Origin of the sequence: Paenibacillus amylolyticus, from assembly GCF_001570725.1 — a bacterium.
GTDB lineage: Bacteria > Bacillota > Bacilli > Paenibacillales > Paenibacillaceae > Paenibacillus > Paenibacillus amylolyticus_A.
Genome location: NZ_BCNV01000001.1, coordinates 863,509 through 978,851, shown reverse-complemented (window position 1 = coordinate 978,851; position 115,343 = coordinate 863,509). Strand labels below are relative to the sequence as shown.

At 46.9% G+C, this 115,343-nt stretch carries 111 protein-coding genes, 2 tRNA genes, 1 other RNA gene, 1 pseudogene and 1 riboswitch (1 of these 116 running past the window's edge); of the genes and pseudogenes, 38 read left to right on the top strand and 77 right to left on the bottom strand.

Features of this window, described 5'->3' with window-relative positions; translation table 11 throughout:
- Positions 1-24 precede the first annotated feature (24 nt).
- Positions 25-109: transfer RNA gene (locus tag PAHA3_RS04635), tRNA-Leu, on the bottom strand.
- A 183-nt stretch (positions 110-292) separates the two neighbouring features.
- Complete coding sequence (pelA, locus tag PAHA3_RS04630; protein ID WP_062833671.1) at positions 293-1,255, bottom strand: pectate lyase; 963 nt, start codon at positions 1,253-1,255, stop codon at positions 293-295.
- Between the two features lie 419 nt (positions 1,256-1,674).
- Positions 1,675-1,806: riboswitch (cyclic di-AMP (ydaO/yuaA leader) on the top strand.
- 5 nt (positions 1,807-1,811) lie between these two features.
- Between pelA and PAHA3_RS04625 the strand changes: the two genes are divergently transcribed.
- Together PAHA3_RS04625 and PAHA3_RS04620 are read left to right on the top strand one after the other, a co-directional pair.
- A complete protein-coding gene (locus tag PAHA3_RS04625; protein WP_062833670.1) occupies positions 1,812-2,276 on the top strand; it encodes a C40 family peptidase in 465 nt (154 codons plus the stop codon).
- 122 nt (positions 2,277-2,398) lie between these two features.
- A complete protein-coding gene (locus PAHA3_RS04620; RefSeq protein WP_062833669.1) occupies positions 2,399-3,097 on the top strand; it encodes a hypothetical protein in 699 nt (232 codons plus the stop codon).
- 70 nt (positions 3,098-3,167) lie between these two features.
- Here the strand turns inward: PAHA3_RS04620 and PAHA3_RS04615 are convergent, their stop codons facing one another.
- The 4 genes from PAHA3_RS04615 to PAHA3_RS04600 form a co-directional block, all read right to left on the bottom strand.
- Positions 3,168-3,497 carry a carboxymuconolactone decarboxylase family protein gene (locus PAHA3_RS04615; RefSeq protein ID WP_017689352.1) on the bottom strand — a complete coding sequence of 110 codons (330 nt, stop codon included), beginning with the start codon at positions 3,495-3,497 and terminating at the stop codon, positions 3,168-3,170.
- 144 nt (positions 3,498-3,641) lie between these two features.
- Positions 3,642-3,860, bottom strand: coding sequence for a hypothetical protein (locus PAHA3_RS04610; protein ID WP_062833668.1), 219 nt, complete (start codon positions 3,858-3,860; stop codon positions 3,642-3,644).
- A 119-nt stretch (positions 3,861-3,979) separates the two neighbouring features.
- A complete protein-coding gene (locus PAHA3_RS04605) occupies positions 3,980-4,309 on the bottom strand; it encodes a hypothetical protein (protein WP_024629266.1) in 330 nt (109 codons plus the stop codon).
- Positions 4,310-4,406: 97 nt separating this feature from the next.
- Positions 4,407-4,988: a xanthine phosphoribosyltransferase gene (locus tag PAHA3_RS04600; RefSeq protein WP_062833667.1), complete on the bottom strand. Its 582-nt coding sequence runs from the start codon at positions 4,986-4,988 to the stop codon at positions 4,407-4,409.
- Between the two features lie 204 nt (positions 4,989-5,192).
- Between PAHA3_RS04600 and PAHA3_RS04595 the strand changes: the two genes are divergently transcribed.
- Positions 5,193-6,248 (top strand): YkvI family membrane protein, encoded by a 1,056-nt coding sequence (locus tag PAHA3_RS04595; protein WP_062833666.1) that lies wholly within the window; start codon positions 5,193-5,195, stop codon positions 6,246-6,248.
- A 133-nt stretch (positions 6,249-6,381) separates the two neighbouring features.
- Here the strand turns inward: PAHA3_RS04595 and PAHA3_RS04590 are convergent, their stop codons facing one another.
- The 6 genes from PAHA3_RS04590 to PAHA3_RS04565 all read right to left on the bottom strand — a co-directional run bounded on the left by PAHA3_RS04590 (position 6,382) and on the right by PAHA3_RS04565 (position 12,903).
- Complete coding sequence (locus tag PAHA3_RS04590; RefSeq protein WP_062833665.1) at positions 6,382-7,512, bottom strand: glycosyltransferase family 4 protein; 1,131 nt, start codon at positions 7,510-7,512, stop codon at positions 6,382-6,384.
- Positions 7,513-7,819: 307 nt separating this feature from the next.
- Positions 7,820-8,368, bottom strand: a complete 549-nt coding sequence (locus PAHA3_RS04585; protein ID WP_062833664.1) for a GNAT family N-acetyltransferase — start codon at positions 8,366-8,368, stop codon at positions 7,820-7,822.
- A gap of 106 nt (positions 8,369-8,474) precedes the next feature.
- The gene (locus PAHA3_RS04580; RefSeq protein WP_062833663.1) at positions 8,475-9,515 is read right to left on the bottom strand and encodes a hypothetical protein; all 1,041 of its coding nucleotides are present in this window, start codon (positions 9,513-9,515) and stop codon (positions 8,475-8,477) included.
- 97 nt (positions 9,516-9,612) lie between these two features.
- Positions 9,613-10,416, bottom strand: a complete 804-nt coding sequence (locus PAHA3_RS04575; protein WP_062833662.1) for a Cof-type HAD-IIB family hydrolase — start codon at positions 10,414-10,416, stop codon at positions 9,613-9,615.
- Positions 10,417-10,462: 46 nt separating this feature from the next.
- On the bottom strand, positions 10,463-11,209 hold the full coding sequence (locus PAHA3_RS04570; protein ID WP_062833661.1) for a pseudouridine synthase: 747 nt from the start codon (positions 11,207-11,209) through the stop codon (positions 10,463-10,465).
- Positions 11,206-12,903: an RsmB/NOP family class I SAM-dependent RNA methyltransferase gene (locus tag PAHA3_RS04565; protein ID WP_062833660.1), complete on the bottom strand. Its 1,698-nt coding sequence runs from the start codon at positions 12,901-12,903 to the stop codon at positions 11,206-11,208. Before PAHA3_RS04565 ends, PAHA3_RS04570 begins: the two co-directional genes overlap by 4 nt.
- A 221-nt stretch (positions 12,904-13,124) precedes the next feature.
- On the opposite strand from PAHA3_RS04565, the gene PAHA3_RS04560 reads away from it, so the two are divergent.
- On the top strand, positions 13,125-13,673 hold the full coding sequence (locus PAHA3_RS04560; protein ID WP_036670155.1) for a thioredoxin family protein: 549 nt from the start codon (positions 13,125-13,127) through the stop codon (positions 13,671-13,673).
- Positions 13,674-13,804: 131 nt separating this feature from the next.
- Here PAHA3_RS04560 and PAHA3_RS04555 read toward each other — a convergent pair whose 3' ends face one another.
- The 3 genes from PAHA3_RS04555 to PAHA3_RS04545 form a co-directional block, all read right to left on the bottom strand.
- Complete coding sequence (locus tag PAHA3_RS04555; RefSeq protein WP_062833659.1) at positions 13,805-14,287, bottom strand: DUF309 domain-containing protein; 483 nt, start codon at positions 14,285-14,287, stop codon at positions 13,805-13,807.
- Positions 14,274-15,089: a GTP pyrophosphokinase gene (locus PAHA3_RS04550; RefSeq protein WP_062833658.1), complete on the bottom strand. Its 816-nt coding sequence runs from the start codon at positions 15,087-15,089 to the stop codon at positions 14,274-14,276. Before PAHA3_RS04550 ends, PAHA3_RS04555 begins: the two co-directional genes overlap by 14 nt.
- Positions 15,090-15,223: 134 nt before the next feature.
- Positions 15,224-16,321 carry a quinone-dependent dihydroorotate dehydrogenase gene (locus PAHA3_RS04545; RefSeq protein ID WP_062833657.1) on the bottom strand — a complete coding sequence of 366 codons (1,098 nt, stop codon included), beginning with the start codon at positions 16,319-16,321 and terminating at the stop codon, positions 15,224-15,226.
- Positions 16,322-16,575: 254 nt separating this feature from the next.
- On the opposite strand from PAHA3_RS04545, the gene PAHA3_RS30345 reads away from it, so the two are divergent.
- Positions 16,576-16,713 (top strand): hypothetical protein, encoded by a 138-nt coding sequence (locus tag PAHA3_RS30345; RefSeq protein WP_017689367.1) that lies wholly within the window; start codon positions 16,576-16,578, stop codon positions 16,711-16,713.
- A 42-nt stretch (positions 16,714-16,755) separates the two neighbouring features.
- On the opposite strand, the gene PAHA3_RS04540 is transcribed toward PAHA3_RS30345, so the two are convergent.
- The 3 genes from PAHA3_RS04540 to PAHA3_RS04530 all read right to left on the bottom strand — a co-directional run bounded on the left by PAHA3_RS04540 (position 16,756) and on the right by PAHA3_RS04530 (position 20,079).
- Positions 16,756-18,198 carry a L,D-transpeptidase family protein gene (locus PAHA3_RS04540; RefSeq protein ID WP_062833656.1) on the bottom strand — a complete coding sequence of 481 codons (1,443 nt, stop codon included), beginning with the start codon at positions 18,196-18,198 and terminating at the stop codon, positions 16,756-16,758.
- A gap of 219 nt (positions 18,199-18,417) precedes the next feature.
- Positions 18,418-18,660 (bottom strand): ferredoxin, encoded by a 243-nt coding sequence (locus PAHA3_RS04535; RefSeq protein WP_017689369.1) that lies wholly within the window; start codon positions 18,658-18,660, stop codon positions 18,418-18,420.
- Positions 18,661-18,777: 117 nt separating this feature from the next.
- Positions 18,778-20,079, bottom strand: a complete 1,302-nt coding sequence (locus PAHA3_RS04530) for a DNA polymerase IV (protein ID WP_062833655.1) — start codon at positions 20,077-20,079, stop codon at positions 18,778-18,780.
- A gap of 533 nt (positions 20,080-20,612) precedes the next feature.
- Here PAHA3_RS04530 and cimA point away from each other — a divergent pair.
- Positions 20,613-22,232, top strand: coding sequence for a citramalate synthase (cimA, locus tag PAHA3_RS04525; RefSeq protein ID WP_062833654.1), 1,620 nt, complete (start codon positions 20,613-20,615; stop codon positions 22,230-22,232).
- Between the two features lie 80 nt (positions 22,233-22,312).
- Here the strand turns inward: cimA and PAHA3_RS04520 are convergent, their stop codons facing one another.
- Complete coding sequence (locus PAHA3_RS04520) at positions 22,313-22,864, bottom strand: TlpA family protein disulfide reductase (RefSeq protein WP_062833653.1); 552 nt, start codon at positions 22,862-22,864, stop codon at positions 22,313-22,315.
- A gap of 226 nt (positions 22,865-23,090) precedes the next feature.
- Here PAHA3_RS04520 and PAHA3_RS04515 point away from each other — a divergent pair, with 226 nt between their 5' ends.
- Complete coding sequence (locus PAHA3_RS04515) at positions 23,091-23,582, top strand: M67 family metallopeptidase (protein WP_062833652.1); 492 nt, start codon at positions 23,091-23,093, stop codon at positions 23,580-23,582.
- On the opposite strand, the gene PAHA3_RS04510 is transcribed toward PAHA3_RS04515, so the two are convergent.
- Genes PAHA3_RS04510 through PAHA3_RS04500 form a run of 3 tightly spaced genes read right to left on the bottom strand, consistent with a single transcriptional unit; the run spans position 23,568 to position 26,829 of the window.
- On the bottom strand, positions 23,568-24,305 hold the full coding sequence (locus PAHA3_RS04510; protein WP_062833651.1) for an exonuclease domain-containing protein: 738 nt from the start codon (positions 24,303-24,305) through the stop codon (positions 23,568-23,570). The genes PAHA3_RS04515 and PAHA3_RS04510 overlap by 15 nt on opposite strands.
- Positions 24,302-25,387 (bottom strand): DUF294 nucleotidyltransferase-like domain-containing protein, encoded by a 1,086-nt coding sequence (locus PAHA3_RS04505; RefSeq protein ID WP_062833650.1) that lies wholly within the window; start codon positions 25,385-25,387, stop codon positions 24,302-24,304. Before PAHA3_RS04505 ends, PAHA3_RS04510 begins: the two co-directional genes overlap by 4 nt.
- Before the next feature lie 41 nt (positions 25,388-25,428).
- Entirely contained in the window at positions 25,429-26,829 is a 1,401-nt protein-coding gene (locus PAHA3_RS04500) for an ammonium transporter (RefSeq protein ID WP_062833649.1), read from the bottom strand.
- A gap of 352 nt (positions 26,830-27,181) precedes the next feature.
- Here PAHA3_RS04500 and PAHA3_RS04495 point away from each other — a divergent pair, with 352 nt between their 5' ends.
- Together PAHA3_RS04495 and PAHA3_RS04490 are read left to right on the top strand one after the other, a co-directional pair.
- Positions 27,182-27,610, top strand: a complete 429-nt coding sequence (locus tag PAHA3_RS04495) for a MerR family transcriptional regulator (RefSeq protein ID WP_017689377.1) — start codon at positions 27,182-27,184, stop codon at positions 27,608-27,610.
- Positions 27,611-27,638: 28 nt separating this feature from the next.
- A complete protein-coding gene (locus PAHA3_RS04490) occupies positions 27,639-28,319 on the top strand; it encodes a zinc metallopeptidase (RefSeq protein ID WP_062833648.1) in 681 nt (226 codons plus the stop codon).
- 36 nt (positions 28,320-28,355) lie between these two features.
- Here the strand turns inward: PAHA3_RS04490 and PAHA3_RS04485 are convergent, their stop codons facing one another.
- Both PAHA3_RS04485 and PAHA3_RS04480 read right to left on the bottom strand, forming a co-directional pair.
- Positions 28,356-29,267: a LysR family transcriptional regulator gene (locus PAHA3_RS04485; RefSeq protein ID WP_062833647.1), complete on the bottom strand. Its 912-nt coding sequence runs from the start codon at positions 29,265-29,267 to the stop codon at positions 28,356-28,358.
- Between the two features lie 69 nt (positions 29,268-29,336).
- Positions 29,337-29,963: a rhomboid family intramembrane serine protease gene (locus tag PAHA3_RS04480; RefSeq protein WP_062833646.1), complete on the bottom strand. Its 627-nt coding sequence runs from the start codon at positions 29,961-29,963 to the stop codon at positions 29,337-29,339.
- A 148-nt stretch (positions 29,964-30,111) separates the two neighbouring features.
- On the opposite strand from PAHA3_RS04480, the gene tpx reads away from it, so the two are divergent.
- On the top strand, positions 30,112-30,630 hold the full coding sequence (gene tpx / locus PAHA3_RS04475; RefSeq protein WP_062833645.1) for a thiol peroxidase: 519 nt from the start codon (positions 30,112-30,114) through the stop codon (positions 30,628-30,630).
- Between the two features lie 72 nt (positions 30,631-30,702).
- On the opposite strand, the gene PAHA3_RS04470 is transcribed toward tpx, so the two are convergent.
- The 4 genes from PAHA3_RS04470 to PAHA3_RS04455 form a co-directional block, all read right to left on the bottom strand.
- Complete coding sequence (locus tag PAHA3_RS04470; RefSeq protein WP_017689382.1) at positions 30,703-31,095, bottom strand: DUF1499 domain-containing protein; 393 nt, start codon at positions 31,093-31,095, stop codon at positions 30,703-30,705.
- Between the two features lie 182 nt (positions 31,096-31,277).
- Positions 31,278-31,469, bottom strand: a non-coding RNA gene (gene ssrS / locus PAHA3_RS04465) — 6S RNA.
- Between the two features lie 51 nt (positions 31,470-31,520).
- The gene (locus PAHA3_RS04460; RefSeq protein ID WP_062833644.1) at positions 31,521-32,333 is read right to left on the bottom strand and encodes a YesL family protein; all 813 of its coding nucleotides are present in this window, start codon (positions 32,331-32,333) and stop codon (positions 31,521-31,523) included.
- A 208-nt stretch (positions 32,334-32,541) separates the two neighbouring features.
- Positions 32,542-34,134 (bottom strand): DEAD/DEAH box helicase, encoded by a 1,593-nt coding sequence (locus PAHA3_RS04455; protein ID WP_062833643.1) that lies wholly within the window; start codon positions 34,132-34,134, stop codon positions 32,542-32,544.
- A gap of 304 nt (positions 34,135-34,438) precedes the next feature.
- Here PAHA3_RS04455 and PAHA3_RS04450 point away from each other — a divergent pair, with 304 nt between their 5' ends.
- From PAHA3_RS04450 to PAHA3_RS04435, 4 genes are all read left to right on the top strand, one after another.
- Positions 34,439-35,260, top strand: coding sequence for a YitT family protein (locus PAHA3_RS04450; RefSeq protein ID WP_062833642.1), 822 nt, complete (start codon positions 34,439-34,441; stop codon positions 35,258-35,260).
- A gap of 175 nt (positions 35,261-35,435) precedes the next feature.
- Positions 35,436-35,624: a hypothetical protein gene (locus PAHA3_RS04445; protein ID WP_029880762.1), complete on the top strand. Its 189-nt coding sequence runs from the start codon at positions 35,436-35,438 to the stop codon at positions 35,622-35,624.
- A 159-nt stretch (positions 35,625-35,783) separates the two neighbouring features.
- Positions 35,784-36,965: a putative glycoside hydrolase gene (locus PAHA3_RS04440; protein WP_062833641.1), complete on the top strand. Its 1,182-nt coding sequence runs from the start codon at positions 35,784-35,786 to the stop codon at positions 36,963-36,965.
- Between the two features lie 205 nt (positions 36,966-37,170).
- Positions 37,171-38,523 carry an MATE family efflux transporter gene (locus PAHA3_RS04435; protein WP_062835972.1) on the top strand — a complete coding sequence of 451 codons (1,353 nt, stop codon included), beginning with the start codon at positions 37,171-37,173 and terminating at the stop codon, positions 38,521-38,523.
- Positions 38,524-38,606: 83 nt separating this feature from the next.
- Here the strand turns inward: PAHA3_RS04435 and pfkA are convergent, their stop codons facing one another.
- Positions 38,607-39,578 (bottom strand): 6-phosphofructokinase, encoded by a 972-nt coding sequence (gene pfkA / locus PAHA3_RS04430; protein WP_062833640.1) that lies wholly within the window; start codon positions 39,576-39,578, stop codon positions 38,607-38,609.
- 53 nt (positions 39,579-39,631) lie between these two features.
- Positions 39,632-40,711 carry a tetraprenyl-beta-curcumene synthase family protein gene (locus tag PAHA3_RS04425; RefSeq protein WP_201028068.1) on the bottom strand — a complete coding sequence of 360 codons (1,080 nt, stop codon included), beginning with the start codon at positions 40,709-40,711 and terminating at the stop codon, positions 39,632-39,634.
- Positions 40,712-40,890: 179 nt separating this feature from the next.
- Between PAHA3_RS04425 and PAHA3_RS04420 the strand changes: the two genes are divergently transcribed.
- Both PAHA3_RS04420 and PAHA3_RS04415 read left to right on the top strand, forming a co-directional pair.
- Positions 40,891-42,231 carry a hypothetical protein gene (locus PAHA3_RS04420; RefSeq protein WP_062833639.1) on the top strand — a complete coding sequence of 447 codons (1,341 nt, stop codon included), beginning with the start codon at positions 40,891-40,893 and terminating at the stop codon, positions 42,229-42,231.
- A 40-nt stretch (positions 42,232-42,271) separates the two neighbouring features.
- Complete coding sequence (locus tag PAHA3_RS04415; RefSeq protein WP_062833638.1) at positions 42,272-43,444, top strand: MFS transporter; 1,173 nt, start codon at positions 42,272-42,274, stop codon at positions 43,442-43,444.
- Positions 43,445-43,598: 154 nt separating this feature from the next.
- Here the strand turns inward: PAHA3_RS04415 and PAHA3_RS04410 are convergent, their stop codons facing one another.
- Positions 43,599-43,796, bottom strand: a complete 198-nt coding sequence (locus PAHA3_RS04410; RefSeq protein WP_017689394.1) for a cold shock domain-containing protein — start codon at positions 43,794-43,796, stop codon at positions 43,599-43,601.
- Positions 43,797-43,958: 162 nt separating this feature from the next.
- Between PAHA3_RS04410 and PAHA3_RS04405 the strand changes: the two genes are divergently transcribed.
- The 5 genes from PAHA3_RS04405 to PAHA3_RS04385 all read left to right on the top strand — a co-directional run bounded on the left by PAHA3_RS04405 (position 43,959) and on the right by PAHA3_RS04385 (position 48,050).
- The gene (locus PAHA3_RS04405; protein ID WP_017689395.1) at positions 43,959-44,192 is read left to right on the top strand and encodes a hypothetical protein; all 234 of its coding nucleotides are present in this window, start codon (positions 43,959-43,961) and stop codon (positions 44,190-44,192) included.
- A gap of 3 nt (positions 44,193-44,195) precedes the next feature.
- A complete protein-coding gene (locus tag PAHA3_RS04400; RefSeq protein ID WP_062833637.1) occupies positions 44,196-44,381 on the top strand; it encodes a hypothetical protein in 186 nt (61 codons plus the stop codon).
- 212 nt (positions 44,382-44,593) lie between these two features.
- Positions 44,594-46,384 carry an oligoendopeptidase F gene (pepF, locus tag PAHA3_RS04395; RefSeq protein WP_062833636.1) on the top strand — a complete coding sequence of 597 codons (1,791 nt, stop codon included), beginning with the start codon at positions 44,594-44,596 and terminating at the stop codon, positions 46,382-46,384.
- 132 nt (positions 46,385-46,516) lie between these two features.
- Complete coding sequence (locus tag PAHA3_RS04390) at positions 46,517-46,897, top strand: LapA family protein (RefSeq protein WP_062833635.1); 381 nt, start codon at positions 46,517-46,519, stop codon at positions 46,895-46,897.
- A 112-nt stretch (positions 46,898-47,009) separates the two neighbouring features.
- Positions 47,010-48,050 carry a M42 family metallopeptidase gene (locus PAHA3_RS04385; protein ID WP_062833634.1) on the top strand — a complete coding sequence of 347 codons (1,041 nt, stop codon included), beginning with the start codon at positions 47,010-47,012 and terminating at the stop codon, positions 48,048-48,050.
- A 124-nt stretch (positions 48,051-48,174) separates the two neighbouring features.
- Here PAHA3_RS04385 and PAHA3_RS04380 read toward each other — a convergent pair whose 3' ends face one another.
- The 9 genes from PAHA3_RS04380 to PAHA3_RS04340 all read right to left on the bottom strand — a co-directional run bounded on the left by PAHA3_RS04380 (position 48,175) and on the right by PAHA3_RS04340 (position 57,629).
- Positions 48,175-49,113 (bottom strand): hypothetical protein, encoded by a 939-nt coding sequence (locus PAHA3_RS04380; protein WP_062833633.1) that lies wholly within the window; start codon positions 49,111-49,113, stop codon positions 48,175-48,177.
- A gap of 162 nt (positions 49,114-49,275) precedes the next feature.
- Complete coding sequence (locus PAHA3_RS04375; protein WP_062833632.1) at positions 49,276-51,207, bottom strand: ABC-F family ATP-binding cassette domain-containing protein; 1,932 nt, start codon at positions 51,205-51,207, stop codon at positions 49,276-49,278.
- Positions 51,208-51,267: 60 nt separating this feature from the next.
- On the bottom strand, positions 51,268-51,846 hold the full coding sequence (locus tag PAHA3_RS04370; RefSeq protein WP_062833631.1) for a TetR/AcrR family transcriptional regulator: 579 nt from the start codon (positions 51,844-51,846) through the stop codon (positions 51,268-51,270).
- 12 nt (positions 51,847-51,858) lie between these two features.
- Entirely contained in the window at positions 51,859-52,668 is an 810-nt protein-coding gene (locus PAHA3_RS04365) for a DUF92 domain-containing protein (protein WP_062833630.1), read from the bottom strand.
- Between the two features lie 228 nt (positions 52,669-52,896).
- Complete coding sequence (locus PAHA3_RS04360; protein WP_062833629.1) at positions 52,897-53,670, bottom strand: ABC transporter permease; 774 nt, start codon at positions 53,668-53,670, stop codon at positions 52,897-52,899.
- Positions 53,671-53,687: 17 nt separating this feature from the next.
- The gene (locus PAHA3_RS04355; RefSeq protein WP_062833628.1) at positions 53,688-54,464 is read right to left on the bottom strand and encodes an ABC transporter ATP-binding protein; all 777 of its coding nucleotides are present in this window, start codon (positions 54,462-54,464) and stop codon (positions 53,688-53,690) included.
- 27 nt (positions 54,465-54,491) lie between these two features.
- The gene (locus tag PAHA3_RS04350) at positions 54,492-55,547 is read right to left on the bottom strand and encodes an ABC transporter substrate-binding protein (RefSeq protein ID WP_167350843.1); all 1,056 of its coding nucleotides are present in this window, start codon (positions 55,545-55,547) and stop codon (positions 54,492-54,494) included.
- 12 nt (positions 55,548-55,559) lie between these two features.
- Positions 55,560-57,008 (bottom strand): aryl-sulfate sulfotransferase, encoded by a 1,449-nt coding sequence (locus tag PAHA3_RS04345; protein ID WP_062833626.1) that lies wholly within the window; start codon positions 57,006-57,008, stop codon positions 55,560-55,562.
- Between the two features lie 63 nt (positions 57,009-57,071).
- A complete protein-coding gene (locus PAHA3_RS04340; RefSeq protein WP_062833625.1) occupies positions 57,072-57,629 on the bottom strand; it encodes a MarR family winged helix-turn-helix transcriptional regulator in 558 nt (185 codons plus the stop codon).
- A gap of 388 nt (positions 57,630-58,017) precedes the next feature.
- Here PAHA3_RS04340 and PAHA3_RS04335 point away from each other — a divergent pair, with 388 nt between their 5' ends.
- Positions 58,018-58,425, top strand: a complete 408-nt coding sequence (locus PAHA3_RS04335) for a hypothetical protein (protein ID WP_062833624.1) — start codon at positions 58,018-58,020, stop codon at positions 58,423-58,425.
- A 127-nt stretch (positions 58,426-58,552) separates the two neighbouring features.
- Here the strand turns inward: PAHA3_RS04335 and PAHA3_RS04330 are convergent, their stop codons facing one another.
- From PAHA3_RS04330 to hemE, 6 genes are all read right to left on the bottom strand, one after another.
- Positions 58,553-59,185, bottom strand: coding sequence for a fumarylacetoacetate hydrolase family protein (locus PAHA3_RS04330; protein ID WP_062833623.1), 633 nt, complete (start codon positions 59,183-59,185; stop codon positions 58,553-58,555).
- A 47-nt stretch (positions 59,186-59,232) separates the two neighbouring features.
- Complete coding sequence (locus PAHA3_RS04325; protein ID WP_062833622.1) at positions 59,233-59,985, bottom strand: glycerophosphodiester phosphodiesterase; 753 nt, start codon at positions 59,983-59,985, stop codon at positions 59,233-59,235.
- 24 nt (positions 59,986-60,009) lie between these two features.
- A complete protein-coding gene (locus PAHA3_RS04320) occupies positions 60,010-61,431 on the bottom strand; it encodes a CapA family protein (RefSeq protein ID WP_062833621.1) in 1,422 nt (473 codons plus the stop codon).
- A gap of 185 nt (positions 61,432-61,616) precedes the next feature.
- Positions 61,617-63,041: a protoporphyrinogen oxidase gene (gene hemY / locus PAHA3_RS04315; protein ID WP_062833620.1), complete on the bottom strand. Its 1,425-nt coding sequence runs from the start codon at positions 63,039-63,041 to the stop codon at positions 61,617-61,619.
- The gene (gene hemH, locus PAHA3_RS04310; RefSeq protein ID WP_062833619.1) at positions 63,041-63,991 is read right to left on the bottom strand and encodes a ferrochelatase; all 951 of its coding nucleotides are present in this window, start codon (positions 63,989-63,991) and stop codon (positions 63,041-63,043) included. Before hemH ends, hemY begins: the two co-directional genes overlap by 1 nt.
- A complete protein-coding gene (gene hemE / locus PAHA3_RS04305) occupies positions 63,984-65,048 on the bottom strand; it encodes a uroporphyrinogen decarboxylase (protein WP_062833618.1) in 1,065 nt (354 codons plus the stop codon). Before hemE ends, hemH begins: the two co-directional genes overlap by 8 nt.
- A gap of 204 nt (positions 65,049-65,252) precedes the next feature.
- Between hemE and PAHA3_RS04300 the strand changes: the two genes are divergently transcribed.
- Positions 65,253-66,464: an MFS transporter gene (locus PAHA3_RS04300; RefSeq protein WP_062833617.1), complete on the top strand. Its 1,212-nt coding sequence runs from the start codon at positions 65,253-65,255 to the stop codon at positions 66,462-66,464.
- A 106-nt stretch (positions 66,465-66,570) separates the two neighbouring features.
- Here PAHA3_RS04300 and PAHA3_RS04295 read toward each other — a convergent pair whose 3' ends face one another.
- On the bottom strand, positions 66,571-67,773 hold the full coding sequence (locus PAHA3_RS04295) for a cytochrome P450 (protein WP_062833616.1): 1,203 nt from the start codon (positions 67,771-67,773) through the stop codon (positions 66,571-66,573).
- 518 nt (positions 67,774-68,291) lie between these two features.
- Between PAHA3_RS04295 and PAHA3_RS04290 the strand changes: the two genes are divergently transcribed.
- Positions 68,292-69,500, top strand: a complete 1,209-nt coding sequence (locus PAHA3_RS04290; protein ID WP_062833615.1) for an asparaginase — start codon at positions 68,292-68,294, stop codon at positions 69,498-69,500.
- Between the two features lie 100 nt (positions 69,501-69,600).
- On the opposite strand, the gene PAHA3_RS04285 is transcribed toward PAHA3_RS04290, so the two are convergent.
- Positions 69,601-70,233, bottom strand: coding sequence for an O-methyltransferase (locus PAHA3_RS04285; RefSeq protein WP_062835970.1), 633 nt, complete (start codon positions 70,231-70,233; stop codon positions 69,601-69,603).
- A 239-nt stretch (positions 70,234-70,472) separates the two neighbouring features.
- On the opposite strand from PAHA3_RS04285, the gene PAHA3_RS04280 reads away from it, so the two are divergent.
- The 4 genes from PAHA3_RS04280 (at position 70,473) to PAHA3_RS04265 (ending at position 75,156) form a co-directional block, all read left to right on the top strand.
- Positions 70,473-71,627 (top strand): THUMP domain-containing class I SAM-dependent RNA methyltransferase, encoded by a 1,155-nt coding sequence (locus PAHA3_RS04280; protein ID WP_062833614.1) that lies wholly within the window; start codon positions 70,473-70,475, stop codon positions 71,625-71,627.
- Between the two features lie 213 nt (positions 71,628-71,840).
- Complete coding sequence (locus PAHA3_RS04275; protein ID WP_062833613.1) at positions 71,841-73,841, top strand: LTA synthase family protein; 2,001 nt, start codon at positions 71,841-71,843, stop codon at positions 73,839-73,841.
- A gap of 78 nt (positions 73,842-73,919) precedes the next feature.
- Positions 73,920-74,345, top strand: a complete 426-nt coding sequence (locus PAHA3_RS04270) for a cytidine deaminase (protein WP_062833612.1) — start codon at positions 73,920-73,922, stop codon at positions 74,343-74,345.
- 85 nt (positions 74,346-74,430) lie between these two features.
- On the top strand, positions 74,431-75,156 hold the full coding sequence (locus PAHA3_RS04265) for a DsbA family oxidoreductase (protein ID WP_062833611.1): 726 nt from the start codon (positions 74,431-74,433) through the stop codon (positions 75,154-75,156).
- A gap of 355 nt (positions 75,157-75,511) precedes the next feature.
- On the opposite strand, the gene PAHA3_RS04260 is transcribed toward PAHA3_RS04265, so the two are convergent.
- Complete coding sequence (locus tag PAHA3_RS04260; RefSeq protein WP_062833610.1) at positions 75,512-76,342, bottom strand: aldo/keto reductase; 831 nt, start codon at positions 76,340-76,342, stop codon at positions 75,512-75,514.
- A 175-nt stretch (positions 76,343-76,517) separates the two neighbouring features.
- Complete coding sequence (locus PAHA3_RS04255; RefSeq protein ID WP_062833609.1) at positions 76,518-76,799, bottom strand: hypothetical protein; 282 nt, start codon at positions 76,797-76,799, stop codon at positions 76,518-76,520.
- A 149-nt stretch (positions 76,800-76,948) separates the two neighbouring features.
- On the opposite strand from PAHA3_RS04255, the gene PAHA3_RS04250 reads away from it, so the two are divergent.
- Entirely contained in the window at positions 76,949-77,347 is a 399-nt protein-coding gene (locus tag PAHA3_RS04250) for a hypothetical protein (RefSeq protein ID WP_062833608.1), read from the top strand.
- A 102-nt stretch (positions 77,348-77,449) separates the two neighbouring features.
- On the opposite strand, the gene PAHA3_RS04245 is transcribed toward PAHA3_RS04250, so the two are convergent.
- The 10 genes and pseudogenes from PAHA3_RS04245 to PAHA3_RS04200 form a co-directional block, all read right to left on the bottom strand.
- Positions 77,450-77,671 carry a DUF1450 domain-containing protein gene (locus tag PAHA3_RS04245; RefSeq protein WP_017689421.1) on the bottom strand — a complete coding sequence of 74 codons (222 nt, stop codon included), beginning with the start codon at positions 77,669-77,671 and terminating at the stop codon, positions 77,450-77,452.
- Positions 77,672-77,692: 21 nt separating this feature from the next.
- On the bottom strand, positions 77,693-77,995 hold the full coding sequence (locus tag PAHA3_RS04240) for a heme biosynthesis protein HemY (protein WP_036609727.1): 303 nt from the start codon (positions 77,993-77,995) through the stop codon (positions 77,693-77,695).
- A 142-nt stretch (positions 77,996-78,137) separates the two neighbouring features.
- Positions 78,138-78,395: a hypothetical protein gene (locus PAHA3_RS04235; RefSeq protein WP_062833607.1), complete on the bottom strand. Its 258-nt coding sequence runs from the start codon at positions 78,393-78,395 to the stop codon at positions 78,138-78,140.
- Between the two features lie 207 nt (positions 78,396-78,602).
- Positions 78,603-79,811 (bottom strand): M14 family metallopeptidase, encoded by a 1,209-nt coding sequence (locus PAHA3_RS04230; protein WP_062833606.1) that lies wholly within the window; start codon positions 79,809-79,811, stop codon positions 78,603-78,605.
- A 229-nt stretch (positions 79,812-80,040) separates the two neighbouring features.
- Positions 80,041-80,850 (bottom strand): glutamate racemase, encoded by an 810-nt coding sequence (gene racE, locus PAHA3_RS04225; RefSeq protein ID WP_062835969.1) that lies wholly within the window; start codon positions 80,848-80,850, stop codon positions 80,041-80,043.
- A 220-nt stretch (positions 80,851-81,070) separates the two neighbouring features.
- Complete coding sequence (locus PAHA3_RS04220; protein WP_082762714.1) at positions 81,071-81,448, bottom strand: YtxH domain-containing protein; 378 nt, start codon at positions 81,446-81,448, stop codon at positions 81,071-81,073.
- A 188-nt stretch (positions 81,449-81,636) separates the two neighbouring features.
- Complete coding sequence (locus PAHA3_RS04215; protein ID WP_062833605.1) at positions 81,637-82,551, bottom strand: DUF4261 domain-containing protein; 915 nt, start codon at positions 82,549-82,551, stop codon at positions 81,637-81,639.
- Positions 82,552-82,561: 10 nt separating this feature from the next.
- On the bottom strand, positions 82,562-83,023 hold the full coding sequence (locus tag PAHA3_RS04210) for a DUF86 domain-containing protein (protein WP_062833604.1): 462 nt from the start codon (positions 83,021-83,023) through the stop codon (positions 82,562-82,564).
- A gap of 173 nt (positions 83,024-83,196) precedes the next feature.
- The gene (locus tag PAHA3_RS04205; protein ID WP_062833603.1) at positions 83,197-83,484 is read right to left on the bottom strand and encodes a Dabb family protein; all 288 of its coding nucleotides are present in this window, start codon (positions 83,482-83,484) and stop codon (positions 83,197-83,199) included.
- Positions 83,485-83,769: 285 nt separating this feature from the next.
- Positions 83,770-84,162 (bottom strand): annotated as a pseudogene (locus PAHA3_RS04200) (phage holin family protein); the annotation flags it as partial.
- A 440-nt stretch (positions 84,163-84,602) separates the two neighbouring features.
- On the opposite strand from PAHA3_RS04200, the gene PAHA3_RS04195 reads away from it, so the two are divergent.
- Complete coding sequence (locus PAHA3_RS04195; RefSeq protein WP_017689431.1) at positions 84,603-85,199, top strand: helix-turn-helix domain-containing protein; 597 nt, start codon at positions 84,603-84,605, stop codon at positions 85,197-85,199.
- Positions 85,200-85,425: 226 nt separating this feature from the next.
- Here the strand turns inward: PAHA3_RS04195 and PAHA3_RS04190 are convergent, their stop codons facing one another.
- The gene (locus PAHA3_RS04190; RefSeq protein ID WP_062833602.1) at positions 85,426-86,574 is read right to left on the bottom strand and encodes a sn-glycerol-1-phosphate dehydrogenase; all 1,149 of its coding nucleotides are present in this window, start codon (positions 86,572-86,574) and stop codon (positions 85,426-85,428) included.
- Positions 86,575-86,733: 159 nt separating this feature from the next.
- Here PAHA3_RS04190 and PAHA3_RS04185 point away from each other — a divergent pair, with 159 nt between their 5' ends.
- Complete coding sequence (locus PAHA3_RS04185; RefSeq protein ID WP_062833601.1) at positions 86,734-86,925, top strand: hypothetical protein; 192 nt, start codon at positions 86,734-86,736, stop codon at positions 86,923-86,925.
- Between the two features lie 105 nt (positions 86,926-87,030).
- Here the strand turns inward: PAHA3_RS04185 and PAHA3_RS04180 are convergent.
- A tRNA-Leu gene (locus PAHA3_RS04180) sits at positions 87,031-87,115 on the bottom strand.
- A 220-nt stretch (positions 87,116-87,335) separates the two neighbouring features.
- Between PAHA3_RS04180 and PAHA3_RS04175 the strand changes: the two genes are divergently transcribed.
- The 3 genes from PAHA3_RS04175 (at position 87,336) to PAHA3_RS04165 (ending at position 89,347) form a co-directional block, all read left to right on the top strand.
- The gene (locus PAHA3_RS04175; RefSeq protein ID WP_062833600.1) at positions 87,336-88,328 is read left to right on the top strand and encodes a Gfo/Idh/MocA family protein; all 993 of its coding nucleotides are present in this window, start codon (positions 87,336-87,338) and stop codon (positions 88,326-88,328) included.
- A gap of 49 nt (positions 88,329-88,377) precedes the next feature.
- A complete protein-coding gene (locus PAHA3_RS04170; RefSeq protein WP_062833599.1) occupies positions 88,378-88,773 on the top strand; it encodes a DoxX family protein in 396 nt (131 codons plus the stop codon).
- 211 nt (positions 88,774-88,984) lie between these two features.
- Positions 88,985-89,347, top strand: coding sequence for a winged helix-turn-helix transcriptional regulator (locus PAHA3_RS04165; RefSeq protein ID WP_062833598.1), 363 nt, complete (start codon positions 88,985-88,987; stop codon positions 89,345-89,347).
- 46 nt (positions 89,348-89,393) lie between these two features.
- On the opposite strand, the gene PAHA3_RS04160 is transcribed toward PAHA3_RS04165, so the two are convergent.
- The 4 genes from PAHA3_RS04160 to PAHA3_RS04145 form a co-directional block, all read right to left on the bottom strand.
- Complete coding sequence (locus PAHA3_RS04160) at positions 89,394-91,010, bottom strand: sensor domain-containing diguanylate cyclase (RefSeq protein WP_062833597.1); 1,617 nt, start codon at positions 91,008-91,010, stop codon at positions 89,394-89,396.
- Positions 91,011-91,175: 165 nt separating this feature from the next.
- On the bottom strand, positions 91,176-91,913 hold the full coding sequence (locus tag PAHA3_RS04155; protein WP_062833596.1) for a spermidine synthase: 738 nt from the start codon (positions 91,911-91,913) through the stop codon (positions 91,176-91,178).
- A gap of 163 nt (positions 91,914-92,076) precedes the next feature.
- Complete coding sequence (locus PAHA3_RS04150) at positions 92,077-92,979, bottom strand: LysR family transcriptional regulator (protein ID WP_062833595.1); 903 nt, start codon at positions 92,977-92,979, stop codon at positions 92,077-92,079.
- A gap of 33 nt (positions 92,980-93,012) precedes the next feature.
- Positions 93,013-93,447: a MerR family transcriptional regulator gene (locus PAHA3_RS04145; RefSeq protein ID WP_062833594.1), complete on the bottom strand. Its 435-nt coding sequence runs from the start codon at positions 93,445-93,447 to the stop codon at positions 93,013-93,015.
- A gap of 170 nt (positions 93,448-93,617) precedes the next feature.
- Between PAHA3_RS04145 and PAHA3_RS04140 the strand changes: the two genes are divergently transcribed.
- On the top strand, positions 93,618-94,496 hold the full coding sequence (locus PAHA3_RS04140; protein WP_062833593.1) for an SDR family NAD(P)-dependent oxidoreductase: 879 nt from the start codon (positions 93,618-93,620) through the stop codon (positions 94,494-94,496).
- A 126-nt stretch (positions 94,497-94,622) separates the two neighbouring features.
- On the opposite strand, the gene PAHA3_RS04135 is transcribed toward PAHA3_RS04140, so the two are convergent.
- The 3 genes from PAHA3_RS04135 to garR all read right to left on the bottom strand — a co-directional run bounded on the left by PAHA3_RS04135 (position 94,623) and on the right by garR (position 98,447).
- Complete coding sequence (locus tag PAHA3_RS04135) at positions 94,623-95,981, bottom strand: GntP family permease (protein ID WP_062833592.1); 1,359 nt, start codon at positions 95,979-95,981, stop codon at positions 94,623-94,625.
- A 92-nt stretch (positions 95,982-96,073) separates the two neighbouring features.
- Positions 96,074-97,498 (bottom strand): four-carbon acid sugar kinase family protein, encoded by a 1,425-nt coding sequence (locus PAHA3_RS04130; protein WP_062833591.1) that lies wholly within the window; start codon positions 97,496-97,498, stop codon positions 96,074-96,076.
- A 52-nt stretch (positions 97,499-97,550) separates the two neighbouring features.
- Positions 97,551-98,447 (bottom strand): 2-hydroxy-3-oxopropionate reductase, encoded by an 897-nt coding sequence (gene garR / locus PAHA3_RS04125; protein WP_062833590.1) that lies wholly within the window; start codon positions 98,445-98,447, stop codon positions 97,551-97,553.
- A gap of 200 nt (positions 98,448-98,647) precedes the next feature.
- On the opposite strand from garR, the gene PAHA3_RS04120 reads away from it, so the two are divergent.
- On the top strand, positions 98,648-99,268 hold the full coding sequence (locus tag PAHA3_RS04120; protein ID WP_062833589.1) for a GntR family transcriptional regulator: 621 nt from the start codon (positions 98,648-98,650) through the stop codon (positions 99,266-99,268).
- A gap of 172 nt (positions 99,269-99,440) precedes the next feature.
- Positions 99,441-100,604, top strand: coding sequence for an oxalate decarboxylase family bicupin (locus PAHA3_RS04115; RefSeq protein WP_062833588.1), 1,164 nt, complete (start codon positions 99,441-99,443; stop codon positions 100,602-100,604).
- Between the two features lie 125 nt (positions 100,605-100,729).
- On the opposite strand, the gene PAHA3_RS04110 is transcribed toward PAHA3_RS04115, so the two are convergent.
- The 4 genes from PAHA3_RS04110 to PAHA3_RS04095 all read right to left on the bottom strand — a co-directional run bounded on the left by PAHA3_RS04110 (position 100,730) and on the right by PAHA3_RS04095 (position 105,438).
- Entirely contained in the window at positions 100,730-101,518 is a 789-nt protein-coding gene (locus tag PAHA3_RS04110; RefSeq protein ID WP_062833587.1) for a class I SAM-dependent methyltransferase, read from the bottom strand.
- Between the two features lie 200 nt (positions 101,519-101,718).
- Entirely contained in the window at positions 101,719-103,686 is a 1,968-nt protein-coding gene (locus tag PAHA3_RS04105; RefSeq protein WP_062833586.1) for a PTS fructose transporter subunit IIABC, read from the bottom strand.
- A 91-nt stretch (positions 103,687-103,777) separates the two neighbouring features.
- Positions 103,778-104,689, bottom strand: coding sequence for a 1-phosphofructokinase (gene pfkB, locus PAHA3_RS04100; RefSeq protein ID WP_062833585.1), 912 nt, complete (start codon positions 104,687-104,689; stop codon positions 103,778-103,780).
- Between the two features lie 2 nt (positions 104,690-104,691).
- Positions 104,692-105,438: a DeoR/GlpR family DNA-binding transcription regulator gene (locus PAHA3_RS04095; protein WP_062833584.1), complete on the bottom strand. Its 747-nt coding sequence runs from the start codon at positions 105,436-105,438 to the stop codon at positions 104,692-104,694.
- Positions 105,439-105,627: 189 nt separating this feature from the next.
- Between PAHA3_RS04095 and PAHA3_RS04090 the strand changes: the two genes are divergently transcribed.
- A complete protein-coding gene (locus PAHA3_RS04090; protein ID WP_062833583.1) occupies positions 105,628-106,311 on the top strand; it encodes a G1 family glutamic endopeptidase in 684 nt (227 codons plus the stop codon).
- Between the two features lie 147 nt (positions 106,312-106,458).
- Here PAHA3_RS04090 and PAHA3_RS04085 read toward each other — a convergent pair whose 3' ends face one another.
- The 4 genes from PAHA3_RS04085 to PAHA3_RS04070 all read right to left on the bottom strand — a co-directional run.
- Positions 106,459-106,944, bottom strand: coding sequence for a hypothetical protein (locus PAHA3_RS04085; RefSeq protein WP_062833582.1), 486 nt, complete (start codon positions 106,942-106,944; stop codon positions 106,459-106,461).
- A gap of 138 nt (positions 106,945-107,082) precedes the next feature.
- Positions 107,083-108,510 carry an NAD(P)-binding domain-containing protein gene (locus PAHA3_RS04080; protein WP_062833581.1) on the bottom strand — a complete coding sequence of 476 codons (1,428 nt, stop codon included), beginning with the start codon at positions 108,508-108,510 and terminating at the stop codon, positions 107,083-107,085.
- 339 nt (positions 108,511-108,849) lie between these two features.
- Positions 108,850-109,089, bottom strand: a complete 240-nt coding sequence (locus PAHA3_RS04075) for a DUF896 domain-containing protein (RefSeq protein WP_047842338.1) — start codon at positions 109,087-109,089, stop codon at positions 108,850-108,852.
- Positions 109,090-109,202: 113 nt separating this feature from the next.
- A protein-coding gene (locus PAHA3_RS04070) for a beta strand repeat-containing protein (protein WP_062833580.1) crosses the window boundary here: on the bottom strand, positions 109,203-115,343 show its 3' portion. The gene runs 1,410 nt beyond the window's last position; only the last 6,141 of its 7,551 coding nucleotides appear in the window; its start codon lies off the right edge, out of view; the stop codon is at positions 109,203-109,205.

Here is a 115,343-nt window from a genome sequence, read left to right as displayed (position 1 = left end):
AGGAACCTTTTTTCATTCTTATGATGCGGTCGAGAGGACTCGAACCTCCACGGGGGGTTAGCCCACACGGACCTGAACCGTGCGCGTCTGCCAATTCCGCCACGACCGCATATTGTATATCTTCGTGATATATATCTTGGCGACAAGAAATAATATATCATGTACAATTTATCATGTCAACACTGAAAATAATAACAATAAAGCCCGAGCCAGACGTCCATGTCTGATTCGGGCTTTACTTATCGTTACTAGGGATTAACTCTACTCTATGAAACCTTAGGCATGTTACGAGTTACAGCTTGGAAGGCCAGTTGCCATACCATGCGTAACCGCCTCTTCTTTCTTTATCAATATCACTTAGTTTATATTTAACTACCCCGTCACGACCAATAAAGATCGGTTTATCTGTCCCCACTTCATAGAAGCGAGCCCAGATCGGTGCAGCTTTGGAATCAGCAATAATTTTGCTGTCTCCGTTCGCTCTTTCATACTTGTAGCCCGTAATTTTGACTTTGTTAAACCAAGCTTCAGCTCCTTTAATGGATGCTGTAATTTTAGCGTTAGCAGGTCTGGTTTTCAGGAATTTAACAATCGTTACACTCTCTCCAGCCGTCAGTGATGGTACTTCATAGATTCTTGCGCTTGCCGGTTTAAGGGAACTGGAATCATGTTGTTGTCCCCATGCTGTCAGCTTACCGCCTGAAACGACCTGTGTATTCAGAATCGCATCTACACCTTTGGCAACTGAATTTTTACTGCGGTTAGCAAGTGTGCTGTCGATAAACGAGAAGTCACCTTTGCGCGTTGCTACTTCATCCAGCATGATCATTACATTAATCATTGCATCATCATTGTAAGTGATGTGTTTGTGATATCCCGAGCTTTGATAGACTTGTGGCCATCCGCCGTTTGAATACTGCATGTTGATCAAAAAGTTAATTCCTTTGATTGCAGCTGTGGAGTATCGCGGATCATTGGTCTTTTTGAATTCCTTCGCCAATCTTCTAATTTCTGAGTATGTAGCCTTGTTGTCGATGGTGGACTTCGCCCATTCTCCACTTGTTTGTTTGTAGTCTTTTCTCCAACCTCCATCTGGCAGCTGGTTCTTCAGAATATCAGATATACTTGCTGTTGTGCCTGAAGCATCAGCAGCTGATACCGTTGTTACAGGAAGAACTGCCATTCCAACTGCTGAGAAGACCATCGTACATGCCAGAATAAAAGTAACTATTTTTTTTGCTTTCAAAGATAACACTCTCCTATGTTTGTTTTTATAAATCTCCCACTTCTACCTTACTTATAAAACTAGTCCCTTAACCTCCTTTATTTGAATTTATAACACAATAAAATCAATTTTCATCCAATATGTGGATTGGATAAGAAGATAATATGCAATAAATCGATTTTTGTCAATATATGCAACTTAATGAATATAATCTCTTTAATTGAACATTACGGAATAGTTCTTTTAACTCATGACAAACCTATTCATTTATCCAAAATCGTCTTAAGCGAATCAATAATGACGTTTTTGTCATGAATGATACCCAGACTTGATCCCTTCTTTCATATAAAAACCTTAATTCCGCTAACATTGAGGTATTACGAAGGGGTTTAAATGGGTTTGACAATTACGCATTTATGCAATATAGTTTCAAATAGTTACAAAAACTTAATTATTCATTGCCGAGTTTCAGATTTGAAAACGGGGGAACCATTTTGGGTGAATTATTCTTATACATAGGAAATATAGGGAACCTTCTACCGAACCCTTAGCTAACTCCGTAGGCATCGAAGGGAGAACATTGATTTTGAAAAAACTGATTATCTCCATTTTTGGAGCAGCTGTACTATTTACATCCGGGGCAACAAGCACAGAGGCAAGCAGTATCAACTCCGTAGTGAACAACATGACAGGTATACCTTACAAGTGGGGTGGCACGACTTTGGCCGGCTTCGACTGTTCCGGGTTTATGAGATATCTTTTCAACAAATACAGCATTGAATTGCCACGTACTTCGCAGCAGCAAGCCAAAGCAGGTACTCCGGTATCCAAAAGTAACATTCGCACAGGTGATCTGGTGTTCTTCAATACGATGGGCAAAGGCATTTCACATACAGGTGTATATATTGGCGGCGGACAATTTGCACATGCCTCCAGTAGTAAAGGTGTAAGTATTACGAAGTTATCGAATCCATACTTCAATGATCGTTATGTGACAGCACGTCGGGTAACTGGACAATTTATGTACGATAAAATGTTGGGCAAAATGTAATTCATACACAAAAAGGCATCGGTATATAACCTGATGCCTTTTTTGTAACCATTTTTTGTCTTCAACTGATTTCTTAAACATTGTAAAATGTTTTAGGAAATCAAAGGAGATGAGGAGAACAATTGAAAAAGTTATTGTTTGTTTTAAGTTTTGTTATTTTAGTAATAGGTAGTTTAGGATGCAGTAGTGAAACAGTTAAAGATTTCAGAGAAGTATCTTGGGGGAGTAAAATAAAAAAGGTCATTTCATCTGAAGAAAAAAACGAAAACACAAACTATGAAGAAAAAGTACATAATGATCATGAAAAAAGTATTAATTATTCCGATGTGGTGGTTCTGGGTAAGACTGCAGACGCAGAATACTCCTTTACTAATTTATTGGATAATGAAGGAATATTAGAAAAAATAGAAGATAACAACCAATTGCGTGAGGAACTTGATAACGAAAATACGACAGACGCAAGAAAAGACGAGATACGAAAGACATTGGATGAGCAATTAGAGGACATGATGAAGCAAGCATATGAATATCCTTTGGACGATTACTTACTGATTGAAGCAAGTTACGATTTTGGTACTCTAACTAATCCGGAATCTGATGAAATTTTGGAAGAGCTTACGAAGAAATATGGTAAACCAGAGCTCGAAAGCTATAATAACGCTTTTATTTATAAGTGGACCAGTGACCGATCCACCATTGAATATCGGACTAAATCGTCAGTAATAAATTATAAGGCACGCTATTCCGTAATGGAAAAATTTGCGGACGTGGACAAATACAATAAAACACTTAACAGTAAAACAAGTAAAGATGAACTTTAAATAAAACATGGTCATACTCCTGTGCTAACAGGGTATGACCATGTTTTATTTTTTCATATATTTCCTAAGTTTAATGCAACGCCTTCTGCACTCGCATCGCACCCTGAGACAGGGCATGTCCGCCTCCTACAGCTCCAGCAACGGCAACGGTCTCCATGATCTCCTGATCAGTTGCACCCTTGGCACGAGCTTCTTCTACATGGTAGAAGGTACATACCTCATTGTTGGCGAACAGTCCTATTCCGAGGGCAATTAGCTGTTTTGTCTTCGCATCAATCACGCCAGGCTGAAAGCATTCTCCGGTAAACTCATGATACGACTTCACCACTCCTGGCAGCACATCGCTTAATGCTCCAATCTGATCCTTGTAGGCATGAACTTTATCATTCATCAATGTCATGTCTTGTAGCACACCCTCTCAGCTATAGTTACAGATCGTTTCCACTGTACCTATTTTCTCTCCCGAGTGAGCCAATTATGCCAAGAAATCATGGTAATTCCAAACATATAAATGCTCATGGTTTGCCACAATCATAAGCGATTGCTACTCACCAAGTGGACTCTGGCGCGGTTCGCTGAACAGCTGATATCGGTAACTGCGATCCAGCTTGACGACACGTCTATTTTGCCGCCGGATAAGTACCTGCTCGCCATCCCAGGCAACGACAATCCCGGTTACATCGTTTGACTCCAGCTCGTCCCGTACTACTCTTACTTTCTCACCTGACAGACGCAGGGCGTCCAATTCTGTATCACTGATCATGTTCTTGGCTCCTATATTCCAAATTTATTTACAAAAAGAGACCTAAATGAAATGTCATTTAGGTCTCACGTGACTGTATTGGACTGTCATGTCATTCGAAATTATGTCCCGACTGAAAGTTACCGCTGCGCGTGCTCTTTGCTGTCGTTCTTCTCGAACCAAAAATCAAGCACTTTGGCGGACATCACACGTTCTTCAAGGTACTCCACTTGATGCGGTGTAAATTGTTCTTTCCAAGAGAAGGACAACTCTTCGCACAAGCCTACAATCGTCAGTAATTCTGACCAGGCAACATAGCGTTTGTACCAGAAAAATTGAGGATGTTCAATCATATAGGGATAAAGGTCATCGAATTCCGTATGTTTACAATCCAGGGCACGTTCAAAATGAACTTTCGATTCCGCCAGCTTATCAATAAAAAATTGTTCTGTTGCCGGTTGGTTCCCCATGGTGTTGCCTCCTCTCCCTAACATAACCCCATTATAAATGAAATCTGCGGTCATGCAAAGGCATAGTTCAAAAAATAGGCCCTATTCCTTTAAAATGTCACATTTCGTTATCGTCAAATTGTACCGTTCCATCGTTCAGAGAACGAATACGTACCAAGGCTTCCACCGGAATACCCTGTTCACGAATCGTGCGTGCCCCTGCCTGAAAACTTTTCTCGACCACAACGCCGAATCCGACGAGTTCCGCACCGGAACGCTCAATAATTTTGATGACTCCACGAGCAGCATCCCCATTGGCGATGATATCATCAATGAACAGAATACGGTCATTCTCATGAATGAACTCGCGGGATACCATAATGTCTGTTACAATTCCTTTGGTAAAGGACGGTACACGTTCACAGTAGGCATCAGGATCAGCCAGAAGCGTTTTTTTGCGACGGGCGAATACTAGCGGTACCCCAAGTTCATGAGCTGCGGCAAAAGCAACCGGAATGCCTGAGGATTCTACCGTAATGACCCGAGTTACTCCACTTTCACGAAACCGGGCAGCAAACTCCCGTCCCATCTCCATCGTTAATGCAGGATCAATTTGGTGGTTCAATAGACCATCCAGCTTCAATACCTGATCCGAGATGACAACACCTTCTTGTAAAATTCGTTGTTTCAATACTTCCATGATTTGACCTCCCAAGCCTATCCTATGAGGTAAAAGTATCATATATCTATCTATAAGTTCAAGCGAAATTGCCCGAGGGCTGTCCTTAAGCTGCATTTCAAGCCAGAGCTTGCTATCGATTGTCATGTCTTTCGTGGGTCAAGCATACCTTGTACCATGGTACCCGCATGTCCAAACTATACAGGGGCCTGAGAGGGGAAAGACATGAAACAGGCATTTCGGGTGCTGCAGATCGCATTTACATACATCGGAACGGTTGTCGGAGCCGGCTTCGCCACAGGGCAGGAAATCCTGCAGTTTTTTACCCAGTATGGCAAATGGGCCACCATCACCATAGGCTTATCCACCATGCTCTTTGTCTGGTTAGGTACCAAAATGATGCTCATTGCTCACGATACCGGATCTCGCTCTTATGAGGATCTGAACAAACATTTATTCGGCCACAAGGCAGGCAAATGGATTACCTGGGTGACCCTTCTCATTCTCATTGGCGTGAACAGTGTCATGCTTGCAGGAGCAGGTTCCGTTTTTGTCGAACATCTGGGTTTACATTATCAGACGGGTCTGATTGTCACACTTGTAGGGACTTATCTGCTTCTTGGTCGGGGCATTCAGGCCATCCTTCAAATGAATAGCATCGTCGTTCCCATGATGCTCCTGTTATCCCTGCTCATGATTACCAGCACCATTCATCATCCAGGTGCCTCCCGATTCATCACACTGACGACAGACTCAAACCCCATTCAGGTGTGGCTGTCTCCACTTCTGTACACTTCGTTCAATCTGGTGTTGGCTCAAGCCGTCCTTGTGCCTGTGGGTAACCAAATCCGCAGTCGGAGTGTATTGAAGTGGGGCGGCGTACTGGGAGGCATTGGCGTAGGCTTCATGCTGATGGCAGCTCACTTTGCCATGTCAGCACAGATGCCCGGCATCATCCAATTCGAGATCCCGATGGGTAGCATTGCTTTTCAACTTGGATGGGCAGTGCAATCCGTATATGTATCTCTTATTTTCATGGAAATATTCAGTACTTTTGTAGCTGATATCTACGGAATGACCTTGCAACTCAGACAACATATACGCGTGCATCCCCGTTTCATTACATTAACCATTATGCTGCTGTGTTACTCACTCAGCCAATTTGGATTCAGTTCTCTGCTATCCATCCTGTACCCCATCTTCGGAAGTATGGCACTAATCTGGGCTGCCAAATTGGTGCTGAACCGCTGGGGCACCTTTCGTGGACGCAACAATACATAACATTACGGTTATGTATTTCATGAATATGAGCATCATTTGGTTCATGACCACAAGTTATCGCGTGTAGTCTTTCCTGAGAAATGACAAAAAAGCCGCTGTATAGCACAGCGGCTTGCACTTGTTACTCTCCGTTTTAGGCTTGGCTAGGGAACTGGAGATACATCTTTTTCAGCTCATTCACCGATCTGCCAAGCGAGTAATGTGTTTTGGCTTTTTCACACGCCGAACGGGCAAGTTCATAACGGTAAGCCGGGTCCAACATCACCTTTTCAAGCGCTTCAGCCAGTGCAGAAGGATCTTCTGCCGGTACAAGCAACCCATTGCTACCGTTCTCGATCTGTTCCGGTATACCGCCTACATCCGTACCCACAAGGGCAAGACAACTCAGCGCCGCTTCAGCGAAGACGGAACCAAATGCTTCTGCCCGTGAAGGAAGTACAAAAATATCAAAGAATGGCATGAATTCCTCAGGATGCAGTGTATAACCATAGAAGATGGTTTCATTATAGATTCCTAACCGCTGCGCCAATTCTTCCAGATCAGGACGAATCGGTCCGTCTCCAATAATGTGTAACACATAATCATGACCTCGACCCTTCAGTTCCGCACAGGCTTTGAAAAGAATATCCAGTCCTTTCGCCGGAACAAGCCGACATACCGTCACTAGCTGTGGTATGGCATTATCATGGGGAATCGGCTTAAACCGCTTCTCATCGAATCCATTGGGGATCACACCGATGACATCCGGTTCCTTCACGTAGGGGGCCAAATAACGACGGAACGAATCCGACACCGTCAAGAGGCGCTCTGCCTGGTGCTCCAACTCCCCATATATCGCAAGCAGGAATCGATGCTCTGGTCCATCCGGTTCAATGCGTCCATTAAGAATTAATTCTCGTTCATAACTGGAGTGAATCGTCTGAATGAGGGGGGTATCCGGGAAAACCGTTTTCATCGCGAGTCCTGCAATTGGGTGGTGGGCATGGATCAGATCATAGGGCTTCTGAATGCGCAGTTTGGTCCACCATAGATAATCACGATAGGTTTGAATATATTTCTGGACAACAGGACTATCCTGATATTCGGTCCAATCAAACGTTTGGAATTGAACTTCCTCTCTGCCCTTGTTGCGAATTCGCTTCGGCAACGAGAACAGATCCATTTCCCACCTCGGGGTTGTAAACCTCTCCTGCATATACGGAATCATAGAGGATACACCTCCGGGCTGCTCCGGAGGAAAGAAAAGCGCCTGCAGCAATTTCACCGTTAGTTTCCCCCTTTCTTGCTTACGTTCTCTCAATGCATCTACATCCATGATATATCAGAACATATGTTCAGTAAAGATCTAAAATGAGAATCTCTCTCAATTAGCCTATCCTTTGTCCAATGTACATCCCTTTATTTTGTCTAAGAACTGCTCTATTGTCCATTATGACATAGGGAAGCCGGAACTTCCAAGTCGTATATACAACATATTCACGAACTGTGCCCCTCAGAAGCAAAAGCCGCAATCCCTCCGTCAATCTCAGGGTTGACTGCAACGTAATCATCGGATAGCCATAGCCAGCATTTTAGTTCAGCAACTCCACTGGCTTCTCATATGTGCTAAAACCATCGGTCTCCCCCAAAAAAGTATAACCGTTCCGCGCATAAAAGGCGTTCAACGTCGCGTTGCTCGCTCCGCAGTCCAAGCGGACCGTATGTTTACCTTCGAACTGTATGCCGCTACTAGACCATTGCAATATCGATCGTCCCAGACCGCCCTGAGCATATTTTCTTCGAATCGCCAGCCGATGCAGATAGATTGCGCCATCCTCAGCGTGAGCTTTTGAACCCCAGAGATGAACATCCCACGGGCTGGGCTGAACCATGAGAATGACCATGCCCGCTACGTCCGCACCTTTTTTGAAAACAAACACGTCCCCACGTCGAATTGCCCCTGCCGTATCATGTGAATCTTCTCCTTTAAGCAAGCCGTTCCACTGAGAAGAGCCTTGACTCTGTAGCCATTCGGCTGTCTCCACCAGCAGTGAGATCACATCCTCCGTATCCTCAGGCTTCGCCTGAACGGCTTGAAAACCATCGTTAATATATTCGCTACTAATCCTGAATGAGTGCATGATTGTCCTCCTCCACTTCCTGATCTCTATTAAACTAATGGTACTATACCGGGAAATGAATTTTTCGTCAAAATGAAAACAAAAAAAGGTAAAAGGCGACTGCCTTTTACCCATCTATTCTGGCTTCATCAATAATCTGATTTCGATATAACATCGTAAGGTGCAGCGTATCAAACTCCATTTCCTTGTCCAACTCCTGCATTAGCACTTCGACCAGGCTCTTTCGCTGTATGCTCGTTCCAGGAACCTCATAATCGATGTATCCCGTAAGATCGGATTGAGAAGTGTCTATGGTTGCTGTTCCCACAGGCAATCCACCACGCTCCTGAAGAAACAGCTCATATACACGGAACTCCCGATCCTTACGTTTCAGCATGACATAACTTGCTTCTTCGGCAGCCTCCAACTCATCCAGATCCGATTCATTCGTATCCTCAAACTCCTCGGAGAAATCGCGATGTATCCACTCTAACGCCTCGAGTTCGTTGCCCTGATGCCACATGCGGATCGTTATCGTATCAATGATATCCTCATCTAGCTCTCTGACCAGCAACTCTGCCGCGGCTTCCAATTGATTTTCTTCAGGCTCGTCATACCAGTGTATTTCACCTTGCGCATCGGCGCCATATTGTTTTAAGGAAGCTTCCGCAAGTTCCTGCCCATCGGCATCATTGAAAATATACGTTGATATGCTGCGTCCGGCACTTACCATTTCCATCTCCAGAACATGATCCCGATCTTCATATGTAAACGATTCGGCTTGTGAACCAGGGATTACCTTAACATCACTGCTGTCTATATCGTCATAACGTTCCTCGTCATGAACCATGTCTTCGGACGACCATGCGGTCTCTGACTCAGGCTTGTGCAGAACCGAATGTAGTGAGCCACAACTGACCAACACTTCATAATATGCAGCTTCCAACGCATCTGCAAGAGAACGGACATAGGCATGCACTTTCTCCACGATACGTTGTTCTGTATCATCTGGCAGAGACTCCTGCTCGATCTGTAGACTACCAGATAAGCGATCTCCTTCTCTATATACAAGGAACAGTGAGCCTGCATATTGACCATTGACCATCACATCTTGTACTTCTCCACCTGATGTACGCAGGTCAGTAACCAATTCCACATCATGTTTCATTACCTGTCCTCCTCCATTCCTAACGTTATTCTCTTAGGATGCCCCTGAGGACGGTAGATTATGAGGGAGGTATGCATTTCAAATTTAAGATGTAAAGTTAGACGGATAACACATATTTTTGGATCGCGTGTGCCACACCCTGCTCGTTATTGGAGAGTGTCACCTCATCGGCAGCAGCTTTCACCTCATCCGGTGAGTTATCCATGGCGATGCCTTTACCAGCAAAGGTCAACATCGTAATGTCATTGAAATAGTTGCCAATCGCCATGATCTCCGAAGGCAAGATTCCTTTGGATTCGGCAAGCCGTTTGAGGGCAGCGCCTTTGGACGCTTCGGGATGCATCAGATCAATAAAAAAGTCACCACTCCGTGTCATATAATAAGGCAGATTCCAGGTAGACCACTCCTGCAGTACTGCATCCATCTGTTCAATCGGACCAAATGCAGTGAATTTGGCCAGTGGTTCTGTCATGTCAACCCACTTGGGTAGCTTCAGTGGCTCCGCCAAAAAGTTGTAGTACATCTCACGCACCTGCAACCCCAAACCTTCCGGTTGATCCACATACAGACCAAAAGCCGTATTGATATCAAAATGCACGCCATTAGTCCGGCAGTAATCGATGATCGGTTCCAGTCCTTGTCCATCTAATGCAAAATGATGAACCACCTCTCGTGTATCCACCTGTGCGGTTACGGCACCATTATGTGTAATCACATATCCATCCAGTCCCATCTGCTCCATAAAAGGAATCGTGTTCGCAGGACCTCTGCCTGAACACAGAACGATCTCTGCTCCCTGACGGGAAGCACGGATCAAGGTCTCCTGAGTCCATTCAGTAAGTTCATGATGATCATTCAGCAGTGTTCCATCTACATCAAGCGCAATTAATTTATAGGTCATTTCAGCTTCATCCTCATCTCTGTAGTAATCGCACCCAACAAAACCCTTACTTCCGAAGAAGGCTCAACTCATCTACGGTTAGTTCACGATAACTTCCGATCGCAAGATCGGAAGCCAATTCAAGCTCACCCATGGCAACGCGTTTCAGATAGATCACTCGTTTGCCTACCGCCTGAAACATACGTTTTACCTGGTGAAACTTCCCTTCGTGAATAATGAGTGAGATCGACGAGATCGTGCCTTCTTCCGTTTCTTCCTGACCAAGTATAGTCAGTTCAGCAGGCAGCGTCTCATACCCATCATCCAGCTGTACACCATCTTTGAAACGTTGTACATCGTCTTCATCCACGTTTCCCAGAACACGAGCTTCATAGGTTTTGGGCACATGCTTGCGTGGAGATAACAGATCATGGGCAAGTGGACCATCATTCGTGAGAATGAGCAGTCCCTCTGTATCCTTATCCAGTCGTCCCACAGGAAACGGATTAAAGACCCGGTCTTCTTTCCGCAACAGATCCAGCACCGTCTTATCTCTGTTATCCTCGGTAGCAGACACGACACCTGGAGGTTTATGCAGCATCAGATAGATCATCTCCCGATACACAATCCGCTCTCCATCAGCCTCGATCACGTTGACCTCTGGATTCACCTGTACGCCGCTGTCTTTCACTGCTTTGCCGTCCACATGGATTCTGCCTTGCTTCACCATCTTTTTGAGTTCACTCCGTGTTCCCACACCCATATGACTTAATATTTTGTCCAGACGCAGCGTTTGTTTGCCTTTTCCACTCATACCGATGTCCACCTCCAGCCTGCCGGATATTCATTCTTCAGCACACCATCCAGCCATTTTCCCCAGCCAGCAGCATAACCATCTACACATACAAGAACGTACCCTTTGGCAACTGCGTCCGCCTTGAGCACCACTCGTTCTTCTTCAATATTCAACGTTTCACCCTTGAGGTACCTCACGGCTTCACCATCAGCGGATGACAGATTCACGCTTCGCCGCGCCTCAGATGCATCTAAAGCACACGCAAGCGGGTGGGACGGAACAAATCGGCCATTCTTTATCGTACCCACAAACCAGCCTGGACGAATGACTTTCAGTCCCTCCAACCGAGCTGCACCAACCGATGATTGATATACCCGGTCTCCGTAACATACCGTTTCTCCGTCTAATTCAACCTCCAGTTGTTCTTTCATAAACTGAGTGTAGATCGCAACCGGATCAATACTTGCCGCATCAACTCCGCGTCCCTGACCCCGTTCCGATTTACGTCCACCGTAATCTTTACCTTTTTTGCCCTGTCTACCCGAATTCTTGCCGCCACCAATCTGTCGGTCATGGGACTCTCTGGATTCGATTCGCAACAAACGTTCCTTTTTACGATCAGCCTTGGTCATAGCAATTGAAGAAGCAGCAATAGAGTGATCCTTGTTCCCCTCTACTTCAATCCTGGACACATCCACGACCTGTCCATACTCCATTGCTCCTTCTTTAACTACTCCAGATTGATCTGTTTCCAATCCTTGCCCTGCACGATGCTGTAATACAGCGACATAATGCCCTTCTCCTTCCAAAAGGTGAGGCCACAATCTTGCGGTGCCACGTGTTTGATCCAGTACAGCTTCCGTCTCTTCTGCCTTCTCTGGCATCATCTGACGTACCCATTCCGGACGTCCTGGAGCGAATCCGTTCTCTTCAGGAATGTCTTTGACAACGAAATCATGGTTTACATTCAAGAACTCCGCAATCATTGCTTCATTTTCCTCCGGCGCAAAGGTACATGTTGAGTACACGATTGTGCCTCCCGGAGCCAGCAATCGTGCCGCAATCTCCAAGATATCCCGCTGCATGAGCACACATTTTTCCACCGAATGATGCTCCCACGATTTCACCATGTCCTCATCTTTGCGGAACATGCCTTCACCTGAACAAGGCGCATCAATTAATACTTTGTCAAAATAATGAGGAAATGCATTTGCGATCCGCTCGGGCGACTCATTCAACACAACGGCGTTCCGCACCCCGTACAATTCCACATTCTTGGCCAGCGCTTTCGTGCGTTCGGCATGGATATCGTTCGTGACAAGCACGCCCTTGCCTTGCAGCTTTGCTGCAATCTGTGTCGTTTTCCCACCCGGAGCAGCGCAGAGATCAAGCACGCGATCCCCAGGTTCCACTTGCAATAATTCAACTGGAGCCATAGCACTTGGTTCCTGTATATAATAAAGGCCTGCATGATAATAAGGGTGTAAACCTGGTTTAACACCATGAGGTACATAGAACCCTGTCTCACACCACGGAATAGATCTTAGATCAAATGGAGCAATCTCATCGAATTGTTCCATCGATATCTTCAGCGTATTCACTCTCAGCCCCGCATGTGGAGACTGCTCATAAGATTTCATAAATTGTTCAAACTCATCGCCAAGCAAACTTTTCATTCGCTCGGCAAATATTGAAGGTAGCTTTACACCCATATTCCCACTCATCCTGTCTTGGTAAGATTGCATTATCGCTTTATTTTATCATATCCAAGCTTTGCTTTCCTATCATATCGTATCTATTCCACTACAGCGTGTAATGTAGTATAATGGCAAGTAGATTGATTCCTGAGCAAAAATTCGGGTGTTTATGCATATTATCCCAACCTCTATTTTTGCCAAAACTATATTTCGATATGATCGATGGGGGATGTCCAATGAAGTCCAAGAAGAAAAAGAAAAGTGCTGCGATCCTGATTTTCCTGGGTATTTTAATTATTATGATTGCAGCATTGGTTGTTGTAGACCAGCAATCCAAGAAACAGATGGATTCGGTGGAAAATGCTTATGGCATCGCTGCTTCCAAGCTCAATCCAGCTACTCGGGAGCTACTTAGTGATCCGAACTATCAACAAATTATTGTACCCACTGATCTCAAAGCCAAAATTGATAACAAAGATAGCTTCTTTGTGTATTTCTTCGCTTCCGACTGCTCACACTGCCGTGCCACAACACCTCAGTTGATGCCACTGGTTGACAGTGAAGGTATCGAACTTCCGCAGTTTAATCTGCGCGAATTCGAAGCGGGATGGACTGATTACAACATCGAATTCACGCCTACACTCGTGTATTACGAGGCTGGTGTCGAGAAGGATCGTATGGTTGGCGGACTGCAAGAGAATGGCAGTGACCAAGGCTATACGCTGGATGATTACAAACAATTCTTCCAAAAATATAAAGGCAGTGCCACTCCTTCCGCAAGCTAACGGATAGAAATATGACGCAACATTCAAAAACACCCCGACCTTTTCCTTTACAGGAATCGTCGGGGTGTTTCATATACATGGAATTTCACATCCATGGGATGCTCATTTGAATGTTAACGTTGGATTACAACTCAACTTTCACCCTGATTCATCGCCTTCATCTTTTCTTCGTATATTCGCCCTCTAGTAGGACTCCGGCGCTGAGGAATATTAGGCTTCAGCTCAAGCGATCTTGCATGTATCTCCTGTTCCAGTGCCTCATCAACAATACGTATGGACAAATCCCTATAAGTCACAGACTGAGCGTCGGGCTCAGACAGTTGCTTCACGATTCCCTTTACTTCCTGTACCACAACCCCAAGCTCAATGCCCAGAGTCGTATCAGGATAAGGTTCCAAAAGATCAACTGAACTCTGTAACATCATGATGCCTCCGCGGAGATTGCCATTCCTGAAATGGTACAGACCAACAGCAATTTGCAGCAATCCCTTATAGAGAGAATCCCGATTCCGCTCAAGCCACAATTCTTCCAGCACCTCATGGCACTCGAAATAATCCTGATCCCGATTGAAGTAGATTAAGTAGTCAATGTATAGTGGCTCATAGTTGCTCATCCGGATTTTCGCCCTTTCTGGCGTTGTTCAGAAGTTCTTTCACATCATCCAGCAAGTCTTTGAGCCCTTCCATGTCATGTCGTTCCCAGTAATCGTTAAAACGCTTCTGTGCCTCAATCGCTTCACTGACAAGGTGGTAGAAGTACAGTTGATGAATGATATTCAATGTTCTTGATACGATATTGGAATCATCCTCAAAGGCCTTCTGTGCCTCCAGAATCTGTAGACGAATCGCAGACATCTCATTATCCAGTACAAAAGCGGCCTCAGCCGTTTTTTTCAGCCTGGCACGCATGTCATCCGGCAAGCTTTCCCGAAACTTATAACTTAGAGAATGTTCAATGGTAGCCCAGAAGTTCATGGCAAGCGTCCGGATCTGAATCTCGGCCAATACGATCTTTTGTCCCAGAGCCGTCTGAACGGGATATTCAATAATCATATGGAAGCTGCGATAGCCGCTCTCTTTGAAATTCGTAATATAATCTTTCTCAATTAACACCGTGAGATCCTTACGGCCTCGAATATACTCGGCAACCCGACGGATATCATCTACGAACTGGCACATAATACGGATACCTGCAATATCCTCAATGCCTGTTTCCACGTCATCAAGCGACACATTCAGTCGTCTGGATTTCTCCAGAATACTGGATATTTTTTTGACACGACCGGTAACGAATTCAATCGGGGCATACTCTTCCCGTTTCTTCAGCTCCGCTCGCATTGTCTTAAACTTGACTTTCAATTCCTCTACCGCTTGTTCATAAGGAAGTAAAAATGTACCCCAGTCTCTACCGTCCATGCTTATGCCTCCTGTCTCTATAGCGTCCCCTGTTCTATTCCATTATACATGATGTTTGATGGGGGGAAGAGTCCCGAACCATTTTACGCTCTTCCATGCTTCTATATTTTCATTCCGGGGATTCACATTGCTTCTTAACGATGCTCCGCACCAACCGCTTCGGAGATATGACCATAACCGTCCTTGCGCAGCAACTCACGCAGTCCGGCATGAATGCGCCGATTCACCTCAGGCCCTTCATAGATCAATGCTGTGTATATTTCGACCAGGCTTGCTCCGGCTTTAATTTTCTCATATGCATCCTCACTTGTGAAAATGCCCCCTGAACCAATGATCGGAAGTTTTCCTTCGGTCTGGCGATAGATCTGGCGAATAATCTCCGTTGAACGGTCACGTAAAGGTTTACCGCTCAGACCACCCGTTTCCTTCGCATGTTGGTGGGAAAGTCCTGCACGACTGATGGTTGTGTTCGTTGCAATAATGCCTGCAACACCACTGTCTGCAATCGTGCGAACCATATATTCAAGTTCCTGATCATTCACATCTGGTGCGATTTTCACCAGCACGGATTTGATCGCTCCACCCGCTCGTGCATGCTGCACGTTCATCTCGTTCATGACCGCAGCGAGCAGTTCCTTCAATTCATTCCCATGTTGCAGATTACGCAAATCCGGTGTATTTGGTGAACTGATATTAACTACAAACAGGTCAGCATAATCGTATAGCGCCTGAATGCACTTCGAATAGTCCAGGTGAGCTTCTTCATTAGAAGTTGCCTTATTCTTGCCGATGTTAACAGCCACTGGAATGCGACGATCCTGAAGACGCGCCAACTCATCAGCCATGGCTTCCGCACCGAGATTGTTGAAGCCCATCCGGTTTACCAAAGCCTCATCTGGAGGTAAACGGAACAACCGTGGCTGATCGTTACCTGGTTGTGCAAGTGGCGTCACTGTTCCCACTTCCATGAATCCAAAACCAATGGAAGAAAAGCCCGTTACAGCCTGTCCGTTTTTGTCCAGACCCGCAGCCAGACCGACAGGTGTAGGGAAATGACACCCAAACATGTCAACAGCCAGATCAGACGTTTCACGAACGCCGTACATCACACGCAGCCCGGAAGGAACCGGACGGATACTGCCCACGCCACTAAGGCCGCCAATAATCAGATGATGGGCCTGTTCAGGGTCCATTTTGAACAACAAAGGTTTAGCAAGACTTCTGTATAACAAATCACTCACTCCGTTCTGGTCCGGTACGCCAAAAAGCCGTTTTCCGTCTTTTCATATGTAAAAAAACACTCTACACACAAGTCTATCTGTTTCTTATTAAAAAGGAAAGTAGTTTGCGCATAGACAGCACAAATCGAATGATGCAAAATGCTCACAAGAAATCCACCCGCCTACTGGAAATGACGAGTTGAATTCTTTACAATGAGAGCATGGTTACTCTATACCAGTTCTATTCCAATAAGGAGGAATAACTCATGGCTCCCAAACGTAAACCACCTGCATTACAGCAAAAGAAAGAAGAAGTGAATCGCAAAGCCATTGCATGGACAGCAGCCAGTGTAGGCGGCTTGATCATCATCATTGGTGCTCTTATCATTATTGCCAACATGTAGATGATTCAGGCTGATTCCATCTGATTCTACATATCCAGCAGATTAATTCAGCCAGTGATACGTTTTGTTCGGATTATTCTGCTTAGGAACAAGCGTATGCTGATAACGTTGCTTCGCTTCTGGAACAAGCGTTAGATCTGGCAGTACATCTTCTCCAATGCGTACCGGAGTGCCTTGCGGAGCGAGAGCGAATAACTCTTCTACATCTCCTGTACGCATTCTCACACATCCAAGGGACTCATCCAGTCCGATGCTGTCTGGCTCGTTGGTTCCATGGATGGCATAATTCGTATTCGAGAGTTGCATACCTCTGCTTCCGAACTCCCCGTTCGAGCGTCCATTCGGATTGACCACTTTATCTGTAATAACAAATGAACCCTCCGGTGTTCGATCACCGCCAAGTCCCACATCATACATACGAACAATGGTATCCCCACTGATTAATGCAAGTTTGTGTTTATCCTTATCAATGACAATCTCAAGTGGTTCCTGCAAAAAAGGCTGACCTCCCAGCGTATCTGCAAAAGCGGCATTGTTGCCTTGAGACGAATTCGAAGTCGTTGAACCATTCTCTTGACCACTCGAATCGCTTTTTCCTTCCTGTGCCTTTCCTTGATGCAAAGCTAATAGCTTCGGAAACATCTCGGTCATACCTGGCGCAGTTTCTCCCAGAATATTATTCGGAAATGGCTGGGCCATTTGCGTTACACTCTTGGGCCAAGCGTTATTTTTTTTGCGATAGGCAACGATCGCACTTGATAATGATGCAGCGGCTTCCTGCTTGGCGGTCCACGCCAAGGCCATCTTTTTGATTTTCGGCGTGACTTCAGGAGGTTCACAGTTACATTGCTTGGCATCATAACTCTGTGCTGTTAATTTCCCGCTTGTATTGGTTTGTACTATGTATTTCACAGGCATATTTCGCTTCCATAAAGACCAGTCATCCGAGGTTTGCATACCCAGTACAGCGGAAGTCTCTACTTTCGGACCTGATCCGGACCAGGCAGCTGCGAGCGCAGCCTCGCCATGGTTGCCTCCACCAAATGCCGCAGCGGTGAACACATTACTTGGCGCAATGGATGCAGTCCCAGTCTGTTTATCCGCCTCTACAGGCGCTGCGATGTCATCTGTGGATTCCAGTGCTGCTGACAGTGCGTCAGCTGCTTCACGACTGAAGCCCGGAGCGTCCGCAGGTGGCAGACCTGCCAGCACAAGCAGCATTAACAACGTAAGCCACATTTTGCGTCTACGTTGTTTTTTCTCCTTTTGCTCAGACATCTCCACCAGTTTCTCCTGATAGTCCACCCAGATGTCAGCTGGAGCTTTACTACGTTCAAATGCTTCGTAAACCTCGCCCGCTTGCTGGAAACAATAGTTGGCTTTCGCCTCCTGACCTTCGCCCAAGTACTCCTTTCCAAGCAAGTACCAAGCCATTTTGTTTTCGGGATGTTTCTTGACATATGTTCTTAGATGAGTATTTTGCATCCGATCCTCCACTATTTCGCCTTTTACGTATATCATTATATATCGGCATAATCAGGCGTTAAATCCATAGGACTTCAGTACCCGGTGAAAAAAATGAGTTTTCGACAATGTTCGTCCTTGATCATAGATCATATGTTTACAGTTTAATCGAGTCATAAAAAAAGCACCCTCCCTTGTCGTTAAGACAAAAGAAAGTGCTCTGTGTTCATAGGAGAATAATTAGCCTTCTTTATTGAAAGGCTCGTCCGCTACTTTGATGGAATCTGTAGGGCAGCCATCACATGCATCCTGCATATCGTCAAACAAATCGTCTGGAATAGCTTTGACACCATGGTTAGCATCTCCGTCAAAGATAACTTCTGCCAAACCTTCATCATCGTAGTCGTAGATGTCTGGAGCCGTTGCTCCACAAGCGCCACATGCGATGCATGTGTCTTTTTCAACCCAAGTATATTTACTCATTTACATTCTCTCCTCCTAAAATTCGAAACGTACAGTGTTTTTATCTAGAAACATATTAATACAAAGTAAGAATAATTACAAATCATTTTCCAACCACAAGTCTCTATTATCCCTTATTTAATCAAGACTTTGCAAGTTATCTTTTTGCAGGGAAGTGCCACGCACTTTATGATTGCGAAGCAGCACGGAAGGATCGTCCCCAAGCATGCCTGCGGTCACAACAGCATTCTCACCAAATTTATCACGTAACTGATCCATAATGCGAATCAGATTGTCCTTCTTGGGCTTCTGCTCATATTCGAACAAGTCCATCTGCACAGCGGATTCTTCTCTTGGAATCAGGTTTTGGAGTGTCACACCAAGCATACGTACAGGCTTGCCACTGCCCCAATGCTTCGCAAATAATTGACAGGCTTCACGATAGATGACCGATGCATCCTCCGTTGGTACTTCCATCAAACGTGATCGGGTGATCGTCTTCATATCCGGTGTCCGAATCGTAATCTGAATACCCTGGCTAAACATTTCGTGCTTGCGCAATCTTCTGGCTACCTGGTCACTTATATTAAGGAAAACCCGATGAATATCATTCACATCTGATACATCCGCCGGTAAAGTAGTCGTATGCCCAATGGATTTATTGGCTTCCCGTTCAGCGTGAACCGCGGAATGGTTAATGCCATTCGCAGAATTTTTGAGCCACGCTCCATTGACTCCGAATAGTTCGGTCAACATGTTTTCATCCGATTTGGCCAGTTGACCAATCGTTTCAATGCCCAATTTTTTCAGCTTTTCAGCCGTCTTTTTACCAATGCCAAACATTTCGTTACATGGCCTGTGCCAAAGAATCCGAGGTACATCCCTCATCCGTAAAATGGAGATACCGTTCGGTTTTTTCAGATCTGAAGCCATTTTCGCCAATAACTTGTTGGGTGCAATGCCAATGGAACAAGGAAGCCCCAACTCATCCTTAATTCTACGCTGAATGCTCTCCGCAATCTCCATTGGATTTCCGAATTGCCTCGAACCTGTAATATCAAGATAACACTCATCAATGGACGTCGCCTCAAGTAGAGGGGTATAACTATACGCAATTTGCATGAAGTTTCTTGAATATTTGCGATATAAATGAAAATCAGGACGAATCACAATGAGATCAGGGCACTTCTTCATGGCTTGGTTTACAACCATACCTGTTGAGATCCCTCGGTTACGGGCGGTATATGAGCAGGTGACAATTACACCCTTGCGCAGTTCACTGCTGCCCGCAACGGCTGTTGCTTTTCCTTTATATAGATCCGGTTCCTCCGCTTCATGTACAGAGCAGTAGAAAGCATTCATATCCACATGCAGAATCACCCGTCCGGCAGTAGGGTAATATTGATTCACATTCGCTGGAGGATTGCCCTCTGAAGACATCATGAACCCCCGCCCTTTCATGCACACTAATTAATGAAACGTAATTCGCTTTCTTCTATAGTATATCAAACCCGTTATGTAAATTCAGTCACGGGCTTTTATTTTCTGCGAGAATTGATTAAAGATCGAATAATCAGCCAACCAACACTCACAAAAAGAACCAGAGTGATCAGGGCAATAATTGTATTTTCCCATAAAAAAGTCAAAATCAACCCTCCTTTTCTTCCATATATTCCAATTAAAACTCAATAATAGATTATAACATACATCCGGATTATGATTAACATCCTTCTTTTTTCTCTAAAATCCGTTAATTGTTACATGATACTGCGAATTCTATGTAGCATTTGGCTATAATGGTGCTATAATAATTAATTATACAAATTGACGACTTTAGGACAAATCAGCGCATTGAGTTTAACACAGTGTAGCGTTGCCGAATCGAAGGATTCGTCCACTAACGTACTTAACAGCTTTTCCCAACTTACAATCCAAACTTTTAAAAAAGCGCTTTATCTCAAAGGAGGATCTTCATGTCAAAGGCCATTTCCATCTTCGATACGACTTTACGTGACGGCACACAAGGGGAGGGTGTCAGCTTATCGGCAGACGACAAACTCAAAATTGCCAAAAAGCTTGATGACCTGGGTGTCCATTATATTGAAGGCGGAATTCCAGGCAGCAATACCAAGGACATTGAGTTTTTCAAAAGAGTCAAGGAATTGAACCTGAACGCAAAGGTCGTTGCTTTTGGCAGTACACGCCGTAAAGGCAGCATCGCTAGTGAAGATGCCAACCTGAAGCGCATGATCGAATCGGGCGCGCAGGCTGCCACCCTCGTCGGTAAGTCATGGGACTTCCATGTGCATACGGCTTTGCAGACCACACTCGAAGAAAACTTATCCATGATCTATGATTCCATTGCCTATCTGAAACAGAATGGTATGGAAGTGATCTTCGATGCTGAACACTTCTTTGACGGATTCAAACATAATCCCGAGTATGCTCAAGCTGTCTTGACCAAGGCTCATGAGGCTGGAGCGGACTGGCTAGTCATGTGTGATACCAATGGCGGAACGATGCCGAACGAGGTGCACGAGATCGTATCTACACTGCACAGAAGCCTTCCTCATGCACAGCTCGGCATTCATACACACAATGATTGTGAACTGGCTGTAGCTAATACACTCAGCGCTGTACAAGCCGGAGCTCGTCAGGTTCAAGGAACGATGAACGGGTATGGAGAGCGTTGCGGCAATGCCAATCTTGCTTCCATTATTCCGAACCTGCAACTGAAGCTTGGCTATGAATGTGTTACGGAAGATTCAATGAGACAACTTACGAATGTGGCCCGTTATGTCAGCGAGATTGCCAACGTAAATATGCCGATTAATCAGCCTTATGTCGGTAATGCTGCTTTTGCTCACAAAGGTGGTATTCACGTCTCTGCTATCTTGCGGGATTCACGTACCTACGAACATATTGTGCCTGAACTGGTCGGTAACAAACAGCGTGTGCTGGTTTCGGAACTTGCTGGACAAAGTAACATCGTGTCCAAAGCACAGGAATTGGGTCTTGAGTTTGATCCAAGCAGTGCCAATTCACGTCAGATTATTGAGAAAATCAAAGATCTGGAGCATCAGGGTTACCAGTTCGAAGGTGCAGATGCTTCGCTTGAATTGTTAATTCGTGAAGCGAACGGTGACATGAAAGAATTGTTCACTTTCGAATCATTCAAAATGCTTGTGGAGAAAACGGCAGGCAAATCCGTTGTTTCTGAAGCTTTTGTCAAACTTAATGTCGCTGGAACAAGTGTCTATACCGCTGCTGAAGGAAACGGTCCGGTGAATGCACTCGATAACGCGCTTCGGAAAGCGCTGGTGCAATACTTCCCTTCACTCGCCAACATGCATCTGTCTGACTATAAAGTGCGTGTACTGGATGAGAAGGATGCCACAGCTGCCAAAGTTCGTGTATTGATCGAATCCAAAAATACAGAGAACACATGGAATACTGTTGGTGTATCCGAGAACGTGATTGAAGCAAGTTGGGAAGCTCTTGTGCACAGTTTCCGCTATGCGTTACTTCAAGAAAAATTGCAGGATGAGCCGGGTACACTCCCTGTTCCTGCTCACGGGTTAAGCAACCACTAAAGCTTATTTCCCGGAAAATAAAAGGAAGCCTCTGTATCCATGAATCATGGGTAACAGAGGCTCTTTATTTTAAGTGAAAACTAGTTTGCGACAAGCTCTTTAATTTTGCGTTCCAACTCTTTTTCAGGCAAAATACCCAAGATTATCTCCTGTATAACCCCTCTGGAGTCAATTAGAACATTCGTCGGAAAAGCCACTCCGTTATATTGAGCATACACAGTCCCCTTCTCATCCAAGGGAATAGGGAACTTCAGTTGGTACTCATCCACAAAAGCTTTGGCATCCTTCAGTTTATCGTAAGATGTTACGTTAACGCCATACAGATCAAGCTTATCCTTGTATTTCGCAGCCATTCTATTCAGTTCCGGAGCTTCCTGCTTACATGGCTCACACCAGGATGCCCAGAAGCTGACGAACGTGGCCTTATCTTTGGCGCCACCTACACTGTACGTTTTCCCATCCATTGCTGTCAGAGAAAAAGCAGGTGCCAGAAGACCCGCACGTGGTCCCGTCTCTGTAGGTACAGGTTCATCCTGCTTAAATACAGTGGAAATTCCAACCTCTGTATTCCGTGCCATGGTAATGCTAACAAGCAATATAACACCGAGGAGTATGTATTTGTTTCGTTTCATAACCCGCCACCCTTTTATATAATTAGCCTATTGAAACTGAAACCATAATTTCTGTGCATGCTAAATGTTGATCACGCTCTATGACAGTTCATTAAAACATGATTCCCAAATGTTCTCTTTAATATTGTACCCTTTTCCTTTAAAATTTTACAATCCGAAGCACACAAAATAAAATGAAAAAGGACTCCTGCCTAAGCAGGAGCCAAAGAGAGAGGGGTGAATACAAATGGCAGCACTTCACGGGCAGCAAAACGTCTTCTACATCCCTTCTTCCGTAGAAAAAGAGATGTCAAAGCACATGTTCCTTTCACTGCCGCAAGAAGCCTGCGGGGTTTTGCTGGGTGAAACCGCAGCGGGCGGCATACGAATCAGTCGGTTTCAGCCCATTCGTAACGTAGCACCTGACCCGCTGCACCATTTTGCACTGGACGATGCCGAATGGATTCGGTGCGTATTCTCCGAACCTAAGCTCATTGGCATCTTCCATTCTCATCCGCATACAAGGCCCGTTCCATCCGTAGAGGACATCCAAGCGCTTCCGGTCTTTGCCGGTTTACTCCAGATGTACCTCATCGGCTCACCTGACCTTACGATCGGATTACGATCTCACATGCATCTGAACGGTTATCAGATTGAATCCTCGAAGGTACAACAAGATCAGTCACACCATATTGTCCCTTCGTACAATCTGCTTCCCATTCCATTATGCGTGACTTAACTGGGTATACAGATCCCCCAAGGTCTCCACATTTTTACGAGTCATGTCCTCCAGGTAGCAGGACCATAACTGTGCAGTCATTTTCGAATCTTCCAGCGCATGGTGACGTCCATAGATTGGAATACCTCTGGATTCCAGCAATTCATCCAGACCGTACCCTGGCCTGCTTGGTTCAAGCCAGCGGGCCAACATCATCGTATCGATTAAACGATGCGTCAACCTTACCTTGGAAGTCCGCCACAGAGCTGCATTCAGAAAGGCTCGGTCATGCGCACTTGCGTGTGCAATCAGAACATTTCCGCCTACAAAAGACATGAAATCATGCAGCCCCTCCAGCAAAGTTGGTGCGTCCAGCGTCATCTGTTGTGTAATGCCCGTCAGTTCAGTAATATGTTCCGGTACCGCAGTCTTGGACTGTACCACCGTATAGAACTGTTCTCCTTCCAGCACTACACCACCATGTATACGGACTGCACCAAATGAGATAATCTCATCCCCATGCTGGGGAGAGAAACCCGTCGTTTCCAGATCAAATACAACCGCGTCCAACTCATTTAGAGGTGTATGCAGCACTTCAGGTCGGCGCTGTTCTCTCATCATTGAGCGGATAAACGCCATGTGTTGCGCCGTAGGGGCTCCCATAATGGAAGCGATGGCGGAAGGAACCCCTCCCTGACGCAGCGAATTCCAGAATCCTGTATTGCCCCTTACCGGCTCTCTCATGGACGTCTCCTTTCTGCAAAACGCAACTGTCTTTGCAAAGCTCGATGCACTCTTCGTACCAAGCCGAGCGTATCCCTGAGCTCATAATGAATCTGTTTTTGTTTCATCTGCTTCTCATCCAGGAACCCACTGCTATGCTGCAAGTCACGTTGGATGATAACTGGTGTACTTCTACGAAATTTCAGAGCAGCAATGAAGGCCCGCTGGCATGCATCCAGTAATGTAAACGGAACAGCCTCAAGGGATGTCAGTCTCTCCATTCTTTTTAACGTAGACGACTCCTTGATCCCATGTTGCAGAGCCAAATAACGGGCACTGTTCACCAGCGGAATATACAAGCCATACTTAACATCAAATCCGCCTGCATGTTCACCGAATCGCTCTGTGACCACACGACCAAGTACATTTAATGTCGCTTTGTGTTTAACCGTATTGCGAAGAACTGCATCCGAAAGTTCAGGAACCAGTCTAAACTGTTCATAAAAACTCGTGATCCATTCCTCTGCCAAGCTTTGCTCCCCTGCAACAAAACGCATGTCTGAAGCAATGATCAGATTACGAACGGGCTCCCAATTCAGATCCGAGCTCCAATCTGCTAATTGTTGCTCCCATGACGCCAGCGTTTTTCTCCAGAGCGGCTCTGAGCACATGACTTTGCCTTCGCACTTGGCGTAACCAAGTTCTTCCAACATATCCGTCATTCGCTGTCCGAGCTGCGCAAAATACTTCTCTTTATCTTCATGCGGAGTATCGCTAATGATCATGCCATTATCCTGATCACTCCATAATGTTGCTTCTTCCCTGCCCGAACTGCCAAATACGATAAAGGCATAGGGGACGGGAGGTTGGCCGAAGCCTTCCTCAACCATCCCCTGAATGCATAACTCTACTGCTTTCCGTGCAATCCGGTCATGCAGTTCATTTACCGTTTGGTACCACTCGATCGGCGACAAGGAAGCGGACAACAATTCCTGGAGCTCGTTCTGTAATATCACACGTGCCTGGCGCAGTTCTTGAGAAGACACCGCACCATCGATTCCCTGATAAGACCAGGAATAGTTTGTATACGAGATAGGTTCCATCATGTCCAGCCTCCTTGAAGCATGTATCAGCATTAATCACCTCAGGAGCTGAACGTACCACCATTGGATTTAGAATCTACATTTTTCATTTGTTCAGGGTATCCGTAAGTACCGTGCTCACTGATATCCAGACCCATTGTTTCTTCTTCTTCAGTAACACGGATGCCCATGATCGCTTTCATTCCGCCCAGGATAATGAAGGACATTACCAGTACGAAGGCAAAAGCACCTGCCAGACCAAGAAGCTGTACGCCCAATTGGTGGAATCCACCGCCATAGAACAGACCCGCTTGACCTACACCCGCATGCTCAGCAAGTTCTGGTGTAGCGAACAAACCTGTGGAGATTGCTCCCCACATACCAGCAACACCGTGTACGGAGAAAGCGTAGATTGGATCGTCGATTCCTTTACGATCGAAGTACTGTGCTGTGAAGAATGTGATAACACCAGCCAAAGCACCGATAACCAGAGCTGCCCAAGGTTCAACGAAGGCACAAGCACCTGTAATTGCAACGAGTGCCGCAAGCACACCGTTCAACATGCTAGGAATATCGGACTTGCCAAGAACTGCCCATGAAATCAACAGTGCAGCAACACCACCTGCTGCAGCAGCTACGTTAGTAGTCAATGCAACATAACCAAAGAATCCATCGTCCAAGGCAGTTAACGTACTACCTGGGTTAAATCCGAACCAACCGATCCAGAGGATAATTACCCCGAGTACGGAATACACTTGGTTGTGACCTGGAATGATGTTAGGTTTGCCGTCTTTGTTGTACTTACCAATACGTGGTTTCAACAAGATGGTCGCTACCAAAGCTGCAGTCGCACCAGTCAAGTGAACAACCGTCGATCCTGCAAAGTCTTGCATACCCAGCTCAGCCAACCAGCCGCCGCCCCATACCCAGTGAGCAACAACCGGATACATGATAATGGTATAAAGTGTACCGAAAACAATATATACGCTCATCTTTGCACGTTCAGCCATACCACCGCAGGCAATGGCCAGAGATACCGCCGCAAAAGCGAGGTGGAATACGAATTTAACAGTCAGTGGAACATCGGAGAAAGCCAGTGATTCGAAGGAAGCAGCCATCTTGTCACCGCTCAGGAAGAATCCTGTTGTTCCAAAGAAGCTGTTACCATTACCGAAACCAAGACCGAAGCCCAAAGCCCAGAAGGCAATAACTGAAATTCCCAATGTCAGGATGGTCTTACCCGCAATGTGTCCTGCATTCTTCATTCGTGTTGAACCCGCTTCAAGTAAAGCAAATCCCCCTTGCATCAAGAACACTAGTACAACAGCCAGAAACGTAAAGGCTGAGTTCAAACCACTTTGAAGTTCAATGTTAGTCGGCCCCTCCGCAGCTGCGAATGCACTGACCGGAAAAGCGAATAAAGTAAGCATTACTAACACGGAAACCAACCATTTCTTTCTCATATACCCCACTCCCTCTTATGTTAAGTTTCTTCACATATCGTGAAACTCTTAATGTCATTATAAGCAGAAGAGAGGAAAGTTGACAAGAGTATTTTCATCAAATCTGAAAATTATTTCTGGGAATAAAGTCATGCGTCTTTTTCTTGCACTTAAGTACATAATCACATTCTATGAGCACATAGATATAGAAATGAAGTATGCTGATTACCAAAGCATAACGTTTGACTGTACGGTTAAAGATCATGTATCATACTTATTAGTAAGAAAAATTGGGCGTAGTATATAAATTCGCAAGCGGAAACTACAATTCCCTACATTTGAACTTGCAAGCGAGGTGAATATCATTGGGGATATGAAACTTTTTCGGATTGGCGAACTTGCCAAGACCGCTGGTGTTAGTGAACGGACGATTGATTATTACACGAAGCTTGGACTGATCGCTCCCGAAGAACGTACACAAAAAAATTATCGTCTCTATAGTAATGAAACTTTAACCAGGCTTGAACGTATTGTACAGATGAAACAAGAGAAGTATAGTCTCGACGAGATTAAGCAATCTCTTGAGAAGTGGCGTCTGGTTAGTACGGAAGAACAAGTTGCCAGCAAATTGACAACATTGGAGCTTCATGTGCAACAACTTGAGCGAGAGGTTAACGAACTCAAACCGCTACTCGGGGAGATGAAACCTGTACAAGCACGCAAGATGATGGCAGGACTACTTACCAAAAGTGCCGGTACAATGGAGGCACTGAAAATCTTGCTTGAGAACACCATGATGTAGCTTATTATTAGAAAGCGGAGGAATGAATATGAGTTTTAATAACGGTATGTTCGTATTGATCATTATCGCCTTTTTGCTCTCTTTATGGGCGCAATTTCGCGTTAAAGGTACTTTCAGACGTTGGTCAGAGGTACCGAACCAGAATGGAATCACCGGCTACGATGCAGCTCGCCAGATGCTTGACGCTAACGGCCTGCATGATGTTCCAATTGAGCCAGTACGTGGCACACTGTCTGATCACTACGATCCGATCAATCGGGTTGTACGCTTATCGGAACCAGTATATTATGAAAACTCAATCTCAGCTGTTTCGGTAGCGTGTCATGAAGTTGGTCACGCCATTCAGCATAAAGAAAGTTATCCCATGCTGGCACTGCGTCACCGGATCTTCCCAATTGTGAACTTTGCATCCGGATTAGCTCCGTTCTTGCTGATTGCAGGATTCCTCTTCAATGCCATGAACCTTGTAGGTATCGGTATCATCTTCTTCTCCGTAACTGTCGCGTTCCAACTTATCACATTGCCGGTTGAGTTTAACGCCAGCAATCGCGCAAGAGAAATTATGGTATCTGAAGGTTATATCCGCAATGAAGAAGAAAAAGGTGTTGCTAAAGTCCTGAATGCCGCAGCTTTGACTTATGTCGCTGCAGCCTTGATCTCACTGCTTGAATTGATCCGTTACATCGGAATCTTCAACAATCGCGATTAATTTCAATCTCCATAACACAAAAACAATACCCCACCGTTAATCGGATGGGGTATTGTTTTGTTGTAAACCGAAATAATGAAGCAAGAATGAACGAAAGGACTGGGCAACTAGCGGCAGTTTGTCATCTGCACGGTGAATTAACCCGATGGTGCGTGTTACTTTGGGATGAGAGATGGCCACATGTGCCGGCTGCAAGGGGTTCGTCTGGAATAACGCCATCTCAGGCAACAGACTGACCCCCATGCCCGCAGCGACCAATCCACGGATCGTGTCGGTCTCTTCACCTTCAAAAGCGATCTTGGGTGTAAAACCGGCTTCCAGACATGCATGCCACACAATAGGACGAAGAGAATAACCTTTGCTGAATAATACGAACTTATCATCCTTGAGCTGTTCGAGCGCAATCGTCTCCTCACCAGCTAACGGATGATTCGGAGGAAGAATGGCATGTAACTCTTCCGTGAGTACAATATCCCCATCCACTTGATCATGCTTCTCCGGAAAAGGAGATATGAATGCCAAGTCTACCTCTCCTGATAACACATCACGAATGAGTGTAGGAAACATCCCTTGCTTGAATCTGAACTTTACGTTAGGATAACGCTGACGGAAAGCAGCCACAACGGAAGGAATGAGATGAATCCCCAGGCTATGCGGAAATCCAATTCGAATCTCCCCATGCTCAGGGTCCAGAAACTCATGAACTTCCCCGACCGCCTTATCCAGATCTTTCAATATGCCTTCAATCCGTTTGCAAAAAAGCTGTCCCACTGCAGTCAACTGCAAGTTTCGCCCCTTTTGCATAAAAAGATCCACGCCCAGCTCTTCTTCCAGCTGATGAATCTGACGACTCACCGCCGACTGTGCCACATGCAACTCTTCAGCAGCCTGTGTTACATGTTCCTTCTGTGCCACTTTCAAAAAGTAATGCAACTGTCTTAATTCCACTCGCCTGATCGCTCCAATCTGTTATACCCTACTTATCCTTGATTGCATTCCATCTTGAGAACGTTCTGACTACCGCTTTAAACTGCGGGGTTTCCACAATCTGATCAACAGTCCATAAATAAAGAATCCACCCAGCAATCCGCCTAAATGAGCCATCCAGTTGATGCCTGACATGGCGAAGGAGAATATAATCCCGAACACAAGCAGAGTGTACATCGTTTTGCGCGAAGCCTCATCCATCATGGTGCGCTGGAACAGCGCGACATACAGGAATGCACCATAGACGGCATAGATCGCTCCTGAAGCACCTACCGAGATGGTGATGCTCCCAATCGAGTTGTACCAAGCAACAGCAAGAATATTACCCAATATGCCGCCACCCAGATACAAGACACCATACCTTACCGACCCTAGCAGTCGCTCCATTGGTGGTGCAAACACAATTAAGGCAAAACTGTTAAACAATAAATGACTGAAGCCCGCATGCAGAAAGATGGATGTAATGTAACGCCACCACTCATCTGCGAACAGTTCATAATTCGTGAGTGCCCCAAATTTCAGCAGCACCATATTGTTCGTTGATCCACCGTTCACCGTTAACACAATGAACATGACTACATTGGCAATTAAAAAAAGCGACGTCAAAGGGAAATACTTCAGATAACCTTTCCAGTTCTCATAGCGAATAAATATCATAAATTTCTTCTTTCACTCCACCCTGTTCAGATCGGACTTACATCTCTGATCCATCGTAATGGTACATGCCCGAATTGGACAATGCCTTTCATAAAAGATTATAATGGATTTTGGCACGGATCACCAATTTATAAGGAGGAACATTATTATGACACAAGAACGTACTGGCGCAGCCACATTTAAGGGCAACCCTATTACATTGATCGGACCCGAATTGAAAGTGGGCGATCAAGCACCCGATTTCACACTGAGCAAGAACCTGGTTGAAGATGCATCCCTGAAAGACTTCGCAGGCAAAATCAAATTAATCAGCGTTGTTCCTTCCCTGGATACTGGCGTATGCGATGCGCAAACTCGTCGTTTCAATGTTGAAGCTGGAGAACTCGGAGACAATGTTGTTGTCTTGACAGTAAGTGTTGACCTTCCGTTCGCTCAAGCCCGTTGGTGCGGAGCAGCTGGCGTTGACCACGTAGTAACATTGTCAGACTACAAAACACGTTCTTTCGGTGAAGACTATGGCGTTCTGATCAAAGAATTCCAGTTGGACATGCGATCCATTTTTGTGGTGGATGCTGAAGACCGGATTACATATGTGGAGTATCTGCCTGAAATGACAGACTCCCCTAACTTCGAGCAAGCGATTGCTGCTGTAAAAGCTTTGCTGTAGAAGTTATCATACGTTCAGAACAAAAGCGAGGAAGGTTAACCTTCTCTCGCTTTTTGTTATTCATCATCTATTTCAATCATTTGCTTTATACTTGCTCAGCTTTTTATCCAGTACAGAGAATAAGTTCATAATCGTCCGATAGTTAGAGCCCAAGTCTCCAAGTGAACCACGGGAAGCAGAATACATATCCACCGCACTGCGAACAGGACTTACCGAGATAATGGAAACTGTAATGTCCATCGTCCGTCCAAAGGTAGTCCGCTTCTCCAGTATAACTTCTCCAACAGAAGGCACTTCGTGCAGCACTTTATACCCTGGAATCTTTTTGAGTGTCGAAGAAACCTCTTCCCAGGCTCTGTCTTTGGATAAGTTATAGTACCGTGTTTTTAATTTGGGATCCTTGGCTCGATCGCTGGTTCCCTCCATGCTGCGGATGATACCGACGAGCGTTCTCTTTAAGGTCAAGACCCTTCCTCCTTTGAATGTAACCGTTCCATTTATGTATCTTAGTGTAACATTGTTCAAGTAGTAACAAAAGGGTAAGCATCATATTTATCACAAAACCAATCAAAACCATTCATCACAACATAAAAACACCCTGAAATTCCTTCAAAAGAGGAAAAGTCAGGGTGCTGTACATGAAAATTTAGGAACCCGCCTATGCCGTCCGGCTACATTGTCTTATGAACCTGCTTGGCAGGTGGGTGACCGCAAAAATGCTTTTTGAAGTCCCCATGTCGTATAGACAGGGCTTTTCAGTAACATTCTGTGTTGATCTCCCGAAGACATCATCATTGGTTCAAAACAACGAATAACCGAAACGTACATCGCAGGATGTACAATTATTATATCCCTAACTGTGTAAAAAGTAAATGGCGATCCATCATGTTTTATTTTTGCAGTGTAATGTTTTTGTCGTCTGATGACTCAGATGCTTCACCGTTCTCTGCTGATTTCTCAGCCAGCGCAGCGGCTTCCTCTTCTTCTTTCTTCAACTGCATCTTCTCCATCTGCTCCTGCATTTTGTTGAAAGTTGCGTAGAAGTTAAAGAAAGCAAACCAGGCGATGATACTAATAATGAAGAAGATGAACAAGACCGGATAACGGAAACCGATGTAGAACAACAATCCGCTTCCCAGCAATGTGGAGAATACACGGAAAGGTCTGATCAGCGTTAGCAATACCGCATTTTTGATAATGAGCCCGATGGACATATGGTAGTGTACAACCATCGAGAAAAAGTTAAAGAGTGATACAAATAACAAGAGAAGCAGCACAAGCATAATGATTCCCACGAGCTGCATGTTGCGGAACTGCGTCATGTACACCGTATAATCCAGATACATAATCGCGAACAGCAGCGTGTAAAAAATGCCTCCAATCAAACTTTGCTTGTAGTTTTCCTTGTAACCTACAAAGAAAGTACGGAAGATCGGCACATCCGTGTCGCCCATATTCCATTTACGAACAACCGTAAACAGCGCCGAAGTCGCCGGGAACAGTGTAAGCGGTGCCACAATGGCTATAGCCCAGTTCATTTGCAATGATTCGTTGGCGAGGTTCTGCTGCATCACGAGCAGTTTCATAATCAAGAAAAACAAGAACGGAGACGAACAAATAGCCCACAACAGATTGGTTGCGGCCAGTCTCGTAATCCACTCTGTAAGCCGGTAGATCCCACCCATAGCTCCTTTAAATTCCAAACATTTCTCCTCCTCCGCAGCCTTGCGTATTACCTGAAGTCTAATATTAATATACCTTATTATAGATAGGAAAAGCCAGTACTTCCCGAAAAGAGATCAGCTATGCCCTTGACCAGCGCTTTTGATAGTGAGCAAAAGACAGAACAACCTTTTGAAAATAAAAAAATGGAGCAGTTGCCTGCTCCATTTTCCAGTTCATACGTTTATATTACTCGAAAGAAGAATCTTTCGCTGGACGACGTCCTTCGTTGTTGCTTGGACGCGGTTTGCGGTCACGGTTGTAACCACCTTCTCTGCTTCCACCGCCAGTGCTGCTGCCGCTGTTACGATCACGGTTGTAGCCACCACGTCCGCCGCCACTGCTGTTGCGATCACGGTTGTAGCCACCACCACTGCCGCTACCACTGCTGCGGTTACCGCTGTAGCCAGATGGTTTACGTCCGCCTGAGCGAACATCCGGTTTACGACGCTTAGCACGGATCGGATCTTCAGGAGTAAGGTCAACTTGAGCGTCTTTTTTGTCACCTGTCAGGAGCTTCAGAGCAGCCGACAACAGTTGAACAGAATCATATTGCTCAAGCATTTGAATCGCGATACCTTTGTATTCGTTCAGTTCGCCAGATTGTACGATTTCCAGCAAGCGCTCTGCCGTCAAACGTTGTTTGCCTTCAACCGCTTCTGCCATTGTTGGCAGTGGTTTACGTGGAATACGGTGACGTGTTACACGCTCGATGAAGTGCAAGTGATCAATCTCACGCGGTGTAACGAAGGACCATGCAGCACCCTCTTTACCTGCACGACCTGTACGACCGATACGGTGAACATAGCTCTCCGGATCTTGCGGAAGGTCAAAGTTTACAACGTGAGTTACGCCGGATACATCGAGACCACGTGCAGCTACGTCTGTTGCAACGAGTACATCAATGCTACCGTCACGGAACTTACGCATTACTGTATCACGTTGGTTCTGGGAAAGGTCACCATGGAGACCATCAGCAGAATATCCACGTTTTTGCAAAGCTTCAGCCAATTCATCAACACGACGTTTAGTACGTCCGAATACGATCGCCAGTTCAGGAGATTCCATATCCAGCAAACGGCTAAGTGCTTCGAATTTTTGACGCTCAGGTACTTCAATGTAAGCTTGGTCGATCAATGGCGCACTAACTTGTTTAGGAATTACAGATACGTGCTCAGGATTGTTCAAGAATTGTTGAGCCAATTTTTGAATGTTAGGAGGCATTGTTGCTGAGAACAGCATCGTTTGACGCTCGTCTGGTACTTGTTTCAGGATAGATTGAATATCCTCCATGAAACCCATGTCGAGCATTTCATCTGCTTCATCCAATACAACAGTTTGTACATCATCAAGTTTGATTGTTTTGCGGTTGATGTGGTCAAGGAGACGTCCAGGTGTACCAATGATAATCTGTGGTTTTCTTTTCAGTGCACGAATCTGACGAACGATATCTTGTCCGCCGTAGATTGGCAGGGAGCGCAGACCTTTGAAGCGAGTAAGTTTTTCGATCTCTTCAGCAACTTGGATTGCAAGTTCACGTGTAGGTGCCATAATGAGGGCGCGGATTTTTTCGTCACTTTTCGTGATTTTGCTGATCAACGGAATACCGAATGCAGCTGTTTTACCCGTACCCGTTTGTGCTTGACCAATCAAGTCTCTGCCTTCGAGTGCCAAAGGAATCGCTTTGGATTGGATCGGTGTTGCTTCTTCAAACCCGAGCTCAGTGATGGCTTGCAGCACCAGTGGTTCAAGATTGAAATCTGTGAAGTTTAAATTTGTCAAAATTATTCATGCTCCTTTTATATGGTGGACATGGTGGACAATCCACTTTGTTGTCTGTATTCTTAAGTAGCGTTAATATTTATAGGGTATCCCAACTGGGCGAATTATTTTCACGAACGATTATAATTCCATGAATGGGTCCCCAATATAAGACTAAAACTACATACATGTGTTTGAAACATTTCAAATTAAATCGTTCCATTTGGGAAAAGTTTCCTACTCAAGAATATCCACAAATCATTATATCACAAAACAATTCAAGATTACCAGCAATCTGGTTTTAAATATAAATGAGGTGATTAAATTGCCCAAAATAATTTGGCACTCTTTAGTGATCATTTTGGGTGCTGCAGCTATTGCCTGCGGCTTTAACTGGTTTTTGGTCCCCCATCAGCTTTTAAGCGGCGGGGTGTCCGGTATTTCAATGCTTCTGGGTTATTTTACAACGTTGAATCTTAGTATAATGTATTTTGTTCTTAACATTCCCCTGCTCATTGCAGGTTGGTTTATTCTTGGACGTCGTTTCATTACATTAAGTATTCTCTCGGTAGCAGCCACTTCTTGGTTCATCGCGCTTCTGCCTGTTTTTGCTGTGGCTACAGACCCTTTGTTAAGCTCTGTATTTGGTGGTGTGCTTATTGGACTGGGCACTGGCGTTTCCTTCAGAGTCGGCGGCTCCACAGGCGGTCTGGACATTGTCGGTTCCATTTTCACACGTAATCGAGACTTTCCGATTGGTACAGTAATGGCCGGCATGAACGGTGCAATCATTTTGCTTGCAGGATATCTGAGTGATAACTGGAATATAGCTCTGGCCTCCATGGTATCCATCTATATTACAGGCAAGGTGCTGGATCTGATCCACATCAGTCACGTCAAAGTAACACTGTACATTATTACCAACGAAACCGAAGCCATGTTGGGAAAATTACTGGTTCGGCCTCGCGGAGTTACCAAAATCAAGACTCAAGGGGCATACACGGATATTGAAAAGGACATGCTCATGACCGTTACAACCCGTTACGAATTGGTTGAAATCAAACGTATTATCAAGGAAACAGATCCAAAAGCCTTTGTTAACATTGTGGAAACGGTTGGTGTTATGGGTTCATTCCGCAGAAGTTGAGACACATGTACGGTTAACAATTCACAACATTGTGGTATAATAACGGTGTACGGCTCCTAAATATGTTGTATAGCAGGTTCAACCCTTCAATTTTCACAGGCCATATGCTTTCCCGAATCGCGCCGAATGACTTACCATTTTGGAATTCGAGTAGGAAAGGGTGATTAATGTGGATATGGAAACGGTAAAACTGTTTGAGATTGTCAACAGATGGTGCCCGGAAATGCTCCCTTTCTTGAAACCGAATGAACTCGACTCACTGATTGTCCTCCGGGATGGGCTGGGCATCCTGGAACAGGGAGACGCAATGGAAATCATTCAGTACAGTATTTGTGAGCATCAAAATGAGATTTACATTCAATAATTTTTTAGATTGATCGCGCCGCTTCTTGCTGGGGATTTCCTCAGCAGGAAGCGGTTTTCATTTTTTCCATGTGTTTCATTACTTGATTAATATGGTTAAAAGCCCAGAGGCTTTAATGTATAATTCATACATGGAATGCACATAAGGGAGTGGAAATGAATGAACATGTTTTGGGCTTTACTGGCTATGGCCTTTGGAAGCTTTGGTGGTGCCCCCGCAGTGGCGGACCAGGGAAATCCCCAGTTCCAATCGTTAACCAACAGTTTCAACACCGCAATTATCCAATCTCAAAAAGATCAGGTCGTTATTGATGCCGATAATCCACCTGCCAAAATCGATCCACAACCTGACGCACCCGTGGTCAAAGGTATTTATGTAACGGCCTACAGCGCCGGCGGCGCACGTATGAATGAATTGCTGGATCTGACAGACAGTACAGAACTGAATGCCATGGTCATCGATATCAAAGACGATCTCGGATACATAACTTATCCCACAGAAAACAAAGCGCTACAGAAAATGGGCAAATCGCAACCCTTTATTCGCGATATCGATGCCTTGATGAAACGATTACAAAAACACGAGGTCTACCCCATTGCACGTGTCGTTGTATTCAAAGACACCATTCTTGCCAAGAAGAATCCAGAGCTTTCCTTCCGAAACAAGGATGGATCCGTTTGGGCGAATGGCAAGGGCGATAGCTTCGTGAATCCGTACAGCAAGGAAGTATGGGACTACAATATTGAGATTGCCAAGGAAGCGGCCAAACTTGGTTTCAAAGAGATACAGTTTGACTATGTTCGTTTCCCGGAAGGGTTCGAAACTCGTGCCGATGTACTGAAATATACCAAATCCGACAAGTCACGCGTCGATGTTGTGGCTGAATTCGTGCAATATGCACGTAAGGAACTGGCACCGCTAGGTGTTCGTGTCTCGGTTGATATTTTTGGTTATGCAGCTTCTGTACCTGCGGCTGAAGGTATTGGACAGGACTTTGTTAAAATATCGGAAAATGTGGATGTCATCTCACCCATGGTATACCCGAGTCACTATTCAACTGGCTGGTATGGGGTAAAGGACCCTGACAAAGATCCTTACACGACCATCAAGGGCTCGATGCAAGACACACACAAGAAACTGGACCCTACGAAGGATCTCAAACCCGTCATTCGTCCGTGGATCCAGGACTTCACAGCAAGCTGGCTGGGCAGTGGACATTATATCAAGTATGGCAAGAAACAAGTGGAGGACCAGATTAGAGCAATGAAAGACATGGATGTGCATGAATATCTGCTCTGGAATGCCTCCAACCGATACACGTCAGGTGTACAATATAAGTAATCCGCACTCTTTCATATTTCTGTATTCATCCAACCTTGTTCCGCTTGAAGCGGAGCGAGGTTTTTTTGGTGCTGATTTTTTTCTGTACACCCCTACTCTGCTTCTGTCCCTATTCAAACTCAACAAAATCCACTACAATAAATAGCTGTCCATATATGACACTTGGATGACATCTCTTTAGAATAGCGAGGCACTGCCAGTGAACATGAACACAACAAGCTTTTCACAAAAAGTGAAGCAATTCCTGATTATATTTTTGCCCATCTTCACCACTCAAATCGCCCTCTCGGCCATGTCGTTCTTCGACACGAATATGTCAGGCAAGTTTTCCCCGGCCGACCTTGCAGGCGTTGCAATCGGTACAAGTCTGTGGATGCCGGTTCAAACTGGACTAAGTGGGATTTTAATCGGTATAACACCTGTCGTTTCACATCTGTTAGGTTCCAAACGTAATGATCAGATCGGGTATAACGTCATACAGGCGTTGTATCTCGGAATTGCGGTCAGTCTCGTCGTTATCGGAGCTGGGGCGTTGTTACTTGGTCCTATACTAAACGGAATGCCTCTGGAACCCCGAGTTGCCCAAGTCGCCTTCTATTTTCTGTGTGCACTCGCTTTTGGCATTATCCCACTCTTCGGATATACGGTGCTGCGCAGCTTCATGGATGCACTCGGCCAGACGCGGACTACGATGTTCATTACGTTAGTCTCTCTCCCCGTTAACATCTTTTTGAATTATTTGCTGATATTCGGCCGTTGGGGTTTCCCTCAATTGGGCGGTGTTGGTGCTGGAGTCGCTACAGCTTGTACGTACTGGCTCATTTTTCTCATTAGTCTCTTTTTTGTGCATCGGGTCGAACCTTTCGCCAAATACGGTATTTTCCGTCAATGGACCCGTGTATCCTTGGCGAAGTGGAAAGAGTTACTCAAGATTGGTGTGCCGATTGGATTCGCGACTTTTTTTGAAACGTCCATCTTCGCTGCTGTAACTTTAATGATGAGCCGTTTTGACACCACAACGATCGCTGCCCATCAGGCGGCACTGAACTTCGCTTCTACGCTCTACATGTTGCCTGTGAGCATATGTATGGCTCTTACGATCCTTGTGGGCTTTGAAGCAGGTGCAGGACGTCTGAGAGACGCCAAACAATACAGCCTGCTTGGAATTGGTGGAGCCATCGGGCTTTCACTACTGACAGCTATTGTGTTGATTGTGTTTGGCGAACAGATTGCAGGCGTATATTCAAACGATCGAGAGGTCATTGCACTTACGCAACATTTCCTCATCTACGCGATCTTCTTTCAGATCTCGGATGCAATTGCCACACCGACCCAAGGAGCATTGCGTGGCTACAAAGATGTTAATCCCGCACTGATTATTACGTTCGTTGCGTATTGGATCATTGGTCTGCCTGTAGGTTATTTTACAGCTACGTATACTTCACTTGGCGCCTTTGGATATTGGATCGGACTCATTGCCGGGCTCGCTGTAGGAGCAACAGCGCTTCTCTGGAGACTCTTCCTGGTACAAAAACAAGCCGCACTCCGCAAGGCGTAGCATCGTTGTACTAAATCCTGAAAACAACAAAAAGAGCACAATCCTCGTCCATAGGGGATTGTGCTCTTTGCTTATGAATCGAATTATTGGGACAAACGTTGTGCAAGCTCGTAAGTCTCCATATCGAAATCTTTTTTCGTGTTAACCACTTTATCGATATCCGTCAGGGTAAGCTCACCCTTGATAATGCCACAACCTTTGTCAGTCTCGCCTGCAATCAGACTGCGAACAGCGAAGTCGCCCAGACGGCTTGCCAGGTTACGGTCGAAAGGTGTTGGCGTACCGCCACGCTGAATGTGACCCAGAACGGTTACACGCGGCTCATACGTCGGGCAACGTTCCATCAATTCTTTCGCTACATCCTCACCCTTGCCCACGCCTTCAGCAACGATGATAATACTGTGACGTTTACCGTGTGCAAAGTTGGCTTTCATGCGATCTGCCACTTCGTCCATGTCAAACGGGACTTCTGGAACAAGAATCGTTTCAGCGCCCGAAGCAAGTCCGGCATGCAGAGCGATATCACCACAGTGACGACCCATAACTTCAACGATGGAAGAACGTTCGTGTGAAGACATTGTGTCACGCAATTTGTTCACCGCATCAACCACTACGCTTACAGCTGTATCGAATCCGATCGTATAGTCAGTGAATGAAATGTCGTTATCAATGGTTCCTGGCAGACCCATGGTGTTAATACCCAGCTTGCTCAGTTTGTTCGCTCCGTTGTAGGAACCATCTCCACCGATAACAACCAGACCGTCAATGCCACGCGCACGCAGAATGTCCGCCCCTTTTTGCTGACCTTCAGCGGTGTAGAACTCTTTGCAACGTGCCGATTGAAGAACCGTTCCCCCACGTTGAATGATATCCCCTACACTACGCAAATCCATTGGGAAAATGTCATTATTCAAAAGACCCTGGTATCCACGTTGGACTCCGTACACTTCGAGACCGTGAAACAGTCCGCTGCGAACAACCGCACGAACAGCTGCGTTCATCCCCTGTGAATCACCACCGCTCGTTAATACTGCGATTTTCTTTACTGCTGTCATGATGTTTCTTCCTCCTCTAGTTTCACTTCAGGCTCCGCAACAACACACCTGACTTACATATTTTTCCGTATCCAGCGACTGAAAATGAAGAAAAATATTCTTGTCATTGGACTATTCTTCATCAGACGTTTGGACACGACGCGAACTTCCTGCTGTTCGCTGACTTTGGGATCAGACAGGTAAATGGCAATTAGTCCTTCGATGATCATCCGGTGAAAGGAGCTTCCCGGAATCTTCTGCACATCGCTGCGTGCCATCTCCACAATAAAAGCAATTCGGTCCAGCATTGTCTCAACATTCTCATAATAGTTGCAGAAGTTGAGATCTCCCCCGATGCGGTCCTCATCCTGATCAATTAAGTAATCGAGCATAATGTGCAATGCGCATACATGTGGGAAGTAGGCCGTGTGGATCGAGGCCGCTTGCTCTTCGGTCAACTGATCGTCACTCGCAGCCAAAAACAGCATGAATACGCCCAGTGTAGAGCCAGTTGCAGCAGCAAATTCGTTCCAACGAAACTGAGGTGTGCGATGACGGTGCTCCGACCACCATTCGAGCAGTGCCGTTTCTCTCAGTTCCGGCTTGATATGCTTATATACCTGCAGGTCCGTGTATAGGCCTGCCAGATCCTGAATTTGGGGCTTGGCGGACGCATAGCCTGGTAACTGACGGGTCAGTTCCTGACATGTGGTCACCAGATTCCGCAGATATCCACCGTCATCCTGCTCCTCACGGAGGGCATAATAATTGACGGGAATTGCTTCGGGATCTACCGCATCAAGCATGGATTGATGGAGAAGACGAAAGTCATCCGGGTCCATCGAGGTGCTGCGGTCGCACAGATTGTCCAAATAATCACTAATAGTTTGATATGAAACGATCAGCGGAATCAGAATGTGTCTGTTGGGCAAATCAGCTAAAGCGTAGACGGTTCCGCCTTCACAGTGAAACTGCTTATCCTTCAGACTGGCAAGTGCCTGTGTACGCAATTCCTCATTCGGAATCGTCTCAGCTTGGGCACGCCATCCATTCAATGCCTTCCGTGTTTCCGGAATGGTGTATTTGTACACCCCTCTCATCAATGCCAGCGGTCCACGCGGATATTGATGACGTTTTCGATTTGATTGGCTCAAAATAAATGTGCCTCCACTTGGTTGAATACGTATTAGAGCGATTTTTAACCATTCCTATTATAATATGATCCCCTTAATTGTACAAATGATCTGCCGCATATTCCGCACAAAAAATCGCATCGGCGTTCAAAGCTTTGTGATATACTAGGCATATTTCATCCATCAAAGGAGTCGTTGACATGTCGTCAAGTGAATCACTTTCGTGGAGACGGTTATTTTCTTTTTTTGTGCCACTTGGCATTTCCGCCTCTCTCGTCACCATTTCTCACGTCATTATAAACAGCACATTAGCACGTTCCGCTCATCCCGAGACGGTTATTGCCAGCTATGCTATCGCCGGTAGCTTGTTAACCCTCACCGAACGCCCCTCCACCCTGCTGCGGCAAACCTGTTCCGCACTGGTTCGCGATCGCCTTTCCTTTCAGGCCCTCACGTTTGTGACCAAAATATTTCTTGCCTGTGTACTTCTCATCGGTTTTCTCATCGTTTACTCTCCTGTAGGTACTGGGGTATTCAAATACCTGTTTGGTGTTAGTCCGGATCTGCTGAACAAAGTCATCGATGTATATGAAATCCTCATGTATGTGAGTATCTTTTCGGTGATCCGCAACATTTATCAAGGGATCATCATTACGAATAACCGAACCAAGTGGTTAACAATTGGCATGGTATTCCGTTTAGCCGGCATGTATGGACTATCCCTGTATTTCATATATACAGACAGCATTGACAGCGGACGTGTAGGCGCTATCATTTTTGCTGCTGGCATGATGATTGAAGCGCTGGTCAGCTTTTTGGAGGGAAACAGCATCAAGCGCAAGATGCCCGCCAAGCTAGAGGATCATCCCGTCGAGAGCAAGGGAGACGTATTTCGCTTTTATAAGCCGCTGTTGTTATCCAGCTTTGTCGCGCTGTTTATAGGACCGGTCATTAACATCGTACTTGGCAAAACGACCGGGATTGCACTAGCCATTTCTTCCTTTGCCATAGCAAGCAGTCTGATGCAGTTAATGCTAAGCTTTTTTACATACATCCATCAGATCGTGCTTAATTTCTACCTTGTAGACGCCAAACTGGTACGGAAATTCGCGCTTGTCACCGGATTTATCCCGTTTGCAATGACGGTGTCGATTGCCTATACCCCCCTGGGACCATGGGTATTCGAAAATGTCATGAGCGTGCAGGGTGAATTGTTGGAACAAAGTCTCTGGACACTGCGTGCGTTCGTCTTATTTCCGCTGATCTTCCCTTTTCTGGATTTCAGCAATGGCATCATTCTTCTCCGCGGTCAGACGAAAACGATGTTTCGTTCACAAACGGCGAATGCCATCTGCACGGTAATTGTGCTGCTTATTCTTGTTAGTATTTTTCCTGCCTGGAACGGCATGATTGGTGCTGTTGCCCAATCCCTTGGCCTGCTCGCCGAACTTATCATTGTCTGGCTTGTTATCCGGCGTACGCAGCAAGAACCTACAATGTCCGTGCCGTCTACCAGTAAATCATCATCCCTGAAAGGGTAATAAAATCATTGAACTGTTATCAGGATTGGAGTCTCTCATCATGAAATTAAGTCACAACGCCCGCCCGGATCAGAACTGGCTGCGGGCTCTCATGTTCACCATCTTCGGTTCCACCGTTCTGGTGGTATCCTATTTCCAGCTTTACTTTAGTCATCTGGGCTTTAGCCGGGCGGAGATCGGTTACCTTTACGGAATCGGGCCCCTCATCTCTGTGTTTTCCAATATGTTTTGGAGCATGGCCAGCGACCGCTACCAAACGGTGCGCAAAGTGATGATCATTCTGCTTGGTGGTCAATTGATTACAGGTATCATGCTCGCCAATGCAACGACTTTCGGTCAGGTATTTGTACTCGTGACCCTGTTTTACTTTTTCTATTATCCGGTCTATCCACTCTCCGATACGATGGCTATCACAACAGCCAGCAAGTATGGTCGAAATTTCACTTCCATTCGAGTCTTCGGATCGATCGGGTATGCCTTCTTCGCATTAAGTATCGGGTACTTCCTTGGATCTTTTGGTCCAGGATGGACGATCTGGGTTTGTGTCGGTCTCGCTGCGACAACATTACTTATCAGTTTTCAATTGAAGGATCAACCTTCGGGAAGTAGTAGTAAAATGGATCTTTCGGGGCTATGGGCTATTTTGAAACGCAGAGATGTGCTCACCTTTTTTGGCTGTGTATTTTTGCTAGCCATGGGACATCGGATGAACGAAGCTTTTCTTACCATCACGCTAAAAGAGCTGGGTGCCAGCGAGGGGCTGATCGGTTGGTCTTTGCTGATCTCTTCCGTAAGTGAGATCCCCATATTCCTGCTGCTTAGCAAGTATGGAAACCGGTATAAAGAACTGCCGCTTATTGCTTTTGCTGCACTGATGTATACGGTTCGTTTGCTTCTCATGTCCATATCCGATACACCTGCAGCTGTCGTTGCCATTCAGACGATGCACAGCGTTACCTTCGGTATTTTCTACGTTACCGCTGTCCGCTACATCATTCGCCTTGTTCCCGACAGCTACAGAGCTACAGGTATGGCTTTGTTCACTATCGTGTGGTCCAGTGCCTCGGGATTGCTAAGTGGCACGTTGGGCGGACTGATACTGGAACATGCAGGCAGACAAACCTTCTATCTCACCGCCATGGCTTTCTCCCTGGTTGCCCTGATCGGTTTCGGATTAAAGTTATGGTCCAGCATGACTCATCGTGCGTCTTGAAAACACAGGGAACCCACACCGTATGCAACGGATATTCGCACCCAAAATGTAGAATCAAAAAAAGCACAGCCTCCCTTGAGGGGACTGTGCTTGGGTTCTTAATATTCAGCTATTAATTTATCATGTATAAGAAGTCCGTTAGCCGGATAAATTCTTACAGTTTGTTTACGTTAGCTGCTTGAGGACCACGGTTTCCATCAGTGATTTCGAATTCTACCGCTTGACCTTCTTCCAATGTTTTGAAGCCGTCTCCTTGGATTGCGGAGAAATGTACGAATACGTCCTCGCCGCCTTCAACTGAAATAAAGCCATAGCCTTTTTCTGCGTTAAACCATTTAACTGTACCTTTCAAATGAAAAACCTCCTAAAAATATCGCCATCTATGGCGAATACCCTTATTATACTGTATGGGCTTCCAATTTGCAATTTATCTTTCCATAAATGTCGAAAAAATTTGCTTTGAATCGTAGGGTACGGTATCATTTTACCAAAACCGTTAGTTTGGAGACTACCTATGATAAAAAAACATGAAATATACAAAACAGACAAGTGGAATATGATGACTGTAGAAGTTCAGGGCAAATATCTCGTACTGCGAGAAATTTCGGAAGAGTGGGGCGAAGAATGCCATACTTTCCTTAGCCGTCCTGCGTTAATGCACTGGGCTGAACGCCGTTTCCCAAAAGCAGATTTTGAGAACCGTGAGGATGAATGGCGTCAATTGATGGCTGCCTTCAAAGGGGTCTAACCCATGCCGCTTGACTCAAGCAATGTCGTCATCTTTATTATCCTTGCCTTTTCCCTTGGTATTGTGCTTATTCTGGGACGCAATTCCATCCCGGATCGACTAAGACGGGGAATGGCGCTTATTGCTACCCTGCTCATTTGTTTCGCCTTTTTCCTGATCGTTTATTTCTTGTATAACATGGGAACCTAATCACGGGACCCTGATGCTCAAATATTTCAACGTGTCTAAGGTCATACTATACGAGATTATTCGTATCGTAAGGAGGAAGGCCGTTGAAATACCAAAAATCGCTATCTGTTATACTGGTACTTAGTCTGATTCCTTCGTCTCTCTCCGCACAAGCGAGCGCGACGAAGGCAGCTTCGTCCAACCATTCATCAGATCATCAAAGGAGGATTTCCATGAGTCAATTATTGAAACGTTCCGAGGTGCCAGCCGAGCATAGCTGGAAACTGGAAGATTTATTTGCCGATCAGAATGCCTGGGATCAGGAATATGAAGAAGTATCGTCTTTGACCAAGAAGGCCTCCGAATTTCAAGGCAAACTGAATCAACCTGACGTACTCAAATCTTGCTTCGAGTTCGAAGATGAGATCAGCCTCAAAATAGAACGCCTCTTTGTGTATGCACGTATGCATCAAGATGAAGACACAGCGAATCCTACATATCAAAACCTGTCCCAAAAAGCCCAGAAATTAGGCGTACGGGTTGGTGAAGCACTTTCTTTTGTCACACCGGAGATTCTCTCCCTTCCTGACGATGAGTTGGACGCGTTCATTGCGAACGAAAAACTCTCAGCATATACATTTACGTTGGAAGAGATGAAACGGGAAAAAGCCCACGTTCTTAGCCAAACCGAGGAGGCTTTGCTTGCTCAGGTAGGCAACCTTTCACAAGCACCACAGACGATCTTTAGCATGTTGAATAACGCCGATCTCAAGTTTCCGAGAATCAAGGATGAACATGGTAATGAAGTTGAGCTGACACACGGCAGCTACATTCAATTCCTTGAGAATCCGAATCGTGAAGTTCGCGAACGTGCCTTCAAAGCGGTATACGAAACCTATGCCAAACAGAAGAATACAATTGCGGCTGCCCTAAATGCGAATGTAACCAAAAATATGTTCTATGCCAATGTACGGAAGTACCCTTCCGTAATGGAAATGTCCCTCTATGGAGATAACATTCCAACGGATGTGTATACCAATCTGGTAGACACCATTCACGAGAGCCTTCCGTTATTACATCGTTATATGGACCTGCGCAAAAAGTTGCTTGGTGTGGATCAATTGCACATGTATGACCTGTTCGCTCCGCTCGTAGATGAGTACAAAATGGATATTACGTATGAGGAAGCGAAACAAACTGTCAAAGATGGCCTGACACCACTCGGTAAGGACTATGCAGACGCATTGCAGACTGGATATGATAACCGCTGGATCGATATATATGAGAATGAAAATAAACGTTCAGGTGCTTATGCCTGGGGCGCTTACGGCACTCACCCATATGTCTTGTTGAATCACAAAGATAACCTGAACAGCATGTTCACATTGGCACATGAAATGGGTCACGCTCTGCATTCACATTACTCGGATACAACACTTCCGTATCGCGATGCGCAGTATACCATTTTCCTTGCTGAAGTTGCATCTACAACCAACGAAGCGTTGCTCATGGATTATCTGCTTAACAAATCAACAGATCCGAAGGAAAAATTGTATCTGTTGACCTATTATGCCGATCAATTCCGTACAACGGTATTCCGTCAGACCATGTTTGCTGAATTCGAGAAAATCATTCATGAGCGTGCCGAACAAGGTGACGCATTAACACCACAATTGTTATCCGAGATCTATTATGATCTGAACGTTAAATATCACGGTAAAGACATGGTTGTCGACAAAGATATTGAAATGGAATGGGCTCGTATTCCCCACTTCTATAACAGCTTCTACGTTTACAAATATGCTACAGGCTTCTCCGCAGCGACAAGCTTCTCCAAGCAAATCCTGGAAGAGGGCCAACCGGCTGTTGACCGTTATCTTGGCTTCCTGAAGAGCGGTGGCAGTGATTACTCCATCAACATTCTGAAAAAAGCCGGTGTGGATATGTCTACACCACAGCCGATTCGTGAAGCTATGAGTGTCTTCAAGGAATTGATTCAACAGATGGAGCAGCTAACCAAATAAGGTTGTCTTTCCATGTGACCTGTATCCCTTGCCCGTTTGGGCAGGGGATTTTATCATCAATACAAGATGCAACATACCCGAATATGGGTAATGCATATCTAGTTCTCAATTGTTCAACAAGGAGGCAACACCATGAAAATGCAATGGGCACTCATAGCAGGTCTCGTTTTTGCACTGCTCACGGGGATCTTTGCGGTCATTAATGTGGATTCCGTACAAGTGAACCTGTTATTTAACACGGTACAGATTCCGCTGATCTTGCTCATTCTCGGTTGTACCCTGATCGGTGGAATTATTGTAGGGTCATATGGCATCTATCGCCAATACCGATTGCAACGTGAGAACAAGCAATTGAAATTGCGTGTATCTGAATTGGAAAATTCGACGGCAAGCAAATCTTCGCTCGATTCTTTCAAAACGATGGATTCTCTGGACTCAAAAGAACCGGACAGCTTATTGGAAAATGATTCGATTCAGAGTCAGCGCAAAGGAAACCCTACGGGGACATTGTAACCAACAGAGTCAGCCTGCTGGCGAGTCAGGAATGGTCGTATCACATTCGCTCCCCCAGACAGGCTGTATTTTGTTTCACACCATACCCACGTTCCAAGGAGGAAATTAAACAATGAGTTTTACGATTGATGAATCTTACGTACTGTCTTTTCTGAAAAAATTGCTGGACACACCAAGTCCAAGTGGGTACACCCATCATATTATTGAGATGATCCGCGAGGAAGCAGAATCACTGGGCATCGCCTGTGAGCTGAATAACAAGGGCGGTGCAGTACTTACATTGCCTGGGCAGGATTCGTCCAAGACGATTGCTTTGAGCGCCCACGTGGATACGCTAGGGGCCATGGTGCGCTCCATTACATCTTATGGCACATTAAAACTGACCTCTGTTGGTGGATTTTCCATGCAAAGTATCGAAAACGAGTACTGCAGCATCCATACTCGGGATGGAAAAACATATACAGGTACCATTCTCTCCCTTCACCCTTCTGTACACGTCTATCCAGATGCACGAACCTTTGAACGGACCGAGAGCCATATGGAAGTTCGCATCGATGAAGTCGTCTCCTCTAAGGAAGATGTGTTGAAACTCGGGATCGCTGTCGGTGACTTTATCTCCTTCGATGCTCGTGCAGTCATCACGCCGAGTGGTTATATCAAATCACGTCACCTGGATGACAAAGCCAGTGTAGCTGCGCTGTTCGGCATCCTTGAGTCTGCACATCGTGAGGGCTGGAAACCATTACATAACGTCTCTCTGCTCATCTCGAACTATGAAGAAGTCGGACATGGCGCATCATATATCCCTGCGGAAATCAGTGAAATGATCGCTGTAGACATGGGTGCGATGGGTGATGACCTCAGTTGTAAAGAAACCGACGTTTCCATATGTGCCAAGGACTCTTCTGGCCCGTATGACTATGATATGACCAGCCGTCTCATTGAACTGGCCAAACAAGATGGCATGGATTACGTCGTGGACATTTATCCCCAGTATGGCTCCGATGGCAGTGCAGCATTACGCGGTGGAAACAATATCCGAGCCGCACTGATCGGTCCAGGGGTCCACGCATCTCATTCCATGGAGCGTACACATAAGGATGCTGTCCTGAATACGGCGCGTTTGCTCGCTTCCTACATTACAACCAAGTAAAACAGAATCCATTACCTACGAAATCATGATGGATGACATCTATATGTCTTGTCTAACCAAAAAGGACACTTCCAAGCACAGTAAATCGGTGCACAATCGGAAGTGTCCTTTTTTGTCATGTCTCTTAATCTGCCTGTTCCACATATGCATGATATTTATGATCCAATATCTCTAACTCTGCCTTATGGTCACGCATTTCATCTCTCAACACATGCATGGTTTTCCGAACCGCGCTCAGTCCATCCTTCACCTGACGTTCGGCTTTGCGAATCTTGTCCTGAACCATCCAGTCCACGAAGAGGTTATCGAAGAAATAGTCTGCGAATGAAAGCAGGCCTCCCAGATGCAGATCCGCGTGTACTGCCATCTCGACATCCTCCAGTTCCTTCTGAAAACGTCGCAGACGCTTACCTGCATCCATGATCGCGACCTGCGCATCATCCATTCGTCCTCGCTTGATATGTGTGGAGATCACCCCACCACCCATCATGTCATATACGCCCCAATTGCCTGCCGAAGCCAATGCCTTCTCTGCACGCTCAAGGGCATAGAGCAGGTATTCTCCCTCCCGGAAAGCTTCATCCAGTTCCTGTAGCTCGCTCGCCAGATGCTCCCTATTCTCAGCCATCTGTTGCAATTCCTCATCCCGGTCCAGCAGACGCCCTTCCTTCTTCCCCCACAGAGCGTTGTAGTCACTCTGCCAGTACTGATACTGCCGCCCGCCCTCCAACTCCTGCTCCACATGAATGCGTTGCTCCTGTACGTCTTGTAACATGCGACAAGCAGTGTCGTATGCAGCCTTGCTCTCCATGAGTTCCAGCTCTTCCTTCTCCAGCTGCTCTGTCTTCTTGCCAATCAGTTGATAGAAAAATGCTGACAATGTCATACTGTTCAGTCGATCAACGTCCTTCTGCTCCTTCTGGAGATGCTCCAGCCGACGCTTTACCTTTGCTTCCCATTCGCTTTCCTCCGTTTGAAGCTTCTCCAGACGCTTGGTCCATTTCTCGTAAATTCTCCCCTTTTCCTTGAGCACTGCCAACTGTTCATTAATTTCCTTATACATAAGTGTGGTGTTCTCTCCCTTCTATGGAATTCTTTACTTATACAACGTAATGAATATACTAAACGTTTCACATTAAATCGCAAATTCGCAGACAAAAAAACACCCTCTCCTCCTATGCGACATAACGTCACTAAGGAAGAAAGGGCGATGATTACTCATAAATCAAGACTTGCTCTGTTCAATCTGCTCTGCAAGTTCATTCAGAACGGTCCAGCGTTCCATCAATTCGTCCAGATGACGCTCCGCCTCAACCTGCTCAGCCATCAACTCCTGAAGACGGGCAGAATCACTAAATGACTCTTCCATCTCTTTATTAATCCGGACAAGATTGGCTTCAGCCTTTTCAATATTTTCATCAATCTGGTCGTATTCACGTTGCTCCTTGAAGCTGAATTTCAACTTCGGTTTAGCCGCTGACACAGCGGGAGCCGTTTTCTCCGATGACTGCTTCACCTTCGCTGCTCCTGTGTCACTCTCTTGAGCAGCTCCAGGCGCATTTTTTAGCATCCATTCCGCATATTCACTGTAGTCGCCGACGTGTACACGTACAGCACCGTTGCCCTCAAAAGACAACACTTTATCCACAGTACGATCAAGGAAATAGCGATCATGGGATACCACAAAGACAACACCAGGGAAATCATCCAGATAGTCTTCAAGTACAGCGAGTGTCTGGATGTCCAGATCATTCGTCGGCTCATCCAGCAGCAATACATTCGGCGCAGCCATCAGCACACGCAGCAGATATAGACGACGCTTCTCTCCACCTGAGAGACGGGAGATTGGCGTCCACTGGGAGGCTGGGGTAAACAGGAACCGCTCCAGCATCTGGGATGCTGTAATCAGAGAGCCATCGGCTGTTTTCACATTCTCGGCAACTTCCTTGATGTACTCAATCACACGAAGAGTTTCATCCATCTCCTGATGCTCCTGTGTGAAGTAGCCCAGATTGACCGTAGGACCGACGTCAACCACGCCTGCATCGGGTTCCAACTTGCCAGATATCATCTGTAACAACGTGGACTTACCACTACCATTCGGTCCGACAATCCCTACCCGATCTCCAGGTACGGCAATATAACTCAGATCTTCGATCAGCTTGCGGCCACCCACGGATTTGGAAAGATGTTCGATCTCCAGAATCTTTTTACCCAAACGAGTGGAGCCAACCGATACTTCCAATGAACCTGAGCGCTGGATTCCTTGTTGATCTTTAAGTTGCTCGAAGCGATCAATTCTCGCTTTTTGTTTCGTTGTCCGTGCCTTGGCACCACGACGAATCCACGCAAGCTCTGTCCGAAGCAGGTTCTTACGCTTCTGTTCGGAAGAGGCTTCCCGTTCTTCCCGCTCCGCTTTCAATTCCAGGAAACGTGTATAGTTGGCTTCGTATCGGAACAAACGTCCATGATCCAATTCCAGCATGACATTCGCCACACGATCCAGGAAATACCGATCATGCGTAATCATAAGCAGTGCGCCGCGGCGCTTCTGCAAGTACTGCTCCAACCAAACGACCGAATCGTTATCAATATGGTTCGTCGGCTCATCCAGAATGAGCAGTTCGCAAGGATGAATCAGCGCAGCAGCGAGTGCTACCCTTTTGCGTTGTCCACCAGACAATGTGCCCATCAGTGCATCGAATTGACGAATACCCAGTTTGGACAAAATGCTCTTCGCTTCGCTCTCCATCTGCCAGAGCTGAAGCTGCTCCATTTGCTGATTTAAGCGTAATAACCGCTCTTGCAAGGCTTGATCGGACGAATTCAGTTCCATTAATTCCATCGTTTCCGTATATTCACGCACGGTTTTCATTTCCATGCTGTCACCTTCGAATACTTGTTGCAGTACCGTATTATCCGGATTGAAATCCGGATTCTGTGCCAGGAACTGAATACGTACGTCATTACCGATCGAGATCTGTCCCGCATCTGCAGGTTCCATACCAGAAATCACACGCAAGAACGTAGATTTACCGGTCCCATTTACCCCAACGACACCAATCTTGTCCTGATCAGCCATGCCAAATGAAGCATCCTTGAACAATATTTTTTCGCCATAACTTTTTGCAATTTGCTCTACCGTCATTATGTTCATTGCTCGTACCCACTTCTCTGTAAATTAAAATTCAATATCATGTACATCTGTGCAATCACTTTACACTTGTAAAAAAGAACGGCATCCGTCCAGAAACAATGCTGCTGCAAAAGCAATTCGTTTGTTCAGATGTTCTTCATTGAACTCCGGATTCAACATAATATCCATCTTCAGCCGGTCCAGAATTCCAATGTAGGCTTCAGCGAGTAATACAGGCTCAGGTACATTTGCACTTTCCAGTACTTCACACACCATGCTCATGTATTGATTCATAAATGCCTTCATGAATTTCATCAGATCCGGATCATTATTGGGTGCCATAAAAAAGAGCTTGGTATGATTGCGGCGCTCATAATAATACGTAAGATGTGTCTTGGCTATTGCTCCAAGTTTATCACCTGTGTTCTCATGCGAGTTCAAAGCATATTCAAGGCGGCTGATAAAGCTGTTACAGTCGCGCTTGGATACTGCGATAAATAATTGTTCCTTGCTTTTGAAATATAAGTAAATGGTGCCTTTTGCGATGCCCGCTTCGTCTGCAATATCAGACATTTTCGTCTCATAAAAACCTTTCGAGCCAAAAATTCCATAGGCCGCATCCAAAATAGCCTCCGATTTGTCTCCCTGTACCGTGCTCAAATGTACTCCCCCTTACAACGCCAAAATGTTACCTAAACCAATCGCCACACATCCACCGATCACCGAGCTAAGCACGTTCACCAGGTCGTTACTCATCCATGCCCAGCCACGAGCCCGAACCGTCGGATGCCCGCAATGTTCATGTACCTCAACTTCACGGCCACACACGGTACAACGATACATCATCTGCACCGTTGCGCCCAGATAGGAATCGGCAAAAGCACCTGCCAACCCACCTACAAGGCCGACAAAAGTCCAACTAAACAGACCAAGCCCTTCTATCCCGGCGATCCAGGAAAACAAGAATGCTCCCGCACCAATCAGTGCCCCGCCTACGGCTGCAGCCACGGTGCCGAGAAGTGAGACACCTCCTGAAGCACCTGGCGTAAGTACCTTCCATGTGAGAACAGAGCGCGGCGGCTTGCGACTGAGACTCCCAAGTTCGGTTGCCCATGTATCTGATGTAACGGTAGCCATTACTCCAATGAAAGCATATACCCATGCCGGATGTGGAAAGATCCAGTATCCCAGACATAGGAACATGCCCATCCCACCATTAGCCATCACTTGTCCGGCATCCCGATTTCCTGACTTGGCATAGGATTTCTCCAGCTCCTGCTTCCGATCTTTACGAAATCTGGAGAGCAACGTTGAAGTAATGAAAAACAACAATAACGTGCCAAACCAGAACAGGTTACCCGCTCCGTAATATATCGTTCCCATCATGATGGCTGCCAGGCAGCCAGACAGGGTTAGCGACTTTTTTGCATAGGCAGCACCTGCCACCATAGAAGCGCATACGGCGCCAATAATCCAATCCATAATGTCTCCTGCATGCAGCGTATGTACAGCCCGCATGACGTTTATTGTATTTTTGAAATTCAATTATACCACGGTTTGATGCCAATGCCGAAACTCCTTACGCCAGCACACAAAAAACCTGTTTTGGCCTCGTGTAGAAGTACCAAAACAGGTTATTGATTAAACGTTAAAACAAGATATCTTCCCTTTTCAAGTAACGTCTGTAATTCGGTGTTCCTAGGTTCTAATTCAGACCCGCTTTGCTCCTCCAATGACTCCATATCGGTAGAGTACTCTGCGACCAAACCAGTTGAACAATCGATCCGTCAGGAATCCCATAAAGCCCAGGGAAATCAGCCCGACAAAGATCCAATCCGTCCGGAAAAAGAGTCTTGAATTCCAGATCAAGTAACCGACTCCCTCATTCGAGGCAATCATCTCAGCACCGATTATGGCCATATAAGAAGTTCCCATCGCCAGTCTCACACCCGTGAAGATATACGGGGTTGTTGCCGGAACAATCACATGCAGCAGAATCTGCCGTTCATTAGCTCCCATACTGCGGGCCGACCGGATTTTATCTTCTTCAACGGAGAGTACACCTGTCAGTGTATTCAGCACAACAATGAAGAAGGTTGCGTACATAATAAGCGCGATCTTAGATTGTTCTCCAATACCGAACCACACCAGAAATAAGGTAATAAAGGCGATCGGCGGGATAAAACGTATAAAGTTAAGGAACGGTTCCGCGAACAGCCGGATGAGATGAACTTTGCCAATAATCAGCCCTACCGGGATAGCAATGATGCTTCCGAGTACCCAGCCCGCCAATACACGAGTGAAGCTGATTCCGATATACTGCATCAGGGTACCATCAGCAATCAGTTCACGTGCTCCCAGAATCGTGTGCCACGGACCAGGGATTACGTCAGGCCCATAGATGAGGGCACCGAGCTGCCAGATTAAGATGACCGTTACCCATAGAAGCGGGATTGACACCCATTTTTTCTCCAACCATTTCATCTCACATATCACCTCAGTTATTCTTCAAAGTGGCCTTGAATTCGGTCATACAAAGTGTTGAACTCAGACGAGGCGATGTTCCTCGGGTAAGGTAAGTTGTTGTGGTAAATATCCGTTATATTCGAAGATGGACCTACGGACATAATGCCTATGCGCTCACCAAGCAACAGTGCTTCCTGAATATCGTGGGTGACAAAAATAACGGTCTTATGAGTTTCTTTCCAGATATTCACCAGTTCCTTCTGCATGGTCCGCCGCGTCATCGCGTCCAGTGCACCGAATGGCTCATCCATCAGCAAGATCGCCGAGTCATTCGCAAGTACCCGGGCCAATTGAACCCGCTGCTTCATACCACCTGATAGCTCTTTTGGAAATTTGCCCTCATGAGCACTCAGTCCAACAAGCTGAATGTAACGATCAGAGATCTCACGTCGTTGTGTCTTAGGCACCTTGGACATTCGAAGCCCGAATTCAACATTCTCCCTCACAGTTAACCATGGAAAGAGAGACGAATCCGCCTGCTGGAATACCATCGCCCGATCCCTACCCGGTCTGTCAATCTCCTTGTTGTCCACCTTGAGCTGTCCACCCGACTTGGAGATAAAACCCGCGATCATGTTCAGCAGCGTTGACTTCCCGCACCCGCTGGGACCAAGCAGGACAAAGAATTCTCCTCCCTTGATGACCAGATCGACATCCTTAATGATATAATGCACATCCCCATTGCTCGGGGCATGATACGTTTTCCGCAGCTGTTCAATATGAATGGTATGCTGAGTTGCAGGTAAAGACATAACGGACACCTCCCATTCGAATATAAATTATTTACTATAAGTCACTTTATCCGGTAGCGCCTGTTGGAGAGAAGTCAGATTCAGTTTGGTATCGAGATCAAAATCCTGCTCAATGATTCCGGTATCCACCATATATTGCTTCTGACCTGCCAAACTATCATAAGAGGCCTGCGTAAATCCAACTTCCCATGGATTGATTGGAAGGTCTTTCAACGTGGCATCTTTAGGCTGTTTGGTCTCTTTATACATCAGATCTGCAACCTCTTCAGGATGCGCTTGTGCATACGTGGATGCCTCATCAAGCGCCGCAAGAAAATCACTTACTGTTTCGGGATTCGCCTGAATGAATTCATTACTCGATATCAGTCCCATACCAAGGCGTATAGGCGTTTCGGACATATCCGTCAGCTGATGCACTCCTTCGAGTGCATCGAATTTATCAGTTAACGCGGAACCGATTACCCAAGTGGCATCAAGGTCTCCCTGTTTCAGTGCGATGTAGGACTCATCAAAAGCCCCCTGACCAATTTGCGTCACATCACTGAGCGCTAATCCCTGATCTTTCAAATATTCATCCCATAGATACGGAATAAATGTACCTCGAATGAAACTCACTTTCTTGCCTTTCAAATCCGCTCCGCTCTGAATTCCTTCCCTTGCATATAGCTTCCAGGCGGCTGCCGCTTCATCAGTAGCCTGACCTGCAGAAGCGATCACTGAATATTCTCCTTTAGCCAGAGCATTCAAAACGGGGAAATCGGCCCCATACGCAATATCTACCTGTTTGATAAATAGTGCATTTACACCTTCAGCCGGCGAACCAAACGTAATACTTTCTGCATCAATGCCCCTTTTTTCAAAGAAACCTTTGGCAATGGCTACCCTGAACGTGGGATTGGTACTCGTATCTGCGATTCGAATTTTTACATTATCGGCATTTTTGCCGGTAGCGGCTTGGGTTCCCGAACCTGCTGCGTTTGAACTGCATCCAGATAATAGGAGTGCCGTAGCCAGGAATAATATCAATATGCCATTTACTATGGATGGTTTTCTCACAATATACACCCCATTCGATCTAGTCATGATTCTTGACGCCTAACCGCCTGACTTGCCTTCATCCGACGTTGCCACACAGGCTGCACCCTCCACAAATGGAAGAGTTGTCTCTACGCTCACGATGGATGCAGAACCTTTGGGTGCTGCTCCCGGCACCCTGTAGGTGGAGACATCAATAGCTTCGATGGCAACTTCCTCCGGTTTTTCCAACTGCGGAACCCACTGATAAGGAACTCGATATGAGCGATAGACCATATTGGTATTCCGCCCATCCGTGTATGGGGAGACATACTCCCAGACCAGCTCATGCTCCGCTGTCACTTCGAACAATCTGCCATTGGAACCTTCGGTTATTAGGGTGTTGCCGTTAGGTAAACGCTGGGCGGAACTGATGTATGGGCTATAAAATTTATAGGAATCCGTCGGAACCGAGAAACCTGCTTCTGCCGAGGTATATTGCCAGACAATCTCCAGGGTGACTGGGTTAATTTCCAGCACACGCGAGTGATCCCGAATCGCATGTTTCAATCCAAATGGGGAAGCCGGATTTGGAAGGCCGTAACCTGCCCAGCCGCCGTTGTCGAATACGAGCAAGTTCCCTTCTCCCGGCAGACCCTGAGGAATAATATGTGCATGATGCTGCCCGATGATCGTGCCGATATGCTTCGCCTCAGGTGAAGTATAGTCTGGCCCTAATCTCCACACGATCTTTCCACTCTGTCTGTCTGTAATGGCGATTATGTTGGCCTCTCTGGCATCCCAGATAATATTGTCGGGGTGGAACCGTTCGTCTCCTTCTTCATAGAAACGGTTGGGTCCGACATAAGAAGCAGAATTAATATGTAACCAGTCACCAACGCCACCACCCAGATGACCGAAAGAACGTGTATTCGGATCACGGAACAGAACATTTCGAGCAGCTTCATCAAAACCTAATTCTTCAAAGTGTTCGTTAGGCAGCCACTCCCAGAGTACCTTCCCCTCCCAATCCACTTCGATAATGGCATCATCAAGCAATGGCTTATCTGAAATTTGCGGGTTACTCACATTTTTGTGAGCGAGGATGAGCGTTTTACCACTCTTCGTCTTCGGCGCAAGCCCAGGTGCATAGTAACCTACCGGGTTACCCTCACGCTGGTAATCATGATGCTGGCGCGCATACCACAGTGGCTCATACCCCGGATCTTCGATGTGTTCGTAGCTATTGTATTTCCATACGATGTTGCCGTCCCAGTCCACTTGGACCAGATCAACATTGTCCTGAATACCGAACTTCGGATCTCTCCGACCCGTGCTGCCCAGCACGTAGCCGCCAGGTAATATTTTGGCCGGAAACCCTAACAATCCTTTCCACAGGTGAACTTCCTTACCATTCATGTCGATCAACACTACGCCTTCCTCACCTGCCTGATAGACGGTATAACCGCCCCAAGCCTTATCCGGATTGTATAGCGTTGCTCCAGTTGGATATATTGTTGAGTGTCCCATTGATCATCTCTCCCCTAGAATGTTTGTAGAATGGAATGTCGAATATCACTACTTGATTCAACTTCAATAACTGAGATAGTTACTCTTCCCGGTATTGTCCCGCTGCTTCTGCTCAAGGTCACGTGTGGAAGACTGCTCGTGTTCTTGTATCCCATTGTTCTCCGCCAATTCCAGCACCGTGTCCGAGAACCCCTCCAGATTCGCTACCACCCGCTCATAGAATTGACTTTGCTGCTCCAGCTCCTCCGTTGTAAAACCCTCAAACAGAAGCGTGATACATCGAGCACCGATGTTACTGTTTCTCGCATACATCTCCCGTCCGCTGGATGTAATGTCCAGTAAAACCGTCCGGCGATCGTCTTCCTTTCGTCTGCGGATGGTGAGTCCTTTTTTTTCCAACTTATCGGTTAGAGCAGTAATGGCACCGGATGTAAAATCCAACTGTTCTGCCAAATCCCCAAGCCGCTGTTCTCCCTCACGAATGATTTTGTGCAGGATAAGCATGCCCGGCAGGCTGATGCCCTCTACAGAGATGCGATCCCGCTCTTTGACGAATCGTCTGACCATTTTGCGGAATAACCAGTCCGTCCGCTCCAATGCTTCCCAATCTCTATCGCTCATTCCATATCCTCCTTATTCACCTCAAGCTTCAACAGCGTACAAAAAAAGGCCCCCGAGGACATTCCATAGTGGAGTAGTCCCGGGAGCCTTTGGTGGTCCAATCAGCTCGCTTCTGTTTTCAGTTCAAATTAGTTCACTGTTCATTTAATGAGTATTAAAATAATTGAGATCATCATATAACCAACTAACCCAACCTGTCAAGTGTGAATTATATTAGTCATTTTTTTCTTTTACGGTGATTCCCCTCCGGTTTGAAATTACTTATCCTGTTTTAAGTTTCACTTCAGGTTTCCCGTTTACACTATTCTCAGATCGATACATCAACAAATACATCTACGACAAGCTACGATTCAGTTCGTACTCAACTACAGAAATGAGGATTATCCATATGAACATGAAAAGAGTCATTATTATAGGCACGATGATTGTCACTATGTCCTTCGCCGGAACAGCCTGGGGCCAATCGGCCATCTCTCCCATACCTACTGCTAAATGGTCCATCGTTGATTTGGATACTCGTGAGGGAAGCAGTGACGAGCTGCTCAGCGCTCTGAATCAGCCTTCAGAAGCGGATCTGTATCAGGAACTGTACAGCGGCAAATCGCTGAGGACGATTGCGGAAGAAAACAACGGTAACTTGAATGAGGTCATAGCTATACAAGTAAGGCAGCTCAGGGAGCAGTTGGATGAGCGACTCGCAAGTGGAAGTATCAGCTCGGAGCAACATGCTGCACAACAAGCTGAATTGGAAGAGTTGGTCACACAGAGCGCAAATACAGCATACAGCTTGGCGTAAATTAGTAGCATATCCTTTCGATAGAGATTTGAAGACAACCATGATATGATAGCACAGCAAAAAGGAGCGTATGCACGCCCCTTTCTTGTACCCTCTTCACCTCAAGCAGGTATGATGTGTAATCCTCTTATTGGGCTCCCCCAATCGTGCAGGCACCCAAGGATTCGCCGTCCCATGCCAGTTCAAGCACATCTCCTGCTTGTGTTGGTCCAACACCTTCGGGTGTTCCTGTAAAAATGACATCGCCCGGCCCCAGGCCGTAATGGTGACCTACATAATCTACAATATCCTGTAAACTGAAGATCATGTTACGAATATTACCACGCTGAACTTCCTCACCATTTTTGGTCAATGTAAAGTCTTTCTCCAGCAACGCTGCTGCACCTGGAAATGCCTGAAATGCAGTAACCGGCGCAGAATTTTTGAACCCTTTGGCCGCTGTCCAAGGGTGACCCTTTTTCTTAATCACAGTCTGTACATCACGTAACGTAAAATCAATACCAAATGCATACGTATCCACCAGCTCATCTACCGCCACACCTGGCTCATAACTACGGCCAATTTGCACGACCAGTTCAGCTTCATAGTGAACCTCACCTTGGGTAGCAGGCAATTCAAGAGTTTCACCATTCAGGGATACAACTGCGTGAGAAGGTTTCATAAAGATCATCGGCTCATCCGGAACTGCGTTGCCCAATTCTTCCGCGTGAAGTTTATAATTGCGTCCTACACAGTATACATTGCGAATGTTAGTCAACATGGGTATATAACCACCTTTATCGGATTCATTAGTGTATATGGAGTAAATTACGGTCTGAAGAATCGGCTGCTCGTCTCCTGAAATGCATGTTCCCATACGTCAGGTCGGTTTGTACACAACATAAGCTCCGGATCTACTGCCGCCAGTCTCTTCATAATCGTCTTGTCATCCACCGTCCAAGCCATCACACGAATGCCTGCACTCCGCATCTCGTTCATTAAGGATTTATCTACATTGGTATATCCAATCGAGAGGAATGTGCAATTCATTTGCCGCAGTGCGGTTAACAGATCACCTGGTCGTGCGTCGATAATAAGCCCCGTCTGGATCTCCGGTGCAAGTTTTTTCACTTCAATCAGAGCAGCAGGTTCAAATGAAGTGATCACCACATCATTCTGCATATGTCTTTTTCTCACTTCATATATAACTGCGGCAGGCAGGCCAGGGTACATATCCCCCTGCGTTTTCAGTTCGATGTTCAAACGCACTCTGCCGCACGAACGATCAAGCAGTTCACTTAGAGCCGGAATCCGTTCTCCTTTGTAGGTCTTGCTTTTCCATGCTCCGGCATCCAGCCGTTGCAGATCAGCCCAATTGGTTTCCCGAACCAAACCATTGCCATTCGTCGTACGATCCACTGTAAAATCATGAATGATCACGGGCACACCATCACGTGACAACTGCACATCCAGCTCCATCCACTGAACTTCTGGCCGTTCCATAGCCATAAGGAATGCAGCCATCGTATTCTCTGGTGCAATGGAAGAAAATCCACGGTGCGCTACACAAAGGTTGTTCATTCGATTCCCTCCTCAAAAAGGTTCTCAATTTGGCGAAGCGACTCCACTTGCATCATATCGAATGCCTGGAGAAAGCTTTGCCATCTGCTCCAGCAGCAGTCTATTCGCCTCATCGATCATCGGAATGGCCTGACCAAGCCCTGCTTCATAAGGGATGACTTTCATACTGCAATTCGCGTCGCTACTACAGCGCGCCTGAAACACAGCCGTTTTCCACGTTTCTTCGGTTGTTGATCTGGAGAAAATAAAATTCCCCGTACTATATGCAATCCACTTCCCTTTATAGTACTCCAACCCTTGCAACACATGAGGATGACCACCTATGACCAGATCCGCACCTGCATCTACAAACTCATGAGCCAATCGGGTCTGGTCACTATTCGGAGTACTTACCCGTTCCTCTCCCCAGTGTGCAACCACAATGACCAGATCTGCCTTCTGACGGGCCTCCTGGATCGCTTTGACTGCTCCTGTGGAATCATAGGCTTCAGCCACACCAGCCCGATTGCCTTCCGCCTTCCAACTCGTTTCCGGTACCACTCGGGAGAAGCCCAGCAGTGCGATCTTCATGCCTTTACGTTCCAGGTAAGCTGGTGCATAAGCCTCATCTCTATTCATCCCTGCTCCAGTGTGAGCTATGCCATACTCCTTGAGATAGGTTAACGTATCCACCAAGCCTTCTACGCCTTGATCCAGAATATGATTATTAGCCAAATTCACAGCATCAAAACCTGCAGAGGCCATTGCCGCCAATGCTTTGGGCGATGATTTGTAGACATACGTTTTGTCCGCTGCACTGGTACCACCCAGGGTTATGGGTGTCTCCAGGTTACCGATGGTAAGATCATCATCCTTGAATAATCTGCCGAGTTTGGCAAAGGGATAGTCATAACCGTTCTTATCCAGCAGTTCAGCAACTTTACCTGAGAACTGGATATCGCCAACAAAGTTAATCGTGATATCCTTCGCTGAATTGGAAGGTTTCGACGTCCCTGATTCGGTATCCGCACCTGCATTTCCCTTGGTGCTGGATGGTGTCGACGTTACCGCAGGTTTTTTCGTTCCGGAATCCGTCTTCCCCCCACTGGAGTTGCCTGAAGAGTCAGATGTCGCTGCGCCCGTTGTCTTTTCTGCATCCTCTGTTGTCTCTTCATCCGTAGCTTTGGGACCTTCATCGGAAGTCTCATCAGATTCCGTGTCTGGAGAACTTACTTGATCGCCGCCTTTGGCATCGTCTCCAATGGAAGGCTGATCCTGATCGACTATTTCTTGCTTCACCGGCTGGTCTGCCTGTTGCTGACGTGTATTCATGACATAAAAAATGCCCACCAGACCAATTGCAATGATCAATACAATATTAACTGTCCAGATGATCGTGATTGTATTGCGGGTGCGTTTACTAGCCTTTTTCTTCTTTACACTTCGCTCTGATCTTGGGGGATACATAAGCAACTCCTCTTCTTCTTCACAGCCATACATACCATTATATCAGGCATATTCTGGATTTCCATCATTCCTTGGAACTGTATCGATTGGAAGGGTACTGACTTGATTAACTTCCAGATATTCATGTAAAAAAAGCCGTCTCTTCTGTAGATAAATCTACGTTCGAGACAGCTCTCTTGCTGTACTTAATCTGTCGCTAGCTCTTGTGTAGCCTGGACAGACATTTCCTTCGCTTGTCTGATGCAATCAGGCAAACCTACACCCTCATAACCGGCACCCGCAATATACACGCCCGGTAATTTGCTGCCAAGCTCCTCACGAAGAGCGGCAATATGTTGGAGGTGTCCTACCGGATACTGTGGCATCGATTTGCGAAGCCGTGTAATCTCGGAGAAGATCGGTACCGCTTCGATGCCCATGGTCTCTCTCAGATCTTTGAGAACCAGATCCGTGAGCGCTTCATCCGGAAGCTCTACGTTCTGTTCGTCACCGGAGCGACCAACATAACAGCGAAGCAGTACTTTATCATCGGGACTGGTATGCAGCCATTTCGTCGATGTCCACGTGCAAGCCGTAATATTACGCCCCTCTTTCCGCGGAACAAGGAAACCCGATCCATCGAATACATGCTCGACCTCTTTTTTCTCAAAAGCAAGCACCACATTGGCTACAGACACATAGTTAATCGCATCCAGTGCCGCTGTGTCCACGTGAGGCTTCAGCAGCTCCGACGCGACATACGTCGGCACAGTAACCACTACATCATCCGCCTCAAGTTGTTCACCATTCTCCAGCTCAACATGGTATCTGGTCTCGGCTCCATCAAGCCGTTGCAGTGACTTGACCGCGGTGTTCAGACGTTGATCCACATCCTGCAGTTCATGTACGAGGGCGTGAACAAGGCTCTGCAGTCCCTGACGAAAGTTCAGAAATGCGCTTCGTTTCGTTCCGGTATGCGTCTCAGCCGGTTTGCGGCCAGTCATCATGCCCCGAATCAAGCTGCCGTAATCGCGCTCAACTTCTCCGAACTGCGGGAAAGTAGCCTGGAGGCTCAATCGCCGCATGTCACCCGCATAGATTCCCGCGAGCAACGGTTCCGTCAGGTTCTCCAGCACTTCTGCTCCAAGACGACGCTCAATCATATAACCGAGCGATTCATCCTCTGTTGTACGACGCGGCGGGATGACAAAATCCATCAACGCCCGCAGTTTTCCTGCCGGAGAAACCAGACCACTTCTCAGGAATGGTCTTAGTTCTGTCGGAATACCCAGAACGAGTCCTGCTGGCATAGGATGAAGCTTGCCACGCTGCATGATATACGTTTTCTTCGACTCCGGATTCTGACTGACCAGCTCATGATCAATCTCCAATTCTTTGGCCAGATCAATCATTGCTGTTTTGCGAGCCAGGAAAGAATCCGGTCCTTTTTCAATCACAAATCCATCCCGGTGCAGTGTCTCGATCATGCCTCCCATGGACGAGCTTTTCTCGACCAAAGTGATCACAGGTTCAACGCCCGCTTCCCGGTAATGCTTACGGATATAAAATGCCGCGCTGAGGCCGGTAAGGCCACCGCCGACGACAACAACACGGCGTTTCTTGTCACCCATTACTCATCCGACCCTTGCTGCCATTGGCTTATAATAACGTCGCTTAATGTCTCCATGTATAAAGGATCACTATTGAGAGAATCAATACGCATCAGGCGCATGTCGATCTCTTTGGCAATCGCTTTGGCCTCAATATCGAGATCATAGAGGACCTCCAGATGATCGGAGACGAACCCGATTGGGGCCACAAGTACATCCTCTACCTGTTCACGAGAAAGTTCCTGTAACGTATCCAGAATATCCGGTCCAAGCCATGGCTCAGCTGTTCGTCCAGCACTTTGCCAAGTAAATTGCCAATTGGTAATGCCTACACGTGAGGCAATCACTTCCGAAGTCTCCAGCAATTGTTGCGGGTATGGATCACCCATCTCCACAATGCGTGCTGGCAAACTGTGGGCACTGAACAACACCTTCACATCTCCGCGTTTTGCTCCTGCTTCCTCGAACGCATCCAACTTGGCACTGACACGCGTAGACAAAGCCTGAATTAACTTCGGATGCAGATGATAGCTTTCAATAAAGGACATATGAACGCCCAGCTCTTCTGCTTTTTCACGCGCACGTTTAATATAACTACCTACACTCATCGTTGAGAAATGAGGCGCAAGTACAATACCAATGGCTGTCTGAATTCCATCCTTCGCCATCTGTTCCACGCCATCCTCAATAAACGGATAGGCATGCTTCAGTCCTTGATAACAACGGAATTCCACATCAGTGCCACGCTCATCGCGGTTTAACGTCTCCTGCAGAGCCTTGACCTGATTGTCCGTGTTCTCCCGAAGCGGGAATACACCACCAACAATGGCTTCATAACGATCCGTCAGTTCCTTTAATTGCTCAGGTTCAGGCGGCCGTCCTCTGCGGATATGTGTGTAATACGCTTCAACACTCTCCATATTTTCTGGTGTGCCATATGACATCACCAGTACACCTATCGTATTAGTCATTCGTTACCGTCACCCCAGTCTTCAATGCTTCGGCAGAATATTCATGAATATAAGCCGTTAGTTCTCTAAGCTTATCAAGAGATGCTTCAGGAAAGAGTCCGTGACCCAGGTTGAAAATATACCCCGGCTCCTTAATTCCTTCATCAATAATCACTTTAGCTTGCTCCTTGATCAATTCCATCGGTGCAGTCAACACATAAGGGTCCAGGTTACCCTGCACGGCAAATTTGCCGCCAAGTCGCTCACGACCTTCCGAAATCGATACTCTCCAGTCCAATCCAATCACATCGGCTTGCAGATTATGCAACGCTGGCAACAATTCGCCAGATGCGACACCAGGGAAATAGATCTTCGGTACATTCAAATCCGATAATTCGGTAAAGATACGAGTAATCGTAGGCAACACATATGTTCTGAAGTCTTTCGGAGAAAGTGCTCCAACCCAGCTGTCAAACAACTGGAATGCCTTACCGCCATTCGCAATATGCGCACGGACATATGTAATAACCATATCACCAAGCTTCTGCATCAGCTTATGCCACACCTCAGGCTCGCTGTACATCATCGTTTTGGTGCGGATATACCCTTTCGAAGGTCGGCCTTCGATCAGATAGCTCGCAATGGTGAAAGGTGCGCCCGCAAACGTAATAAGTGGCACGTCAAGCTCCTTATCCAGAATTCGAATGGTCTCGAGAATATGTGACAGATCTCCTTCCACGTCAATGGGACGCAAACGATCCACATCTGCAGCAGATCGAATCGGATTATCGATGACCGGTCCAATATTTTTTACAATGTCAAAATCAATGCCCAGTGAGGCAACCGGATTCATAATATCGGAATACAAAATAGCCGCATCTACACCAAGTTTACGTACCGGCATAAGTGTAACTTCAGCCGCCAGCTCGGGTTGTCGGCAAATCTCTAGTAAGGAGTACTTTTCTTTAATTTTGCGATATTCAGGATCGTAACGTCCAGCCTGACGCATGTACCATACCGGAACACGGTCTACCTGTTGTTTGAAACTTGCCCGAATCAGTCGATCATTATAGCTCATATAAGAAGCCTCCAATAGTTTTTGGACTCATAACTACCATTATGCCCTTTTTAAACTGCCGTAACAACCACATGCAGATGCGTTCTACGTGACAATACTATGACATTCCTTACACCCATCCCCCATATGCCAATTATGTTATAATGAAAGAATGGTGTTTTTTTGAGAATTACAGAAATATCTTTGAAAGGAAGTGAAAGCACTTTGAAAACGTGGAAAGTAAACCTCATTGTGCTTTGGTTCGGACAATTTTTGGTCAATTCGGGCATGACCATGATTACCCCATTTTTGTCCCTTTATCTCGCAAGAGATCTGGGCGTTGTTGGGGAACATGAAATTGGCATCTGGGCCGGATTTATATTTGCAGCCAATTTCCTCACCTCATTTCTATTCCAACCGCTCTGGGGCAAGTTATCGGACAAGTATGGTCGAAAGGTTATGCTGCTGCGTTCAGGATTCGGGATGGCCATCGTCATTGCCCTTATGGGTCTGGCACAGAACCCTTGGCAGCTTCTCTTATTGCGTCTGCTTAACGGTACCATCTCCGGTTTCAACCCTGCAGCTGTTGCGCTGATATCAGGTACCACTCCGAAAGACCGCATGGGTTTTGCCATGGGAATCAGTCAGTCCGGGCAGGTAGCCGGCACAATCCTGGGTCCGCTCATTGGTGGCTTGCTAGCTGATGCGGTAGGCTTCCGCCCCATTTTCTACATTACAGGTGGACTGATCTTCGTTGCTTCCATGCTCACCATGTTCCTGGTGAGAGAGAAATTCGACCGTCAAGAAGCAGCTAAACTGCCGGCACAATCCGTATTGTCCGGTCTGAAGGAGCTGAACAAGTCACCTCAACTGCCCGCACTGTTTGCTGTGACGTTTCTGTTGCAGTTTGCGATGATTAGCCCCATGTCACTCTTGCCGCTGTATGTGCAGAAATTGCATGCATCGGATGTAAATGTGGCCTTCTGGGCAGGACTTGTCGGTGCAGTTACGGGACTATCCAATATGGCCATGTCTCCGATTCTTGGGAAGCTGAGTGACCGGATCGGCCCTCACAAGGTGCTTACGTTCTCACTCATAGGAACAGGACTCATGCTTATCCCGCAGGCATTTGTTCAGACCGTGTGGCAACTCATTCTTGTTCGTTTCATGATGGGTGTGTTCATGGGTGGCCTGCTTCCAAGCGTCAATGCCCTGATCCGTTCCTATACAGCAGATAGCATGATTAGCCGTGCATTCAGTTTTAATACGAGTACTCTGGCGCTGGGCAACATGCTTGGAGCGATCATTGGAGGTTTTATGGCAGGATTCATCGGGATTGAAGGTCTGTTTATCGTCTCTGGTGGACTGCTGCTGCTCAATATGGTTTGGGTCAGATTCAAATTGTACAACAAACCTGCTTCGATCCGGGAATCCTGATTCCTTATCCATTATTTAACTAATGCATATCACCGTTCCATCTGAAAAAGCCGCTTCCAGCGCCTAATTGGCCTGAGAGCGGCTTTTGTCATTCATGTTCAATTCATTATTTATTTATTTGATTGAATTGTATCGGATAATGTTTCACCCCAAACACAAAGGCACTTTGTATCGGCTGCAGATCCGTTCCCGGCACAAGCTGAATGCGCTCCATGTGCTGAAGCAACGTATGCAGAACGACCCTTGCCTCCAAACGAGCGAGCGGCGCACCCAGACAAAAATGAATGCCAAATCCAAATCCCATATGCCTGTTCGGCTTGCGATCAGAGATGAAATCTTCCGGGTGTTCGAATTGAGCACCATCCCGATTGGCTGATCCAACCCAGGAAATCACCTGTTCTCCAGCCTGTATCGTCTGTCCATTCAGCTCTACAGTTTCCTTGGCTACCCGCCCAATGGCAACAATTGGCGGATAATATCGCAACGTCTCTTCAATCGCAGTAGTAATCCGTTCAGGATGTTCGCGCAACTCCTGCTGTAGATCGGGTTGTTCAGACAATATACGAACCGCATTGGTAATCAGGTTTGTTGTTGTTTCATTACCAGCAGCAAGCAAGAGAATACAGAAACCGACCACTTCCTCGGCGGTTAACTGCTGACCATCAATCTCCGCAGCAAGCAGTAACGAGATCAGATCATCCTGCGGCTGCAACCGACGTTCTTCCATAATGCCAGTGAAATAGGTATGCAGTTCCTGTGTATTTCTTTTTTTCTCCTCCAACAGCTCCTGAAAAGCCTCTTCACTGTCATTACGCGCACCTTTCACCAACACATCAGACCAGTCCTTGAACTTTTGACGATCCGTTGCAGGGACTCCGATCAATTCAGCAATCACAATGACGGGCAATGGCATCGCAAGGTCATCAATAAGTTCCATATGTCCTTCTGACAGGTGTGGAGCAATTAACTCATCTGTAATTTCCTGAATACGCGGAGCCAACGCTTCAATGGCCTTGGGTGTAAACGCCTGATTCACCAGATCACGCAGCTGTTTGTGCTTGGGAGGGTCTGTTGTCAGCATGCTCGTATTGGCACGGTCACGTGCAGAAGAGAACAGTTTCGGGTTTTTCAACACATACTTCACATCTTCATAACCGAAAACATCCCAACATTCTCGATGCTCATCATATCGGACTGGAGTGTTATCACGAAGCTCTGCGTACACCTGGAAGGGAGATAGCCGCTCTTCCAAACTCTCTAATTCACGAATCGGAATGTAATTTGCATACTTTCTGGGCGCCTGTTTCATCGTTTCTCCTCCAATCAATATTATATATTTATTTACATATGTTAATCACCCCTATTATAAACAAAACTCCATAACGAAACCAATCTTTGGAACGTAATTGAGACCCATTACCTACTACACGTTACTAATTACCTCTCGTTGTGCTAGCCTGTGTGATAAATATTAATTGTAGAAAGGTCCACTTCTGCTATAAACCCGCATCCAACATTCCCTCTCTTGAAATGCTTCATTTTATCAGGACAAAAGCCTTATTATGTAATATTAACTAACACAAAAATATCTGATCATTCTTCAAAACTACTAATTCAATCCCTATTCTAGCTTTGCCAGAGTGAATTTTCTTTCATTTTACCTTATAAATAATCAGTATACTCCTCATATCTATGAATGTAACCGATTACTCTATCCATATCTACAATTGTCATATTACTTAACATGAAATACAATCAATTTGAAATGGTATACATATTCTTCTTAACAAACTTAACATCACACTTACTTGAAGGAGAGTGCTATTCATGAGAAAAACATCCAATCTTCGTCCCTGGGCCGTATGGAGTACCGCAGCTTTAACAGCGTTAACGATCTCGTTGTCCCCGATCGGAACCTACGCTGCGCACGCAGCCACGGAGGTAAAAGGTACAACAGGCGCTGTTCAGACAGCATCTACTACTCCAGCTCGCAATACCTCCATCCCTGCTGTACCAGACTCCTCCAAGCAATCTGCGCTCCCTAATGTATTGGTGATCGGAACTGGCGGAACGATTGCCGGTCAATCCGAGGATGCAACCAGCTTCCAGAACTATAAGGCAGGTACGCTTCCCATTGGAGAGATGGTAGACGCCTTACCGGATAAGCAGAAGATTGCTGATGTTAGCACGCTCCAATTCGGAAATTCAGGTTCAGGCTCCTATAGCATGGCTGATCTCTATGACTTGTCGCAGACGGTAGATAAAGCTCTTGCCCTGTATGACAGCGTTGTGGTCACCACGGGTACAGATACAATGGAGGAAATCGCCTATTTCCTCGATATGACGGTTCAGAGTGACAAACCGGTCGTGATCACAGGCTCCATGCGTCCATGGACTGTCATCGGCTCTGACGCTCAAGCCAATCTGTACAACGCCATTAAACTTGCAGGCAGTGGTCGTACCACTTCATTCGGAACAGTACTGATGTTGAATGACACCATCCAACTCGCACGCGGTGTAAGCAAAACGAATGATTATCGGACAGATACGTTTGAAACACCGATGCTCGGTGCCGTAGGATATATTGATGAAGAAAACATTCGAATCTACCGTGCTCCTGCACGCGCCTTGAAACCTGAAGGCACTGCGAAGCCCGTATTCGATCTGAGTAAAATCACAAAAGCTGATCTGGCCAAAGTAGAAATTGCGATCTCGTATCAAGAAGCTGGAGGCGGAGCCATCGAAGGGTTCGTGAGCAACGGCGCACAAGGCATCGTAACCTCCGGTACAGGAGCTGGCGGTATCTCCAGAGCTATGGGACAAGCTCGTACCAAAGCCATTGAGGAAGGTGTAATCTTCGTGACCACCACTCGGACGGGTTCAGGAAGTGTATACGGGGGTGGAAAAGGTATCATTGCCGGCGACAACCTGAGTCCACAACAAGCTCGTGTGGTATTGATGCTTGGACTATCCTTCAGTGATGATTTTGACACCATCAAAAAATGGTTCGAAACGTACGGAACACCGGAAGTATAAGAAAGTACTCATCTTTTATAAATCTGGACAAAAAGAAGAGACGACACGCCCCTGATATTCAAGGTGTGTCGTCTCTTCTTTTTGTTACCTCAACCTCTTCTCACTTCACCCAAGCAAGCACGAGCCCATCGTAATCCGGTAACATGGTCGTTACCAGACGGGGATCACTTGCCATCTGTTCATTGAAGCGACGAACCGCAAGCACGGCCGGACCCTGCTTGTCCGGATTCAGCGTACGACCACGCAGGAAACAGTTATCACCCACAATGACAGCACCTGGCCGAGCCAGCTTGATGGCATAGTCGAGATATACCGGATAATTTTCCTTATCGGCGTCAATAAAGAAGAAATCGAATGTGCGACCTTCCTGTTGCAATTGCTCCAGGCTATCTGCCGCCGGGCCAATCCGGTACTCTACCTTTTCGCCAAAACCGCCTTCTTCCAGATGTCCACGCGCCATTGACGCATATTCCTCTTTCAGTTCCAGAGACGTCAGGGTCCCATTTTCACGCAATCCGCGTGCAATGCAGATCCCGCTGTAACCGCCCAGCACGCCGATTTCGAGCGCAGCTTCTGCTTTGGATGTCTTGGCTAGAAACGTGAGCAAACGTCCATACGCCGCAGCAACCGAAACTTCCGGCATACCGTTCGAACGGATGGCCTCTTTCACTTTCAGCAAAAGGTCATCCTCTTGAAATAATTGATTCACATATTCATCAGGGGTCAGATTCACCACTAAAATCCTCCTTGGACACTTGGACTGCTTTCCATATGGATGCCAATGTTCTATAATAAATGTTTGTTATCAACACAGGCGGTTGACTGGTGCATCATCTCGAGAGAGGAGTGCATACGTTCACCGCATTTCTCATTGTAAGTTTTTTCACGGAAAGCGGCAAGGCCGCACCGTTACTATACAGCAGAGAGAAGGATATTCCTTCTCCAGCTTGAAATGGAGTTGAAATGAATCACATGGCTCAATTGCAATTGATTGCGACCTCGGCGATGGGACTCGAGGCTGTTGTTGCCCGGGAACTGAAGCAACTGGGGTATGAGGATGTTACGATCGACAATGGACGGGTTTTCTTTACCGGGGATTATATTGATATTTGCCGGTGTAATCTGTGGCTGAGAAGTTCGGATCGGGTATTGGTCAAAATGGGTGAATTCCCTGCTACAACATTCGACGAATTGTTTGAAGGCACCAAAGCACTCCCATGGGAAGAGTGGATTCCTGCTGACGGCGAATTTCCTGTAGAGGGTCGCTCCCAAAAATCTCAGTTGAGCAGCGTACCTGCATCACAAGGGATCGTGAAGAAAGCAATCGTAGAGAAACTGAAACTGACTTATGACACGGAGTGGTTTCCAGAGGATGGGTCTCGTTATGTGATTGAGGTCATTCTGCTGAACGATCGCGCCCTGCTTACTTTGGATACGACGGGACCAGGTCTGCACAAACGGGGTTATCGTAAACTCGTCACCGAAGCACCACTCAAAGAAACACTTGCTGCCGCTCTTATTCAGCTCAGTCGCTGGAATGTATCCCGTCCATTCTATGACCCATGCTGTGGATCAGGCACAATGCTAATTGAAGCCGCTATGATCGGCTGGAACATTGCACCAGGACTTCGTCGTACCTTCAACTCCGAGGACTGGGCTGTCATTCCTGAAGAATTGTGGGAACAGGCGCGCGAAGAAGCATTCGATGCTGTACGTGACGATATCCCGTTACAGATTTCAGGTAGCGATATTGATCCCGAAGCGATTGAAGTTGCTATGGCAGCAATCAAGAGTGCCGGCTTCGCCAAAGATATTGAAGTCAGCGTCCTTCCCGCTCATCGCGCTAGACCACAGGGTGATTACGGTGTCATCATTACCAACCCTCCATATGGTGAACGTTTGAGTGAAGAGAAAGAAGTTCAGAAGTTGCTCCGCTCATTAGGGCGCAGTTATCTCGACATGCCAACATGGTCCTTTTTCGCAATCACATCGACCAAAGCTTTCGAGGAGTATTTCGGTCATAAGGCAGACAAGCGTCGCAAATTGTTCAACGGACGAATTGAAACCCAGTACTATCAGTATTTGGGCCCACTGCCCCCACGGAATAAAGCACCACAATCTTCATAACTGTTTCGAATATAAAGTGCTCCTGCCATCTATGGCTGGAGTGCTTTTTTGTGCGCTATTCTGATCATATGAATTCGCCGTCATCGGCCTTCGTTTGGATAGAAATCAATTCATCCTTAGGCATAGTTGAAAACCCATGGGGCCACGCTATAATGGATGGAGCCCTATTTTACATTCCGATTACAAAACAACGAAAGCAAGGGGGACATACATATGGTTGTCACTCGCCCTACGCGCAGCTCCATGCCACGCGGGCTTCTGAATCATCCACTAACGTTATATCTTATTTTTCTTGTGCTCATGCTGCTCAAACTCATGTGGCTCCATCACAATCTGCACGCCTATAACATTACGATGGGACTGCTGGATAAAGTCATTGCTATTGGATCACTTCTTCTCCTGTCCTTCTGGACCTGGTGGCTGCCACGTAGAGGCATGATCGTGTCTCTCGCGGTGCTTAACCTGCTGCTTACCGCACTAATCTATGCCGATATGGTGTATTATCGCTATTTCCAGGATTTCTTGACCATCCCGGTATTGTTGCAGGCCAGACAAGTTGACGCATTGGGTGACAGTATTGCTACATTGATCTACACAAGCGATCTTTGGTTCTTTGCCGATTGGCTTGTCGTCATTCCATTCGCAGCTATCGTACTGTTCAGCAGACGTTACCGTTCGAAGCACGCCAGTGCGTCTGTTCAAGGTTATGGAAGTTATACGTATAATGATCGCAAGGCGGGGATGCGCCGCCGTCTCACTGCCGGCAGCATTGCCCTTGTGCTGGGACTGGGTCTCGCCGTCGGCCCGATTTATTTTTACAGCAAAACATGGGCCAAGGGCCTGTTCGATAACAACTGGTGGAATGTATCCATGTACAATGTGACTGGACTTCTCGCTTTTCATGGTTATGATCTGTACAACTATGCCAAAGATCACATTGGCTCCGGGCCGCAGGCTGAACCCGCAGATGTTGAACAGGCAAAGGCATTCTTCGCTGAAAGGCAAGGAGCTGAACCGCAGAACGATGCCTTGTTCGGCAAATATAAGGACAGCAATGTCATCATTGTCCAGGGTGAGGCTTTTATGAACTTCATGATTGGCCAGAGTATTGGCGGTCAGGAGATTACACCGCATTTTAATGAACTGATGAAAGAAAGTCAGTATTATAGTCACTTTTACCACCAGACAGGTCAGGGCAGAACGTCAGATGCCGATTTTGGAGCAAACATCTCACTTCATCCGCTTCCGGTTGGATCTGCATTTGTACGCTATGCAGACCATACGTATGATTCCCTCCCTTCCATTCTGAAGGATAACGGGTATAGCACCAACGTATTTCATGCTTATGAGAGTGGCTTCTGGAATCGGTATACGATGTATCAGAACATGAAGTACGACAAGTTTTATAGTAAAAATGATTTTGTACAGGATGACCCGCTTGGCTGGTCCCTGTCTGACGAATCCTTTTTCCGCCAATCCGTTGAGAAAATGAGCAGTGAGGTGACCGAACCGTTCTATTCGTTCCTCATTACACTCAGCAGTCACCACCCATATGCCCTGCCTAAAGAGAAACAGCAGCTGGATGTAGGTGAGTTCCAGGGAACAATGTTCGGTGATTATCTGCAATCGGTTCATTACGTAGATTCGGCGCTCGGCAAGATGGTGGAGGATCTGAAAAATCGGGGATTATGGGAAAATACCATCTTTATGTTCTACGGAGACCACGACAACTCGATTAAGGAACAAGCCCAATACGAACAGTTCCTTGGACGTTCCCTGAGCGAACTGGATATGGCTCAGATCATGAACGAGGTGCCTCTGCTCGTGCATTTACCAGATGGAGCTGCTGCTGGAACCATCGACGAACCTTCGGGACAACTGGACATCACACCATCCGTGCTGCATTTGCTCGGTGTATCCGACCAGTCCTATTATCATATGGGTAACGACGTTTATGACGGGTCTTCCCGTACGGTTGTGCTGCGTAATGGCGCATTCTCGGATGGTTCTGTATTCTATATTCCATCGGATGATTATATTTATGAGAGCGGCGCTTGTTATGACCTGTCCACACGTGACAAAACAGATATCAATGCATGCCGGCCCGCTCATGATGAGGCAACCAAGCGATTGCACGTCTCGGACACCGTAATTACCTATGATTTGATTCAGCGCTTTCGAGAGGAAGACAGTTCAGGAGCAACATCACAATGAGTAAAATCATAATGACAAGCTAAACAAATACGCGAAATATTGAATTGAATTGGATTTAAAAAGGGGCACTCTCATTACATGACATCACACACAGGATCATTTAATATTGAACAACAATTGTTCAATGCAGCCGCAAACTTTGTGCAGCAACGTTATCCTCAGGGATGGGGCGGTGCGGGTGCCGTCTATACCGAAGCTGGTTCCCTGCTGATTAGCGTAGCTCCAGAGGTCATCAACGATGCCACGCATCTGTGTATGGAAACAGGGGCTTATCTGGAAGCTCACAAATTGAATGAACGCGTTACCCACTCCCTCTGTATCGCTCGTGATGACGAGCATTCGGAATTCAAGGTCCTTACACCCTGCGGCTTATGCCAGGAACGATTGTTTTATTGGGGTGAAGAAGTGAAGGCTGCCGTATACGACCCTGCTGGTCAGTTGGTTTTCAAAAGACTGGATGAGATCCAACCTCACCATTGGTCCAAGGCATACCGGGATAAATAGCAAAATCCTTGCGAATTATAGAAAGTGGCTTTATAATTGTAACCATATTAGTTTCAACTAAAAGGATGATGGAGGTTTTAATAAAATGAACATTGAGATATGGTCTGATTTTCTATGCCCTTTCTGTTATATCGGCAAACGCCGCCTAGAGAATGTGCTGCAACAGTTTCCACACCGTGATGAAGTGAAGCTGCAATTCAAAAGCTTCGAGCTTGATCCAAATGCTGCATTGAACCCAGGCAAAACCAATACGGAATACCTGGCTTCCAAATATAATATTAGCGTGGAGCAGGCCCAAGGCATGAATGCCCAAATGAATGCCAATGCTCGCACGGCAGGACTGGAATACAATATCGATGCCATGATTCCTACCAATTCCTTCTCAGCTCACCGCTTGACACACTGGGCGGATACACAAGGCAAAGCGCTTGAACTGAGTGAACGGATATTCCAAGCTGTGTTCATTGAAGGTAAACACTCCGGCGACCCTGAAGTGTTGGCTCAGTTAGCAGAAGAAGTCGGCTTGGATCGAAATGCAGCTACGGCAGTGCTGTCCAGTGATCAATTCACCGACAATGTCCGCGCTGACCAAGCAGAAGGCGAGCAACTCGGTATCCGTGGTGTACCTTTTTTCGTATTCGACCGCAAGTTCGCTGTATCGGGCGCTCAGCCTGACGAGGTGTTCCTGAATGCCATTCAAAAAGCATGGGACGACCGTTCCCCATTCACCATGGTTGAATCCAACACAACAGAAACAGACGGCAGCGGAGTCTGCACAGATGACGGTTGCGAAGTCCCGAAAAAAAATTAAGCTAAGTCACACACACAAAGCAGCAGGATCAGGGGATATTTCCCGATCCTGCTGCTTTTTTTATATGCTTCTTAATTACCCACCAAATCTAAAGATGGATTTATAATTTTCACGATAACGGAGTGGGCAGAAAAAAGCTGGAGAAGCGGAGTGCTCGCATTTATCACCGGATTTTCCCCTTGATACAGGGAATTTCAAAAAAAATCGGGGATAACGGCGATCGAAAGATTGTTCTGCACAAGTAGTGTCTTAGCGTGACCGATTATGCTTACATCTTAAACCACAAAGAACGATCCGTAACCGGAACCTCCACTAACTTATCATCAAACACTTATATTCAATTAGCGCCACCCACTCAATCCCAGAATAGCTGATCCGGATGTGGTCCAGTCCGCTTATCCGAATCCAGTGCATCAATCAGCTTCAACTCATCCGGTGACAATTCAAAGTCAAAGATGTCCGCATTCTCACGAATCCGCTCCGGCGTAACCGACTTCGGAATCGTCACAATCTGATTTTGAATGTCCCAACGCAGAATAATCTGCGCCGGTGTTTTCCCATATTTCTGGGCTAGTGCTTTGAGTGTCGACTCTTGGTTCAGCTTGCCCTTCATAATAGGACTCCATGCCTCCAGCTGAATTCCCTGCGCTCCGCAGAAATCCTGAAGTTCCTGCTGGATCAGACCCGGATGCAGCTCTACCTGATTCACCGCAGGCACCGTTCCACCTTCATCTATGATATCTTGCAAATGGTGTACTTGAAAGTTACTCACACCAATCGCACGAATGCTTCCTTCGCTATATAGACGTTCGAATGCTCTCCACGTCTCCTTATACTGGTCTCTGCCAGGCCAGTGAATTAAGTAAAGATCAATTACATTCAATCCAAGCGCCTTCTGACTCGCTTCAAATGCTCTCAACGTTGAATCAAATCCCTGATCCTCGTTCCAAAGCTTGGTCGTCACAAACAGTTCGTTACGGGCAACACCACTGCTTGCAATAGCTTGTCCTACTTCTTCCTCATTGCCATAGATGGACGCGGTATCAATACTGCGATATCCAACCTCCAAAGCGGTCTCAACCGCCTGTTGCACTTCCTTACCTTTTGCTTTATATGTTCCAAATCCTAGCCATGGCATCGTTACTCCGTTGTTCAGAATCGTACAATCTGTAATATGTTTTGTCATTCTGTACCTCCCGTATGGAATTTTGCCTGCTCTTGTTCTATTAACCTTCTCACAGAATTTTAAGCGACCATTCGACATACTATCGGAGTAAACCCATGGATCGGGAGTCTTTGCAAAAGATATGAAAAACCCGCAAAGCATTGCTGCCCTGCGGGTTCTGGTGTGAACAGGAACGTTATTGATTCCCTTGACCGTGCTGACTCTGGATGGAATTCAATCGTCTCTTCTCCTCGATGAACATCTCTTCTGCCAGCTCAACACCTTGTCCTCCGAGCGAAAGCTCTGCTTGACGCATCGCCTGCTCCGTATGTGCGAGACGACGTTCCGCCTGTACAATGGTCTGTGCCGTCAGATGAGACATGGCCTGAGATACAGCATAATGAAGCTTGTTCACCGCATTTTGCGCCTGAGATACAGTAGTATCAGCCTGCAAACTGGAATCATAACGCTTCGGCATGAGTATTCCTCCTTGGGATGATCATGTTCCTGTTACCCCTTTAGGATGGATAGCACAAGCCTTCCTTATTCCTCTTTTGTGTTTTTGTCGTAACCTTAACCTGTCTTGCTGCGTTTATTAAGTACTCATCAAGTTTAGGAGGAAATCATTTGAAGAAAATAATATTGACACTCTGCATGTTGCCCTTGCTCATTTGGGTACAAGGCTGCGCTCCAGCTACATACGAGATAGAAGGATATACAGCGTCATCCATAAACCCAGACATCCCAGTCCCAAGCAATGCAAAGCTCATTAAAGTCATAACTGATTCAGGCAATAGAAACATTAAAGAAGGCGTGATGTATGAATTGAAACATATTGGGGGTGAGCAAGGACTATACCCGCCAATGGATTATTTTCAGAAGCTAGCGGATACAGGTTGGGTCGAATTGGAGGAAGAACGAATGGGTCATATACATTTTCTGAAAAAGGATACCACGGTCATTGCCATTGAAATTAGAGAAGATACCTTCGAAATTTATGAAATGATTAAGGGCACTGTATTCTAACGCAGCTTTTGTTCACTATTACTCAAGCGCAAAAAAGGAGAGGCACATCGCCCCTCCTTGCGGATGTTTGAACTCTTCGTTCAATTACCTTATTATATCCTGTTACTTAACGAACTTTGCGACTTTGGCGAGCACTTCTTCTTCTGTCGGAGCACTAATGTACCGACCGTTGATAAAGACAAACGCACGTTTCGCGCAAGGACCGCAATAGGATTTGCACCCAATTTTGATCTCCGTGTCTGGAGCCATTTTCTGCAACTTGGGCACAATCGATTTCAGTCGGACATGATTACATTTTTCGCATACGCGGATATCGTTAGCCATGAGTTCCCCTTCTTCGCGCCCTTAGTGGTCGCCGTGATTACCTTGGGACGGATTCGTAATAACGAAGCCCTCTTCCGGGAAGTAGAGGTAGTCAATTTTAACACCATTCAACAAAGGCTGATCATTCGCGAGAATGACATCAATCTCTTTATCGGTAGATACAACCGTATCATTTTCTTTTGGTGTGTCGATATCCAGGCCATAGTGAGCATGGTCACCATGTGCATGGGTAATGACAACGCGCAGTTTTTTTCCTTCGTTCTCCGGCTTGTCCAATTCAAGCTTCAATACTTTAGCAGCATTACGCGTAATTTTGCAGTTCATTCTCTTCATCTCCTATATTGTAATTGCTGGTTTCAACAATTTCAGCATTCTTAAACTACAGCATCTATTGTAAAGAAAGTTACCGCTCTTCGCAATAACATTGATGCGAAATCAATGTTAAACCTATCCATTTCCCCACAAATTAAGAAGGCATCCCTTCCTGAAGCACAGGATATTTGCGTTCCGCACGGCTTACAAACCAGTTCATCAGAATCAACGTCACCCCGATATCATCGATGGGCATAAATGGCATGACGTCAGGAAGTACCCAGTATAACAGCGCCGGAATAATAAACAACAGCTTTTCTCCCAAAGGAATCTGCGGAGCCCGGAGCAACCGGGGGAGCCTTTTGAAAACTTGTGTCCATCGTTTGAACGACAGCAGTCTTCTCCACTTCATTTTGAATCCCTCCGTATAATAAATAATAAATATATGTCGCCGAAATGGCACATCCATCATTACCCGTTCAAAAACCATTCAGTACGAATGACATAACATGCCATTATAAAAAATAATAAAAACGGAACGTCGCTCATAGCGTCCGTTCCTGTTATACGAATGATCTACCGTTAAGTTTCACACCTTCATAAGCAAGCCCTAACTCCATTACCCATTGGATAACAGTTCAGCCAGCAACATGCCGACTTCTATACAGATATCATCAAACTGTTCTACGGGAAGCGGATTAACACCCAATCCAACTTCCACCGTGAAGCCCGGTTTACCAAACGCTTGGATAAACCAGTCTTTGTACCCGGCATCACTGCCGCCAAGCTTCACTGCCTTGTAGCCCGAAGCTTTGGCGAGTCTGCGCGACAGCGGCGCACTCTCTCTGGGTTCCAGATCACGGTAGTTCCAATAGATCTCCTGTCCCTGACTATGAAGAGAGACAACCGCAGCGAAGGTGTGCTGTTGCGTCCACTGCGCAAGTGCCTGCGCTTCCGGTTCTGTCAATGGAGCTGTTCCTGCATAATCCCGGGGGCCAGGCGAGGTCACCCCCCTTCTTGCTGCCTCTTCATCCCAATGGGCGGGAAATTGATCATTCAGATCCACCCCTCTGATATTGGCCTTCCAATGTGTAAAATGGGATCTGCCGGCATTCCAGGCTAACAACTGCTGTGCATGCGGGTGCTGATTGACCACACCTTCCTGAACCAGTTCGACCCCGTCCGGATTAACCATCGGCACGGCCCAGAGTGTCGTTTCTTGCATCCATCGTTCTGTCTGGAATTGATGCCATGCCTTATGCGTGCTATATGACTGGGCATATTCTTCAATAAATTTCATCAGAACTGCCGTTGTCAGCCACTCATTAGCATGAACGGAAGCGTTAACATGAATATGTCTCTGTCCTTGCCCGATACGCAAATAAGGCAGTGACTTGCCCATGACACTTGTTCCGATTGAACCCGTCTCGATAAAAGGATATTGATTCTCAAGTTTGTCTATATCGTTGATTAATTCTCTATAACCGTACTCTCCCTGAATCTTTACAATAGTTTTTCCATTCGAAGCCGGAATATGAATACAGCGCCCAACCCAGTCGGCAATATTGGCGATTTCGGGATTGGCCTGGCGCAACACCTCTTCGTCCAGACCAAAGCGCGCTGCAATCCCCACTACACTTTCTCCAGGCGGTACAGCATACCTGCGACCTGCCCCGGGGACAATACGCAGCATCTGACCTGCCAGAAGGTAAGGCTGAGAGGCCGCTTCCGGGTTCAGCGCAGCAAGTAACTCTTTCGTCATATGATGCGCTGACGCAATTCTCGGCAGCGTATCTCCCCGCTGAACGATAATCCACTGCTGTTCCATGTTGTTCTCCTTTCCACAGGAAAAGACCGTTCTCCTGTCCGGTTCTCCCCATTTTCGTGTCTGTAACATATGTATGCAGGCCAGGTTGTCCGTCATGTGACATGAATCATGCTCATTGCCTGTCGATGCAGAATCATGACAAAAAATCCCGGAACTCCACAGTTCCGGGATGTCGTACAGCCAATGTACATTAATTATAAGTCCTATTCATGCGTACTTTTGCGTATAACTATGGTAATTGCGTAACCTGCCAAACCACAGGGGTCTTCGAGATCTGCTCTCCCAACCATCGACGGGTAATATTCTGGAACATGCGTGGATCGCCAGTGCAGAAAAATTGATGCACCGGGGTCTCATCCCCACTGGCAAGCTTTCGTTTATCATATAAAATCGTACTGATTTCCCGTGCCGTTTCATCTGCCGAACTGATTAGCTTCACTTCCTGTCCCATAACATCCTGAATGGTGTCCATGAGAAAAGGATAGTGCGTACAACCCAGAATAAGACAATCTATTGGCTGTTGTTTGATCTCATCCAATGATTGCTCCACCGTATGTGTCGTGTGCTCGGAACGAAATTCACCTTGCTCCACCAACGGCACCAGCGCCGGACAAGCCTGACTGACCACATCGATATAGGGGGACAGCTGCTTGAGTGCCGATGTATAAGCCCCACTGCCAATGGTACCTACGGTACCAATCACACCAATGCGTCCTGTACGTGTCGCTGTGATAGCAGCCCGTGCTCCGGGATGTATAACACCGATGACAGGCACATTCACCTTGGCACGGATATAATCCAGCGCGGCTGCTGTCGCTGTGTTACAGGCGATAACGATAACCTTCGGATCGAATTGGATCAAGAAATCAACGATTTGTTCCGTAAATTGTTTCACTTGTTCGGACGAACGGGGTCCGTACGGTGTCCGGGCAGTATCCCCAAAATAAATGATCTTTTCCCGCGGGAGCTGACGCATCACTTCCTTGGCGACGGTCAATCCCCCCACACCGGAGTCTAATATAGCGATTGCTTGCTGCACGAACACACCGCTTCCTTCTTCATTGAATTGGTTCTCAAAACGATTGTTTCCAGAGCTTTCTTCCTACCGTATGAACATTCTGGCAAAAAGGTACCTACATCTTACCCGATTTCATCGCAGGGTTCAAATAAAATCCCGCGCACTGTGTCATCTCCGCATGGGCACACAACAAAGCAGGCTCTCCTCTAAATCGAGGAAAGCCTGCAATCCCAAGCTTTGCTTAGTTGTCGTCCTTGGACTCATCCACAGGAAGCTTCGCTACAATATCGATTCCGGACTCATCTGCTGCATTGTCCGTATTAGGTTCTGTAATGGCTGCCGAAATGCGAATTTCTTTGCCTTCAGCGCAGTTGCGCCAGGATTGAATATCCTGAATCACGACATCTGCAGTCTCTTTGACCTTGGATACGATCTGCGAACTTTGTTCTCCCACTTTGCCAGCCAGTTCCTGACCCTTCTCCGATACCTGACGAGCACCCTCTGTAATATCTTGACGAAGTTCGCGTCCTGATTTCGGTGCCAGCAACAATGCCGTTACCGAACCTACCACGGAGCCGATCAGAGCACCCCACAACAAACTTTTGTTAGAATCCTTCACGTCACATCTCTCCCTTTACTGTCGTTTAAGTACCGGATCAGAAGCAACGGCCTGTCGCTCACCCATCCGGGCGAATGCCTACTCTGTTGATGCATTATAAGCAGCACAGGCTTGACTTGACACTCCAGATGTTAAAAATAATCTGAACGTGCTCTTTGCACCCTTATTTTTCAGCATTTCGCATAAACTCAGGTCTGGCGAGCCGGCTCCAGATCAGCCGCTGCATGCTCATCCCCAGGGTGCAAATCAACGACATAGCGTCCTGGTGCAATCAGTGCCGCCTGATGCTCACAACGCCAGCGACGTCCGCCGGAAGAACCCAGTGTCTGTCCATCCTGCAGAACATCCCCCTGGTCAAATATGTAATACGCTGCACCCAGCAAGGTCTGGGCCACCGTATCCGGATCAAGACCAACGAAGTGACACTGTACATCAGGCACACCCAGCGCAGACAATCCTACTGTGTCCATGACCAACTCACGCTGTTCCTCTGTACCTCCGGCCTGATACATTCGAACGTTCATGGCCGCATACAGATGTTCCTCGCGTTCTTGAGCTTGCGCATATGCTTCCGGTTCAACCAGCTTATCACTGCCATACCAATACAGCGCATCACAGGTCAAGCTCTCCATGATTGCCAGTACAGTCTTCTGGAACAGCTCCAGGCGCTGTTTACGAGGCATGGCTGCTGTGAACATGTCATGTATCCGAATGGAGTAACGCGCAGCTTCTACAGCTTGTCCTGCCTCCGGCCAATGCCATGCTTGCTGCAAAGCCCCACCAAAGCGTGCACGATCTGCAATTTCGTTGACAGGAAGCATACAGGTCTGTGCAGGGATATCTCCTTCCTGGAAAGACACCTTGTGGTTCAGATGATAGAAGACCAGCATTTCATGGTCCTGTTCTGCGCCACCTTGCTTCACATCCAGTCTGACTTGTCCTGTGTGACGAATCATCGCTTCCTGCAATCGCAGGCGATCCACCTCCGGACGTTCCCGGAACAAGAGTTCAACCATATATACCGGATGGAATCCGGAAGGTGTTTCATTTGCATCTTTGCTTTCAGTATTTACTTCATTGAATTCTTTTGATTCATTTGTCATGCGATTTCCCTCATTCCTTACGCTGTCCCTCGGGCTGTGCCGCATTGAAAGGACCAAGTTCTTTTTCCACGTACTCGCTAACCTGAGTAGTAAAATGTTCAAGTATATCCGGTAACTCTACGCTAAGTGGATGAAGCTCAGACCGCTCCCAACTGTAATAATCCTGCACCAGCGGCTTACGTAACGTGACAAGCTGACGCAAAATCTCATAGGTCGCATGATCAAAAACCTTTTCTTCATAATTAATCTGAATAATATCATCATAGCTGCTCGCATCTCTCATGATGAAGCCGTCAATCAGATAACTCCCCACATCGGTAACAATCTCAATCGCCAGGTGAAGACAACGTTCCTGTACCATCCCCAGCATGAGACTGCCATCCCAGGCCTGAGCTGCCCGGCGAAGCCCTTCGGCCACTTCCGGTACAGCAGCAAGCCGGCGGGCAATCTGTTCTCTGTTCACATAATACATTCGTTCACTTCCCGTTCAGTGAGTTATCGGTTACGTTTCCCTCTTCGCTTAAGCCAGAATATCATCACAGGACAAGCGATCAGAAACACAATAAAAATATATAGAAATTCCATAACGTCTCTTAAATCGCTCATGCAGAGTCCCCTTTATCTCAACGTAGTGTGAATGACAGATTAGATTTCGTAGTCCACTGCAATCGACTGTTCTCTGACTTCGTTCATGTACTTGATTACTTCCTGATGAAGCGGATGCACCTGATACGCCTGAAGATCCTCCAGTGACGCAAATTCCGCTGTGAGTGAAATGTCGAATGATCTTTCCGAGCGGAGCACATCAATCCCGATTTCAAGTGAAATCAGAACATCAATTTTACCATCCAGATTGCGAAGCACCTGGGCAGCAGCTTCAATACTTTCTGCTGAGCGATCTTTCATTTTGAACAGGACAATATGTTTTATCATCTGAGCAAGCACCTCGTTTAGTATAATAGTAGAATTGAATGAATTTTCGTGTATCCAAAATATATCATAACGTTCTCTATTACGAAAGGATACTTGGAAACGTTCTCTTGAGATGAAAAACTAATCCGAACCGTTTCCTTTCGGTTCGGATTTCTCTTGAGATCCATCCTCCGTCTGTTTCGTGGATTCATTCTGCGAAGTTTGTCCTGTTTCAGACTGTGGCTTGGTGCTGTCCGTGGTTGGCTGCGGTTTGGACCATTCCCGATTTGTCAGATACTCCTGATCTTCCTGCTTCTTCAATACGGCAATGGCCTGTCTGAGCTTTCCTGGCAATGGAAGTCCGATTTTGGCATAATTCTCGGTGATCGAGATCAGTTCATTCACCAGATAGAAATAAATGGCTCCGCCTTTGATAATATCGGTTCCCATAAGCAGGTCAATTCGGTGGGCAAGCAAAACAACGGTAAGCATGAGCCCTTTTCGAGCAATCCCCCAGAACCCAATGTTACTATTCAATCCGGTCCCCGTTCTAACCGCAGCTGCCAAACCTGTGATATAATCCACAGCCATCGCGACCGCGAGTAGGCTCAGCAGTTGATCCCACCCGCCAAAAGCAAACGTAACAAATGCTCCCGAGATGGCAGCAAAGGTATTCACAGATAGATTCACGTTCCTCACCTCTCCCTTACACTTGAGTACCCTACAATATATGTAAGAGTAAGAGATTTGACAGGTCACATGTCATGCTGAACTTGCGGATTTATCATTTCAGATTTGTGCACATCCTCTTTGCAACCGGGCAACGAAAATCAACATGTTATTGGGGAATTCAGGGAAATAAACCGCATCATATCAACAAAAATTAGATAAAAGTTCTTTAGACCTATCAATGAGTAATTAGAACTATATTATTTTTAATCCTGTTCTAATTGTTCCCTCATTTTTAGTGAAACATTGTAATCTAGGAATATACTAGGATGTGAATTGCGCATGGTCTAGTTCGTAGTTCCCTCTTTATCGTGAATTGACGCATTGACGCATTTGTAACCGGTAAACGCGGCACTTGAAAGTACCCCGTTGTTTATTGTAGTATTTGGTTAAAAAAAATCGGAGGAAATATGCCTAATCAACCAGAACAACATTCCATCCAGGCGTGGTCTCTGATCAACCGTAAATACTTGGGAAAAGGCGTCCGTGTTAAACGATTCCGTAAACCGACACGCTGTCAAATCCGCAATCGTGTTCTTCTTGCCGTGCTGATGGCCAATGATATCAAGTTGTCCCAGCTCGCTGAAGACCTCTCCATCTCTTCACGCAGTGTCAGTGCGTGGGTGTACGAAGGACGGATACCCGGCAGTACCAATTTGGACAAAACTTGCCAACTACTCGGCTACCCGCGTCATATTCTCTTCAATGAAGAAGTGGTCCGTAATAGCCCTGTCATATGTCAACCCGAGTCATCTCGCTTCATGAAGCGTACGGTGACCCGTTCTCCGGTTAGTAACCGTATTTTGACAGGCTTGTGTATGGTCCATGATTTGTCGGTGACAGATGTCAGCCACTGGATCGGGGTTCATCCCGGCACTTTCCGCAAATGGCTGCATCAGGGAACGCTGCCTTCTGCTGCGTTTCAGGAACAAGCGGAGCAATTTTTCCGCATCCCGAAAACTATTTTGTTCGCAGATGTCATCTTGAAAGATCGTCGCAACAACTAAATAAGCGAACAGCCAAAAGGCTCTGCTCTCCCTTAAGGAGACCAGAGCCTTTTTAAATAAACGGTATCCCTTCTCTCCCGAACTTGAAGCACTCTCCTAGCTCTTCTGTCGGCAATGTCAGATAATCTCCCCTTTTCTGCCTTCTGCTTCCAACCAGAGCCATTACAGCCCTCTACAAGCCAAGCTTATACAACGCAAGAAGATCGTTCTTCATGAAAAGTCATCCTTACCTCGTGTTCAATACTTCATTAATATATTTCAATCCGGTATATCGAGGGCGAAGCGTATGCGCTGTTGTGAACGCATGCTCCACCATCTCCGGGGTTACACCCAATTGTTCAATAGTCACAGGTCCGCCTACTTGTTCCAACCATTCGATAAGCTGAGCAGCCTCCGGCAAATGGTCATATATTCCAAACACAGGCTCGCCCGATGTCTGTGCAAGTTCTTTATATTTTACAGTAAGTAATGCACAAGCTACGCCAACTTTGGCACCATGCAGAACCGGTCTGTCACCCGCTTGCATCAGATCCATCTCCAAGATGTGGGACAGATGGTGCTCACCTCCGGATGCCGGACGGGAATGGTCAATGATCAGCATGGAAATGCCGGAAACGATCAGCGCATCCATTAATACAGCTACTCCCTCAGCTCGTCCTTCAGCAATCGCTTGCACATGGTCTATACAGCTGTTCAGTGCTTCTTCTGTCATCCGATAAGCGACCGGACAGAACGGTTCCCCACCCAGATCACGAGAAACAATCCAGTCTGCAAGGGAAGTATATTTGCCAAGCATGTCTCCGAATCCGGCAGCCGTCATGACTTGGGGAGCTTGCTCCAGGATATTCATATCAGCAAAGATGGCCTCAGGCGGAACAGCCTGAAAGGTCCGTTTGACTCCGCTTACAATTAAAGGCGCACCTGCAGAGGTAAACCCATCCACTGAAGCCGCTGTCGGTATGGACAGAAATGGCTTGTTCATTTTGGAACATACAAATCGCACCAAATCATGGATGGTACCTGAACCCACGGCGATCACAGCCTGACTTTCCGGATTCACACCCAACATGACCTGTACAATAGCCGCTTCATCCGCAACGATATCACCCGTACGATTCTCCGGCAGAGCGATCTCATCCACATGAATTTCCGCTTCCCGTATACTGCTCAGGACATCAGACCCGGCGGCCCGTAATGTATGTCGATCATAAACAACCGTCACCCGATCATATTCTCGCTCAGACAAGTAACCTGGTAACCTCTGAATGGCCCCAGCTTCCAGATGGATCAGCATATCCACTACTCGATGTTGATGACCGCAGTTGCACTCCTGTGCTTCCTCATTCCACGCTGCAATTCGTTCGTTCATATTCATCCGCTCTTACCCTCCCATATGAGATATCATGCATAATTACCTGATTAAAACCACAAAATGAGAACAGGAAATACAATGTGATGATTTTCCTGATCACACTTTACTGCTTGTACCCAATATTTGCAAATCCATATCTCACATTTCCAAGTAGGTGAATCGATGAAATTAACCAAAGAATTAGGAATTTCGCTCGGATTTCTCGCTGGAACCACTTTTGGCAGTGGTATCGCTTTTTTGTTTCGTCTCCAGTCGTTTGAAGTGGTTGCCAGTGTTACCCTATTCGGTATTGCAGGAGCCATTGCCGGGATCATCACGGCAGTTATTATGCGCCAGCGCCGAACTCAACACTAGAATGCCGATAGCAAAATATAGGCTTCACACTAATGATCCTGATCCACAAAATAAAAAAGGTTCGTGAATTGCCCTAGAGCAAATCACGAACCTTTTTTTGTTAGATGCGGTCGAGAGGACTCGAACCTCCACGGGGGGTTAGCCCACACGGACCTGAACCGTGCGCGTCTGCCAATTCCGCCACGACCGCATAATATGTATCTCCTCATCCTTCGATGAAAAGCGTTCCGGTGAAGCAATTCCTTGTTTTACCGTAATTCAGAGTATACATGCTCCAAAATAAAATTGCAACTTCTTTTTTATCCATTCACGAATAGGACATATGTCCTTTTTTCTCAACTTCAAACAACCTATCGTAGCATTAAACAAAAACCATCCATACGAATGAAAAAATAAAGGAGAGATCCACTTTGAAAACAGCCAATCTTTGCTTTATCGGTGCCGGGTTTCATGCATCGACGAATATATATCCTTCTGTTGTTGAAGCCGGAGCGCAGATTCAGGCCATTGCCACACGCAGTACCGAACGTTCTGAAGCAGCTCTGCTGCGATTTGGGAGCAACGGAAAAGCGTATGACAACGCTCAACTTATGTTACAACAGGAACCTTGTGACGGAGTTGTTGTGGTTGCCCAGCCTGTAGACCAGACCGCTCTTGTCCTTGAATGTATTCGGGCTGGCAAAAATGTATACGTGGATAAGCCGCTCGGATGGAACGCAGCGGAAGCCGCCACTGTAGCAGAAGCTGCCGAGCAGGCTGGCGTCGTCGTCATGGTCGGTTTTATGAAACGTTATGCTCCGGTATATATGAAGCTCAAGGAACTCATTGATGGTGGTTCACTAGGTAAGGTTCGTTCATTTCAGATGAAATTCGCTGTGGACAGTACTCCATTTTGCAAGGATGAGGAGCAGTTCATGAAGCTCGCTGCCATTCATATGGTTGATCTGATGCGGTTCCTGTTTGGAGAAGCCGTGCGGGTTACAGGCACAACCGTGAAGGATGGGGAGCATATTAACCAGAGTATTTCCCTTGTATTTGAGAATAACATTGTGGGCAGTGCGTATTTCACAGGCATGAGTGCATGGTCACGGGAGAGCGAAAGTGTACTCGTCACCTTCGATAACGGATTTGCGTCAGCCGAAGAGATTAACACACTTACTGTTCATCAATCCCGCAGCTCGGATAACCTGCCCTGGAAATCTCTTGAGGAGCAAGATACTGTATATACCCCTTCTGGCTCCCCCATGTCTGGAGCTTATCGAGACCTTTATCTGCGTGGGTTCGTCGGCGAGATGGCTCATTTCATCGAATGTTGCCAGAATCAGTCTATCCCCCATTCCAGCGCCAAGGATAATATTGGGACGATGGCGCTATGCGACGCTATTCTATCGTCACTGAAGTGACGTATATACGTTCGCCATTTTATACATCCAGAGAAGAGGAAATAATCATATGTTGGACACAGGCTTACTCATTATTCGTCTCGTAATTGGTTTCATTATGATCGGACATGCATGTAAGAAATTGTTTGGCTGGTTTGGTGGCGAGGGTGTACAAGGGACAGCTGAATTCTTCGGGGCGATTGGTCTGCAGCCTGCAAGGACCATGGCCGTGTGTGCCGGACTTGCTGAATTGATCGGTGGATTCCTGTTTGGAGCTGGTCTATGGATGATCATTGGTGTCGTTCTGCTCATGATTCCGATGATTGTAGCCATAGTCAAAGTGCACGCAGACAAAGGACTATGGAATCTGAACGGAGGATTTGAATATAATCTTGTGATGCTTGGATCGTTACTTGGTGTTTCCCTTGCTGGTGCCGGGGCTTATTCACTCGATGCCCTGCTATAATATATCGTTTTATCACTACGGACCTCGATGTTTCGCAAGACGAAACCGGGGCTCTTTTTTTTGACATACTCACATCTGGCTGCGCTAGGATTAGGGTTACTAATCTGAATAATAAGTGATATGCTCTTTCATGAACTATACGGACTTCATGTGATATAACCACCCAAATGGATACCATAGACATTTACCGTATAATGGAGGTGCACTTAAAATGAAAAAGGACGCAACCAAGGCATGTCCCGCGCCATACGGCTGTTCCGTGGAAGTTACACTTAGTGTGATCGGAGGCAAATGGAAAGGCGCCATTTTGTATCACTTATTCTCCGGTCCATTGCGATTTAACGAGATCCGCAAATTGTTTCCTGACATCACCCAGCGTATGCTCACCCTGCAGCTTCGAGAGTTGGAGGGCAGCGGAATTGTTCATCGTGAAATATACCCCCAGATTCCACCTAAAGTGGAGTATTCCCTCACACCATTTGGCGAAACGTTACGGCCGATCATCTTCAGCATGCGAGATTGGGGAGAAACGTATACCAATGAGGTTCTGGCCAGATCCTCACAAGAGGTATAAAAGACAAAAGAAGCTGTCCCTTCTTCCTAGGGATCAGCTTCTTTGCTTATTTGATAACCGTCTGGATCGTAACTGTACGGTTACGCCCCTCTTCCTTCGCTTGATACAACGCATTATCTGCCAAGTGAAATAATTCTGTCGCTGCTGTGGAGTGCTTCGGATATTCAGCAATCCCAGCCGAGATCGTGACGGAACGATCAATAGGCAAAATACTTTCCTCAACCGTTATTCGGATACGTTCAGCAATCTCAAATGCCACGTTAGACTCGGAATTCCTTAACAAGACTACGAATTCCTCTCCACCGAACCGGGCGCAGACATCTTCTGGTCGGACAGACAATTGAATGATATTGGCAATGTGTTTCAGCACTTCATCCCCTGCATGATGCCCGAATGTATCATTAATGGATTTGAAGCGGTCAATATCCAGAACAATAATGGAGAATGGAACTTCGTTCTGAATCCAATCCTGGATGACCTCTTCGAAAGTTCTGCGATTGTTCATGCCAGTTAAGACATCTGTTCTGGCGTCATAGGCCAGCTGGTTCGTCTGCTTCCTAAAGTTCGCCATTGCGCCAACCACTGTTCGTGTGAGAAGATCTGCCTCTCTGTTCCAGTGAGGCTTCATCACAGGCAGCTCCACTTGTCCCTTATCAACCTGATTCACCAAATCCGCCAGCATAGCAAAAGGACTGGCCAGCTTGCGTGCAACCCGCACTACAATAAGCGTCAGAATCAGGAAAGGCACTGAAGTGTATAACAACAACATACGGATATGATGATTTAACTGATCGTACACCGTTTGGGTAGGAGACACGATCACGACGCCCCAGTCTGTTGATGGGACTTTGTAATAACCCGCAAGTGAATCCACACCTGCCAGGTTCTTGTATTGTTCTTTCCCCGTCTCGTCTTGGAGCAGCTTCTGCACTACTTCATTCTTACTGACATTTTCACCAATTCGATTCGTGTTCGGATGAAATAACAAGGTACCCTTCTTATCTACAATAAAAAAGTAGGAACCATTGCTTGTCTTGAGCTGACTCCCAAAGGAGAGACTCAAAATATTATCTTCTTGCAAAAAAATATTTCCACCGATCGTCCCTTGATACGTTCCCGATGAATCGAAGATCGGTTCACTGACAAATACAATTCGGCGCTTCGTTCTTGGCGTCTGGTATGCTTCGGAGATATACGAAGCCCTCGCTTTAATCGCCGCTTTTGCTGCATCGGAACTAACATGCTGACCTACGCTGGCCTGTGAATAGGGTGATATGGACCTGACTACTCCCGTTTCATCCACCAGAGCTACAGAGTTGAAGAAGTTACTGCTATTGCGGATCAAGTCCAAGGTGGAATTCAACTGATCCGTATCAGAGTAGTCCATCTCCGTGAAATACTTGGCTGCATATTTCAAGCTATCCTGCATGGAATAAAAAAGCGAATCCAGCGTTTGGCTCATTTGCACTGCGCTCGCATAATTCAACGACAAGGTGTTATCAATAAGCGATTGTTTCTGAGATGTATAAGATGAGATGACCATGATAGTCAATGTCATTAAAACTGAAATGGTGACCAACCCGCCGAGCAAAGCCGTAAGGCTGATCTTCTTGATATTTTTTATTTTTCTTCGTAATCTGGATGTTCTGTTCTCTGCGATCATGTTATAACTTCCCCCGGATTTTCATGAAAAGGCATATTCCCTCTATCTTATACGAAAGTTGTTAAGATCAAATAAAGAGTTTGTGAAGTCTTAACAATTACATCGTAAGATTGACGATTTAATGACATTTTACTTTTCCTGGCAGAATACTATTCAGACTCAACCTTAATCAACAATGATATATCCTTCTTCCGGCTCCTGTTCAACAAACCCTGCCATGTGACGAGCCTGAAACTCGATCGGGTGATGACTGCCTATCAGAATACGGTTTTGGACTTCGTCCGCTGTTTCAGCGGGTAATGCGAATGCACGTGTATAGGCAAACTGTCCCTGAAGTGTCGTATAGATCGCATTGACAAGCCGATCGTTGCCCGCACGCCCGAACACATTAAGAATCACAGATCCATCCGAGTCCAGCTTGTCCTTGACCATCGCAAAAAAATCACTGGATATAAACTGCTCAGGTGTACCCGTTGCCGTAAAGGCATCAATAATAATATAATCATATGTCCCAGCAGGTTCCTGTCCTAATAATTCACGACCATCCCCAATGAGCACAGGGCTTCCCTCATATCCAAAAAAGGTTTGGCTCAACTCTGCGACTTCTGCGTCCAGCTCAGCCACCTTGACCTGACGATCAGACAAGTAGGTTGGCAATGTGCCAATACCATGTCCCACCACAAATACGGTATCAAATTCAGGATCATTCCGCTCCATTAGATGCACCATCGCTCTGGGATACTCCAGCACCATCCGGGCAGGCTCATCCAGATCCATTGCGCCCTGCACAGCTGCGTTGGAGAATTCTAATACACGAAACCGTCCCTTCTCTCCATAAAGCCTTTTTGTATCATATACCGTCAGCTCATGCTGTTCACTTTTATTTCGATACAGAACTCTCACTAACCGTGCTCCCTTCGTTCTCTGGCTGCTAATTCATCGCCTATCATCATTCTATTATAAGGGATGACAACGCACCACCCTATACTTGAATACGGGTCAAAGAACAACAAAAGACCGTTCCTGATTGCACGGAAACGGCCTTTGTACGCACCTTTCAACATCATTAAGACCCTATGGCCTCATGCAGTGCCTGAACATATTCTACGCCCAGATTCGAGAGAGAAGTACTCTTGTGACTTATCCAGCCTACATTAATTGTTTCCTCACATTCCAGCGGAACAGGAATAATCTCATTACCGTTCAAGTCTGAGCTGAGTACTCCAGTAGATATCGTATAACCATTCAAACCAATCAGCAGGTTAAACAACGTTGCGCGGTCATTGACCTGTATGCTTTTGGGATGAGATAACGTACTCAGAATTTCTTCGGAAAAATGAAAAGAATTATACTCCCCCTGGTCAAAAGACAGGTACGGATAATCCTGCAGTTGCTCAATCGCAACCGACTCCTGCTTCGCCAGGGGGTTCTTCACACTAATAAAGATATGGGGCTTGGCTGTGAACAGGCTCGTGAAGACCAATCCCGCATCTTTTAACAATTTGTTAATTACCTTGGCATTGAATTCATTCAAATATAGGATGCCAATTTCACTGCGCAGGCTTTTCACATCCTGAATAATCTCATAGGTCTTCGTCTCTCGAAGTGCCAACTCGTATTCATCCTGACCATACTGCTGTACCAGACGAACAAAGGCATTCACCGCAAACGCATAGTGCTGTGTCGATACGGAGAAATGCTGCGGCGATGGCTTCGCGTTCAGATATCGGTTTTCCAGCAGTTCGGCTTGCTCCACCACCTGACGTGCATAACTGAGAAACTCGACGCCTTCTTTGGACAACGATATGCCCTTATTGGTACGTTCAAAAATGGTAATGCGCAGCTCCTGCTCCAGATCCCGAATGGCATTCGACAAGCTGGGTTGCGAGATAAATAGCCGTTTGGCCGCTTCATTCATCGAGCCACGCGTCGCCACTTCAATTACATATTTTAATTGTTGTAAGGTCAAGGTTGAACTCCTCTTTTCGATATCATTGTACGATCAGGAGAAAATGTTCTTTTTCTCAAACACAGACATCTGATTCTCCTCGGTAATAGGGCATTCATCAGGATACATACTTCGTTTATCCAACTTCTCGTCGATAAAATCAACCACCTGCTGTAGCGAAGCAATCTGTGCTTCAACTTTCTTTCGATGGTTCACCAGCATCTCCCGTTCCTCCGGGAAATCTGCCAGATCCGAATCCATGGACATCTGTAGATAAGGCTTCATTTCCTCCAGAGACATGCCTGTTTTTTTCAGGCAAGTAATCAACTTCATCGTATGAATATCCTCCGGGCGGTATACCCGATGGCGATTGGTTTTGCGTTCAGCTCGGGGAAGCAGTCCGATCTTCTCATAATAGCGAATCGTATCTTCCGATAATCCGGCCTGTTCTGACGTTTCTTTAATGGAAAACACTTCATTATGGCTCACCCTATGGCCCTCCTCCGCATTGATCTCTCTCCATATTACAACTTGGAGTCAGCTCCAAGTCAAGCATGATTCGTTCCAATCTACCCTCTTGACTTGGAGTCGACTCCAAGTTATAGAATGAGCGCAGCATACAGATTCGTTCTGTAATCCCATTCTATCTGGAGGTATTTATGAATATACAAAATCAGCTTCGCACCGCTCTCATCACAGGTTCAACGTCGGGAATTGGTCTCGAACTGACCCGCAGATTACTAACTGAAGGATGGCAGGTAATCGGTCTCAACCGTTCCGCTTTCCCTACCGACGATACTGAAATTCAGAACGCCTTACGTTCAGGCCAGCTCCGTTGGGTTCAGGCTAACCTGACCAACTACGACAGTCTGAGAATGGCACTGAATCAGATTACATCCGATACCGATTCGATTGATGTTTTGTTTAACAACGCCGGGGGCAGCGCTGCCGAACTTCGTTTTTCTGACCAGGGTCATGAAATGCACTTTGAACTCCAAACCGTGGTCCCTTACATCATCTACATGGAATTAGTTGAGCTATTGCTCAAAGGGAAGATGAAAACAGTCGTCAATACTTCCACCACCGCGTTCAGTATGGTCAAACATTTTGATCTAAATATCCTGGAACGTCCAGCTGAATTCAAAAAGCTGTTTGGTCCCTATGCCACTTCGAAGCTCGGTCTATCTCTATGGACACGCGAGGTTGCCAAGTCTGCCAAAGCAGATGGCATACACCTGCTAAGCGTAGACCCCGGAGGAAATAATACGCTAAGGGGCAACAAAACATCCGGCCTGCCCTTCTACATCAAACCTGTCATGAAATGGTTCTTCCCTCATCCAAGTCACGGCGCTTCATTGCTCTACAGTGCGGCCTTATATCCAACCAGACACGAATCCGGTGCGTTCCTGGTTAAAAATAAAGCGAAAACACTTCGTTTCACAGAGCAAGGTCCTGCTGTTTTAAACCGGGTAAACGAGATCTACGAGCAGGATTTTCGTAAAACGCAGTCTGGAAAGGCCACAATCACCCGATCTTAACCATGGTGGATGGTGAGCACTAACATAACAAAAAACACGCCATAGCGGCGTGTTTTTTTGTTTATAGGCTTTATGGGTATTATGAGCATCTTTTCATTGTCGCAAAGCCATATGGTTTTTTCCCTGTTAGATAAAGACACTCAACAATAACACCATGCCGAAGGCGGCAAATCCGAGAATGGTCTCCATGACCGTCCATGTCTTCAGTGTCTGCGGCACAGACAGATTCAAGTACTCTTTGACAATCCAGAACCCTGAATCATTTACATGGGACAAAATAATCGAACCCGCTCCCGTTGCGAGCACCAGCAATTCGGGACTTACCCCCGGCATCGTCATGGCGATTGGAGCCACAATACCCGCCGCTGTTGTCATCGCCACCGTAGCTGAACCTACCGCTGCACGAATCAATCCGGCAATGACAAAGGCCAGCACGAGTGGAGAAAGATGCGCACTTTGGGCAAATCCTGCGATCGCATCACCTACACCGCTGTCTGTCAGGATGCGGTTGAATCCGCCGCCTGCACCGATCAGCAAGATGATGGAAGCAACTGGGCCCAAGCAATCATTCGTATATTTCAATATCTGCTGTTTGCTGAAACCACGTGCATATCCAAAGGAATAGAAGGCAAAGAGCAAAGCTAGCAGCAATGCAATAATCGGACTACCGATGAAATCAACGACCTGACGGAACACATTCGTCTCTGGCAGCATCAGATCCACAATCGTAGCGAGCAACATCAGAATCACCGGAAGCAAGATCGTAAAGAGGGTGATGCCGAAACCAGGCAGTTCCCGATCTTTGGTCTCGGTGAACTGTTCCATCAGCTCACTTGAAGTCTCGACTTTGATTCGCTTGGAAATCCATGTTCCATAGAGCGGACCCGCAATCGCTGCCGCTGGAAGGGATACAATCAGAGCCAGGAATATCGTTTTACCAACATCGGCATTGAAGATTCCTACAGCAAGCATCGCCGCCGGATGAGGCGGAATCAGACTGTGCACCACAGCAAGACCTGCGACAAGTGAAAGTCCGATTTTGATCAGCGATGTTCCTGTATGCTTCGCAATAACAAAGACCAGCGGGAACAACAGTACGATCCCGACCTGGATAAATACCGGAATACCACAGATCAGCGCAACAACCATCATCGCCCAGTGTACGTTCTTCTCCCCGAAGACACGAACAAGTGTCTGGGCTATTCGTTCGGCCCCACCAGACTCGGCCATGAGTTTCCCGAGCATCGTTCCAAGTCCCAGAACAATCGCGATAAATCCGAGAACGCTTGCAACACCTTCCTGATAAGACTTCACGATATCCGTGAAAGGCATACCTGATATCAATCCCATAAAGACAGCACCCACAATCAGGGCAACGAATGGATTCATTTTAAATTTGGCAATCAACAGAATCAATCCAAGAATGGATATCAATGCGTAGAGCAGCAGACTTGCATCATGACTAAGACCGAATACGGAATACATCCGAATAGCCTCCCCCAAGTTGTTATGTTGTGTCAGCACGCAGTATTACGCTGGTCCAAACGACCTGAACACTGCGTGCCTTCGTAATAAGCTTAAGCTTCGATCTTTTCAACTGTTTCCAGAAGGGCTTTTTCCCCGCCAACATTACCCGGAAACACGATATATGGGATACCATTGAATTTAGCTTCTTCCCCTGTCAACCATACCGGAATGCCCGCAGCCACCTGACCGAGCACCCTTGCTTTGCGTATCGCCAGACCTTTCGTTGCTACATCACTGGATGTAATGCCACCTTTGGCAATAATGAACTTTGGCACGACTTCAAGAGATTGCACAATCTCGACCAAAGCTGACGATACCGTTTGGCTGATCTTGAAATTACCCTCATGTCCTTCGACGGTGATGAGCTTACGGCTACTGTATACAACAACATTGTTCCCCTCGGCAAGCTGCCTGTTCGCTTCATCAATCACACGTCGAATTTCCTCCGTATATCCATCCGGCGTTAATACCCGCTCGACATCGATCTCCAGACTTATAATGCCCGGAAACGTGAGGAGTTGTTCCAGTTGACGTGTCGTCTTCTGTACATAGGAACCAACAACAACGATGCCGCCATGTTGTTCCTGTCCGCTTGCGATCAGCTGTTCTTTTGGCAAAAATGGCTGATCTGAGATACCCGCATACGATTTGACAAAGGAGGCCGCCGTCCGGAAAATAAAAGCTTTCCCCTCATCTTCTGCTTGCAGCAAAGCCAGAGAAAGTACATCCATGTCTGCATAAGAGAGCGCATTCACGATAATCGGTACATTGCCTTCAGCTTTCAGTAAAATCGCTTTGACCACCTCGATACCTTGACGAATCTCCTCCAGTGAGATGGTAAGGCAGCGACTAGCCTGGATACGGCCCGAAGTCTTCTCCTCTACCCATGATGGCAGATCTCCATGCTCATACCCGAATACTTTATCCTTGGCAAATTCCGTCTCATGAACTGGAATCAACTGCTCACCCTCGACCATATAATGCGTGTTGCCAATCGTAACTCGTCCTGCCTCGAAAAAGGCTGGAATGATCAGTTGTCCATCATATGCTCGTCCGCTAACACGCGCCACTTCTTCGGCTAGCACATCCGTCTCCAGCGGATAATAACCACGTAGCATAGAGTCACTACGACTCACAAAGGTGAAACTCGTTCCTTCCTCTGCTGCAACCTCTTGCACATTGCGTGCAATCTCCCGATTAATACGTTCCGCTGTATCTGCATCCAGCCCTCGTGTATTGGTCAAAATATAGAATAACGATTCGGAGGACCGAAACGCCTCCTGCAACAGTGGCTTGTCCCACTGCGTCAACACATCAATATCATGAACCGTTTGCACACCAGTTGGGTCATCATCCAACACGATAATTTTGCGAGCCCTCGCATCCTGCAATTGTTTAATCTGTCCTCGCAATCCTTCAGAAGAGTTGTCCGTCCGAAGAGCTGCGGGAATATCCGATAACGTCTGATAGGTCATGTCTCTCCACCTCATATCTATATCTATTCAAAATCTTTTTCTTATAAATTTTTTATTGAACCCGACTCACTTCTACACCTGCGAGTTTCTCAAAATACTGAACGATTCCGCCATGGTCATCTGCGGCTTTCCCATCAATCTTCAGTGCATGGAAGATCTCCAGCAACTGACTGCTGAGCGGCAAAGGAACTCCGATATCATGCGCCGTTTCCATCACATTGGTCATGTCTTTGAGGTTAATATCAATGCGGCCCCCAGCGACAAAGTTACGATCCAGAATGAGTGGAACCTTCGCATCCAGTACCGCACTTCCAGCGAGCCCGCTGCGGATTGCCTGATACATCTTCTCTACATCAATGCCAGCCTTGGCTGCAAATACAAGCGCCTCGGACATGGCGGCAATATTCAGGTTCACGATAATCTGATTCGCCAACTTGGCTGTTGCGCCTGAACCATTATCCCCAACTCGCGTTACATCCTGTCCTACCACTTGCAGAACCTCTCTCACAGATTCAAAAATCATTTCATTGCCACCCACCATGATGGCGAGTGTGCCATCTATGGCTTTGGGTTCCCCACCACTTACGGGCGCATCCAACATATACAATCCTGATTTGGATACAAGCTGAGCCAGCTCTTTGGAAACGACCGGCGAGATCGAGCTCATATCGATAATAATACTTCCCGTATTCGCTCCTGCCAGTACACCTTGTTCACTCGTGATAACGCTGCGAACATGCTCTGAATTGGGTAGCATTGTAAAGATGACATCACTATGTTCAGCTACCTCTTTTGGAGACGCCGCTCCTCTCGCTCCCGCATCAGCCAATGACATCACAGCCGTTTGATTAATATCGTATACGCTTACATCATATCCCGCCCGGATCAGGTTCAATGACATAGGACGTCCCATAATACCGAGTCCAATAAATCCAATTCGTTTCTTCATCTTGCAATCCCTCCAGCCTGAATTCTTTGCTTTTCACTCTTGTAATCGCTATCATTGCTGTTCACATTCGTTATTGTACACAACATTTTAATTTTTGTATACAATTTTATTGTTTATGTATCCTAAAATTAAAATTCGGTTTTTTATCTTGTTGTTTATTGCCTTCATTTTCGCTAAAGTAAAGGTAGAGGTGAAATACAATGCAACCAAGTACGGACAAGTCCCGTCCAGCCTATCAGCAGGCCTATGAAGTGCTGCGGGACATGATTTTGCAAGGCACCCTTTCTCCGGGAACCAAACTTGTGGAAGAGAAGCTGGCGACCGATCTGAATGTCAGCCGGACCCCGATCCGTGAATCCATCCGCCGTCTGGAACAGGAAGGATTAGTCGTAAACAAACGAGTCGTCAAGCTAACCGAGACCGATCTGAGAAATACGTTTGAATTACGGAAGTTATTGGAGGGACATGCGGCTAAATCTGCTGCTGCCTTCTTATCCGCTCAGGAAGTGGCGGCTCTTGAGCATTGCGTTCAAGTGGGACATACCGGAAGCAAAGAAGAGATTATGGAAGCCAATAAAGAGTTTCACGAAATCATCATGCGGGCGAGTAATAATGCATTGATGATTGATCTGTTCGATAAAATGCAATCCGTCATTTATCTATTCCGTCAGACAGTTGTATATTATCAGCGTCCCTTCCTCATTGAAGAGCATCATCAGATTTGCGAAGCGATTAAGGCACATGACGGGCAGACCGCCGAACGGCTGATGAAAGAGCATCTTCAATCCGATCTGGAATTCTGCCTTCATTTGATTCGATAACCGAATTCATGGATTGTTCGACCTTCTCACATACGTAAAAAGACGTGACCACAATGTGGTCACGTCTTTTTAGTCGTTTGTCCCTCATATTATCCAGGCCCTGATTCATAGGTGTAAACATAACGATACAATGTCGCGTGTGACATGCTACTGAATCTGGAGGGATCACTTAATGAGCAAAGGACAGCAACCCAACGAAAAACCTTTCATCATCCCGCAACCTATTCGCAGTGATGGCGCTGGAGGACCTGATCTGGGCCCCAGAGACGTCATGAGAGATATACAAAACCCCGATTTGCTGGTACCTCCAGCTACTGATAACGGGTTATTGCCCAATCTGAGAATGTCTTTTTCCGATACCCATATGCAATTGAACCATGGCGGATGGTCACGTGAAATCACCGTACGGGATCTCCCTGTTGCCACTACACTGGCTGGTGTGAACATGAGTCTGACGCCTGGTGGTGTACGGGAACTGCACTGGCATCAGCAATCCGAATGGGCCTATATGATCTGGGGAACGGCAAGAATCACCTCGGTAGATCAGAACGGACGTAATTTTATTGCCGATGTCGGGCCTGGGGATCTCTGGTTTTTCCCTAAAGGTCTGCCCCATTCCATTCAAGGACTGGAGGATGGTTGTGAATTTCTGCTCGTGTTCGATGACGGGTCCTTCTCCGATCTGAATACGTTATCCATATCCGATTGGTTTGCCCATACACCACCAGAGGTATTGTCTGTTAATTTTGGCGTGCCCGAATCTGCTTTTCAGTCGATGCCGAAGGAACAGGTCTATATTTTCCAAGATACCGTTCCGGGTTCCATTGAGAGCCAGGAAGTTCAGTCTCCATACGGCACCGTTCCTCTCACATTCAAACATCGATTGTTAGCCCAGGAACCGCTCATCACACCCGGCGGAAGCGTGCGGATTGTAGACTCCACTAACTTCCCCATTTCGACTACTGTTGCGGCAGCACTCGTTGAGATCCGACCTGGCGCTATGCGCGAACTGCACTGGCATCCCAATGCGGATGAATGGCAATACTATCTGACAGGACAGGGAAGAATGACCGTCTTCGGAGGCAATGGTATTGCTCGCACCTTTGATTATCGGGCTGGAGATGTCGGATATGTTCCCGTCGCAATGGGACACTACATACAGAATAGTGGTACGGATACCTTATGGTTTTTGGAGATATTTCGAAGTGATCGCTTTGAGGATGTGTCACTGAATCAGTGGATGGCGTTAACTCCGCGGGATCTGGTCCGTGACAATCTGAATGCACCCCCTGAGTTGCTGGATGCCTTGCATAAAGTAAAATGGCCTGTCGTTTAAATTAGTGTGTAGAAAATAAAACAAGCAGATCTACCTATTCAAGGTACTCTGCTTGTTTTATTTTGTCGGTGTACAACCACTTACTCTTTCATAACCAGCTCATCCAAACGGGTTGTCTTATCTAATCAGATATGCGTAGGTTTAATCGCCTGAATATACACACTTTCTCCTTGGAAGCTGACGAGCTTTCCGCGCTCTGTCACTTCGAAGTTAAAAAATTTTCGGATGATGGAAGGAGCACTCAACATGCTTGCTTCAAGTTCCTCCCTCTCCTGCTCGGGTAGTGCCGCACGATTACACCACTCTTCAAACTTAAAGCGTTTCTGGAAGGAAGCCATCGCTTCCGTCCGGAATCCGGCATACTCCAGCATGTGAATCCATTCCGTCTTGCGCCATGCCCGAACATGGCTTGCATCCCGGCACTTCTCCACTTCATTATAGAACTGGTCATTCTCGTCGCGTTCAGGTGCCACGTTGTCAATCAACAACAACCTGCCACCAGGCTTCATGACTCGTAGTGCCTCATTGATAAACGAAGAAACGTCCGGAAAATGGTGAGCAGCGATTCGGCAGGTCACAAGGTCAAAGACATCATCCTCGAATGGTAGCTTCTCTGCATCTCCGGCAACAAAATCTACATTATCGCGTCCATTCCCCTGGATAAATTGTTCAGCCACCTGCAACATTTCCTCCGTTAAATCCAGAGCGGTTACACGCTGAACAAGTGGAGCCAAGGCATTGGCGACATGCCCTCCCCCAGTGGCGATATCGAGCACATTCATATCTGGAGTGGCTTGAGACGAAGCCACGAGCAACGCGAGATCCTCACCCTTGGCATGCCCCGAACTCGTCACGTATTTCTCTGCATTTTTCGCAAACTGCTTCTGCACCTGACTTTTAATTACATCAGACATTCCAATCCCTCCTGCATAAGTTTCATTAGACGAAACATAGTTTCAAAATATAATTATATTTATTTTACCATAGATGAATGTAAAAGCTAAATAAGCATTTTACACAAATCCGGAGGCAACTTTCCACTACCTAACCAAAAAGCTGAAATAAAAAAACATCCCCCAAGTGAATTTCACCCAGGAGATGTTTCTTATATTTGTTACTTCACGAGCGTTGGTGACTTCTTCCACAGTCCCAGAATCAGACCGGAGATCACAGAACCAATCGCAACAGCTAGCAGGAACAATAATGCGTGGTTCGCCAGTGCTGCAACAAAGATCCCGCCGTGCGGAGCTGGTACATTAATGTGCCACAGCTGTGTCAATCCGCCAGCAACAGCGGAACCCAGAATACAAGAAGTCAATACACGCAATGGATCAGCCGCAGCAAATGGAATTGCACCTTCTGTAATGAAAGAGAATCCAAGTACATAGTTAGTCAAACCTGATTTGCGTTCTTGCTCTGTAAATTTGGATTTGAAGAATGTTGTTGCAAGTGCAATCGCCAGAGGAGGCACCATACCGCCTGCCATAACCGCTGCCATCCATGCACCATCTGTGTTACCACTGGATGTGAATACCCCAATAGCGAATGTGTAAGCCGCTTTGTTGAACGGTCCGCCCATATCGATGGACATCATACCGCCAAGCAGCAAGCCCAACAATACCGCATTACCTGTACCCAAGTTACCCAGTGCATCTACAAGCCATGTGTTCAGGGAACCAAAGATTGGATCAAAGACATAGAAACTGATGGCACCCACGATTAGCAAACCAAATACCGGATACAGCAAGATTGGTTTCAAACCATCAATCGCTTTTGGCAATCCTTTGAACAACTTACGAAGACCAATGACTACATAACCTGCCAAGAAACCGGCGGCCAAACCACCAAGGAAACCGGCATTTGAGGTAACCGCCATTAATCCACCGACCATACCAGGCATCAGGGCTGGACGATCACCAATACTCATCGCGATAAATCCGGCAAGTACGGGAATCAGGAAGTGGAATGCACCTGTTCCGCCACCGATCGTTTGAAGCAATTGTACAATCGGATTCTCAGGGCTAGCAAGCTGTTCGAACAAGAAGGAGATTGCTAGCAGGATACCGCCACCTACAACGAATGGTAGCATATGCGAGATACCATTCATCAGATCTTTATAGATTTTGCTACCTACACTGATCTTACCAGTGCTTGCGCCCTCTTCCTTGGCATTTCCACCTTGGCTACGATAGATCGGTGCATCACCGTTAACGGCCTTGCGAATCAGCTCTTCGGATTTACGGATTCCATCACTCACCGGTCTTTGCAATACCGGTTTGCCATCGAAACGCGCCATCTCCACATTTTTGTCTGCGGCAACGATAACCCCTTTAGCACGAGCGATCTCATCAGCAGTGAGAACATTCTGCGCTCCTTCAGAGCCGTTTGTCTCTACGCGAATATTAATGCCCATTTCCTGAGCTTTCTTTTTAAGTGCATCTTCAGCCATAAATGTATGAGCTATACCTGTTGGACAGGCTGTAACCGCAACAACAAAATCTTCCGAATTGGCATTACCTACAATCACACCAGAAGTATTCTGTTGCTGACCAGTAGTAGTAGCGGATGCCGCATTCGCTGCTTTTTCAGCTTTTGCTTTCTCTTTGGCTGCTTCCTTCTCAGCTGCTTCTGCCTGTTTGGCATCAAACAATGCACTAACTTCCGCAGGTGTATCTGTACTCATCAATTGTGAGATGAAATCGCTATCAATCAACAACCTGGAAAGAGCTGCAAGCGTACGCAGATGGGTATTACCTGCGCCTTCTGGTGCCGCAATCATGAAGAACACATGAGCTGGCTGATCATCCAACGCTTCAAAATCAAGTCCTTTTCTGCTCTTGGCAAATACAACTGTTGGTTCATTCACCGCTGTTGTTTTGGCATGTGGCATCGCAATTCCGCCACCGATCCCCGTGCTGGATTCAGCTTCTCTTTTATAGATCATTTCCTTGAACAGAACAGGATCATTAATACGTCCGCTTCGGTTCAGGCTTGCAATTAGTTCATCAATAGCCTCAGCTTTGGTTGTGGCTTGCAGGTCCATGATCATCGTTTCCTGGATCATCAAGTCTGTTATTCTCATCTTGGTACACTCCCTTAAGTTCTATCAGCCTGCGATGTGCAGGCCTCACTACATTACAATTACAATGAAAACCTTTTATATGACCGTTAGACTAGATCGTCGTAATGGTTACTTGATTGCGCAGTTCATCAATCCATTCACGTGTTGCCAGATCATCCGAGAACGCAGTTGCGCTTCCAGATGCAACCCCTGTGCGGAAAGCTTCCAATAGATCTCCACTCTGTACGAAGGTACCTACGAATCCGCCAATCATGGAGTCTCCGGCACCAACGGAGTTTTTCACAGTGCCTTTTGGCACGTTCGCATGATGAACTTCCGCTTTGGTAATGAATAGTGCACCTTCGCCTGCCATGGAGATCAACACATGTTTGGCACCGGCTTCAAGCAACTTACGCCCATATAACACCAGTTCCTCGCGATTCTCAATGGTTACTCCGAACAGTTCAGCCAGTTCATGATGATTCGGCTTCACCAGCAATGGTTCATGTACAAGAGCTTCCATTAGTGCAGGTCCAGTTGTGTCAATTACGAATTCGGCACCCGTTTGCTTGCAGACTTTAATGAGACGATCATAGAAATCCGTCCCAAGTGACGGTGGCACGCTTCCGGAGAGAATGACAATATCTCCTTTTTGCAATGAAGACAATTTGTGTAGCAACTGCTCCGCCTCTTCTGCACTGATTGCAGGTCCAAGACCATTAATCTCTGTCTCTTCTCCATGCTTCAGCTTAATGTTAATGCGAGTATCGTCTGCAATCGTGACAAAGTCTGTCCGGATGTTATCTTCTTGCAACTTGTCATTAATGAAACGTCCGGTGAATCCACCAAGGAAACCAATGGCCGTGTTATCTGCTCCAAGTTGATTCAGTATGCGAGAAACATTAATGCCTTTGCCGCCCGGGAGCTTCAAATCCCGATTCATTCGATTCAATCCGCCAAGCTTCAGCTCATCCACTTCCACGATGTAATCAATGGACGGGTTTAGTGTTATCGTATATATCATCGTTATCCCTCAATTATTTTAGTTTTCTGGGCGATTCCAAGCCGCCAGTGTTCTGGCATCTGCTCGGTAATCAAATCGGCCTCCTCCAAATCGAACAATTTGGCAAAAGTAATTTCCCCTATTTTGCTGGAATCAGCCAGCACATAAGATTTTCCCGACAATTGATGTGCACGCCTTTTAATCAAGGCTTCCTCCGGATCAGGTGTTGTATACCCCATTTCGGGGTCCACTCCATTGCTCCCAAGAAAACATTTATCAAAACGGAAGTTATCCATGTTCTGTAATGCAATACTGCCGATGACTGCTTTCGTATGAATTTTCATCATACCGCCGAGCAAGTAACTGCGAATACGTTTGCTTACCAATGCCTCAACATGTGAAAGTCCGTTCGTAACAACCGTTACGTCCTTAGCTTCAATAAAAGGAATCATGGCTAACGTTGTCGTTCCTGCATCCAAATAGATGCATTCACCATTTTCGATCTCCTGTGCAGCCAAACGGGCAATCGTTGTTTTCTGTTGAATGTTTTTGAACGTTTTTTCTTCCATGCCCGGTTCCAGCGTTTTTTCATTCACCAGTGCGGCACCGCCGTGGATGCGTTTGAGCATCTGACGACTCTCCAGATCAATCAAATCACGTCTAATCGTTGATTCAGAAGCACCTAGTACATCAACAAGCTCTTGTAACTTCACAATTCCCTGTAAATGTAAGCGCTCTATAATTGCAGCATATCGTTCTTCAGTCAGCATCTTCATTCCTCCAACTGCTTCTATAGTATCATAAATCCCTCAAAAAACAACCACTTTCATTCAAAATAATTTAAAAACCTTCAAAAACCCGCATCTTTCGACTTATTTTCTTATCCAATTGTCCCTTCCCCTGACTCCTGAACACGCATCTGATAATCTAGTCCCTATTTTATCGAAGGCGGTGACCTGATGACAGATCGTCCACACAAACGGCGAAAACCCTGTGCCCTGCATCAGAAAAAGAAAGATTCCTCTCCTCGCTTTGGATGGATCTCCTCCAACTGGAGTGGCTACGCTCGCACAGGAACACAGAACCAATACCGCCGCATCTCAGCGGAATGGACTGTCCCCTATGTTCTACCTGGTACACGTAACTCATATTCATCCGCATGGATTGGCATTGATGGCTTCGAGAACAGCAGTCTCATTCAGACCGGAACAGGTCACGACTGGATTCAAGGCAAGCCCAGCTATTATGCCTGGTGGGAGATCCTCCCCGACGCGGAAACCATCATTCCACATCCCGTTTCCCCTGGTCATCGCATTCGGGCAGTCATCTCCAAGTTAACGCGCAAAACCTGGTGTATCACTCTATCTAATCTAACCCTAGGTTGGACCTTCCGTACCATTCAGTATTATTCGGGTCCGTTGTCCTCTGCGGAGTGGATTGTTGAAGCACCCACTGTAGGAAGCTCCATCGCCTCCATGGCACGGCTTACCCCCGTAACCTTTAACATGTGCCGCCTGAACGGGCAGTCTCCTGCTTTTCGCACCTCTCAAAAAGGAATCATGATTCAAGGACGAGGTATCGTCTCAATCCCTGGCACTCCTAATCGGTGCAAAGATGGATTTACGGTTCGCCGCAACACTTGAGTATTTAACGGTCGAACGAAGTTATTTACTTCATGATCTTGTAGGCGGTATTTCGTGGCCCTCGTATCTCCATTAAAAATCCTGCAGCCTCCAGCACTTGATGCGTGGGGTTGCAGGATTTTTCTTTTCATGGAAACATCATGGCGTTTATGACTCCACAACCATTGCATCCGGTTTGGGTTTAAGCCATTTGCCATCCTCATTAATAAAAGCCCCCTTGAAGCGGCCCATCTCCAATTGTTCAATCAGCCTTTCCTCGTCCATGACCAGAATCTCAGCTAACTGCCCCGAGGTGTAATAATGAGCGGGATTGTAGTCGAGCAGCACAGGAACAGACGTATCATATAGTTCTTTGATCAGATTCTCAAAGGAATGCCGACCCAGGTTCTCCATGTCTCTATAAAACTGCAAATGTTGGGACACCATATTACGGAAAGATTTATTCTCCAGATGCATCCACAACGTATTGCAGGCCTGAACACTCATATGATTTTGTTCCACATCAAAATATTGCACTTCTTCAATCTTCATGTATTTCTCTTGAAATGCAACGATCTTAATCAAAGGTACATTTCGTTTACGTGACGCTTTCTTCAAATGGGCTCTAAATTGTTCATAGTTCATTTCATTCATCTATTATCCCTGCCTTTAACATGTTCCAACCGACATTTTACAACAAATTGTAGGCAAGTGTAACCTTCATCATGTGAAAAACAAAAAAACGTGCAGCATCAGATGCCACACGTTCACCATATTATAGAGTGCATTTAATCAGCCAAGGGCACCCGTTTTCGCCCACGTAGCCGTAAATTCCTGTTCTTCATACGCATAGAATTGTTGCAAAATAACCTCCCGATCATCAAGGAACAACTGATCCGCTATGGCAGAGACCAGTTTCGGCACCGCACTCTTGGTCCCCGATATGGCCGATGCGGACAGACCACAGCTGGCAAGTGCAGAGTAATTGAATACGAACAGTCCATGCAGCTGTTCCTTACCCTGCTCACTTCTGCTAGTCATCGCAAACCCTGAACTCAGGTATGGATGTGCGTCTAACAATGCATTACAATGCTCTGACGGAGCCTGATAACAGTCCTCCCAACGTGCGATATGCGACTCTACAAGTCTGAGTTCAGGCCGGAGTGCCGGATCACTGAGAAGACCTGTGCTAATGATCAGAAAATCAAATTCATATGCTCCCTGTGCAGTATGCACAATTGTTCCCTGATCTGATGCTTCTACACTGAGCCAAGGCGAGTTCAAATGCAATTCAAATCCAGGCCAGGCTGCTGCACGATTAAACGTATCGTTGGTTGGCGGTTGATTGAATTTGAAGAAATGAGAGATCACTTCATATTTATCAGCAACCGGAAGAGCGTGGTATCGCTCGATCATACCGGATTGTTCCATCTGACGAATAGGATTAACACTAGGCAGCTGTTCCCGCCGTACAAATACATGAGCTTCCGCCACACCCGTGGCAAGCGCATAGCTCGCATTATCAAAAGCAGAAGCGCCGCCGCCAAGCACTGCAACCCGTTTACCTTTTAACCGTTCAAAATCAATCGCTTCAGACGTATGGGCATACAGCTCCCGAGGTAATCTATCGGCAATCATGGAAGGTATATGCCACTCTCCACCCCCTTGAATTCCCGTAGCAAACACTACTTTACGAGCAAGTATGACATCCATCTGAGTTCCTGCCTTGTTCACATGAAGCCGATGTATTCCGTTCTCTGTTGGCTCAACCAGTGTCAATTTCACCTCATTAAGCACAGGCAGATTCAATACTTCCCGATACCAGCGCAAGTAATTCATCCAGTCTCCACGTGGGATCTTGTCTACCTCTTCCCAACCTTCGGGCCCAACCTGTGCTTCCCACCATGAGCGAAAGGTTAACGAGGGGATACCCAGATCGATGGAAGTCAGATGCTTGGGTGTACGCAAAGTAACCATACGCGCATATGTCTCCCAAGGTCCTTCAAGCCCCGATGTGTTCTCGTCAATGACCACAATATTGGAGATTCGTTCACGAAGAAGCCCAAATGCCGCCCCTAATCCACTCTGGCCTCCACCCACAATGACGACATCATAGACATGACCATCCGCATGTTCTCTTGGACGTACCCAGTTCGCGCCACCAAATGACAAATAATCCAGATCAGTCTTCACACGTTCATTCAAAGCTTCCAGGCTCATGATTCATCAACCCTTTCGAGATACATATATGAACTATTTTTTCTTTGATTATTTTTGATGTAAGTTTGTTGTTAGTTATAATGGAATAATTATGATTTCACCTTGTATTTCTGAAATATATTAGCATTATTATATGAGTTATCGGGGATGAATTGAAGTTCGCGGCAGCTTTATTGTCATCAAAACTAAAAATAACTGACATGCTTGTTAATCTGCACGAAATACCTAACTGGACGGTACCTTCGCCCTCTTATGCGCTTCCTTCTAGACGGGTGCTTTTGCAGAAAATGAAAAAAGACAGACCAAGATGTAACCTTGGTCTGTCTTATTAAAGAAATGCTATTGGCCGGCTTGTTCACGGCGCTGCAATTTTTCATTGGTTAATTTCTCAGGGGTCACATCATGACCCAGTGGGTCCACAACGGATACTGCCAACATGGTTGTCAGCACCTGACCTCGAATAGCCTGTAAATATTGTTTTCTAAGCTCCTGCTGCTCGCTTTTTTCTGCTTTCGTCAAGCCGACGCTGCTGCGTTGTTTTCGACTTAATTCATTGATGCGTCCCAAAATAGGAATCATGCAATCCACCTCACTTGTTAGTCCAATTCTCGAAAGATATTTCGAATATCTTCAAACTAACTTATTACAACTTCACGAATTTGTCCATAGGCGCGCAATCCGTTAAGACGTTTTTAGGTGATCTCGTGCACAGACCACACGATGCCATTCGTAGCACCACTGCCCAGATTCAATGTAATCGTCAGCCCGTTTGCGGCATAGAACAATCCAATTACATCTCCCGCATTCAATGCCACTTCTACCGCCAAAGTAACTGCACCGCTTCCCAGTACTGCCCGCAGTGTTAGTAGTGTAACGGCTATATTGAGTACGGGCAATAAACCACTAACCAGAGTTGTAACTGTCGGTGATGTCCTTTGGACTAGAAAGGCTGGGTTAACTCCAGCACCCAGTGATAGGGCGATCGCTGCGGTCGTTGCATAATTGATCGTCGCCACAATGGAATATCTTCCTGTCACCGGGACCGTGTAATTTCCTGTTGTTGCATTGAAGTTGGCATTACCGTAATAAGGACTCGTTGTCGTCCAGTTGGTTAACTGTGCGCTCGTTGCTGTCGAAAGTGTCGCCAGGAAGGCCGAGAATCCTTGTGTTGCAAAGTTGGGCCCGGTTGGGCCCGTAGCTCCTGTCAGCCCCGTTGCCCCAGTCGCACCTGTAGTTCCTGTTATGCCTGTTGCTCCAGTGGCACCCGTAGCTCCGGTTGCACTAGTTACACCAGTTATGCCGGTAGCTCCTGTAAGTCCGTTAGCACCAGTTGGTCCAGTCGGGCCAGTTGCACCTGTACTCCCGGCTGTTCCAGTTGCACCTGTAGATCCAGTCGCACCCGTGATGCCGGTTGTTCCTGTAACTCCTGTTGTGCCGGTACTTCCGGTGGTGCCCGTTGCACCTGTAGTTCCTGTAGTCCCAGTTACACCAGTTAGTCCTGCAGCTCCTGTTATTCCTGTTTCTCCAGTTGCTCCGGTCGCGCCTGTTATACCTGTAACTCCTGTTGAACCCGTACTTCCTGTGGCTCCTGTAAGACCAGTCGCTCCTGCAACTCCGGTTGTTCCTGTGGTACCTGTTGCTCCAGTAAGTCCGTTAGTGCCCGTAACTCCAGTTGTGCCTGTAGCTCCTGATACACCTGTGACCCCTGTAGCCCCAGTTGCTCCGGTCGCGCCAGCAATACCCGTGGTTCCGGTAATACCAGTTGAGCCCGTCTCCCCGGTGACGCCTGTTGCTCCAGTCGTACCCGTTGTACCTGTCGTGCCGGTTATGCCAGTAACTCCCGTTGTACCTGTAGTTCCTGTTGTGCCTGTTGCTCCTGTAGTTCCACTTATACCAGTAATTCCTGTGGTTCCAGTCGCACCGGTCGGGCCAGTTACACCTGTCGTGCCGGTGAATCCTGTTTCACCCGTCTCTCCTGTAATGCCCGTGGTTCCTGTTGCTCCAGTCACACCGGTAACTCCCGTAGTCCCCGTGACCCCAGTGGCTCCAGTAGCTCCTGTTGTACCGGTAACACCAGTTAAGCCAGTCGTCCCGGTTATGCCAGTGGCACCGGTTGCTCCCGTTACACCTGTCGTACCGGTAGCGCCTGTTACCCCCGTCTCTCCAGTAGCTCCAGTCGCGCCAGCAACTCCCGTGGTTCCCGTGGCTCCAGTACCACCGGTGAGTCCTGTCACACCAGTCGTTCCTGTGACCCCTGTTAGACCCGTTTCTCCTGTGACGCCAGTAGTCCCTACGGCTCCGGTCACGCCAGTGACTCCAGTTGTGCCTGTGACCCCGGTGGGTCCCGTTAGACCAGTCGTTCCGGTAACTCCTGTTTCACCAATACTTCCTGTAGCACCGGTCGCGCCAGTAGTTCCTGTTAGACCCATTTCCCCTGTGACCCCAATTACACCAGTTGTACCGGTTATACCAGTAACTCCCGTAGTCCCCGTACTTCCCGTGGCTCCTGTCGTACCCGTGACCCCAGTCGCTCCGGTCGCACCTGTAGTACCCGTAGCACCAGTTATGCCAGTCGTCCCGGTTATGCCAGTGGCACCGGTTGCTCCCGTTACACCTGTCGTTCCGGTATTGCCTGTTACACCCGTCTCTCCAGTAGCTCCAGTCACGCCCGTAATTCCAGTCGCGCCAGTTACGCCAGCAACTCCCGTAGTTCCCGTTGCTCCAGTACCACCGGTGAGTCCTGTCGCACCAGTCGTTCCTGTGACCCCTGTTAGACCCGTTTCCCCTGTGACTCCTGTTAATCCAGTCGTACCTGTGACCCCTGTTAGACCCGTCTCACCAGTTTGGCCAGTTGTGCCGGTGGCACCTGTAATTCCAGTAGCTCCAGTCACACCCGTAATGCCAGTTACGCCGGTCGTGCCGGTTATTCCTGTTTCACCAGTAATACCCATTGGACCGGTTACCCCTGTAGCACCTGTAAATCCAGTTACGCCAGTAATACCAGTCGCACCGGTTGGTCCTGCCGTGCCGGTTATGCCAGTGGCACCAGTTGGTCCCGTTACACCTGTCGTACCAGTAACGCCGGTTACACCTGTCTCACCAGTTTGGCCAGTTGTGCCGGTGGCGCCTGTAATTCCAGTAGCTCCAGTCACACCCGTAATGCCAGTTACGCCGGTCGTGCCGGTTATTCCTGTTTCTCCTGTAAATCCGGTTACGCCAGTAATCCCAGTAGCACCTGTGATCCCGGTTAGACCCGTCTCCCCAGTGAATCCAGTAAGTCCAGTTACTCCCGTAACTCCGGTTGATCCTGTCACACCAGTTGGACCAGTAATTCCAGTAGCACCAGTCGGCCCGGTTACGCCAGTTATTCCTGTGGAACCCGTACTCCCCGTTGCTCCTGTGACTCCAGTTATGCCAGTCGCACCAGTGGCTCCGGTTGGTCCTGTTGTGCCGGTAACGCCTGTTACACCCGTCTCACCAGTGGCGCCAGTTAGTCCAGTCGCACCAGTGACTCCCGTTAGACCCGTTCCCCCCGTAATGCCGGTTGTACCCGTACTTCCCGTTGCTCCTGTGACTCCAGTTATGCCAGTCACACCAGTGGCTCCGGTTGGTCCTGTTGTGCCGGTAACGCCTGTTACACCCGTCTCACCAGTGGCGCCAGTTAGTCCAGTCGCACCAGTGACTCCCGTTAGACCCGTTCCCCCCGTAATGCCGGTTGTACCCGTACTTCCTGTTACACCCGTAACACCAGTTGGTCCTGCCGTGCCGGTAAATCCTGTAGTACCTGTAACCCCAGTGAATCCAGTTACTCCCGTCTCACCAGTTTGGCCAGTCGTCCCGGTGACACCTGTAATTCCAGTAGCTCCAGTCACACCAGTTATGCCAGTTATGCCAGTTACGCCAGTAATACCAGTCGCACCGGTTGATCCCGTTACACCTGTCGTACCTGTATCGCCTGTTACACCCGTATCTCCTGTACTGCCAGTGGTTCCTGTTGCTCCACTTAATCCCGTTACGCCAGTGGCACCGGTTGGTCCCGTTACACCTGTCGCACCGGTAGCGCCTGTTACACCCGCCTCTCCAGTGGCACCGGTTGATCCCCTCGTTCCGGTAACTCCAGTAGTACCTGTAACCCCAGTTACGCCGGTCGTGCCGGTTATTCCTGTTTCACCAGTAATACCCATTGAACCAGTTGCCCCTGTAACTCCAGTAGCTCCAAACGCACCTGTTGTACCCGTAACTCCAGTTAAGCCAGTCTGGCCGGTTGTGCCAGTGGCACCGGTTGATCCCGTCGTGCCAGTAAATCCTGTAGTACCTGTAACCCCAGTGAATCCAGTTACTCCCGTCTCACCAGTTTGGCCAGTTGTGCCGGTTGGTCCTGTTTCACCAGTAATACCCGTTGAACCAGTTGCCCCTGTAGCACCTGTAAATCCAGTTACGCCAGTTATTCCAGTATCACCAGTTGGCCCCGTTACACCTGTCGTACCTGTATCGCCTGTTACCCCCGTCTCTCCTGTACTACCAGTGGTTCCTGTTGCTCCACTTAATCCCGTTACACCAGTTGGACCAGTGATTCCTGTTACACCTGTTTCCCCTGTAATGCCAGTTGTGCCCGTTACGCCAGTAGCTCCGGTTGTTCCAGTCACACCTGTGATACCCGTAGTTCCGGTTATGCCAGTGGCACCAGTTGATCCCGTCGTTCCGGTAAATCCTGTAGTACCTGACACCCCAGTGAATCCAGTTACTCCCGTCTCACCAGTTTGACCAGTAGTACCGGTGGCGCCTGTTTCACCAGAAATACCCGTTAGACCGGTTGCTCCTGTAGCACCTGTAAAACCAGTCGGTCCGGTGATGCCCGTAGTTCCCGTAACACCAGTCAGTCCAGTCGCACCTGTGATCCCGGTTAGACCCGTCTCACCAGTTTGGCCAGTAATTCCTGTTAGACCCGTTTCCCCTGTGACACCAGTTACACCAGTAACTCCGGTTGTACCCGTGCTTCCTGTTGCTCCAGTCGTACCTATGACTCCTGTTGTTCCCGTAACGCCGGTGACTCCTGTTAAACCTGTAGCACCAGTAGTTCCAGTAAATCCAGTCATACCTGTGTTGCCCGTAACGCCAGTTAAACCAGTCGGTCCTGAAACACCAGTCGCACCGGTTGTACCCGTACTTCCCGTTGGGCCGGTAAATCCAGTAATACCTGTTGTACCGGTTGGTCCTGTTTCGCCAGTGACTCCGCTTGTGCCTGTGACCCCGGTGGATCCCGTTAGACCAGTCGTGCCGGTAACTCCTGTTTCACCAGTACTTCCTGTAGCACCAGTCACGCCTGTGATGCCCGTGGGTCCTGTTACTCCAGTAAATCCTGTAACACCAGTTGGGCCAATAGTTCCTGTTAGACCCGTTTCCCCTGTGACACCAGTTACGCCAGTGGCGCCAGTCAGTCCGGTAATGCCTGTGGTACCCGTGATACCCGTAACTCCAGTTAGGCCAGTCGTGCCGGTTGGTCCTGTTGCGCCGGTGGCCCCGGTTACACCTGTTGCCCCTGTTTCTCCAGTTGAACCAGTAGCTCCGATGGGCCCCGTAATGCCGGTTGGTCCCGTATTTCCCGTCGCTCCTGTAGTTCCAGTTCCTGTAGCACCTGTACTTCCAGTAGCTCCGGTCACACCAGTGATTCCCGTAACGCCAGTTAAACCGGCTGTACCTGTTGGTCCTGTTTCACCAGTAATACCTGTTATTCCAGTGCTTCCTGTTGCCCCAGTGCTTCCTGTTGCCCCAGTGATGCCAGTAGTACCTGTCGTTCCAGTAATTCCAGTAGCACCAGTAACGCCTGTACCCCCTGTTAGGCCCGTTACTCCAGTAACTCCCGTGGTGCCCGTTATACCTGTGACTCCTGTTTCTCCTGTGACACCAGTAGTTCCTGTGGCTCCGGTCACACCTGTGGTACCCGTAACGCCAGTCAATCCTGTCGTGCCGGTTACACCGATGGGTCCCGTTAGACCAGTATTTCCAGTCGCTCCCGTCTCACCAGTTAATCCAGTTGCCCCCGTAGTGCCTGTTATTCCAGAAGTACCCGTGCTTCCTGTAACCCCAGTCTCACCCGTAATACCTGTTAGACCCGTCTCTCCAGTGACACCAGTAGCTCCGGTCACACCTGTGATTCCAGTTACTCCCGTCTCTCCGGTTACTCCGGCTGTTCCCGTAGTGCCTGTGATGCCAGTAATTCCTGTGGCACCCGTATTTCCCGTTACTCCTGAAATCCCTGATACACCAGTTGTGCCAGTGGCACCGGCTGCTCCAGTAACACCTGTACTTCCCGTGGTTCCAGTCGTACCTGTTTCTCCCGTTTCCCCAATGACACCAGTGGCTCCGGTCGCACCAGTAACTCCGGTTGTTCCTGTGCTACCTGTTTCTCCAGTAATACCAGTTGCTCCAGTCAGTCCGGTGATGCCTGTTGTTCCAGTTAAGCCAGTCGTGCCGGTGACACCAGTTGGTCCTGTGACTCCTGTTAACCCCATCTCACCAGTAAATCCAGTAGCTCCGGTTACACCCGTATTACCCGTAACGCCTGTAACTCCCGTAGTTCCCGTAGACCCGGTCTCCCCAGTGGTTCCTGTCACACCAGTCGTACCCGTACTTCCCGTTGCTCCTATCGTACCTGTAACTCCGGTAGATCCAGTCAAACCTGACTCACCGGTTGGGCCGGTCGTACCTGTAATTCCTGTTTCGCCTGTAGCCCCGGTCGTTCCCGTCACACCTGTCGCTCCTGTGGTCCCTGTTAGCCCCGCTTCTCCAGTGGCACCAGTTGCTCCGATTGCACCTGTACTGCCGGTAAACCC

What these genes read in the sequence shown, in the direction of transcription:
- PAHA3_RS30345 (WP_017689367.1), top strand. Translation starts at nt 16,576, where the DNA reads ATGGCTCCCAAACGTAAACCACCTGCATTACAGCAAAAGAAAGAAGAA.
- PAHA3_RS04290 (WP_062833615.1), top strand. Translation starts at nt 68,292, where the DNA reads ATGAGAAAAACATCCAATCTTCGTCCCTGGGCCGTATGGAGTACCGCA.
- PAHA3_RS04405 (WP_017689395.1), top strand. Translation starts at nt 43,959, where the DNA reads ATGATAAAAAAACATGAAATATACAAAACAGACAAGTGGAATATGATG.
- PAHA3_RS04130 (WP_062833591.1), bottom strand. Translation starts at nt 97,498, where the DNA reads ATGACCTATCAGACGTTATCGGATATTCCCGCAGCTCTTCGGACGGAC.
- PAHA3_RS04215 (WP_062833605.1), bottom strand. Translation starts at nt 82,551, where the DNA reads ATGACAAATGAATCAAAAGAATTCAATGAAGTAAATACTGAAAGCAAA.
- PAHA3_RS04115 (WP_062833588.1), top strand. Translation starts at nt 99,441, where the DNA reads ATGAGCAAAGGACAGCAACCCAACGAAAAACCTTTCATCATCCCGCAA.
- PAHA3_RS04575 (WP_062833662.1), bottom strand. Translation starts at nt 10,416, where the DNA reads ATGACCTATAAATTAATTGCGCTTGATGTAGATGGAACACTGCTGAAT.
- PAHA3_RS04335 (WP_062833624.1), top strand. Translation starts at nt 58,018, where the DNA reads ATGAACATGAAAAGAGTCATTATTATAGGCACGATGATTGTCACTATG.
- garR (WP_062833590.1), bottom strand. Translation starts at nt 98,447, where the DNA reads ATGAAGAAACGAATTGGATTTATTGGACTCGGTATTATGGGACGTCCT.
- PAHA3_RS04190 (WP_062833602.1), bottom strand. Translation starts at nt 86,574, where the DNA reads ATGAATATGAACGAACGAATTGCAGCGTGGAATGAGGAAGCACAGGAG.
- PAHA3_RS04230 (WP_062833606.1), bottom strand. Translation starts at nt 79,811, where the DNA reads ATGGAACAGCAGTGGATTATCGTTCAGCGGGGAGATACGCTGCCGAGA.
- PAHA3_RS04585 (WP_062833664.1), bottom strand. Translation starts at nt 8,368, where the DNA reads ATGCACTCATTCAGGATTAGTAGCGAATATATTAACGATGGTTTTCAA.
- PAHA3_RS04445 (WP_029880762.1), top strand. Translation starts at nt 35,436, where the DNA reads ATGGAAACGGTAAAACTGTTTGAGATTGTCAACAGATGGTGCCCGGAA.
- PAHA3_RS04385 (WP_062833634.1), top strand. Translation starts at nt 47,010, where the DNA reads ATGAGTTTTACGATTGATGAATCTTACGTACTGTCTTTTCTGAAAAAA.
- PAHA3_RS04560 (WP_036670155.1), top strand. Translation starts at nt 13,125, where the DNA reads ATGAAGTCCAAGAAGAAAAAGAAAAGTGCTGCGATCCTGATTTTCCTG.
- PAHA3_RS04540 (WP_062833656.1), bottom strand. Translation starts at nt 18,198, where the DNA reads ATGCAAAATACTCATCTAAGAACATATGTCAAGAAACATCCCGAAAAC.
- PAHA3_RS04520 (WP_062833653.1), bottom strand. Translation starts at nt 22,864, where the DNA reads ATGAAACGAAACAAATACATACTCCTCGGTGTTATATTGCTTGTTAGC.
- PAHA3_RS04365 (WP_062833630.1), bottom strand. Translation starts at nt 52,668, where the DNA reads ATGGATTGGATTATTGGCGCCGTATGCGCTTCTATGGTGGCAGGTGCT.
- PAHA3_RS04600 (WP_062833667.1), bottom strand. Translation starts at nt 4,988, where the DNA reads ATGGAAGTATTGAAACAACGAATTTTACAAGAAGGTGTTGTCATCTCG.
- PAHA3_RS04265 (WP_062833611.1), top strand. Translation starts at nt 74,431, where the DNA reads ATGAACATTGAGATATGGTCTGATTTTCTATGCCCTTTCTGTTATATC.
- PAHA3_RS04325 (WP_062833622.1), bottom strand. Translation starts at nt 59,985, where the DNA reads ATGAACAACCTTTGTGTAGCGCACCGTGGATTTTCTTCCATTGCACCA.
- PAHA3_RS04440 (WP_062833641.1), top strand. Translation starts at nt 35,784, where the DNA reads ATGAACATGTTTTGGGCTTTACTGGCTATGGCCTTTGGAAGCTTTGGT.
- PAHA3_RS04330 (WP_062833623.1), bottom strand. Translation starts at nt 59,185, where the DNA reads ATGTTGACTAACATTCGCAATGTATACTGTGTAGGACGCAATTATAAA.
- PAHA3_RS04360 (WP_062833629.1), bottom strand. Translation starts at nt 53,670, where the DNA reads ATGAAATGGTTGGAGAAAAAATGGGTGTCAATCCCGCTTCTATGGGTA.
- PAHA3_RS04085 (WP_062833582.1), bottom strand. Translation starts at nt 106,944, where the DNA reads ATGAATGAAATGAACTATGAACAATTTAGAGCCCATTTGAAGAAAGCG.
- PAHA3_RS04270 (WP_062833612.1), top strand. Translation starts at nt 73,920, where the DNA reads ATGACATCACACACAGGATCATTTAATATTGAACAACAATTGTTCAAT.
- PAHA3_RS04275 (WP_062833613.1), top strand. Translation starts at nt 71,841, where the DNA reads ATGGTTGTCACTCGCCCTACGCGCAGCTCCATGCCACGCGGGCTTCTG.
- PAHA3_RS04605 (WP_024629266.1), bottom strand. Translation starts at nt 4,309, where the DNA reads ATGGGGAACCAACCGGCAACAGAACAATTTTTTATTGATAAGCTGGCG.
- PAHA3_RS04120 (WP_062833589.1), top strand. Translation starts at nt 98,648, where the DNA reads ATGCAACCAAGTACGGACAAGTCCCGTCCAGCCTATCAGCAGGCCTAT.
- PAHA3_RS04205 (WP_062833603.1), bottom strand. Translation starts at nt 83,484, where the DNA reads ATGATAAAACATATTGTCCTGTTCAAAATGAAAGATCGCTCAGCAGAA.
- PAHA3_RS04535 (WP_017689369.1), bottom strand. Translation starts at nt 18,660, where the DNA reads ATGAGTAAATATACTTGGGTTGAAAAAGACACATGCATCGCATGTGGC.
- PAHA3_RS04245 (WP_017689421.1), bottom strand. Translation starts at nt 77,671, where the DNA reads ATGGCTAACGATATCCGCGTATGCGAAAAATGTAATCATGTCCGACTG.
- hemY (WP_062833620.1), bottom strand. Translation starts at nt 63,041, where the DNA reads ATGGGTGACAAGAAACGCCGTGTTGTTGTCGTCGGCGGTGGCCTTACC.
- pfkA (WP_062833640.1), bottom strand. Translation starts at nt 39,578, where the DNA reads ATGACAGCAGTAAAGAAAATCGCAGTATTAACGAGCGGTGGTGATTCA.
- PAHA3_RS04580 (WP_062833663.1), bottom strand. Translation starts at nt 9,515, where the DNA reads ATGAAACATGATGTGGAATTGGTTACTGACCTGCGTACATCAGGTGGA.
- PAHA3_RS04260 (WP_062833610.1), bottom strand. Translation starts at nt 76,342, where the DNA reads ATGACAAAACATATTACAGATTGTACGATTCTGAACAACGGAGTAACG.
- PAHA3_RS04480 (WP_062833646.1), bottom strand. Translation starts at nt 29,963, where the DNA reads ATGATATTTATTCGCTATGAGAACTGGAAAGGTTATCTGAAGTATTTC.
- PAHA3_RS04610 (WP_062833668.1), bottom strand. Translation starts at nt 3,860, where the DNA reads ATGATCAGTGATACAGAATTGGACGCCCTGCGTCTGTCAGGTGAGAAA.
- PAHA3_RS04415 (WP_062833638.1), top strand. Translation starts at nt 42,272, where the DNA reads ATGAAATTAAGTCACAACGCCCGCCCGGATCAGAACTGGCTGCGGGCT.
- PAHA3_RS04210 (WP_062833604.1), bottom strand. Translation starts at nt 83,023, where the DNA reads ATGTATTATGTGAACAGAGAACAGATTGCCCGCCGGCTTGCTGCTGTA.
- PAHA3_RS04135 (WP_062833592.1), bottom strand. Translation starts at nt 95,981, where the DNA reads ATGTATTCCGTATTCGGTCTTAGTCATGATGCAAGTCTGCTGCTCTAC.
- PAHA3_RS04390 (WP_062833635.1), top strand. Translation starts at nt 46,517, where the DNA reads ATGAAAATGCAATGGGCACTCATAGCAGGTCTCGTTTTTGCACTGCTC.
- PAHA3_RS04615 (WP_017689352.1), bottom strand. Translation starts at nt 3,497, where the DNA reads ATGACATTGATGAATGATAAAGTTCATGCCTACAAGGATCAGATTGGA.
- PAHA3_RS04420 (WP_062833639.1), top strand. Translation starts at nt 40,891, where the DNA reads ATGTCGTCAAGTGAATCACTTTCGTGGAGACGGTTATTTTCTTTTTTT.
- PAHA3_RS04105 (WP_062833586.1), bottom strand. Translation starts at nt 103,686, where the DNA reads ATGAGAATAACAGACTTGATGATCCAGGAAACGATGATCATGGACCTG.
- PAHA3_RS04355 (WP_062833628.1), bottom strand. Translation starts at nt 54,464, where the DNA reads ATGTCTTTACCTGCAACTCAGCATACCATTCATATTGAACAGCTGCGG.
- pfkB (WP_062833585.1), bottom strand. Translation starts at nt 104,689, where the DNA reads ATGATATATACGATAACACTAAACCCGTCCATTGATTACATCGTGGAA.
- PAHA3_RS04515 (WP_062833652.1), top strand. Translation starts at nt 23,091, where the DNA reads ATGGCAGCACTTCACGGGCAGCAAAACGTCTTCTACATCCCTTCTTCC.
- PAHA3_RS04435 (WP_062835972.1), top strand. Translation starts at nt 37,171, where the DNA reads ATGAACACAACAAGCTTTTCACAAAAAGTGAAGCAATTCCTGATTATA.
- tpx (WP_062833645.1), top strand. Translation starts at nt 30,112, where the DNA reads ATGACACAAGAACGTACTGGCGCAGCCACATTTAAGGGCAACCCTATT.
- PAHA3_RS04375 (WP_062833632.1), bottom strand. Translation starts at nt 51,207, where the DNA reads ATGAACATAATGACGGTAGAGCAAATTGCAAAAAGTTATGGCGAAAAA.
- PAHA3_RS04160 (WP_062833597.1), bottom strand. Translation starts at nt 91,010, where the DNA reads ATGATCGCAGAGAACAGAACATCCAGATTACGAAGAAAAATAAAAAAT.
- pepF (WP_062833636.1), top strand. Translation starts at nt 44,594, where the DNA reads ATGAGTCAATTATTGAAACGTTCCGAGGTGCCAGCCGAGCATAGCTGG.
- PAHA3_RS04565 (WP_062833660.1), bottom strand. Translation starts at nt 12,903, where the DNA reads ATGGGTGTAAAGCTACCTTCAATATTTGCCGAGCGAATGAAAAGTTTG.
- PAHA3_RS04400 (WP_062833637.1), top strand. Translation starts at nt 44,196, where the DNA reads ATGCCGCTTGACTCAAGCAATGTCGTCATCTTTATTATCCTTGCCTTT.
- PAHA3_RS04320 (WP_062833621.1), bottom strand. Translation starts at nt 61,431, where the DNA reads ATGTATCCCCCAAGATCAGAGCGAAGTGTAAAGAAGAAAAAGGCTAGT.
- PAHA3_RS04595 (WP_062833666.1), top strand. Translation starts at nt 5,193, where the DNA reads ATGAAACAGGCATTTCGGGTGCTGCAGATCGCATTTACATACATCGGA.
- PAHA3_RS04185 (WP_062833601.1), top strand. Translation starts at nt 86,734, where the DNA reads ATGAAATTAACCAAAGAATTAGGAATTTCGCTCGGATTTCTCGCTGGA.
- PAHA3_RS04110 (WP_062833587.1), bottom strand. Translation starts at nt 101,518, where the DNA reads ATGTCTGATGTAATTAAAAGTCAGGTGCAGAAGCAGTTTGCGAAAAAT.
- PAHA3_RS04345 (WP_062833626.1), bottom strand. Translation starts at nt 57,008, where the DNA reads ATGGGACACTCAACAATATATCCAACTGGAGCAACGCTATACAATCCG.
- PAHA3_RS04340 (WP_062833625.1), bottom strand. Translation starts at nt 57,629, where the DNA reads ATGAGCGATAGAGATTGGGAAGCATTGGAGCGGACGGACTGGTTATTC.
- PAHA3_RS04510 (WP_062833651.1), bottom strand. Translation starts at nt 24,305, where the DNA reads ATGAGAGAGCCGGTAAGGGGCAATACAGGATTCTGGAATTCGCTGCGT.
- PAHA3_RS04090 (WP_062833583.1), top strand. Translation starts at nt 105,628, where the DNA reads ATGACAGATCGTCCACACAAACGGCGAAAACCCTGTGCCCTGCATCAG.
- hemE (WP_062833618.1), bottom strand. Translation starts at nt 65,048, where the DNA reads ATGAGCTATAATGATCGACTGATTCGGGCAAGTTTCAAACAACAGGTA.
- PAHA3_RS04080 (WP_062833581.1), bottom strand. Translation starts at nt 108,510, where the DNA reads ATGAGCCTGGAAGCTTTGAATGAACGTGTGAAGACTGATCTGGATTAT.
- hemH (WP_062833619.1), bottom strand. Translation starts at nt 63,991, where the DNA reads ATGACTAATACGATAGGTGTACTGGTGATGTCATATGGCACACCAGAA.
- PAHA3_RS04495 (WP_017689377.1), top strand. Translation starts at nt 27,182, where the DNA reads ATGAAACTTTTTCGGATTGGCGAACTTGCCAAGACCGCTGGTGTTAGT.
- PAHA3_RS04095 (WP_062833584.1), bottom strand. Translation starts at nt 105,438, where the DNA reads ATGCTGACTGAAGAACGATATGCTGCAATTATAGAGCGCTTACATTTA.
- PAHA3_RS04195 (WP_017689431.1), top strand. Translation starts at nt 84,603, where the DNA reads ATGCCTAATCAACCAGAACAACATTCCATCCAGGCGTGGTCTCTGATC.
- PAHA3_RS04530 (WP_062833655.1), bottom strand. Translation starts at nt 20,079, where the DNA reads ATGTCTTCAGAGGGCAATCCTCCAGCGAATGTGAATCAATATTACCCT.
- cimA (WP_062833654.1), top strand. Translation starts at nt 20,613, where the DNA reads ATGTCAAAGGCCATTTCCATCTTCGATACGACTTTACGTGACGGCACA.
- PAHA3_RS04240 (WP_036609727.1), bottom strand. Translation starts at nt 77,995, where the DNA reads ATGAACTGCAAAATTACGCGTAATGCTGCTAAAGTATTGAAGCTTGAA.
- PAHA3_RS04380 (WP_062833633.1), bottom strand. Translation starts at nt 49,113, where the DNA reads ATGTATAAGGAAATTAATGAACAGTTGGCAGTGCTCAAGGAAAAGGGG.
- PAHA3_RS04255 (WP_062833609.1), bottom strand. Translation starts at nt 76,799, where the DNA reads ATGCCGAAGCGTTATGATTCCAGTTTGCAGGCTGATACTACTGTATCT.
- PAHA3_RS04140 (WP_062833593.1), top strand. Translation starts at nt 93,618, where the DNA reads ATGAATATACAAAATCAGCTTCGCACCGCTCTCATCACAGGTTCAACG.
- PAHA3_RS04505 (WP_062833650.1), bottom strand. Translation starts at nt 25,387, where the DNA reads ATGGAACCTATCTCGTATACAAACTATTCCTGGTCTTATCAGGGAATC.
- PAHA3_RS04235 (WP_062833607.1), bottom strand. Translation starts at nt 78,395, where the DNA reads ATGAAGTGGAGAAGACTGCTGTCGTTCAAACGATGGACACAAGTTTTC.
- PAHA3_RS04280 (WP_062833614.1), top strand. Translation starts at nt 70,473, where the DNA reads ATGGCTCAATTGCAATTGATTGCGACCTCGGCGATGGGACTCGAGGCT.
- PAHA3_RS04555 (WP_062833659.1), bottom strand. Translation starts at nt 14,287, where the DNA reads ATGAGCAACTATGAGCCACTATACATTGACTACTTAATCTACTTCAAT.
- PAHA3_RS04500 (WP_062833649.1), bottom strand. Translation starts at nt 26,829, where the DNA reads ATGAGAAAGAAATGGTTGGTTTCCGTGTTAGTAATGCTTACTTTATTC.
- PAHA3_RS04295 (WP_062833616.1), bottom strand. Translation starts at nt 67,773, where the DNA reads ATGAAACAGGCGCCCAGAAAGTATGCAAATTACATTCCGATTCGTGAA.
- PAHA3_RS04165 (WP_062833598.1), top strand. Translation starts at nt 88,985, where the DNA reads ATGAAAAAGGACGCAACCAAGGCATGTCCCGCGCCATACGGCTGTTCC.
- PAHA3_RS04570 (WP_062833661.1), bottom strand. Translation starts at nt 11,209, where the DNA reads ATGAGTGGAAAAGGCAAACAAACGCTGCGTCTGGACAAAATATTAAGT.
- PAHA3_RS04550 (WP_062833658.1), bottom strand. Translation starts at nt 15,089, where the DNA reads ATGGACGGTAGAGACTGGGGTACATTTTTACTTCCTTATGAACAAGCG.
- PAHA3_RS04075 (WP_047842338.1), bottom strand. Translation starts at nt 109,089, where the DNA reads ATGATTCCTATTTTGGGACGCATCAATGAATTAAGTCGAAAACAACGC.
- PAHA3_RS04350 (WP_167350843.1), bottom strand. Translation starts at nt 55,547, where the DNA reads ATGACTAGATCGAATGGGGTGTATATTGTGAGAAAACCATCCATAGTA.
- PAHA3_RS04490 (WP_062833648.1), top strand. Translation starts at nt 27,639, where the DNA reads ATGAGTTTTAATAACGGTATGTTCGTATTGATCATTATCGCCTTTTTG.
- PAHA3_RS04170 (WP_062833599.1), top strand. Translation starts at nt 88,378, where the DNA reads ATGTTGGACACAGGCTTACTCATTATTCGTCTCGTAATTGGTTTCATT.